Below are 86,534 nucleotides of genomic sequence, written 5' to 3' on the forward strand. Positions count from 1 at the left end.
ATAATTACGGCGGATTTCGTAGAACTGCTGACGGCTGTAGCCGATGAGCTTGCAGGCTTTGCTGACATTATTGAGCTCTTTGGCGAGCTCTAGCAGGCTGAGTTTGCGACGTGCTACTTTCTCGTTGGTGGTCATACGGTGACTCCAGATAACACGGTAGGGGTACCGTTTTGTTATCCGGTTTGAAGCCGTATGACCACTCCCTTTTGTGGGCAACTGTCAGGTGAATACCATCTCCATACACACTAACAAAATCGAGGTGATGCCTCCAATCGGTTGAAATGGCGCCTTTCGATAAAGGCGCCGATGACCTTCTCGTGGAGCTCAACAGCACGAGAGAGGCAGATGGTTTTACGAGCCAATAGTTTGAGACGTATTCTGAGTGTCAGGTTGTTACACTCGATACGTTGCCTGAAAATTTTCCTGGTTAGATATATCTTGCGGGGGACTTCTCTGGCGTAGCTACCCCAGTCATCACTGGTGGACTGACCCCACGACGGTAGACACATCCTGTCCTCACGACGAGGCCTGTTCGAAGGCCTCCGGACTGACGCCGCCAAGGTGGCTGTGGCGTCGGACTCTGTTATAGAACGCTTCAATGTAATCGAAGATATCGGCGCGGGCCAGATCGTAGTTTTTGTAGATCCGTTTTCTGATGCGCTCTTTTTTCAGCGAGCTGAAGCACGATTCGGCCACCGCATTGACGCTCCTATGTCAACAAGCTCGCGCCGAATCAGCTAAATCGGCCAAGATCAAAGGGTATAGTTCCCTGACGATGTAGCGTTTCAAACAGCGCTGGATCTCTTTCGAAGATAAACCTTGGGCTGTAGTGGTCAAGCAAAACTGGCCACGGTTTTATGAGCAAACCAGTAGAGGCGCTCAGATTCGTTGGGGGTTAAGCCCCCGTTGTATTGATGGGGTCTGATAGCGCTGTAATACCCCATCAGATACTCGGTTATCCGCAAACAGCTTTTATCCGATTCAGTTGCATGACACGTCCCACCCGATTTTTACTGCAGGTTTCTCCGATTTCACAGAGATCACCATGAACTCGTCGATAGCCATATACGCCGCCGCTTAGCGCATACGAATCGTAAATGAGTGCCAGCAAACGCTCATTGTCTTTATCGCGTGTACTGACAGGATTACGCAGCCATACATAAAACCCGGCCCGAGCGACATTTAATATCCGACACATCGTCATGACACCCCATACAGAGCGGTGATCATTGATAAAGCGGTACTTCAGTCGGGCTCCCTTGCAAAGTACCGCGCGGCCTTTTTCAAAATATCCCGCTCTTCTTCTATGCGCTTCAGATGCGCCCGTAGCTTCAGGATCTCGCTTTTGCTTCCAGTAAATCACGGGCATGCTGCTCGCTCTTATCCGGTTTGATAGCTCTCAGCCATTTGTAGAGACTGTGCGCAGAAACGCCCAGCAGATCGGAGACCTCTGCAACGGAATAATCGTGCTCAGTCATCTGACGCACGGCTTCTTCTTTAAATTCAGGTGTAAATCGTGGTGTACCCATACGCTTCTCCTATGCTCAAACTTTAAGGCAGGATCGTCTACTGGGGCGGGGTCAGTCCATTGAGGCTCTTGAGGTGTCTAGGAAAGTAGGGGTGATTCAGGCATCACCATTGATATATAAGAATTTATTCAATTGCTAAGGTTTTTTTTGTCATAACATCAGTTAAATCCTCATGCCTCTCCCTTACAGGGAAACGATATGATTGCCAGACGTAAATGAGACGTTAAATGTGTTGTTTTTTTGCATTTGTATGGATATGTCTGGAGAGGTTAGATGTGTCTGCAATTGAAGTTACTGCAAAAATGAATCACAGGTCTGGTCAGGGCCGTTGGTTTGTTGAGGGCAGAGAAGCACGGATTAATGATTCGGTACTCTATTTACTTGCCCACGCAGGAGGTAATGCAGAGGATTACCTTCGCTGGCAGTCCGGATTGTCGGACGAGCTGCTCATGAAGGCCGTAACGTTGCCCGGAACCGGACGCCGCTACGGCGAAGCGTACCCGACCGACATTAATCTGTTGACGGAAGATATTGCCGCCGCTATCGAACGGGAAGGCGATAAGACGTTTTACCTTTTCGGTCACAGCATGGGGGCAATACTTGCCTGGGAGGTTGCTAAAAAGCTGCGGATACCTCCCGCCGGATTATTGCTTTCCGCCAGCCTGAGCCCGACTGAAATACCTTCACCACGCATTATCCGTATGGCTGAAATGGATAATGAAGCGTTTATTCAGGAAATGGCTTATTTCAACGGCATTGATGAAAGTCTCATGCTCAATCCGTTTCTGAATGACATTGTTGCCGAAAAATTAAAACGTGATTTCCAGCTTATTGCCAGATACCGCTATCAATATTCTGCGCCGGTGAGCGCGCCCGTGATGGTTATCGTCGGTGAACAGGATGCGCATGTTCCGGTCGGCAGCCTGATGAAATGGCAGTCACACACGCAGTATTTTCTCGGGGCTAGGCAGGTGCCCGGGAATCATTTTTATTTTAACGATCATCCGGAAATTATGATTAACGCCATCGGTGAGATGGTGCGGGAAAGCCGGAAAAAAATCGACGATAACTCCATATTTATATAAGTGTACGTTTGCTGAGGTTATTTATGTTTACGGCGAATACGCAACCTGACAATTTGAACCAATACGAAAAGGCTGAACGATTCAAAAAATTACATACCGACGGGACGCCTTTTGTCATGCCGAATCCCTGGGATCGCGGAACTGCGATTTTGATGCAAAACGCCGGGTTTAAGGCTATCGGGACGACCAGCGCCGGGTTGGCGTTCTCACTGGGTAAGCTGGATCGCGCACAGTCCGTAACGCTTGAAGAAACGCTGGAAAATACCCGGGCACTGGTTGGCGTGACGCAGCTTCCCGTGTCTGTCGATCTGGAAGATGGCTTCGGTGACGACGCTGACGCCATTATGCAGACCATCCGAGCCGCCGCAGAAAGCGGCGCCGTCGGGGGATCGATCGAAGATTACAGCAGCGATCCGGCAAATCCGATCCGGGATTTTGACGCGTCGGTGGCCCGTGTAGCAGCGGCGGTCGCTGCGGCAAAGCGTCTGCCCTTTCCCTTCACCGTTACCGCACGGGCGGAAAACTATCTTTATGGCGTCTGCGACCTGAAGGACACGATCGCAAGACTAAAAGCATACCGTGATGCCGGTGCCGACGTGCTTTACGCGCCGGCATTGCCGGACGCCGACGCTATCAGAACGCTATGCGCGGCCGTTGACGCTCCGGTAAATGCGCTTCTGGGCGCGGGCAATCGTTTGTCCGTTTCGGAGCTGTTTGCGCTGGGCGTCACCCGTGTCAGCCTGGGCTCGGCGCTGTCCCGCGCTGCCCTGGGCGGGTTCGTTGCCGGGCTCCGGGAGTTACAGCAGCACGGGACCTGCCACTTCCTCGATCACGCCGTCGGCTATTTTGATGTGGCTAAGCTGCTTGAGAACGGAGATCTCCCGTGCTGAGTGCAGCTTCGCAAAGCAAGCTACTGGCTGCGCAGTATGTGTTGGGTGAGCAAAAGCTTGCTTGGCATGAACTTGAGGATCTTCAGGCGCGGGCAAAACAGTTTTCCATGCCGTTGCAGGCAGGCCTGTGGGGCTGGGGGGAAATCTACAAAACAACGGGCTCCGTCACGGATATGGCAATCAGGACGTCCCGGATGACGCTCGCCGAAGCCGGTTACGCGGGGCAGGATATCGACACGACGATCGTGTGCAGCTCTTCATTACCAAGCGGCACGGAGGCGCATCAGCATTTTTTACGCGAGTTCGCCGGTCAGCTGCAACTGGAGCAGTCGGCGATCACCGGCGTGTCGCTCGGGCGCTGCACGAATTTGCTCAAAGGGATCCATCTGGCCAGCGGCCTGATTCACAGCGGTCAGGCAAGGCGGGCGCTGGTCGTCACCAGCGACGCTATCAGCGATGAACGGCAGCGGATGGAGAACTTTGCGCTTTTCTCTGATGGCGCCGCTAGTTGCCTGATTTGCCATGCTGATGATGCGCCGCAGGGGGATACGCTGCTTGCCGGCGGCGGGCGGCAGGATCTCAGCCAACTGCATCAGGGGCTTTCAGCCGGGCTGGTACGGGCGGTCAATCAGGACCTGTTTTCGTCTGCGGGCATCACGCTCGGTGATATCATCCGTCTGTTTCACAGCAACGTTTATCTTCCCCTGTGTCAGCTGAATGAAATGCAGGCGGGTTATCAGCAGACGCAGCTTTATACCGACAATATCCCGCGTTTCGGACATTGCTTTGCCGCCGATCCGCTGATCAATTTTATCGATGCCCGGAATAACGGGGCCGTGAGCGACACCGCATTATACCAGTTGGCGGTCAGCATTCCCGGCGCCAGAGCCTCACTGTTACTGCGAAAAGGAAGCGTCTGATGTCTTTCTCATTCACCGATAACACCACATCGCTGCCCGATGAAAAATTTCATTTTTCGCCTGACGCCCACGCGGCGCTGATCGTGCTGCGCGACAACGCGGACGTACACGAAATTTACCGCTGCCTGGTCAGCGATATTGAAAGCGAAACACAGCAACTTTTGGCCTTACAGCTGATCCAGACATTCCTGAGCGCGCCGCAGCCGTCGTCGGCGTGGGATCGCGCCGCATTTGAGGCGTATATCGCCCGGGCGAAGACGACGCTGGCACAGTCTGCGGCCATGCTGCTCCAGTCTGATGGCGAAGAGCGCGCTATCCTGCTGAAGCAACGGGCATTGCTTTCAATGCTGGCCGGATGCTGGCTGGACCGGGTGTCCCAGCCCGCCACCGAGCCTGCTGGTGTCGTAAACCTGCTGAACGCCCATCGCTTTACGCTGAAAGGCTGTGGCGAAATCAGCTTCAGCCAGCAACAACAGCGCCAGCGCCGCTTTGCCGCAACAGGGATCACTCTTCCTTTTGTCGGCGCACCCGGTGCACCGGCGCAGTTGCACAGCAATGCGCTGACGCTCTGGCAGGCCGTATTTTGGCTGGCTTTTTCCCGCCTGCCCGCCAGCTACCTGCCGGAAGTCGCCGGTATCCATTTTGCTTATTACGCGCTTGGTTTTGACGATGCGCTGCTGGAAATGCCGCCGTCGCTGACGGCCGCACAGTGCACGACGCTGCTGGACGGTTGGCTGAGCGCCTGTAATTACTCCGCAGGGGGCAGGGAGGATCTGCAACGGTTTTATCGGGCGGCCGCCCTGGCGACGGAGCTGGAGCTGAGCCATGCCGGCATGCTGCTGACGCAGCAGGAACAGCTTGCGGCCCGAACGCCGGATGATCGCATGGCTGAAATCATAGTGCGCCATTTTCCTTTTGCGGGGAAACAGCACCAACTGGTGATGCTGGAGCAAAAAGCGCTGAGCCAATGGAGCGTCGATGACGCCGCCGCGATAACGGCGTTTTTAACCGCCTTTAAACGCTCACCGTATTTACGGCAAAAGGACGCAAAGCCGGAGGGCTGCCGTTTCATGCAGGCCATCCGCTTCGGCGGTGCCATGTTCGGTATTTTCAGCCAGCGTGAGGCTGAAATCATGGCGTCCTGGATTGCTGATGCCCAACGGCACGAACGCGAAATTACGCTGAGCTGCTTCCGGGAACCGGGAGACGCGCAGACAGCCATCTGGCGCGATCGCTATCGTTGTACCCGCATTGATTCACTGCTTATTCTTGAAACGCCATCGTTGCCGGAAGCCCGCACGCTGTTTTATCGCCTGGTGAACATTGAGCACTACGCCAGCCACCTGGCGGCGATCAAACAACGGGTGACGGACACGCTGCAACAGGCTCAGGTGTTGTTTACCTGTGGTCAGCAGGGGCGTTACACCGACGCCAGCGAGTTCGGTTACAGCCCTGAAGCCCTGCGGGCGCGGACGGACGCGATTTACTGGCAAAAACTGGTGAACCCGCTGGAGCGGCTGACGACCATTCCCGATCGTGAAAGCGTGATTTTCAATCAGAAACTGATGGCACTGGGAAGCATGATTGACGGTGCCTGGGCCCATCGTTTCGGCAGCGTATTGCGCAGCCATCGCCGCAGCGACGGCATGATGCTGGCCATTTATGCGGATGAAATGGGGCGCGGCGACGTGGAGAAAAACCATATTACGTTGATCCTGCGTGTCCTGCACAGCATGGGGATTATGCTTGCGCACATCCGCGACCCTGAATTCTGCCACCAGCAGGAATTACCGGATATCTATGACTTCTCCCTGCACCAACTGGGTATGTCTCTGTTCCCGGATTCATTTTATGAAGAACTGCTGGGCTATAACCTGGGGATTGAAATGCTGGGGCTGGGCGAAATGCGCATGCACGAGATTCAGAAGCTGCGCCGCTACGGCTTCGACACCATTTACGAGGAAGCCCACCTCACCATCGACAACTTTTCCGCCGGACACGCCCGGCAATCCGTTGATTTGATTATTGCCTACATGGAAGACCTGCCGCCGAATATGACGCCGGACGAACGTCAGCAACGCTGGCGCCGCATATGGCAGGGCTATGCCTCTTTTGCGTGGTTCCTGGAAACCGACCTGAAAAATAACGTATCCGCCGCTGCGAACACATACAGCGAAGTACTGATCTAATTGTCTTATGACTATTTATGTAAGGATGCCTTGTGAGTCAATGTATTAGCCACGACCTGACGCTGCTGTCGCTGCCTTTTTTCACGCCGGGGCACCAACAATACGTGCATGAACTGGACCGGTGGTGTCAGCAGCAGCGTGAAACATTGCTGTCATTACGCCACCAACCGGTGGCAGAGCAGAGCCGTCAGATGCTGCATCTGCTGGGGCAGGGAGGGTGGCTTGATCACCTGAATACGCCCGATCTGCCGGTGCCGAACGATGCGCGCAGAATGTGTTTATCCCGGCAGACGCTGGCCTATTTTGATGATCTGCTTGATTTTTCCTGGTCGATTCAATCCCTGAGCGCCAGCGTGATTCAGCGCTACGGCAACGACGCGCAACGCAGCGACTATTTACCTGCACTGGCGCGCGGAGAGCGTATCGCCGCATTCGCGTTGTCCGAATTACAGGCGGGGACTGACATTGCCGCGCTGACCCTGGAGGCGCAGCGCTGCGAGGGCGGCTGGCTGCTGAACGGAGAGAAAGCGTGGATTGCCCTGGGAGATATCGCCAGCGACATCATCGTGATCGCCCGCACCGGTGAAGGGCCGGGTCCGCTGGGGCTGAGTGCGTTTATCGTCGATGCCGTTGCCGGCGGCGTCAGCGCCCGTCCGCTGGACGCCGTTGCTCCCCGGTCATGGTCGCACCTGCGTTTCGACAATGTCCGGGTTTCGCCGGAGAGCCTGCTGGGGCAACCGGGGCAAGGATTCATCATCGCGCTGGATATCCTCGATCGTTTTCGCATGACGGTCGCCAGCGCCGCAATCGGGTTTGCCCGGCGTGCGGCGGATATCGCACTGCGGCATGCCGCGCAGCGCAAAATTTATCGCGGACGCCTGCTGGATCTGCAACTGACCCAGGCCACGCTGGCCAAAATGGAGGTTTCGCTTTCTGCCGCTTCCCTGCTGACGGCCAGAGCCGCCTGGCAGCATGACGATGGCCGGCCGTTTGCGCGGGAGTCCGCCGCCGCGAAATATTTCGCCTGTGAGCAAGCCTGCAAAATCGTTGATGACGCGCTGCAGCTGCTCGGGGCAGCGGGCATCGTGGCGGGCAGTCAACTGGAGCGGCTGTATCGGCAGATTCGCCCGCTGCGCATTTATGAAGGCGCGTCCGAAGCCTTGCTGATGAATATTGCTTCTGCCCTGGATACCCTGCGGGTTATGAACCGGGAGGATTTATCGTGAGTGATTTACTTAACCCGCTCAGCGCGATCCAGCATGACTCGCCCTGGGAATATTACGCCCGGCTGACCCGCGAGACCCCGGTCTATTTTGACAGCGACCTTAAGCTGTGGGTGGTGAGCGACGCCGCATCAACGGACGCGGTGCTCAGCAGCCCGGTGTTGCAGGTACGCCCGGTGTCGCAGCCTGTCCCTCCGGGTCTTGTCGGTCAGCCGGCCGGTGATGTCTTTGGCCAGCTGGTGCGTATGCGTGAAGGTGAGTATCAGCAGCAGCTTAAGGCCGTCATTATCCGTGCGTTTTCCACGGTAGATGCCGTGCACGTGAGCCAGCTGGCCCGGCAACTGGCGCAGCAGGCGCTGAGCGACGGCGAGGAGATTAACCGCTGGATGTTTTCCGTGCCGGCAGCCGTCGTTGCTACGCTGTGCGGATTTCTGCCGCGGGACGTGCCGGAGGTTGTGGCGCTCATTGCGGAATTTGTGTTGTGCATTCCTGCCGCCGCCGGTCCTGAGCATCAGCAACGCGCCAGCCTTGCGGCAACGTCGTTGCTGGAACGATTTTCCGCGCAGATCGCGCAGGCGCCTCAGAGTTCTCTGCTGACGGAGCTGCTGCGATGCGCCGACGAAGAAGGCTGGTCTCAACGAGCGCCGCTGATCGCGAATGCCGTCGGTTTCTTGTCGCAAACCTTTGATGCCACGGCCAGCCTGGCGGGCAACACGCTGCTGACCGCGCAGCGTTACCCGGATCTCTGGCAGCGCGGGCCGGCCGACGCTTTTATTGATGAAACCGCGCGTTACACCTCGCCGATACAAAATACCCGCCGTTTCGCCGCGCATGAGGTGACGCTGCTCGGTCAGTGGATCGCGCCGGATGACACGATATTGCTGCTGCTGGCGGCGGCAAACCGCGATCCTGCCCGGTTTGCACAGTCTGATGTTTTCCAGCCTCAGCGCAATACGCAGGCGTATTTCTCTTTCAGCGGCGGCCGGCATCGCTGCCCGGGCGCCGCGGTTGCCCGCGCTATTACGCACGGCATGGTTTCCGCGCTGGATGCGCATATGCCGGACTGGCATCAGCGTTTGCATAAGCGTCGTTACTTGCCTTCAGGTAATGCCCGCATTCCCGAATTCTCACTCTCCGAGATTAACTGAGGTCCCTGGATGAACACTAAAACGCCGCTGCCTGAAGCTTTTGTTTTAACCGGTGCTTTTTGGGTTATTTGCCGTAATTCGCTTTATCTGACGCAGCTTGCTGAACGCGGGCTGGCTATTTTGGTTTTAACGCCGGAAAGTTACCGCCGGCAGGTGGAAGAAGCCCGCAGCAATCCGGACAGCCCCGTCTCGCGGATTACCGACGTGGCGTATGCCGAGGGCTCGCTGGACAGAGAGGCATCGTTTAATCCCAGCGTTGTTGCCGCCATACAGCAGTGGCGTACGCACTATCAGATTGTGGGTGCTTTTGCGGTGGGAGAGACCCTGGTGGAACCGACCGGCATTATAGCTGATGCCCTAGGCATCCGCTCTCCGGGGTTGCGCGCCACGCGTACCTGCCGCAGCAAATATCTCCAGCGTTTTTATCTTAACGCGTTCAGTCCGGATTCAGTGATGGTGCCGCCAGAGCAGCGCCACCGCATCAGCACGGAAGGGCTCGCTTATCCGCTGATCATTAAACCGGCTACCCGTCACTCCTCTTCCGGTGTCATCAGCGTCGATTCGCCGCAGCAGGCCAGCCGCGCACTGGCGGATTACCCCGCCCATGAAACGCTGTTGCTGGAACAGAAAATCGTGGGGCAGGAGTATTCGGTAGAAACCCTGTCGCAAAACGGCGTGGTGATATTCGCTTCTGCAACCCATAAGGTGACGACGGACACTCACTCGAACACCTTTGTGGAGCTGGCGCATACGGTGCCTAACCCCGATCAAAACAGCGCGCTGCTGCTGGAGGCGACGCAACAGGTTCTGACGGCGCTGGACTTCGGTGACGGCATCGCGCATGCCGAATGGCGCGTAGACGCCAACGGCCGTCCCTGGTTGATGGAAATCGCTTCGCGGACGCCGGGTGACGGCATTTTACCGCTTTATAACCTGGCGTACGGTCAACCCCTCGAACCGGTCATTTTACGCATCATGCTCGGCGAACCAGCCGCTTTACCCGCGCCCGGGCGTATCGCCCGCCAGGTGTATCTGGAGCATACCCCCGGAATACTGAAGGACGTGCATATTGACTGGCCGGGCGCGGAGATCGCTTGGCTGAACGACAACGATCCCTGGCCTGCCGTCCTGGCGGGCGGGTGGGATGATGCGCCTGCATTGCGGGCGGTTTTCGTTCATAAACAGCACGGGGATCGTCTGGAGGCGCTGCGCTCCTCGGAAGATCGCGCGGTGGTTTTCTTCATCGATGCGCGCAGTGCGGAAGAGCTGGATCGGCTGGAAAAGCAGGTCAGGGAAAAAATTACGTTGCATATCGAGGGGCATCATGACTAATACATCGTCCGCGCCGGGCGTACTGGAAACATTTTCGCAAAGCCCGCTGTCATCAAAAGTCGTCTTACTCGGCGTGATGATCAACCGGTTGTCCGGGTTTCTGCAAATCTTTATCGTGCTGTATCTGGTGTCGCTCGGCTATTCGCATCAGCAAACCATCATTGCCCTGGCCGTGTACGGCACCGGCGCCGTTATCGGCGCGCTCCTCGGCGGCGCGATCAGCGAACGCTTCGGGCCGCGTCTTGCCAGCATGATCAGCATGGGGGCGACTGCGGTGCTGACGGCGGCGTTGCTCTACCTTGACCACTTTACCTCCATCCTGATCGTCGTGGCGCTGGCCAGCCTGTGCGCCCAGTTATTCCGCCCGGCCTCTGCGGCATTGCTGTCATGGCAAACGCCGCCGGAACGGCAAACGATGATTTTTGCCATTTACCGCCTGGGTCTGAACCTCGGGGCGACGGGGGCGCCGCTCATCGGCTATGCCCTTTATCACTGGGGCGGAGAGAGTTTTACGCTGCTGTTCTGGGGAGAGGCGATTATTGCGGCGCTGTATGCCGTACTGGCGATGCTGACCCTGCCAGGGAAAAACGAAGTCGGGGAAATCAGTAAGCAGGCCGGTGCGGATAAAACGGCCGCGGGTGGCTACCTTGACGTGCTGGCCGACCGGCGCTTCGTCCTGTTTTTACTGGCGACCTTCTGCCATTCCGCGGTTTACGTGCAATACATCACCACGCTGCCGCTCTACGTTGAAGACAAAGGGATCGCACTGTTCTGGTATACCCTGGCGGTATCACTCAACGGCATCATCGTTATCTGCTTTGAGCTGTTCATCACCAAGTTCACCCAGGGGTATAACAAACGTTATGTACTGGCGTTCGGTTTTGCGCTGATTGGCGCGGGCGTTGCTTTTTATGCCGTTCCCATCGGGCCTGCGGCGCTGATCATCGGCACGCTGATTTGGTCGTTGGGGGAAATCATCTCCGGTCCTTCCTTCTTTGCTTTCCCGGCGAACGCCGGCCCGGGGCATCTGAAGTCCCACTATCTGGGCAGTTTTCATTTCATGTTCAGTCTGGGGATCGCGCTGGGGCCGGTTATCGGCGGCTGGCTTTATCTGTCGCTGGATACGGCCTTTTGGCCCGTCATTGCGCTGGGTTCCGTCTTTGCGGCCCTGGTTTGCGGCGTGGGCGTCAAAGAACCGGCCCCGGCGCCGTTGAAAACGGAAGCGGGTACGTCAATGGCGTCCAGTGAGGCAATCGAGTAGTTAACGATCCCGGATTCATTATCCCGGATGAATTATCTCAAACATATAAGGGCGAATTTATGAAACAGGCATTAAACGGCGCACCTTCTCATTATACCCTGCTGGGTATCGGGGCAGGACCGGCAAATCTGAGTCTGGCCTCTTTGTTACACGATAAGCCAGAAATCAGTAGTCTTTTTCTTGACCAGAAAGCCGCCTTTTCCTGGCATGACGATCAAATGATCGACGGCGCCACGTTGCAGGTTTCACTGTTTAAGGACCTGAGTACGCTGACCGATCCGACCAATAAGTTTACCTTTATGTCTTATCTGCATGAGAAAGGGCGCATTTACCACTTTCTTAATGCGCAGTTTGATGAGATCCCGCGTCGTGAGTTTCGTAACTACATGGCCTGGGCGGCGGAGAAAAACCGTAACGTATCCTTTGGCGAACGTGTGCTACACATTGATTTTGATGGTGTATTCCACATTGAAACTGACAAGCGCCAACTTACCGCCGATCACCTTGCCGTCGGCGTAGGCACCAAACCCTGGGTGCCGGAGTTTGCGGCGCCGCTGCTGGGTAATTCGCAGTTCCACGTCAGCCAGTATATGAAGAAAAACCATAATACCGCGGGGAAACAGGTGGTTATTATCGGCGGTGGCCAGTCCGGGGCTGAGGTATTTCTCGATCTGTCGTCGAAACCGGCCAGCGAGCGACCGGAGCGTATTACCTGGCTGTCGCGGCGGCGTAATTTTTTCCCGATCGATGACTCGACGTTCACCAACGATTTTTATATGCCCTGCTATTCGGAGTATTTCAGCAAGCTGCCTTTGCATCTGCGTCAAAAAACCAACCGTGAGAATATATTAACGTCCGACGGTATTTCCGAGTCAACGTTACGGGCAATTTATCAGAAGCTTTATTGCCTCCGGTTTATTACGCCTGGTGAGCTTGAATTCGATTTAATGACCAGCCGTTCGGTGAGTAATGTGGTACAGACATCATCAGGACGTTGGCGGGTTGATTATAAACATCTGGACGTTGAACAGGCAGAACATATAGAGGCTGATATTATTATCTGGGCAACCGGTTATGCGCCGGCGGAGAAAAATTTCCTGAATGCTCTGAAAGAACGAATTCATTATGAAAATGACGAGTTCGTTATTGATGATGACTTTGCGATCGTATGGGATGGTCCCCGCCAAAATAATATCTTCGTGCAGAACGCAGTGCGCGGCCAGCGCGGGTTGCCAGACGTCAACCTGAGCCTGAATGCATGGCGGGCGCAGCGCATAATGGGGCGGCTGTGCGGAGAGTATCCGCGCCAGCAAATATCCTCATTTATTGACTGGTCGCCTGACGTTGATAATAACGGCGTGCATAAGATTAAGGATAACGTTATGCCGGAGAAGAAAATCATTACGGCGCGTTAAATATCATATTCTAATATAGTCTTAATATATCATGATGAATAAAAACGATATTGCTATTATCGGTGGCGGTATTATTGGCACCGTTATTGCCCGTGAAGTGGTGAAAAAATACCCGCGGGCAAATATTTCACTTATCGAGAGGCAACTGTGCGGTGCCGGAAGTTCATTTTATTCCGCAGGCGTTCATTTCCCCCGGGGGATCAGTGAGCGCGTGCGGGAAATGTCCCGTTTCAGCCATGACTATTATCAACCGTTCCTCGATGACGGGGCGCCTTTTTATTCTTTACCCATGGAGCTGGTAACCGGAAAAGCGCATTGGGAAGAGACGTGCCGTAATTACCTTCCCGCCGCCGGGTTTACGCCGGCGGAAAGCATGAATCCCCGGATTCATCTTTCTCCGGATGATGAGCAGGTCGTGCTGCGGGGAAAGGGGGCACATTATGCCGATGTGTTTGCCCTGATCCAAAAATGGCTGCCGGCGCTGCGCCCGTCCGTGGCTGTGCGTGAAGGGCTGAGGGTGACGGCGCTGCGTCCCCGGCATGATGGTTATGACGTGGCGCTCAGTGACGGCACGGTTCAGGCGGCCAGTCAGGTGATCCTGGCGCCGGGCCCCTGGCTGGCTGAGCCGGCGTGGCGCGAGCAGATTGCCGGGCTGGGTATCCGGGTGAAAAAAATCGTTGCCGTCCATATTGCCAGCAAACCGGAGCCCGGCGCGCCCCTGACGATTTTCCATGACGAAGATGCTTTTCTGGTGCCGTGCCACAGCCGCGGGCACTGGCTGTTCAGCTATACCTGCCAGGAGTGGGATGTCCTGCCGGGGGAGACCGGGCCTCTGCAGGCCCGTGATTTGGAGACGGCGCGTGAGCTGCTGCGCCGTTATGCGCCGGCGCTCGCCGGGGAAATCAGGGATGGCCGGGTTTTTTGTGATGCTTACAGTCCGTCGCGGGAGCCAGTCATCACCCGCCTGGATGAACACCTCATCTTTGCCGGCGGGGCCAATGGCTCCGGCTACCGGCTGGCGCCCGCTATTGCCGCCGATGTTATTCACCTTTTAACGCAAACCGCTTTCTGAGGATGCCCGGATATGATCATTCATCGCTACGATGCCACACGTATGTCAAAGCAGTTCGGTATTGATATCAGCAGTATTGACGGTATGGATTTCCCTGCCGGTTGGGGACGGGTCAGGCCCGGAGAGCGTTCGGACAGTCATCAGCATGATGAAACCGAAATGTTCGTGATCGTCGCGGGGGAAGGCGTATTGATCGTGGACGGCCACCGTCATCCGGTGAGCGCGGGCTGTGCGGCGCAGTTCGCGCCTTTTGAGTCGCACGTGCTGGAAAATACGGGAGATAAAGACATTCTCTTTTTCCTTCAGTACCGCCGCGACGCCGACAGCGCCCGGCATTTCGCCTCTTCCCGGGAACGGCAGGATCCCCGGCGTCCGCAGTTTGTTTTCTCCACGCCGCCGACGCCAAACGGCGATTTGCACCTCGGCCATTTGTCGGGCCCGTATCTGGGCGCCGACGTTTATGTCCGTTATCAGCGGATGATTGGCAATCCGGCGTGGCACATGACCGGCTCCGATGATTATCAAAGCTATGTCGTCGCACTGGCGGAACGTGAAAACACGACGCCCGCCGCTGCGGCGCAGCATTTCTCCCGCGAGATTTTACAAACGCTGAAGATGATGGATATCGAGCCGGATCATTACACGGTGACCAATGATGCGCCCGGCTATATTCAGGGCGCCCAGCGCTTTTTCAGCCGTACGCTGGGTGAAGACAAGGTGGTTTTTGCCGAGAGCGCCGCCCTGCGTGACGCGCAGAGCGGTAAATATCTTTATGAGGTTGACGTTTCCGGCCAGTGCCCCGGTTGTGGCGGCGGTACCAACGGCAACATCTGTGAAGAGTGCGGGGAACCCAACGTCGTCACGGACATGGCACAGCCGTTATCCAAACGCTCCCAGCTTCCGCCTGAACGCACTCAGGTCGCCCGTTATCTCCTGCCGTTGCACCGCTTTGAGCAGCAGATCGCCGAGCATCACAAAGTTGGCCGGGTGCCTGCCCGGATGCGTGAACTGGCTCACCGGGTCTTTTCCCGTCCTGAATTCACCGTGCCGGTGTCTCATCCTTCCGAATGGGGGATCGCACCGGCTGAAGCCGAAGGCGAGGGGCAGGTTATCTGGGTATGGCCGGAAATGAGCTATGGCTTCCTGTATGACATTGAGCAACTGGGTAAAAAAATCAATCGCCCCTGGTCGGCGGATGAACCCGGTAAAGACTGGAAGATCGTGCATTTCTTTGGCTACGACAACAGTTTTTACCACAGCATCCTTTATCCGGCGCTGTATCACCTGGCTTATCCGGAATGGCAGCCGGATATCGATTATCACTACAACGAATTTTATCTGCTCGATGGCAAAAAGTTTTCGACCAGCCGTCGCCATGCCGTGTGGGGGAAAGAGATCCTGACGCCGGAGAGCGTGGATGCTGTGCGCTTTTACCTGTGCCTGACGCGCCCTGAGCAGGAGAGAACCAACTTCCGTCTGTCGCAATGGGAAGAGGAAGTGCGCGGTACCCTGCTCGGCGAATGGCAGACCTGGCTGCACGACCTGGGTGAACGTGTTGGCACGATCTATCAGGGGAATGCGCCGGATGCCGGTATCTGGACCAAGGAGCAGGTCGCCTTCTGGGCGCGGCTAAACGGGTTGTTACAGGCGATCACCGATGCGCTGAACCCCGACGGGTTTTCGTTGCGCAGTGCCGCCAGTCACCTGAAAGCGCTGGTTACCGAGACGCGCGCGTTTTCCCGCAGCCAGCAGCAACTGGCGGGTATCGCACACTGGCGTGATGAATACCGGACCGCCGTGGCGCTGGAGCTGGCAGCTGCGAATCTGCTCTCCACCGTTGCCCGTCCGCTGATGCCGCGCTTCTCCACCCGCCTAGCGGCGGCGCTCGGCAATGAGACGGCGCAGTCATGGCCGCAGCAGGCACAGCTGGTGACGCCGGGTAACCGCATTACGTTGCAGGAAACGCCGTTCTTCTTTGATCCACAAGTGCGTGATCCACAAGAACGTGCTCCTCAGGAACCGGCCGATCAGGCACAACGCGGCGACGCCCATTGGCAGTGGCTGGAGGAGAAGCTGGGCGTTCTGTTACCTGAAACTCGCCTGCATCCGGCGCACGTTCTGTCGCAGCTGGGCGCGACCTCACTGATTACCGTGACGCTGCAATATCAGTTATTTCATGAATGTCAGGTCGATGTTCCGCTGGAAACACTGCTGAACCAGCCGCTGGGGGAGATCGCCGGTCATATTGCACGCCAGAGGCAGGGGGCTACAGCATGAGCGTCAGTGCGTTACTGGAACAAATCACCGATGCTGGGCTCAGAATCAGCAGGCAGGGTGAAAACCTGAAACTGGAAGGACTGACCAACGCGATTCCGCCGCAGCTGGTGGCGGATATCCGTACGAATAAGGCGCAGTTGCTCGCCTGGCTGGAAGAGAGCCTGGATAAGTTCCCGCTGACTCCGCTGCAGCAGGCATATTACCGCGGCCGTGATTTGGTCACGGAGGGCGGGGGCGTGGCCAATCAGGTTTACCATGAGATCGAAGGCGTCTGGGACATTGAACGGCTGGAGCAGGCATTGCAGCGCGTGGCACAGGAGCATTCAGCGCTTCGCCTGCGGATGACCGGCGATAACGCGCAGTATGAAAGCAGCGAACTGCCCCGCATCGCCCGCCGTGACTGGCAGGGGTTCAGCGACGGGGAACAGCGTCAGATGCGAGCCCGGCTGCGTGAAGAGAAGTCCCATCAGGTACTGCCGCCGCAGGCTTCACTGTTGCAGGCGGAAGTGGTGATCCTGTCGCCGGAAAGCATGGTGTTGTACGTCAATCATGACGGCATGATTGTGGACGGCATCAGCATGTTTTTGCTGTTCCGGCTCTGGCACCAGCATTATCAAACACCGCAGCCGCAGACCGAATATCTGTCGTTCCGCCGGCACATCGCTGCCCGCGAGCAGGATAAACAGCACGCCGTCAGCGAACGTTCGCGGGATTACTGGCTGCGGCGTCTGGAATCGTTGCCGAAAGCGCCTGCGCTGGCGCAGAATCCCCGCCCCGCCACAGGGGCGCCCCGCTTCCGGCAGCATCTCGTCACCCTGGATGCGGCCCGCTGGCAGCAGTTGCAGCAGCAGGTCAAAGCGCAGCAACTGACGCCCGCCGCCGTGCTGATGGCCGCATGGTCGGAAACGCTGTACGTCTGGGGCGCCGGGGAGGATTTCACGCTCAACGTGACGATCTCGGAACGCCGCCCGATTCATCCGCGGGCTTTCAGCACGATCGGGCCGTTTTCCATTCCGATGCTGACCGAGATCCATCTGGATCGCCGATTGCCGTTTATCCGGCGCGTGCAGCGCCTACAGGCGCAACTGCATCAGGATATTGATCACCGCTATTTTTCCGGTATCGATGTCATGCGGGAACTGGCGAAAACGCGCGGGCTGGCAGACGCGCTGATGCCGTACACGTTTAACTGCACGCTGGGCGCGCTGGAAGGGGTGAACGGTGATGCGCTGACGCTGCTCGGTCGCGAGGTTTACACGCTGAGCCAGACGCCGCAGGTGTTGCTGGACGCCTTCCTGTTTGAACAGCAGGGGCAACTGGTGATTCGGCTGGACGGCGTGGAGTCGGCGTTTCCGGCAGGCTTTCTGGCGGCGATGGCGGAAGGCTTTCAACATATGCTGCTTTCGCTTTGCCAGCCGGAAAGCTGGGCGCGGGCAACGTTCGATCTGCTCCCTGCCGAACAACGCCAGCGACGGGATCAGATCAACGCGACCGAAGCGGAAATCCCGTCCGGCTTGCTCGGCGACGCCTTCGTGGCCCAGGCCCGCCGGAACCCGGCCGCCGCGGCGATTTGTACGGCGGAGCGGCAAATCAGTTACGGCGAGCTATTGAACCGCGCCGCGGAGGCCGCACAGTGGCTGCACGGTCAGGGGGTAAAGCGTAACGAGCTGGTCGGCCTCATCGCGACCCGCGGGCCGGAGCAGATTGTCGGTATTCTGGCTATCGTTCTGGCCGGCGCCTGTTATCTGCCCATTGACGCCGGCCTGCCCGAAGCCCGTCGGCGCTATATGTTGCAGGACGGCGGCGTTCGGGTGGTGCTGACCAACGTTGACGCTGCCGCATTGCTGCCCTGTTTCGACTTGCGCACCCCTGCGCAGAAAACTTTCGGCTTGCCCGCACGTGATGCTGCCGCGACGCAGGACGATCTTGCCTACGTGCTGTATACCTCCGGAACGACCGGCGATCCCAAAGGCGTGATGGTGACGCACCGCAACGTGGTGAACCTGGTCGCCGACTGTCAGCGGCGTTTCAGCGCCCGTCCGGAAGATCGCTTTTTCGCCATCAGCGCGTTCAACTTCGATCTGTCCGTCTGGGATATTTTCGGCGCACTGGCTGCCGGTGCGGCGCTGGTGATACCGGACGCGGATCGCGCCGCCGATGCGGAACACTGGGCGGCACTTTGCCGGATGCACCGCGTCAGTATCTGGAACTCAGTACCGGCCATCGTACGGATGATGTTTGACTATCAGCCTGAGCTGGCGGAGAGCCTGCGCCTGATTATGATGAGTGGCGATCGTATTCCGCCGGATTTGCCGGCGGCCATGATGGCACGCCGCCCTGATATTGCGTACTGGTCACTGGGCGGGCCGACGGAAACGACCATCTGGAACATTTGCCATCCGATTTCGGCTGAGGATTGCAATGGGGAAAATATTCCCTACGGCCGCCCCAATGCCAACAACCAATGCTCGGTGCGCAACGCGCAGGGCGGTGAATGTCCTGACTGGGTAGCCGGTGAAATCTATGCCGCCGGGGCCGGGATTACCCGCGGCTACTGGAATGACGAGGCCAGAACCCGTGAGCGATACCCTGTCGATGCGACCGGCGGTCAGCGTTGTTTCCGCACCGGCGATTTGGGGCGCTATTTACCCAATGGGGACATCGACATTCTCGGCCGGGTGGACTTGCAGATAAAAATCAACGGATACCGTATTGAAGCCGGAGAAGTTGAGAACGTGCTTACTGCCTTGCCTGAGATTGCCCTGGCCGCAGTGGTCGCCGCCAAAGACGCGCGGGGCGACGTGCTGGTCGCGCATCTGGTCGCCGATGGCGCCCGGCCTGTGCTGGCCGAACTGCGTCAACGCGTCGCGCATTTACTGCCGGACTACATGATTCCGGCGCACCTGGTGTGGCACGAAGCCCTGCCCCTGAACCGTAATCAGAAAGTCGATCGCAAGGCCCTGGCCCAGCTTCCCTTGATCGCCGACGCGCCGGAAGGCGCCGGATCCCGGCAGGCCATCGGTGATATCGAACGTACGTTGCAGGCGCTGTGGCAGGACATTCTGGCCTGCGACAACGTCGGGGTGGAGCAGGACTTTTTCAGCCTGGGCGGCAACTCCCTCAAAGCCTTGCGGATTCTGACGTCCGTACGTAAGGCGTTCGGCGTGGCGATGCCGCTGGAATCCGTTTATCAATTTAACACCGTGCAGGCAATGGCGGACCAAATTGCGGATCGCGGAGGAAAGCTATGACGCTCTCCATCATTAACGAGATTGTGAACCGACTGCCGGTGGCCGGCGGCAATCTGTATATCGCAACCCTGAGCGAACAAAAAACGATCTCATTGCGTGAGCTGTACCGCATGGCGGGGCAGGTCGCGAATGGTTTGCTGGCGCAAGGCATTCGCGCCGGAGATACCATCGGCATCCTGGCGGATAACCGGCTTGAATGGGTATTGCTTGACCTGGCCGCACTGCGCCTGAAGGTGCGCACCGCCGGGTTTGACCCCGGCAAGTTCACCGCGACGCCGGCGCTGGTGCAGGACTACCGGCTTAAGTGTCTGTTTACCGATAAAAACGCCGATGCCGCTCACCCGGCAATCTGCGACATTAAATCGATCAACGCGTTTACCGGCGTTTATCCTGAAGAGCTGCCCGCCGTTGACTATGCGGCGGATGAGACGACCACCATCAAATTTACCTCCGGCTCCACGGGCGTGCCGAAAGGGCTGGCGGCCACGGTCGGCAGCATCGACGCCTCGCTGCACGGCGTTCAGCGGCTGTTCGCGCATGCTCCGGGCGACAGCCTCTTTGTCTTTTTGCCGTTGTCACTGCTACAGCAGCGCTATTGGATCTATTCGGCGCTCAAATACGGCCATGACGTGGTTCTGAGTAATTACCAGTCGGCATTTGTCTTCATGGCACAGCGGCAGCCGACCGTGGTGATGGGGGTGCCTGCGTTTTTTGAAACCGCGCGCCAGCACATTATCCGGCAGGGTGGCGATGACGCGGCGATGAAAACCCATGCCCGCGCGCTGTTCGGCGAACGTATCCGCTATTTATGGACGGGATCCGCGCCCGCCGATGCCGCAACGCTCGATTTCTACCCGCGTATGGATCTGCCGCTTTATGAAGGGTACGGGATGAATGAAACGTGTATCGTCACGAAAAATCACCCCGGCGCCTTCCGTCCGGGTAGCGTCGGGCAGGTGATCGACGGGAAGAAGGTGGTGATCGATAAAAACGGCAATGTCGTCGTCTACAGCGATTATCCGGTCAATACCCGCTATCTCTACGCTCAGGAAGGGGCGTCGGAGAAAATTTTTACGCCGGACGGCGGGGTGCGTACCGGCGATCTGGGATTTATCGACGCAGACGGCTTTTTGTATATCAAAGGCCGCTCGGACAACGTCATCGTCCTGGATAACGGCAAAAAAATCGACGTACAGCCGATCGAAGCCCGCCTGCGTAATGCAGGTGTTATTGCGGAGTGCGTCATCTTCAGCCCACAACAAACGGATCTGGTCGCCGTCGTTTCACCGGCGTCCGTTCCCGCCGATATTCCGGCGATTCATGCCGCGCTGGAAAGCGTTAACGCCGCGACGGAAAAGGATGAGTTTATCAGCCGCCTCGTGATTGCAGGGCAGCCGTTCAGCATTGATAACGGCCTGCTGACTTCTCAGTACAAACCCATTCGCAAAGCAATATTTGAACGTTATCAACATGAACTGAATACTACCGTTAAGGAGAGTCATTATGTCCGTTAATCTGGAAACCGTTGCCCGACAAAAGCTCGCCGCCGTGCTGACGTCTCCCGCAGAGAGCGGGCAACTGGACGCCGGCGCTAACATGCGCGATGCGTACGGCCTGACATCGCTGAATAAAATCTTATTCATCACGTCGCTGTGTCAGGAGGCGGGGATCAGCCTTGCCGGGCTGACGGAGGACGATCTGGCGCATATGAACACGCTGGACGATGTTATCCGTATTCTGGTGCCGCTGGTTGATGCACCGGCGGCAAGCCATCTGTAGGGAGCATAAATATGAACTGGCAAACGACGGCGTCGGCAACGCTGGAAAATGAGCACGTCATTCTGCGCCCCGTCCGTGAAGACGATCGGGAGAGTGTTCGCGCCCTGGCGCGCGACAGCCATATCTGGCGCTATTTCGTTTTTCGCGTCAGCAGCGATGACGAGTTTGAGACCTTCTTCAATGCAATGCTCGGCGATCAGGCCACGGGCGCACGCGCCGTATTTATCGTGGTAGACAAAGCCAGCGGACAGATTGCCGGCAGCATGAGCTTCGGCAACATGGTGGAAAAAGAAGCCCGGCTGGAAATCGGCTGGTCCTGGCTCGGCGAGGCTTTTCGCGGCAAAGGTATTAATCGCTGGGCCAAATACTTGCTGATGCGTCATGCGTTTGAGGAGCTTTGCGCAATACGGGTGGAGTTCAAAACGGATGTGCTTAATCTCCAGGCCAGGGCCGGATTGCGCAATATCGGGGCGAAAGAGGAGGGGGTGCTGCGCAGTTTCAACTTTATGCCGGACGGTCGGCGCCGTGACGCTATTTTCTACAGCGTCCTCGCTGACGAATGGCCCTGGGTGAGCGATGCCTTGCAGCACCGGGCGAAAACCGGTCCGCGCCCGGAGGCGCAATGAGCGCCGTGATTCCGGTTGTCAGGCTGTCGGGTGACGCACACAGCAGAGGGATTCAACATGGCGAACAGTGCCGTCAGGCACTGTGGCAATTTGCCGACGACCATCTGTGCCGGCTCAACCTGCTGAGTGACGTTCCGCTCTCCCTGGAGGCGCTGGAGGAAAAAATCGGCCGCTATCGCCGGATCGTCACCCACTGGCTACCGGACATTGCGCAGGAGATTGACGGGCTGGCCGTCGGTGCGCAGATGCCGGTGGCGCTGGCCTGGCTGTTACAACTGCGGCGGGAGATCCTCGGCTATAACCGGATTGCCACGGGGGGAGACTGCACCACGCTTTCTTCTCTGGCAAGTGAGCCGTGGCTGGCGCAGACCGTAGATCTGAACGGTAATCTGGATGATTTCATTCACGTCCTGGCCTGCCAGGGTACCCGTATTCCCGCGCGGGTGCTGAGCTTTGGCGGGCTGCTGGGGTATCTTGGCATTAATCAGGCAGGGCTGGCCGTCGGCCTGAATATGGTGCTGGGCGGAAAATGGGAACCGGGTATTCCGCCTTATCTGGCGATCCGACATATACTGGACACCTGCGCCAGCGCAGAGAAAGCGCTGGAGGTTCTGACCCGGTTGCCGCTTTCCAGTTCGCGCTCGTTTACGCTTTGTGACCGGCAACAGACTTTCTGCGCAGAAAGCCTGAACAACCAGTGGCGTATCGTTTCGCAGGGGAATATGCGGCAAGGTGGCGGCACGACGTCGCATACCAACCACTTTCTGCACCAGGACTTTTTAGCCGATGATGCGATCAATATTTTCGCGAAGAACTCGTCGCTTCAGCGGCTGGCCAAGGCCCGTGAGTTTCTGGCGTCCGGTCCGCATACCGGTGAAGCCTGCTTCACGCCGTTCAGCGCGGCTCCTCTGTGCGTGGCCGACAACGGCGACATTCGGCGTGAACGTACCGTGGCGGCAGCGGTGATGTTGCCGGAGCAGGGCGTTATGCTTGTACGGCCGGGGAATCCGGCCGTGAATCTGACCCAATGTTTCTCATTCTCTGATTAATCAATGCTATTGAGGGCAAGCCTATGTCAAAACATCTTCACTCTTACCAGATTGCGCTGACCTGGACCGGTAACTGGGGAAAAGGAACAACGAGCTATAAAGCCTACGGGCGTGAGTACAACATCACGGGGAACACCGGCAAAGAGATGAAGGGCTCGGCAGACCCGCAGTTTTTAGGTGATCCTTCCTGCTGGAATCCAGAGGAGATGCTTTTGGCATCCCTCAGTGCCTGCCACCAGCTCTGGTATCTGCATCTCTGTGCTGATGCTGGGGTAACGGTAGTACGTTATGAAGATATGCCTCGCGGTATAATGGATGAGCTAAAAAATAGTTTTACTGAAGTTATGTTAATGCCTAAAGTAGTTATTTCCACTGAGTCAGACATAGAGTTGGCGATAAGTTTGCATAATCTTGCTCATGAAAAATGTTATATCGCTAACTCGCTTAACTTTCAGGTGAAAATAATGCCTGATGATGTCATGCTTGAATCTAATAATGTTTAGCTAAATAATTTTTGGTTTATATCATGTGCTTATGTCCGGTAGATAATTTTTCTTTGTCTCCATTCATCAAGAAAGGTGAGTTTGGCCATCTGAAACATTGGCCTCAAATTTTATATGGCCTGATTGAGTTCGACGATGACTCATATACTGATGAACTTTTTTATCAATTAACGCAACCTTTCCCCGAAAAATTACGCCAGTCAGTAGTGAGACGTAAAGCTGAATTTCTTGCTGGTCGTTATTGCTGTTCAAGTCTGTTGAAAATAGCTGGGGCCAAGTCGACATATGTGGACTCAGAAAATGGAGTGCCCGTATGGCCCTTGGGCTGGCATGGTAGCATATCTCATACAGATAGTTATGTGATAGTCGTACTGGCAAACAAAAAACTAGGATTAACGTTAGGTATTGATATTGAGAGAAATAACCCAGATGTATTGTTAAACGTTGTTGATATGTTTTCTTCTGAAAATGAACGGACTCTATTAAGATCATTACCATTAGCTTATAAAAAAGCTCTACTATTACTTTTTTCTGCTAAAGAAAGTCTTTTTAAATCACTTTGGCCAGAAACTGCAGGAGGAATTGATTTTCATGTTTCCAATATAACATCCATTGATGTTGTGCGGCAGACGTTTACATTGGTATTATCATCTACATTATCCTCCAAATTTTATGTAGGTAAAGAAATTACGGGGAGATATAATTTTTTTAATGAGCATGTAATGACATTTATTGCTTGCTGTAGGTGATGATTTTAATTATATTAATATTTACTTGGTATAGCATTAATTGATTTGGACTTAGTGAAGGTACGAATAAGTCACTAAACACAAAGCATGCATCTGTAACATGTTGAACTGGAAGGACTAAAAATTTCAGTTTCTTTGTAGAGGGTACTTATTCGTACCCTCCCTACCAGACATCCTCGCGCAGGAGAACTGGCGCACACAGGTTCAAAAACGTTCGGAAGAGACAGCTAAGAAGCGCAAGGTTGGACCAGTCTCTGTTGTGGCTCAAGTACAATGAACTCCAATTTAACTCAGCTTGAGAGGCTCCACTAATAAGCCTAGTTTGCTCTGAGTTATCTGCAGAAGTGTTCGCTTGTTCGTTATTAGCAAATAAGAGAGAAGCTGCCATCTGGCTGGCCGCTTCCTTCTTATTCGGTTGGTAGATCTCCAGTCACGAACTCAGCCCAAGCATCCATCATAGGTCGACGTTGATCCAGCAAGTCAGTGCGATGGTACGCTGCTTCCACCTTGTTCTGTACTGCATGGGCTAATGCTCGTTCTGCGAGATCTCTGGCATAGCCTTGTTCGCTGCACCAGTCCCGGAAACTGGAGCGAAAGCCGTGTGCGGTTGCCAGACGACCAGGAGTAGAACTTTCCGCTTTGGTTCTTCTCAGAAACATCGTCAGCACAGTGTCTGAGAGCGGAACCTGATCTCTAGGAGAAGGAAATACCAGCTCGTCATGTAATCCCCTTAGCACAATAAGGATCTCAACGGCACGAAGAGATAACGGAACACGATGTTGTTGCTTGGCTTTCATACGCTCGGCAGGCAAGGTCCAGATCCGTGCATCCAGATCTACTTCAGACCATTTCATCGCTCGGACCTCACCAGATCGGCAAGCAGTCAGGATCAAGAACTCCAGCATGGAGCGCGTTACATCAAAACGTTGGGCCGTTCTCAGATGCTTTTGCACAAATACCGGAATATCACGCCAAGGCATCGCTGGCTGGTGCTCTACTCGTACAGATTTGCTTGGCTGCGCTGGCAGTAAGTGATTAACCACATCAACCGGGTTGGCAGAGGTGTAGCCATGAGCCCATGCCCAAGCCATCACGGCGTGCAGTCGCTGTTTAACACGACTTGCCGTTTCCGGGATCGTCAACCAGATCGGCTGTAGGACTGAAGCGATATGAGCGGGGGTGATGGTATCGATGGGGAGCGAGCCAATCGTAGGGAAGGTGTACTGCTCTAGCGTGCTGATCCATTGCTTACCATGTTTGGGGTTCTTCCAGCCCGGCAGCAAGCTTTCATAGACCCGTCTGGCAGATGCCTCCAGAGTCGGGATCTGCGGCTTATTATGCTCCTGCAGCCGGATCTCTAGTGGGTCAAAATTATTCGCGAGCTGTTCCCGCATCACTTGTGTGTCTCGAGCCGCGTCAGCTATGGAGATCTCGGGGTATGTGCCGAGGCCGGCGTTACGCCGTTTCTTCGTCAGCGGGCTGACATAACGGAATACCCACTTTCCTCTTCCCTTGACGGTGGAAGGGTGCAAGGTCAAACCAGTGATGCCCCCATGAGCAAGGGGTTTATCTTCCGGCTTGATGCTACGAGCTTTGGTATCGGTGAGGATTGCCATCAGGTAACCTCCTTGGGAATTGAATATGCCACCAAGCATGCGCAGTGGTAATATGTGATTGGGATGGATTGGACAGGTGTTGGATGCAAGATGCTGATAGATAGCGATTTATCTTGCTGCTTCAGAATGGATTGGACTGGATTGCGGCGGGCACCTCCTCCGCCATTTTCAGAAAAGCCCCAGACAACCTCGTTGTCTGGGGCTTTTTGCTGCCTGTGATTTGGTTTCTCATCCGCTGTCAGGTTTTGGTTATGGGGAGTGAACCTGTCCGCCAGAGTAGCACCAGCAGGGTGAGCAGGCAGAAGGCCGCGCCCGTGTAGAAGGTGAAGGCCGCGCCCAGGCTATCCCACATCAAGCCCGCCACCAGGCTGGCCAGCAGCATGGCGAGACCGCTGACCAGATTGAAGAGGCCATAGGCGGTGCCGCGCAGATCTGCAGGCGCCGTGGCGGCCACCATGGCGGCCAGCAGCCCCTGGGTCATCCCCATGTGAATACCCCATAGTGCCACCCCCGTCAGCATGACGGCCCAGTGGTGGCTCGCGGCCAGGGTCAGGTCGGCCGCGATCAACACCAGCAGTCCCCATATCAGCAGCGTGGTGTGAGACAGGCGATCCGAGAGGCGACCGAAAGGGTAGGCCGACAGGGCATAGACCAGGTTCATCGCCACCATGACCAGCGGCACCAGGGCCAGCGGTATGCCGGTTTGCTGGGCGCGCAGCACCAGAAAGGCTTCGCTGAAACGAGCCAGGGTAAAGAGGGCGCCGATGAGCACGACCCAGCGATAGGGGGCGCCAAGCCGGCGCACATTGTCGCGTCGCAAGGGGTTGCTGCGCACGGCGGGTCCGGGTTGTGCGGGTTCGCGCAGGCCGATGGCGAGCAGGGTGACCGAGGCCAGTCCGGGTATGACGGCAAGCCAGAAGATGGCGCGAAAATCGTCGTGCCAGAGCAGCATCAATCCTACCGCCAACAGGGGGCCGAGCAAGGCGCCGACCGTGTCGAGGGATTGGCGCAGGCCGAAGGCGGCGCCCCGCAGCGCAGCCGGGGTAAGGTCGGCCACCAGCGCATCGCGGGGGGCGCCCCGTATCCCCTTGCCAACCCTGTCCAGCAGTCGGGCAGTGAGCACGAGCCCGTTGCCGGATGCCATGGCAAACAGCGGTTTGGTGAGAGCGCCCAACCCGTAGCCCAGTAGAGCCAGCCCCTTGCGTCGTCCCAGATAGTCACTCAGGGTACCGGAGAAGACCTTGACCATCAGTGCCGTGGCTTCCGCCGCTCCTTCGATGAGACCGACGGTGAGGGCGCTGCTGCCGAGCACTGTCACCATGAAAAGTGGCAACAGGCTGTGGATCATCTCGGACGAGATATCCATCAGCATACTGACGAATCCCAATACCCAGACGCCGCGCGGGATCTGGCTCAGAGGGGTGTGACGAGGCGAGTGCGGAGTCATGGTGATCTGCCTTGCACAGGAGCTGTTTTCTCAGAGGATAGTCAGTTGTGTTGTTCGCCGAAAATTGAGGGCCGTGGCGTCACGTCTAGAAAGCAGATAGACGGAACAGGCTGGCAGCCTGTTCCGGTGATCGGGGTTATTCTATATCGAGCTCGGCATTGGCCAGGCGCCGGTACTTGAGGGTCGAGAGCAGCACCAGCACGGCGATGGCGGCCAGCAGAGTGAAGGAGGCGGAATAACGGCTCAGCTCCAGCCCTCCTTTGCTCAGCGGCTTGTCCAGGAAGTCGCCCACTACGGCGCCCAGCGGCCTGGTCAGGATGAAGGCGGCCCAAAACAGCAGGGTACGCGATACCCGGGTCAGGTAGTAGGTTGCCACTATGGCCGCCAGCATGCCGCCAAACAGCACGGCGCTGCCTGCATAGCCAAAACCGGCTTCATCAGCGGTCCAGTCACCCAGCGCTGTCCCCAGGGTTTGGGAGAACATGATGGTGATCCAGTAGAACATCTCGGTACCTGGCGTGGTGACGCTGCCGGTGGAGATGTTGCCCTGGAACTTGTACCAGGTGAAGAAGGAGCCCATCAGCAGCAGGAACAACAGGGTGGAGCCGCCGGCATAACCGAGCCCAAGCGAGCGATCGGCAAAGTCAGCAAGTGTGGTGCCGACCGTGGTGGTGGCGATGATAGTGGTCCAGTAAAGCACGGGTTTATAGGAGGTCGCCGCGATTTGGGCGCTGACCGACACAAAGAAAATGACGGCAAAGATTGCCGTTCCCACCAGATAACCGAGATTCATCGACATGGAGACGGCATCGCCACCGGTTTCTCCCAGCGTGGTTGCCAGAATTTTGATGACCCAGAATGCCAGGGTGATCTCTGGCACCTTGCTGATTGCTGCGTTGCTGTTGCTATGCATGTTAACCCTCTCTCGCTGATACCGTTCGACGAGGACTCGTCAGGGCACAGCGTCGCCGAGAAGTCTTAAGAAAGGATTAAGACGCAGAGACAGTCATGACATATTTCTTCAGAAGAGAGATCAGTCTGTGCAGTCGGCAGGTTGAACCGAGTGAATAAACAGGCGTGGGCGGGTATTTTTTGAGCGCTCGCGTAACATTTTTTTTCTTAATTTTTCCTTAAGCATGGTGGGGTAACATGCATTTTTTTGCGATTATTGATATAGATCACATTATGCAGAGTGTCTAAAAATATCCTATCCAGTGCATTTATGGCTCTGCTATGATCCGGCGCCAAATATTAAAACGCCAGCATGAGATCGCATGTTCAGGTGTAATAAAGAAGTGTAACAGGGAGATAAAAATGCCTTCTTTTCTTAAAATAAAAATTGTTCCATTTGTTTTTCTACTGGCGTTCATGTTTGCCTTCCTGCTCAATTGGCCAGTGTTGCTGCATTTTTATGAAATCTTGTCCCAGCTTGAGCATTTCAAGATTGGTTTTGCCATATCCATTCCTATCGTACTGGTCGCGGCCCTGAACTTCGTATTCATGCCTTTCTCCATACGTTATTTTGTCAAGCCTTTCTTTGCCTTCCTGTTTATCACCGGCGCCATCGCCAGCTACACCATGATGAAATACAAGGTGTTGTTTGATGGCGACATGATCCAGAACATCTTTGAAACCAACCAGAGCGAGGCCTATTCCTACCTGAGCGTACCCATCGTCGTCTGGGTGCTGCTGGCCGGGGTCTTGCCGGCTGTACTGCTGTTTTTCATCAAGATAGAGTACCCGGCGAAATGGTATCAGGGGCTGCTGCAGCGGGGGCTCTCCATGCTGTTGTCTCTGGTGATACTGGGCGTCATTGCGGCGGCGTATTACCAGGATTACGCTTCGGTCGGTCGCAACAACCAGACCCTGAACCGGGAGATAACCCCGGCCAACTACATGTACAGCACCACCAAGTACCTCTATGAACGCTATCTGGCCGAGCCCGTCTCCTTCAAGACCATGGGGGATGATGCCAAACGGGTAAGCAAGGCTGACAAGCCGACCATGATGTTTCTGGTGGTAGGGGAGACGGCCCGGGGCAAGAACTTCTCCATGAATGGCTATCACAAGGAGACCAATCCCTTCACCAGCAAGCAGGAGGGGATCATCTCTTTCAACGATGTCCGCTCCTGCGGTACGGCGACGGCGGTGTCAGTACCCTGCATGTTCTCCAACATGGGGAGAAATGAGTTTGACGGCAATGTGGCGCGCAATAGTGAAGGATTGCTGGACGTGCTGCAAAAGAGCGGCATCTCCATCTTCTGGAAAGAGAACGACGGTGGCTGCAAGGGAGTCTGCGATCGGGTGCCCAACATGGTGGTGAAACCGCAGGATTTCCCCAAGTTCTGCGACAAGAACACCTGTCATGACGAAGTGGTGCTGGAAGGGCTGGACGATGAGCTGGCCAGTATGAAAGGGGACAAGCTGGTAGGTTTCCACCTGATTGGCAGTCATGGACCGACCTATTACAAACGCTATCCGGGTTCCCATCGTCATTTTCTGCCCGATTGCCAGCGCAGCGATATCGAGAATTGCACCGATCAGGAGCTGGAAAATACCTACGACAACACGATCCGGTACACCGATTACGTGATCGCCAAGATGATAGACAAGCTGAAGAAATATGAGGACAAGTACAATACAGTGCTGATCTATCTTTCTGATCATGGCGAATCATTGGGGGCGTTGGGCCTTTATTTGCACGGCACACCCTACAAGTTTGCACCGGATGATCAGACTCGGGTGCCGATGCAGGTATGGATGTCACCCGGTTTCTCGCGGGACAAGGGGGTCAATCTCGATTGCCTGCAGAAAAATGCGGCCAATATTCGTTATTCCCACGACAATTTCTTCTCGTCCGTGTTGGGAATATGGGATGTGAGTACGGTTGTGTATGACAAGCAGCTGGATATTTTCAGTCAGTGTCGACCGACTCAGTAAGTATGCCGTGATAAAAAGGGGGAGCTTGGCTCCCCTTTTTATTTGTGTGTTGATGGGTCATCTTGCCGCCTAGCCTCCCTGTGCTTGTGCAGGTCGTTTTTTAGGCAGTGAATATGATAAGCTCGCTGGTTGTTTATTCGGCAAAATCAGAGCGGCGGATCGGGCAACACAGCCGGTGTTATTGCTGGCGAATTAATCTGCCAGCGGCTGAGTAATTTATTTCGTTGCAGAGACTCGTCTTTTCCAAAAAAGTCGATATAAAGTGGGGTGCCATGCCAAATCGGGTTTGTGTACTGGGGTAGGGGACATATTGAATGTGCCACTATACCGCTTACAGGCTCGCAGTATGGTCAATAAAAGGTCAAGGCGCGAGGATGTGGTTTGCACTCTCCGTTGCTGGTGGCCGTTTTCAGCAACATGATGCGGCCAGCCATGGCTCCGCGTCGGAAGGGATTGGCAATGCGGCGTCATCTGTTCACCTGGTTAGGCCCGTTATGTAGCTTGTTGTTGTTGGGGGCGGCGTTGACCGTTCTCTATCGTTTGACTCACCTCTGGCACTGGCACGATATCCGGCTGGCCATCTGGTCTTTACCGATGCCGTTGCTGGGTGGCGCTCTGCTGTTGACCTTGCTCAGCTATGCCTGTCTCTGCTGCTACGACATGCTGGCGGTGCATGCTCTCGGCAAGCGCCTGCCCTGGCAGCAGGTCGGAGTGACCTCCTTCATCGCCTACACCTTCTCCAATACACTGGGATTTGCTCTGCTGACCGGCTCGTCGGTGCGTTACCGGATCTACTCTTCACTCGGACTTGGTACGGGAGAGGTGGCTCGGGTCATCGTCTTCTGCTCCGTCACCTTCTTCCTGGGCCTGCTGGCCTGGGGGGGCAGTGCCCTGCTGATGGGAGAGGCTTCCACTTTGTTGCCTGGCTGGCCGCTGTGGGCCGATCAGCTGCTAAATCTGGCGGGTGGATTGGCGCTACTGGTCGTGTTGGCCTACCTGTTCTGGCCAAAACCGGCGCTTGCCTGGCGCGGGCACCTGCTGGTACTGCCGGTATTCAGAACCCGGCTGCTGCAACTGCTGGTGGCGCTGCTGGACTGGATGGCGGCCGCAGCCGTGCTCTACGTGCTGCTGCCGGCGGACAGCGTCTCCTATCCGGTGCTGCTCAGTGCCTTCGTGCTGGCCAGCTTCCTCGGGGTGCTGGCCCACGTGCCTGGCGGGATAGGGGTCTTTGAGGCGAGCATGAGTCTGCTGCTCGCCAAGTACTTGCCGGTGGACAAGCTGCTGGCCTCTTTGCTGCTCTATCGCTGCATCTATTATGTGCTGCCCTTCCTGTGCGCCCTGCTGTTGTTCACCAGCCAGGAGCTGCTGCAGCAGAAGGCGCGCTGGAACCGATTGCAAGGCATCATGACGGCGGTGCGCGAGTTCCTGCCAGCGTTGATAAGCCTGGGCGCCTTTGCGGCCGGCAGCCTGCTGCTTTGCTCGGGAATGATCCCCACCATGCGCGGGCGCATCGAGATGTTTCTGCAGGTATTGCCGCTGCATCTGCTGGAGCTCTCCCACGTGCTCGGCAGTGTCAGCGGCGTGTTGTTGATCCTGCTGGCGCGCAGTCTTTACCGGCGTCATGATGCGGCGTTTCGCATCACCCAGTTGCTGTTGGCGCTGGGGATGGTGTTCTCCCTGCTCAAGGGGTTTGACTGGGAGTCAGCCCTGTTGCTGGGGCTCTTTTTGCTCATCATCACCCCCTGTCGCGCCCTGTTTTACCGCAAGGGCTCCCTGCTCCATGCCCAATTCACCCCGGGCTGGCTCATCTCGGTGGGGGCCGTGCTGCTGGGAGCCATGTGGCTGCTGCTCTTCTCCTACCGGCAGGTGCAGTATGACCATGCCCTCTGGTTCCATTTCTCGCCCCATGGCGCGGCATCCCGTGGTCTGCGGGCCATGGGCAGCGTGGTGGCCGTGCTGGCCGTAGTCGGGGTGGCCCAGCTGTTGGCGCCGCTGCGGGTCTCCGGGCGCAAACCCGAGCAGGAGGAGCTGGCCCGCGCCCATGCGCTGGTGGTGCGCGAGGGGGGCGGCCATGGCTACCTGGCCCAGCTTGGCGACAAGTCGCTGCTGTTTCACCCCGGCGGCGCGGCGTTTCTCATGTATGGCATTGAAGGGAACGGCTGGATCGTGATGGGGGATCCCATTGGCCAGCCGGAGCTTATCGAGGAGCTGCTGTGGCAGTTCCGCGAGCTGTGCGATCAGCACGATGCCAGCCCTGTGTTCTATCAGGTGTCGGCTCGCTACCTGCCGCTCTATCTCGAGCTGGGACTGATCCCGTTCAAGCTGGGGGAGGAGGCCATCGTCGATCTGCCGGCCTTCGATCTGGCCGGCAGTCGGCTGCGCAACCTGCGTCAGAGTCATGCCAAGGGCAAGCGGGAGGGGTTGTCATTCGAGGTGGTGGCGGCAGATCAGGTACCGGCGCTGCTACCCAGGTTGAAGGAGGTCTCCGATACCTGGCTGCAGAGCAAGCAGGGCAAGGAGAAGGGCTTCTCGGTGGGCAGCTTCGAGCCGGCATACCTCAGCTTGAGCCCGGCGGCGCTGGTGCGGCACAGTGGGCAGATCGTCGGGTTTGCCAATCTTTGGGTCAGCGAGAACAAGGAGAGCCTTTCCATTGATCTGATGCGCTACAGCCTAGATACGGGCACGGCACCCATCATGGACTTCCTGTTCGTCGAGCTGCTGTTGTGGGGCAAGGCCGAGGGCTATGCCAGTTTCAACCTCGGCATGGCGCCCATGTCCGGCTTCAACGATCACCCCCTCAGTGGCTACTGGACTCGGCTTGGCAATACCATCTTTACCCGTGGCAGCCGTTTCTACAATTTTCAGGGGCTCAGACGCTACAAGGAGAAGTTCTCCCCGCGCTGGGAACCTCGCTATCTACTTTGCACCAGCAAGCTGGTATTGCCCAGAACCCTGACCAACTTGATTTCCCTGATAAGCCGAGGCCCGTTTGGGCTGATAAAAAAATAGGAGTCGGCCATGAGAGCCCTGTTATTGCTGCTGGCGTGCTGTGCATTTCCGCTCTTTGCCGCGTCGGTGAAAAACGATCTGAGTCTGGTGGAGTTGCCGGTGGCGCAAGCCTCGTCGGCACCCATGGTGGTGTTTCTCAGCGGGGATGGTGGCTGGGCGGCGCTCGACAAGGGGTTGAGTGCCCAGTTTCAACTGCACGGCATGCCGGTGGTCGGCTGGAGCTCGCTCACTTACTACTGGAAGAAGAAGAACCCACAGCAGGTGACCGCCGATCTGGTGCGCGTGCTGGAGGATTACCAGTCTCGCTGGGGACGCCAGCGCTGGCTGCTGGTGGGTTTCTCCTTTGGTGCAGAGATAGTGCCCTTCGTCATCAACCGGCTGCCTGAGCCCTATCGCAAGAGCCTGATAGGTGCCGTGATGCTCTCCCCCTCGACTGCTTCCGACTTTGAGATCCATGTCAGTGACATGGTGGTGCACGACAAGGCGGGGAGTTACCCGACCCAGCCCGAGGTCAATGCCATCCACTCCTTGCCCATGCTATGCGTGCAGGGGGCGGACGACGATTCGCCCGTGCGGCTCTGCCCCCGTCTGCAGCAGCCCAACGTGACCACTGTGACCCTGCCGGGATCGCATCATTTCGAGGATGACTATCCTGTGCTGTTCAAGACCATTTCCAGCCACCTCTCCTTGCAGTAGAGATCATGTGGGTGTTGCTCAAACAGAGGTAGCGGTGCGTGGCATGGTCGGGCATCGTTGTCGCGATGGCCGTTAATCACTGTGTTTATGCCGATCGCTGACCAAGCCCTGGCAGCTCAAGTCGCTGGGGCAGACCTTCGGCCTCGCCTGCTTCATTGATGCTGAGAATGACAAGGCCACCCCACGGGGTGGCCTTGTCGCTTTAAAGGGCGTCTGACGCGTCAGCGCAGCAGGGATGAACCCTTTACCGGCATTATTTGGCGGGGGCCAGCTCGATCCCCTTGTCGTTGTACATGGCCCGATCGGCGTGGATCAACCACTGCTCGGCGCGCCAACCTGACTGATACTGACTGATCCCGACACTGATGCCGACTACCAGCAGATGCTCGTCGACCTGAAATGGCTGGGCCATGGCCATCCTGATCACCTCGGCGATGATCTCGGCTTCGTCCAGATCCTGATCGGGCAGCAAGAGCACGAACTCGTCACCGGCCAGCCTGGCGAAGAAGTGCTGGTGGTGGAGGCTGCGGGTGATCCGTTCCGCCAGCTGGCAGAGGATGGCGTCTCCGTGGCTGTGGCCAAAGCCGTCGTTGACCTGTTTGAAGTTGTTGAGGTCGCAAAACAGCAGGCAACCGGGATTGGGGCTCATTATCTGCGCCTCCAGCCGCTCCATCAGGCTCAGGCGGTTGGGCAGGCCGGTGAGGGGATCTCGTCGTGCCAGCTGCAATATCTCCTCTTCCCGCTGTTGACGCAGAGCAATCTCGCGATTGAGGCGCTTGTTGCACACCAGCAGGTAGACAGCCAGCAGCAGGATCAGCGCGCAAGCCGCCAGACTCAGCAAAAACCAGGGGCGCCAGAAGACCCATTGCTCGGAGGGAGCCTGATAGAGAAAGTCAGTCAGCGGCACCGGCTTCGGTATGAGGCCGATCTCGGCCAGCTGCTGCATGATGTGGGTGAAGCGATCCGGGTTCATATACCCGATCTCCACATAAAGCGGCTGGATCATCTCCTTGCTCACTTGCAGCTCGTACTCCATGTGGGCCTGACTGCGGTTGACGCCGTACGCCTTGCGCAGCAGGGCAATGGCCTCCTGGGGGTGGTCGAGGGCATAGCGCCACCCTTCGAGACTGGCGGCGCGAAAACGCGCCACCCGGTCCGGGTGGGCCTGATCCTGCGCCTGGGTGGTGAACAGTATGTCGCTGTAGAAGTCGATGCCGTAATTGCGCGGGTTGATGACGGAGACGGGAATGCCGCGTTCTTCCAGATAGAAGGGCTCGTTGCTGAGGTAGGCGTTGAAGATATCGACCCGACCCTCGATGAGATCCTCGATATTGACCGAGGTCTGGACCGGGGTGAGCTGGCGCTCATTGAGGCCCTGATAGTAAAGGGTGGCCAGCAACTCGGCATCCTGATGGGCGGAAAACATCATGATCCGTTTGCCACGCATGCCATCAACGGTGAGAATGCCGCTGTCACGGCGGGCCAGGAAGATGGACGGGGAGTGCTGAAAGACGCAGGCGAGCGCCAGCAAGGGCGTGCCCTTGGCATAGGAGGTCAGCACCTCGGTGTTGCCCACGCCAAAGTCGGCGCGACCGCTTTGCACCTCTTCCACCGGGCTTATCCCCTTGCCACCGGGCCTTATCTCCACGTCCAGTCCGGCCCTGGCATAGAAGCCCTTGGCCTTGGCCATGTGGTAGCCAACAAACTGGGGCTGGTGCAGCCAGCGCAGCTGAAGCACCACATGTTCCGGCGCTTCAAGCGGGGATTCGCTGGCCCGTAGGGGAATAGCGTAACTGACACCAATCAGCAGCAACCAAAGCAAGCATCTCTTCATCCGTGCGAGTCTTGTTCTGAGTGTTCATGGGGCGTGACCCCTTGAGAGGGTCATATTCTTGTAATGAAACACATTCTAAAGGGTTATTGATGTACCGGATACTAGTGCAGCACAAAGATTTCATGGTGATCAACAAGGGGCCCGGCCTTGGCATGCACGACGAGACCGACGAGTCCGGTCTGCTCAATCCGGGCCTGGTCAGTCGGGTCAAGGCCGACACCGGGTTGGTCCTCTATCCCGTCCATCGGCTCGACAAAATGACCTCCGGGCTGGTGTTGCTGGCGCGTACTACGACGGCAAACCGGGCGCTCAGCATGGCGTTTGCGGATCGACAGGTGAGCAAGCAGTATCTGGCCCTCTCCGATCGCAAGCCCAAGAAGAAGCAGGGCTGGGTCAAGGGGGACATGCAAAAAGGGCGGGGCGGCAGCTGGATGCTGGCGCGCAGCCTGGACAACCCCGCCATCAGCTGGTTTGACTCGGTGCCGGTGCGCGAGGGCTTGCGGCTCTACCGCATCAAGCCCCAGACCGGCAAGACCCACCAGATCCGGGTTGCCCTCAAAAGCATAGGGGCACCCATTCTGGGGGATGAGCGCTACGGCGGCACGGCGGCCGATCGCGGCTACCTGCACGCCTGGCGTCTGAGTTTCACCCTGGCAGACGAAGCATTCGATTTTATCTGTCCTCCCGATGAGGGTGAGATGTTTCTTACCCCCGAGCTCGATGCCGCCATCGCGGGATTGAGCGAATGAGCGGCGCTCAGGCGCTGCCGGAGAACCCGGTGCCCGCCAGCGGCTGGATCCTGGCGGATTTTGACGACACCCTGGCCCCGGGCGACAGCCACGCCGGCCTGCTGCGTTACATACTCAGGCGCCGCCTCTGGCCACTCTTGCTGCTGCCGGTGATCGCGCTGGGTGGCCTGGTGTACCTTGTACCCAGCCAGCGCCGGCGGGGGATTTCGCTGATCTGGTGGGCCATCACCCTGGGGCTCTCGCCCCTTGGCTGGCGCAAGCTGGTGCGGGCCTATTGCCGCACCCGGCCCGGCCTGTTTCGCGAGGCGCGCGCCTTGCTGGCGGACGTGCACGAGCGCTGCTGGGTGATCTCCGCCAGCCCCCGCGCTCTGGTGCGGGGCCAGCTCTATCAGCAACTGCCCGGCACGCTGCCCCATCGCACCCTGGGCTCGCGGATGCACTACCGCTGTGGTGGCCTGATGCCGCGTTTTTACTGCCACGGCCAGCACAAGATCCTGCCCGAGATCCGCGCCCTCGCAGCGGTACTCAGCTTGAGCGACAGCCTGCACGATCTGCCGCTGCTGGCGCTGGGGGCACAGGCCTGGCTCATCAATCCCACCCCGAGTCGCCTGCAAAAAGCGCAGGCGCACTTGCCCCGCATAGTGCCCAAACAGTGGCGGCTGTAAGGGAAAGCTGACAGTCTGCCGGGTCGCCGTGGGGCGATCCGCAAGGCTGCGGCCTCAATGTCACAATCCATTTACATTTTTTGGGCGAGGGGACGGGGAAACTATCTGAAACCCCCCTCTTCTCTTCGGTCGCGCACCTGCTTCTAATGAAACAAGTTGTTAACAACGGACCAGTTGACGCAGTGACCGGCACTGACGGTGCGCCGCTGCGTCAACCCGCTTTAACCACTTTCAGTCATCAGCACATTGCAAGGAGCGCATCATGACGACCACTTCCTCTTCCCGTTCCCACACCATCAATCCCCTTGGCACCGATGGTTTCGAATTCGTCGAGTACACGGCGCCGGATGCCAGAGGCATAGCCGCCCTCAAGGCGTTGTTTGTCTCGCTCGGGTTCGCCGAGGTGGCACAACACAAGCACAAGCAGTGCTGGCTCTACCGTCAGGGTGACATCAACTTCGTGGTCAACGCCGAGCCCCACTCCCAGGCGGAGCAGTTCGCCAGCCTGCACGGGCCGAGCGTCTGCGGCATGGCGTTTCGGGTGGTGGATGCGGGCAAGGCTCAGCAATTTGCCATCACCAAGGGAGCCAAGCCCTTCATCGGCAAGATAGGGCCCATGGAGCTCAACATCCCCGCCATCTACGGCATAGGCGAGAGTACGCTGTCGTTTGTGGACCGCTACGGCGACAAGGGCTCCATCTATGACGTGGATTTCGTCTTCTACCCGGACTGGCAGGCGCGCATGGCCGAGGTGGATGCGGGGCTTTACGAGATAGATCACCTGACCCACAACGTTCAGCGCGGCAACATGGATGTCTGGTCCAACTTCTATGAGCGGATCGGCAACTTCCGGGAAATTCGCTACTTCGACATCGAAGGCAAGCTGACCGGCCTGCATTCCCGTGCCATGACGGCTCCCTGCGGCAAAATTCGCATCCCCATCAACGAATCCTCCGATGACAAGTCCCAGATCGAGGAGTACCTGCGTCAGTACAAGGGGGAGGGGATCCAGCACATAGCCCTGGCCTCCAGCGACATCTACCAGACCATACGCACTCTGCGTGGCCGTGGCACCGGCTTTATGCCGACGCCGGATACCTACTACGAGAAGGTCAACAGCCGGGTCGAGGGCCATCAGGAGGATCTGGAGGCGCTGAAAGCGTTGCGGATCCTGATCGACGGCTCGCCGACGAAAGATGGCATCCTGTTGCAGATCTTCACCGACACCGTCATAGGCCCGGTGTTCTTCGAGATCATCCAGCGCAAGGGCAACGAGGGGTTCGGCGAGGGCAACTTCCAGGCATTGTTCGAATCCATTGAACTGGACCAGATCCGCCGTGGCGTCTTGAGCGGAGAGCCCAGCGATGCGTAACGGGATCCGACTTCATCGAACCGTGCTTCATTCATGCGAGGTATTTGGCGATGCGTAACTGGATAGGCTTTCCCCATCGGGAGGGGACCCACTCCCGCCAGGCTCATGCCGATCTGCCGGAGCAGGCCATCTATGAGCGCGAACTGGGGCGGGCCGGTTTCTTCGGCCCCGCCACCCACATGCACCACAAGCACGCTCCCACCGACTGGACCAACTGGGAGGGGCCGCTGCGGCCGAGGGCATTTGACTTGAACGGTCTGCAGGAGGAGGTGAGTTCCCTCTCCCCCTGGGTGATGCCGGATATTCTGCACAATGCCCACTGCCGCTACCGGATGTGGCGCCTGCAGGAGGCGATGCCGTTTCTGGTGCGCAACGCCGATGGCGACGAGCTGCTGTTCATCCACGAGGGCAGTGGCGAGTTTTATTGCGACTACGGCCACCTGACCTTGCGGGATGGCGACTATGTGGTGATCCCCCGTGGCACCATGTGGCGCATCGAACCCACGGCGCCCCTGTTCATCCTGATGATAGAGGCGACCAACGACAGCTATCAGCTGCCGGACAAGGGGCTGGTGGGCAATCACGCCATCTTCGATCCGGCGGCGCTGGATGTACCCGCCATAGACCCGGCCTTTTTGGCCCAGCAGGATGAGAATCCCTGGTCGCTGCAGGTCAAGCGTCACAACCAGGTCTCCGTCATCACCTGGCCCTTCAATCCGCTGGATGCGCTGGGTTGGCACGGGGACTTGTGCGTGGTGCGCCTCAACTGGCGCGACATTCGCCCGCTGATGAGCCACCGCTACCACTTGCCGCCCTCGGCTCACTCTACCTTCGTGGCGAGCCGGTTCGTCGTCTGCACCTTTGTGCCGCGCCCCATAGAGAGCGACCCCGGCGCCCTCAAGGTGCCCTTCTATCACAGCAATGACGACTACGACGAGGTGCTCTTCTACCACGCCGGGGACTTCTTCAGCCGGGACAATATCGAGCGGGGCATGGTCACCTTCCACCCCGCCGGTTTCACCCACGGCCCCCATCCCAAGGCGTTTGCGGCGGGACAGGCCTATGCCAAGAAGTTCACCGACGAGGTGGCCGTGATGCTGGATACCCGCGATGCGCTGAACATTGGCAGCTTGTGCGAAGGGGTGGAGAACCCGCGCTACGTCACCAGCTGGCAGCGCCCGGATCTCATGACTACCACCGGCAAATAAGGATTTTTATGAAACTTGCAACCTTGAACAACGGCAAGCGCGATGGCGCTCTGGTAGTGGTCAGTCGGGATTTGAGCCGTGCGGTGCGGGTGGCGTCCATCGCCCCCACCCTGCAGGCGGCCCTCGATGAGTGGGCCGAGACCGAGCCCAAACTGGCCGCCATCTATCAGACCCTCAACGATGGCACCTGTGCCGATGCCTTCCCGTTTGATGAGAGTGAGTGTCTCTCGCCCTTGCCCCGTGCCTACCAGTGGGCCGACGGCAGCGCCTACGTCAACCATGTGGAGCTGGTGCGCAAGGCCCGTGGCGCCGAGATGCCGGAAAGCTTCTGGCACGATCCCCTGATCTACCAGGGCGGCTCGGATTGCTTCCTGGCCCCCCGCAGCCTCATAGTGATGGGGTCAGAGGAGTGGGGCATCGATTTCGAGTCGGAGGTGGCCATCATCACGGATGACGTGCCCATGGGAACGAGCCCGCAGGCTGCTGTCGCCCACGTCAAGTTGCTGATGCTGGTGAACGACGTGAGCCTGCGCAACCTGATCCCCGGCGAGCTTGCCAAGGGTTTTGGCTTCTTCCAGTCCAAACCGTCGAGCGCCTTCTCGCCGGTGGCCATCACCCCGGACGAGCTGGGGAGCGACTGGCAGGAGGGCAAGGTGCATCTGCCGCTGGAAACTTATCTCAACGGCGCCCTGTTCGGTGCCCCCAATGCCGGGGTGGACATGACCTTCAACTTCCATGAGCTGGTCGCCCATGCCGCCAAAACCCGGCCGCTCGGGGCGGGCTGCATCATAGGCTCGGGGACCGTCTCCAACTATGACCGCAGTGCCGGATCCTCCTGCCTCGCCGAGCTGCGCATGTTGGAAATTATCGAGTCAGGTCAAGCCACTACACCCTTTCTGCGCTTTGGTGATACAGTGTCCATCGCGATGCAGGATCGCAACGGGATGAGTCTGTTTGGCACCATTTTGCAAAAAGTCACGCAACAGGATGTCAGCCAGATGACGTGAAGGAGCCAGTGCGGGCACAGGGCCGACTGGTGAACGGCAGGTGCCCTTGCACCTGCCAACACAGGGACAGATTATGTTGCAGTTGTTTGGATATTGGCGTTCATCGGCAAGCTATCGGGTGCGGATCGTGATGCAGCTCAAGGGGCTCGATTACGAGCATCACCCGGTCAACCTGCGGCAGGGCGAGCAGCGCGAGAAGGCCTATCATCGCATCAATCCCCAGGGGCTGGTGCCCTTTCTCATCGACGGGGATGTGCAGTTTGGTCAGTCGGTTGCCATCATGGAGTACCTCGACGAGACCTATCCCGCCTATCCGCTGATGCCCTCGGCCGCCCAGGCGCGAGCCAGGGTGCGCCAGATAGTCAACATGATCGCCTGCGACACGCACCCGCTCGACAACCTGCGGGTGCTCAACTATCTGGAGCAGGAGCTGGGGCTGGGCAAGGCGCAGCGTGATGCCTGGTATCGCCACTGGATTGACGAAACCTTCAGGGTGCTCGAGCCTTTGCTGATGACCACGGCCGGCGTCTATTGCGTCGGCAACGAGGTGACCTTGGCCGACTGCATGCTGGTGCCCCAGGTCTACAACGCCCGCCGCTACGACATGACCCTGGATGAGTACCCCACCATCGCCCGCATCGTCGCCAACTGCGAGCAACTGCAGGCCTTTATCAAGGCCGCCCCGGAGCTGCAGCCGGATGCGCAGGTCTGATAGCGGGCTGACTCATTCTCACGACTGACATTGCGAGTCAATTGTCCCGCCTCGTTGCCAACGGTGCGTGACAATTGTGGCATGGGATGCGATGGGGCAACTCAGCTGGATTCTGATGGTGATTGGAAGAAGGCGATAAACTTGCCGAATTTCGCCTCGTCGTAGCTCTTTCCCTTCTCCAGCAGCCCGGTGTTGAAAGACTCCAGCAGCTTGCCTTTGGCATCCAGTACGTAGAAGTGGGGCACCCCAAGGTACTCGGGGTAGCGCTTCAGGAAGGGCTCGTTCTTGTTCGCCTTGCTGACGTTCACCTTGACCACCACAAAGGTCTGGTTGAACTGACTGGCAAGGGCTCGTTCCCGGTCCAGGAAGTGGTTCATCTCCTGGCACCAGCTGCACCATTCACCGCCCACCAGCAGCAGGACCTTCTTGCCCTCGCTCTGCGCCTTGGCGGTGGCGGCGGCCAGATCCTGCGCCGGATCCCGCCGCTCGTCATACCCCTGGCTGTAATCGGGCAGTGTGCTGGCCCAGAGATGGCCGGCGCTGTACGCCTCGCCATGGAACAGGGCCGTGCCAAGCAGCAGCGGCAATAGCAGTCGCTTCATCCTTTTCTCCTTGTGTTGTTGTTCGTTGCTTCCAAGCAGCAACAATGTGACACGAGCGAGCCCCTTCGCCAAGCGGCAAGAGTGGCAGGGCATATGCAAAAAATGGGAATGATGGGTCAGAAAGGTGCCTTTGTCGGTGTGGCCGTATTGGCCGCTGGCTGCTTCAGGGAATGAAATGAGGAGAGTGGAATACAGAGCCTGTCCCTTGGGATATTGATCGGGAAAACGGCGAATAATAAGCGGCCGTCATGTGCACGCTGGTATTCAGCACCATGGAAAATAATACCCGTCACGCTGGCGATAAAGGTGGATTTCATATCTCTGTATATTTTACCGAACCCATATATAAAATATTGTTTTGCTGAAGTTCCATCTGTGTTGGTGATACAGCTGTGGTTCAGCTCACTCCTTGGTGAGCGCTGGGAAGTGTCATGTTTGTGCTGTGTTGGCTGTTCATGCTGACACTTTAAATTGATATTTAATATATTTTTGGTGTTTTGAGCCTGTTATCACGTTTGTGATAGTCGATAAAACCTAACATCGTCGCACCCATAATAGATGCGAGCTGGTTGCGTATCGAGAATTAACCTTCCTTTGAAAATTGTCATGGGCATAAACAGTTAGCAGTATTGATAACCCGTCGACATGGCTCATGGTATTCAGGTTTATCAAGCGTGTCACCCTGTCAGCTATATCCATCGCTAGATGGGAAAGGGGTATTTCACGTTAATTTTGCAACAAGGAGATATCATGCATTCCTTCAAGAAGTGCGTCGTTGCACTCTCCATCAACCTTGCTCTCTTCTCGTCGGCGTTCGCCTGTACCACCCTGCTGGTTGGCAGCGAGGCCAGCTCCGATGGCTCCATGATGGTGGCCCGCAGCGCCGACAGCGATGCGCTGAAAGCCCAGCATTTCGTGATTCATCCGGCGAAACAGGGGCAGAGCGGTGTGCACAGCTCCAAGGCCCACAACGGCGCCAATGATTTTAGCTACCCCTTGCCGAAAAACTCCCTGCGTTACACCACGGTGCCGGACTGGAAGACCCAGCTGCACGGCGCCACAGGTTTCAACGAGAAGAGGGTGGGGGTGAGCGGCACCGAGTCCATTTTCGCCTCGCCCGAGGCGCTCGCCTTCGATCCCTATGTCGAGGATAAGGGGATCACCGAGGACGATATTCCCGATGTGCTGCTGTCGCGTACCACCTCGGCCCGCGAGGCGGTCGCCCTGCTGGGCAACATCATAGAGACCCTGGGGGCGGGGGAGGGGTTTGGCGTCGCCGTGGTGGATGACAACGAGCTCTGGTATCTGGAGACAGCCACCGGTCACCACTGGATGGCGCAGCGTCTGCCCAAGGACCAGTATTTTGCTTCTGGCAATCAGGGTCGCCTGCAGCAGTACGATCCCAAGAGTGCCGACATGATGGGCTCGAAAAATCTGGTCGAGTTTGCCACCGAGAAGGGGCTCTACCAGCCACAAAAGGATGGGACGTTCAATTTCTCGAAAGCCTATACCCGTGACGATGAACGGGATCGTACCTATAACGATCCCCGGGTCTGGACCATACAGCAGATGTTCAACCCCTCGCTCAAGCAGGCGGTGGAGGCCGGTCGCCAATTCCCGGTCACCCTGATCCCCGAGAAGAAGATGACCCTGGAGGAGGTCAAGGCGGTGCTGCGCAATCACTATGACGACACCGAGCACGACCCTTACGGCAAGGGGTTGAACGGCCAGGAGCCGTGGCGCCCCATCAGCGTGTTTCGCACCTACGAGGCCCATGTGATGCAAGTGCGCCCCTGGATGCCGCGTGAAGTGGGGGAGGTGACCTATGTGGGCCTCGGCATGGCGGACTTGACCGCCTTCGTTCCCTACTACAGCGGTCTGGAGGCCTATCCGGCCCACTATGCCCTGGGCAGCGACAAGGCGGACAGCGACTCCATCTACTGGAAATATCGCAAACTGCAGACCCTGGTGATGACGGATTACCCCAAGTTGGCGCCCATGGTGAAGCAGGCTTACCAGAGCTGGGAGGCGAAGATCGCCAACGAGCAGAAAGAGATGGAAGCCAGCTATCTGAAAACGGTCAAAACAGACAAGGCCGCCGCCAACCGTATGCTCAACGACTTCAATCTGCGGGTGATGAAGGATGCCGAAACGCTGACCGACGATCTGACCAATCAGGTCTTCACGGTGCGCACTCAGGATATTCAGGCCGATATCTTCTTTGCCAACAAGGCGAAAAAGGATTGATGCCGCTCAACGCGGCAACATCGGCCAGCTGAGCTGACGAGCGCCATCGCCATGGCCAAAAAATAAAAGCCCCTCGCGAGGGGCTTTGTTGTTGGCTGGTTGGCCAGGATATCCGTCAGCGGATCAGTAACTCTGCTGGTGAACGTCCATCACGGCGCGACCGGATGGATCGGCCATCTCCTTGAACTTGGCATCCCACTCCAATGCGGTCGGAGTGGAGCAGGCGACCGACTTGCCGTAAGGCACGGTACGGGCGGCGGACTCCAGCGGGAAGTGCTCGTCAAAGATGGCGCGGTAGTAGTAGGCCTCCTTGGTGAGCGGGGTGTTGACGGGGAAGCGGAACGCCGCCGCCTCGAACATCTGATCCGTCACTTCGGTCTCGACCATGGCCTTCAGGCTGTCAATCCAGGAGTAGCCCACACCGTCGGAGAACTGCTCCTTCTGACGCCATGCCACCTCGTGGGGCAGCAGCTCCTCGAAGGCTTCCCGCAGGATGTGCTTCTCGATCTTGCCGTTGCCGCACATCTTGTCGGCGGGCTGCAGGCGCATCGCCACGTCCATGAACTCCTTGTCGAGGAAAGGCACGCGACCCTCCACGCCCCAGGCGGCCATCGACTTGTTGGCACGCAGGCAGTCATAGAGGTGCAAAGAGGCGAGCTTGCGCACGTTCTCCTCGTGGAACTCGCGGGCGTTGGGGGCCTTGTGGAAGTAGAGGTAGCCGCCGAACAGCTCATCCGACCCCTCGCCGGAGAGCACCATCTTGATGCCCATCGCCTTGATGTAGCGGGCCATCAGATACATGGGGGTGGAGGCACGTATGGTGGTGACGTCATAGGTCTCGAGGTGATAGATGACGTCCCGCAGGGCATCCAGCCCTTCCTGCACGGTGAAGTGGATCTGGTGGTGTATGGTGCCGAGGTGATCGGCCACCTTGCGGGCGGCGGCGAGATCCGGCGAGCCTTCCAGGCCGACGGCGAAGGAGTGCAGCTGGGGCCACCAGGCTTCGCTCTTGCCATCGTCCTCTACCCGGCGGGCGGCATAGAGCTTGGTGATGGCGGAGATGACGGAGGAATCGAGCCCGCCGGAGAGCAGCACGCCGTAGGGCACGTCACACATCAGCTGGCGCTTGACCGCCGCTTCCAGGGCCGCCTTCAGCTCGGCCTTGTCGCTGACGTTGTGCTCGACCGCGCCGTACTCCATCCAGTCGCGTTTGTACCACTGCTTGAGCTCGCCATCCTTGCTCCAGAGGTAATGTCCGGGCGGGAAGGTCTCGACGCTCTTGCACACCGGCACCAGGGCCTTCATCTCGGAGGCGACATAGAAGTTACCGTGCTCGTCGCGGCCGGTATAGAGGGGGATGATCCCCATGTGGTCGCGGCCAATCAGGTAGGCATCCTGCTCGGCATCATAGAGGATGAAGGCGAAGATGCCGTTGAGATCGTCCAGGAAGGCGGGGCCCTTCTCCTTGTAGAGGGCGAGCAGCACCTCGCAGTCGGAGTGGGTCTGGAACTTGAAGTCGACCTTGAGGTGCTTCTCGAGTTCCTTGTGGTTGTAGATCTCGCCGTTGACGGCCAATACGTGAGTGCGCTCGGGGTTGTAGAGCGGCTGGGCGCCATTGCCCGGATCGACGATGGCCAGGCGCTCGTGCACCAGGATGGCCTTGTCGGAGCTGTAGACGCCGGACCAGTCAGGCCCGCGGTGACGCAGTCGCTTGGACATCTCCAGCGCCGATTTGCGCAAGGTGGCGGAGTCGGTCTTGATGTCCAGAATGCCGAAAATAGAACACATTGGCGGTAATCCTCTTGATTTTTATATGAGCCCCCCACGTTCGGGCTCGAAATTCCATTTACATTCCTCGCCAATCACAATGCCTAGCGCAAAAACCTTTTGCAAGCGGGAAAACCGCACAAAATCATGCCGCCAACGTCAAGTCGGCGGGTGAGAATGGTGTCGACAAAGAGGGGCTTGCTTGACGTGCGCGTCAGGTCGCGGCGGGTTCGAAGATCACATAGAGCTTGCGGCAGGCCACCAGGGTCTCCCACTCGCCGACGAAGCCCGCCGGGATGACGAACTGATCCCCCGGCTTGAGGTGCAGCTCGCCCCCCTGGCCGTCGTGGATCCGCGCCTCGCCCTCCAGCAACTGGCAGTATTCGTGCTCTGTGTAGCGCACGGCCCAGCGCCCCTGCTCGCAGGCCCAGAAGCCCACGTGAAACTGCTGGCTGGGGTCCGAATAGTGGTTCCAGAGGGTCTGGCTCGGGTTGCCCGCCCTGATGCGCTCGGCAGGGGGTATCAGCGGGGCAGGGGCGGCTTGGTGGCTATTCAGCAGGATCCAGTCGTTGAGGGTCTTCATGGGGCCTCCTTGGCTATGTCAGATATAAAAGCGGGGCCATCCTGGTCCCGCGTTTGTTCGTTTTATTAAACGCAGTTGCGCATAACTTAAACGATGCGTCTCAGCTTGCCAAGCGCCGTCAGCGTGGCTGCAACCGCTTGATGACATGGCGGGCGAAGCCGCTGCCCGCCTCGTCGTAGACGTTGAACACCGCATCCACCCCCTGTTCGCGCAGGGAGGCGATGTCATCCTCGAAGCGGACGATGGCCGCTATCTTGCCGGCAAAGCCATGGCTGCGCAGCTTCTCGATGGCGTAGAGGTTGCCCGAGTGGTGGGGCATGGCCAGCAGCACCAGGTTGACCTGGTTGGAGAGCAGCACCTTGTCCCAGAAGTCGGTATCGGTGGCGTCTCCCTCGATGACGTTCATCCCCTGGGCGCGCAGGGTGGGCAGCTTCTCGCTGTCGTTCTCCACCCCGAGGATCACTGTGCCGTACTTGTTCTCCAGCTCGAAGTAGGCCCCCTGGCCGATGCGGCCCATGCCGAGGATGATCACCTCGGCATCGCCGAGTTCGATGGGCCTGTCCTCCGGATGCAGGGTGTTGGCCTGCATGCCGCGCAGCCAGCTGCCGAGTCTGTGGTAGATCCGCTCGCTCTGGCTGTTGAGCGGCGCCGAGATCATGAAGCTTGCCGCCAGCGCCAGTGACAGGGCGACCAGCCACTCGTGGGAGATCCACCCCGCCTTGGCGGCGATGGCGGCCACAATGAGGCCAAACTCCGAGAAGTTGGTGAGCGCCAGGGTGGAGAGCAGGGCGGTACGCACCCGCAGGTGGGCGCCGCTGTAGACCAGGTAGTAGAGTGCGCTCTTGAGCGGCAGCGCCAGTACCAGTGCCAGCGCCAGCAGCATGGTATCGTGGGTCGGCAGGCCGTTGAGGCCTATGGTCAGGAAGAAGCAGACGAGGAAGAGATCCTTGAGGTTGAACAGCGCCTTGGCCAGCCCGGCGGCGGCCGGGTGGGAGGCCAGCATCATGCCGATGATGAGCGCCCCCAGATCGGGCTTGAGCCCCACCACCTCAAAACCGGCGGCGCCCACCACCAGCGCCAGAAAGATCCCGAACAGCACCTGCAGCTCGCCGTGGCCGGCCCGCTCCAGCAGCTTGAACAGCAAGGGGCGCAGCAGCGGCAAGCCGAGTACCCAGAGCGCCCAGATGCTGGGCCACTGGCCGCTGGAAAATGCCAGAAAGGCCACCGCAAACACATCCTGCATGACCAGTACCCCGATGGCGAGCCGGGCGTAGAGGGCATTCATGTCGCTGCGGTCCTCCAGCACCTTGACCGCAAAGACGGTGCTGGAGAAGGAGAGGGCAAAGCCGAGCAGCAGCGCCAGCTTCCAGTCCAGCGAGAGGGCCAGTGCGAGCCCCAGCCCCTTGCAGACCAGCAGGACCACGGTAAACAGCAGGGTGGAGAAGAGCAGGTGTACGCTGGTGGTGCCCCACACATCGCGCCGCATCAGGGTCTTGACGTTGAGCTTGAGGCCGATGGTGAACAGCAGCAGGGTGACCCCGAGATCGGCGACCTCGTTCAGTGCCAGGGTGTTGTGATAGCCCATGGCGTTGAGGAGGAAGCCGGCGGCCAGAAAGCCCAGCAGGGGTGGCAACCCTATGAGGTTGACCAGCATGCCGCAGCCGAAGGCCACGGCGATCATCATTGGTTCCATTGCGCGTCCTTCAGGGGCTGCGGGTCAGCCCCGGCTAGATGCTGGTGATGGCCTGACGACGGGCGTGGCGGTGCCATGCCCGGGCTGGCGATCAGACGATGTCTATGTCTACCACCGAGTCGAAGATGTGGTTCGGACGAAACGGCATGCGGTCGATGTCGGCTACCTTGCTCACCCCGGAGAGCACCAGCACGGTTTCGAGACCGGCCTGGAAGCCCGCCAGAATATCGGTGCGCAGGTTGTCGCCTATGATGACGGTGTCGTCGGAGTGGGCTTCCATCCGGTTGAGCGCCGCCCGTATGATCCAGGCACTCGGCTTGCCCACATAGAAGGGCTTCTTGCCGGTCATCCGCTCTATGGGGGCGCACAGGGCGCCGCAGGCGGGGTGCATCATGGGGCCATGGGTATCCGGGTTGGTGGCGATGAAGCGAGCCCCCTGATCCACGAACTTGGCACCCAGCTGCATCATGGTCCAGTTATAGTTGCGGGTCTCGCCCACCACCACGAAGTCGGGGTCTATGTCGGTGATGGTGAAACCGGCCTTGTAGAGCTCGTGGGTCAGCGCCCCTTCCCCAATCACATAGGCCTTCTTGCCATCCTGGCGTTTGAGAAAATCGGCGGTGCCCATGGCGGAGGTGTAAAAGCACTCTTCCGGTACCTCGATCCCGGCGGAGCGGAAGCGGTTTTGCAGATCTTTCTGGGTCTGGGCCGGGTAGTTGGTGAGGAACAAGAGCTTGCTGCCCTGCTCCAGCAGGCGATGGACGAAGCGGTCGGCACCGGGTACCAGATCGTTGTTGTGCAGGATGACGCCGTCGATGTCACAGATGACGTTTTTCTTCATGAGAACTCCTTGTGTAGGGCGCAAGAGGCGGCGGGAATCTGCGCCAACTCTCAAGATCTTCAAATAGTTATGTTGTTTTTGTGACGCCATTATAAGTCTGTTTGATGACAAGTCTCCCCCATAAACAGAGATAGGTGCACAATGAGCTGCAGAGGGGAGGGATCCGCTCTGCGAGTGGCAGATCCCGCGGTCTGTGTGTTGATGGAGCCGTCATCATGGATAACTTTATTGCCGGTTTGCCCAAGCTGGAGCTGCACCTGCATATCGAAGGTACGCTCGAGCCTGAGCTGATGTTTGCCCTGGCCAAACGCAACGGGGTGGCCTTGCCCTGGCCCGACGTGGCGAGCGTGCGCGCCGCCTATGACTTTGACTGCCTGCAAACTTTTCTCGATCTCTATTACCTTGGCGCCAGCGTGCTGGTGACCGAGCAGGATTTCTTCGACCTTACCTGGGCTTACCTTGAGCGCTGCGCCGCTGACAAGGTGGTGCACGTGGAGATCTTCTTCGATCCCCAGACCCACACCGCCCGCGGCATTCCCTTCGCCACCGTGCTGGGCGGCATCGAGCGGGCGCTGCAGACCGGGGAGCGGGAGCTGGGCATCAGCTGGCGGCTCATCATGAGCTTCTTGCGCCATCTGAGCGAGAAGGAAGCGTTTGCTACGTTGGCGGAAGCCGAGCCGTTCCTGTCGCGCATTCACGGCATCGGTCTCGACTCGGGGGAGAGGGGCAACCCGCCCACCAAATTTGCCCGGATTTTTGCCAAATGCCGCGAGCTGGGATTGCCGGTGGTGGCCCACGCCGGCGAAGAGGGGCCTGCCGAGTATATCTGGCAGGCGATCAACGAGCTGCAGGTATGCCGCATCGATCACGGAGTGCGCTCGGCAGAGGATCCCGAACTGCTGCGCTATCTGGCCGATACCCGGCTGCCGCTTACCGTCTGCCCCCTCTCCAACACCCGGCTCAAGGTGTTTGACTGCATGGCCCATCACAATGTGCTCACCCTGCTGGAACAGGGGCTCTGCGTCACCATCAACTCCGACGACCCCGCCTACTTCGGCGGTTACATGGCGGCCAACTTCCACGCCCTGGCCCATGACCTTGGCGCCAGCATGAATCAGCTCTGCCGCTTGTCGCTCAATGCCGTCGAGGCGAGCTGGCTCAGCCTGGCGGACAAGGCCCGGCTCACCCGGGAGATCAGGAGCTACGCCGGCTGTTGCGGGGTCGCCCTCTACTAGCCTCGTGCGGCCGGCTGTGTCGGCGACACAAAATAGCAGGCCCGCCAGTGATGGCGGGCCTGCTGTGTTTCAATGAGCTGATGTGCCGACAGGGGCCGCTGGCCGGAATCAGGCCGATTGCGGCTCGGTGGCCTCTTGATAGGTCGGATAGTCGGTCAGCCCCTGTTCGCCACCACCAAACAGGGTGGCCGGATCGTGGGGGGCGAACGGGTAGCCGTGGCGCAGCCGGTTCGGCAGATCCGGGTTGGCCACGAAGGGGCGACCAAAGCCAATCATGTCGGCCCAACCGGCCTGGAGGGCGGCCCGTGCTCGCTCGCCATCGTACTTGCCCGCATAGATGAGGGTGTTGGGGAAGGCGTCCCGCAGCCCCTGCTTGAAGTTTTCCGGCATCAGGGGGGCATCGTCCCAGTCCGCCTCGGCGATGTGCAAGTAGATAACGTTAAGTTCCCCCAGCAAGCGGGCCGCGGCCAGGTAGGTCTGCTGCGGGTTGGCATCGACGGTGCCGTTGAGGGTGGTGAGCGGCGCGAGGCGCACGCCGACGCGGTCGGCTCCGATTTCGGTACTGACCGCCTCTGTCACCTCTTTCAAGAAGCGCAGGCGATTTTCCAGCGAGCCGCCGTAGCCGTCGGTACGGGTGTTGGACTCGGAGTCGAGGAATTGGTTGATGAGGTAGCCGTTGGCGGCGTGCAGCTCTATGCCATCGAAACCGGCCAGCATGGCGTTGCGGGCCGCCTGACGGAACTGGCCCACCACAGTATCTATGTCTTGCTGGGTCATGGCGCGCGGGGTGACCGTCTCCACAAAGCCGGGTGCATCGCTGCCGTTATCGACGAACACCTTGACGCCCGCGGCCTTGATGGCCGACGAGGAGATGGGCTGGGCACCGCCGATGTTGTCGGGATGAGTGACTCGGCCCACGTGCCAGAGCTGGGCGAACATGGTGCCCCCCTTGGCATGGACGGCATCGGTCACTCCCTTCCAGCCGGCTACTTGTTCGGCGCTGTGGATCCCAGGGGTCCAGGCATAGCCCTTGCCCATGGGGTCTACCTGGGTGCCTTCGCTGATGATGAGGCCCGCCTCGGCGCGCTGGGCGTAATAGGTGGCCATCATGGCATTGGCCACATCACCGGGCTGGCTGGCGCGGGAGCGGGTCATGGGAGGCATGACGATACGGTTGGCAAGGTGCAACTGGCCCAGACGCAGCGGGCAGAACAGGTGATCGTGGCTCATCTTGAGTTCCTCATGGTGGGAGTGAGGCCACTCTATCCCTGCTGCTTGTTGTGAAAAAGAGGGGTAATTGCAGAAAAGAATTGCAGTGATGGCATCAATCCCTCGGCACCGGGCCTGGATGGCGCTCGCAGGCTCGCCAGCAGGCAGTTGAGGGGCTTGCAAAGAGAGAGCTGGCTGCGGTGTCGTTCAACAAACAGCGCAACAAAAAGCGCAATAAAAAGAGGGCCTGATCGGCCCTCCTTGTTCACGCGACCTGGGCTCAGGTCCCCAGCGGCATGACCCGTACCCGTTCGATGCGGCGCTCGCTCACCTCGACCACCTCGAAGCAGAGCTGCTGCAGTTGCAGCTGCTGGCCCGGGGTGGGCAAAGAGCCGAAGTGGGAGAGCAGCATGCCCGCCAGGGTCACGTATTCGTCGCTCTCGCTCACCAGCCCCTCGTGTTCCAGCACCTGCTCCACATGGTGGATGTTGGTACTGCCGTTGATGAGCCAGCCTTCCCCGTCGCGCACCATGTCCGGGGTTTCGTCTTCGTCCGGCAATTCGCCGACGATGGCCTCCAGCAGATCGTGAGTGGTGACCAGCCCCTGGATGACGCCAAACTCGTCGGAGACCAGGATCAGGCTGCCTTTCGCCTTGCGCAGCTCTGCCAGCAGCCGGATCACGTTGATGGTCTGCGGCACTATGATGGGGTCGTTCTGCTTGGCCAGCTCGGTCAGGGACTGTCCCTCGTTGAGGGCAAACAGCAGATCCCGCGCCTTGAGTACACCTATGACCTCGTCCAGGTCGCCGTCACAGACCGGGAACAGGCTGTGAGGCTCCCGCTGCAACACAGCACGGATCTCCTCGACCGAGTCGTTGACGTCGATCCACGCCATGTCGGAGCGGGGGGTCATGATGGTGCGGATGGAGCGCTCGGCCAGCGACAAGACCCCGGTCACCATGTAACGCTCCTCCTCGCCAAAGCTCAGCGGCGCAGGCGCTGGCGCATCCAGATCATCGTCCGGTCTGTCCTGATATGCCTTGCTGCCCATCAGCTTGAAGATGGCAGCCGTGGTGCGCTCGCGCAGGGGCTGCTTGGCCTCATGGCGCTCGGCGCTGCGCTGGGAGAGCTGGTTGAAGAACTCGATCAGCACCGAGAAGCCGATGGCCGCATAGAGGTAGCCCTTCGGAATATGGAAGCCAAACCCTTCCGCCACCAGGCTGAAGCCGATCATCAACAGGAAGCTCAGGCAGAGCACCACCACGGTCGGATGGGCGTTGACGAACTGGGTCAGCGGCTTGGAGGCGAGCACCATCACCAGCATGGCGATGGTCACGGCGGCCATCATGACGCCGAGGTGTTCCACCATGCCCACCGCCGTGATGATGGAGTCCAGCGAGAAGACGGCATCCAGCACCAGGATCTGCGCCACCACAACGCCGAAACTGGCGTAGACGCCGCTGTGGCCGCCGGACTCGGGGTTGGCCTCCAGCCGCTCGTGCAGCTCCGTGGTGGCCTTGAACAGCAGAAACAGGCCGCCGCCCATCAGGATGAGATCCCGACCGGAGAAGACGAGCTCGCCGAGCTGAAGAATGGGGGCGGTCAGGGTCACCAGCCACGACATCACCGCCAGCAGGCCAAGACGCATCAGCAGGGCCAGCGACAGGCCTATGATGCGGGCTTTGTCCCGCTGGGCGGGGGGGAGTTTTTTCACCAGGATGGCGATGAAGACCAGGTTGTCGATCCCCAGCACGATTTCCAGAATGATCAGGGTAAACAGACCCACCCAGATGTGGGGATCCAGCAGCAATTCCATGTAATGACCTCAATAAAAAACAGACAGAGCGGGTGTCAGTGACGGCGAAAAATGGCCGTGGGAGCACGAAACTTGGGTGTTTTCAGAGGCGCTGGTGGAGCAATAACAGATACATTTTGACAGGGAGAAACGAAGGGCAACTTCGGGGATTGTCCATGATGGGCAATAAAACCTCGGGTTAAAAATGAGCCATGATGATAGCGGGAATCAGCGCGTTGGCAAGCGCAGGGCAATCAATTTGACAAGCACAGGGCGATCAAGATGTGAGGACGCAGGGGGAGGCGACCGGGTCGCACTCCCCCGACCGGTCTTTACAACCAGCGTTTCTCGCGGGTGAAGCAGACCGAGAGCCAGGCATCCCCCAGGGTATCGCCGAGGCGGGACCAGAGCTCCTGGCGCAGGGCATCCTGGCGCTCGATGGGCCACTCCTGGTCCGGGGCCACCAGTATGTTCAATTCCAGATCGAAGCGGCGGCCGCTCTTCGCCAGATGGCTGTAGCACTCGATGCCATGGCGCAGGCGCAGGGCCTCGATTTCGCTGGCCACCAGTTGGGAGACATCCCCCTTGGGGGCGATTTTCAATACTTCCCGCAGGTTGCGGCCGAGCACCTTGATGGGGATCAGGGTGGCGCACAGGGCGAGCAGGGTGACCAGCACCGGGTCTATGTAGCGGTTGTACTGGCCGTAGCCGAGGGCATCGAGCCCGATGGCCACCACGAAACCGATCAGCAGGGTGGCGCTGAGCAGGGTATCGACCAGCCACTCTTTGGAGTCGACCCGCACCAGCTCGGAGTCGATCTGCTCGGCGACCCGGGCTTCGATGCGATAGATGATGGCGCAGAAGAAGGTGCAGACAGCGGCGTAGATGAGGGCGTGGCCAAGATCGATCTCCCGGCCTCCCGCCAGCAGGGAGGTGATGCCGCTGTAGAAGGCGCCGAGGCAGAGCAGCAGAATGATGGCGCCGTTGATGACGTTGGTGATGGGCTCGAAGTGGGCGTAGCCGTACTGGAAGCGATCATCTGAGGGGCGGGTAACGAGATAGGCGGTGATGAGCCCGAGTCCCGTCATGCCCATGCTGAACAGGGTGAAGATGCCATCGAGCATGATGGCGTTGGAGCCGACGAACAGGCCATAGCCGATGCCGAAGATGGCAAAGGTGATACAGCCGAACAGCGACAGGGTCAGTGCCTGTTTTTCTGTGGTGACCAGCGTACTGATAACATGGCTGTGGTGAGCCATAACAATCCTCCTTTCAAATGGTGAATATTGCCAAGCGCAAGCGGTTTTCTAGCTGATATACTGCCCGCTCACATGTGAGCGGACTGGCCTTGGCGCCCGCAAAGAGGCGAACCAGGGCGGTCGTTGTCGCCGGCGTACCGGCATCAAGCAAAGGATGGGAACAAGGATTCATGATCCCGAGACTCGATTACCAGGACAGTTTGTCACCCGCAACCCTGCAGTTTCTTGAGTTGCTAGAGCGCAGCGCATTTCGTGGTGATATCGAAAAGTCTTATGCAAGCCGATTGGCGATGGCGACGGATAACAGCGTCTATCAGGTAGTACCTCAGGCGGTTCTCTATCCGCGCAGTGCGGACGATATTGCGGTGATGCTCAAGCTGGCCCAGGGGCCCGAGTACGCAACCTTGAGTTTCTTCCCTCGCGGCGGCGGTACCGGCACCAATGGTCAATCCTTGGGCGGCGGCATTATCGTCGATCTCTCGCGTCATATGAACCAGATCATGGAAATTAATCTGGAAGAGGGCTGGGTGCGGGCCCAGGCCGGGGTGGTGAAAGACCAGCTCAACGCCTATCTCAAGCCCCACGGCTACTTCTTCTCGCCGGATCTCTCCACCTCCAACCGCGCCACCCTGGGGGGCATGGTCAACACCGATGCCTCGGGGCAGGGGTCGCTGGTCTACGGCAAGACCTCGGATCACGTGCTGGGCCTCAAAGCCGTGCTGGAGAATGGCGACATCATGGTCACAGAGCCGGTCACGGGGGCGCGTCTCGCCGACAAGCTGGCGCTCGAGAGCCGCGAGGGGGAGATCTATCGCACCCTCTATCGCATCGGCAAGGATCGCCGCGCCGACATAGAGGCCACCTTCCCCAAGCTCAACCGCTTTCTGACCGGCTACGATCTCAAGCACCTTTATCAGCTCGAGAGCGACACTCTGGATGTGAGTCGGGTGCTGTGCGGCTCGGAAGGATCGCTTGGCTTTATCACCGAAGCCAGACTCAACATCACGGCCATTCCGCGCTACCGTACGCTCGTCAACGTCAAGTACGACAGCTTCCCCTCCGCGCTCAGGAATGCCCCCTTTATGGTGCAGGCCCATGCCCTGTCGGTAGAAACCGTGGACTCACGGGTGCTGGGGCTGGCTCGCGCCGACATCATCTGGCATTCGGTCAAGGCCTTCATTGAGGACGTGCCCGGCAAGGATCTGCAGGGGCTCAACATCGTCGAGTTTGCCGACACCGACGAGGATGAGCACCAAGCCAAGGTGGCCGAGCTGTGCCGCCGTATCGACGATCTGTTGGCGCGTGGCGAGGCGGGCATCATCGGCTATCAGGTGTGCAACCACCTGGCCAGCATCGAGACCATCTACGCCATGCGCAAGAAGTCGGTGGGGCTGCTTGGCAACGCCGAGGGGCGCAAGAAGCCGGTGGCCTTCACCGAAGACACGGCCGTGCCGCCGGAATCCCTGGCGGATTTCATCATGGAATTTCGCGCCCTGCTCGATGGCCACGGCCTCGATTACGGCATGTTTGGTCACGTCGATGCGGGCGTGCTGCATGTGCGCCCGGCGCTGGATTTGTGCGACCCCGAGCAGGAGGTGCTGCTGCGCCGCATCTCGGATCAGGTGGTAGCGCTCACCGCCAAATATGGCGGCCTGATGTGGGGGGAGCACGGCAAGGGCTTTCGCTCCGAGTACAGCCCCGCCTTCTTCGGCGAGCTGTGGGAGGAGCTGCAGCAGGTGAAGGGGGCGTTCGACCCCGACAACCGCATCAACCCGGGCAAGATCTGCATGCCCTATGGCAGCGGGGCCGAGCTGGTGTCAGTTGACGGGCCCAAGCGCGGCAAGTTCGACCGCCAGATCCCGATTGCGGTGCGGGAAAGCTATACCCGCGCCATGGATTGCAACGGCAATGGCCTCTGTTTCACTTTCGAGACCGACTCCCCCATGTGCCCCTCGGTCAAGATCAGCCGCGACCGCCGCCACTCGCCGAAAGGGCGGGCCGGGCTGATGCGCGAATGGCTGCGCCAGCTGGCACAGCAGGGCTTCGATCCGCTGGCCGAGGAGGTGGCGCTGCAAAGCGGCGGTCTGCGCTTCAAGAGCATTGTCGACAAGTTTCGAAACACCCTGGCCCGTGCCCGCGGCCAGTATGACTTCTCCCACGAGGTGATGGAGGCGATGGAAGGGTGTCTGGCGTGCAAGGCCTGCACCAGCCAGTGTCCCATCAAGGTGGACGTGCCCACCTTCCGAGCCCGCTTCATGCAGCTCTACCACAGTCGCTATCTGCGTGGTCCCAAGGATTACTTCGTCGGCACCGTCGAAGCTTATGCGCCGCTGCTGGCCCGTGCGCCTAAACTGGTCAACTTCTTCCTGGAAAAAGAGTGGGCCCAGAAGGCGACCGAGAAGAGCATCGGCATGGTGGATGTACCCCTGCTCTCGGTGCCGACCCTGGCCGAATCCCTGCACGACAACAAGGCGCGCTATTTCGACCTGCCGGGCCTCGAGGCCATGAGCCCCGAGCAGCGTGCCAAAGTGGTGCTCATCGTGCAGGATCCCTTCACCAGTTATTACGACGCCCCCGTGGTACGGGATTTGGTGAAACTTGCCAGCAAACTTGGGTTGCAACCCTATCTGCTGCCATTCAAGCCCAACGGCAAGCCCCAGCACGTGAAGGGATTCCTGCGCGCCTTTGCCCGCACCGCAGCCAACAGTGCTCAGTTCCTCAACAAGATAGCGGCGCTCGGCATCCCCATGGTGGGCGTGGATCCCTCTCTGGTGCTCTGTTATCGCGACGAGTATGCCAAGGCCCTTGGCTCGGCCCGTGGCGATTTCCAGGTGCTGTTGCCCCAGGAGTGGCTGCTCTCCCTGCCGGCGCCTGAGCCCAAGGCGGCGAGCAAGGATCAAGGGGAAGGGGAGCATCAGGCAGACGAGCCCTGGTATCTGTTTGCCCACTGCACCGAGAAGACCGCCAAGCCGTCGACTCACGGCGACTGGGGCACCTTGTTCCAGCGTTTTGGGGCCAGCTTGCAGCCTGTGTCTGTGGGCTGCTGCGGCATGGCCGGCACCTATGGTCACGACGCCAAACAGGTGGAAAACTCCAAGGGGATCTACGGGCTTAGCTGGGCAGAGCCGCTTTCCCGCCTGCCCAAAGAGCGCTGTCTGGCTACCGGTTACTCGTGCCGCAGCCAGGTCAAGCGGATGGAGGGGGAAAAACTCAAGCATCCGCTGCAGGCCCTGCTGGAACTGCTCTGATGCTGACGCTGCCCAAGCGATTTCGGGTGCCGCAAGCCTTTCGGCACCCGCGTTTCTTGTTGTTGCCAGCCACCCCCGCTCAGGCGGTGGTGGAGTATGTAGCCATGCAGCGCGAGCGGGAACAGTTGCACCAGCTGTTTCGCCCGGATGACGTCTGGCCCTCTACCCAGTTCAGTTTGAGCCAGCACGAGGCCGATCTGGAGTGGCAGCACTCCGAGTTTCTGGCCAAGCGATCGTTTGCCTATGGCCTCTGGAGCCCGGAGCGGGAGCCGCAATTTTGGGGCGGGGTCTATCTCTACCCCTCGGTGCTGCCGGAGGTGGCGGTAGAGCTCTTCTTCTGGAAGCTGGCCGAGGCCCCCCTCACCGATGCCGAGCTGGAAGCCGAACTGCGGCTCTGGCTGGGCAAGGTGTGGCACTGGCCCGACCCCTGCCTGCCGGGACGGGATCTGCCCTGGGCCGAGTGGCCCGGCGTGACCTATCCCTGGTGAGAGTCCGGCATCAGGAGCTGGCTTGGCAAGATGCCCCCTGATAGGGGCATCTTCTTTTTCAGACTTTTTTCGCCGACACTGCTCATGTATAACCCGTTGATCACACAAGGAGTCTGCTCGCCATGAGTCAAGAAAACAGCGCCATCTGGCGCAAGCCCATGAGCCTGGAGGGGCTCAATGCCAGTTCCCGCAACACCCTGATAGCCCACCTGGACATCGTCTACACAGCCTTTGGCCCCGACTGGCTCGAGGCCAGCATGCCGGTGGATCACCGCACCCATCAGCCCCTTGGCATGCTGCACGGTGGCGCGTCCGTGGTGTTGGCGGAGACGCTGGGATCGCTCGCGGCCAATATGGCGGTGGGGCCAGATAGCTACTGCGTGGGACTGGAAGTGAATGCCAACCACCTGCGGGCCAAGCGGGAAGGAGTGGTGACAGGGCGTTGCTCGCCACTGCATCTGGGAGCAACGACCCAGGTGTGGCAGATTGAAATTCGGGACGAACGTGCGCGTTTATTGTGCACCAGTCGATTGACCATGGCAGTGCTCAAACACAAGCGGGACAAGGACTCCAGCGAGGAGTGATCTGCAATAACGCACCATGAGTGCAAAATAAGCAAGCCATAGTCGCAAGATCCCTCTATAATTGCCAACGTCTTGAGAGGCTTATCACATTTTTCAAGACAGCAGAACAAAGTGGCGCTATAATCGCCGCCTTTTTGCTATTCCGCGGTGCTTAGCCGCCTGCCTTAATCTGGAAGAATCTATGTCTGATACCGAACAACTGCCCCTTTTTAGTGAGCTTGGACTGGCCGCGCCTGTATTGAAAGCGCTGCAGGACGTGGGCTATGAGCGCCCGTCACCGATCCAGGCCGCAGCAATTCCCCACCTGATGGCGGGACACGATCTGCTGGGGCAGGCGCAAACCGGTACAGGGAAGACCGCTGCTTTTGCCTTGCCTCTGTTGTCTCGTCTGGAAGCTGGTAACCGCAATACCCAGGTTTTGGTGCTGGCACCGACCCGTGAACTGGCGCTGCAGGTTGCCGAGGCGTGCCAACGTTACGCCAAGCACATGCCGGACTTCCATGTCCTGCCGATCTACGGTGGTTCCTCCTACGAAACCCAGACCCGCGCCCTGCGTCGTGGTGCTCAGGTTGTCGTGGGTACCCCTGGCCGTGTGATGGACCTGATCCGTCGCAAGAACCTGGACCTCTCCGGCCTGAAAGCCCTGGTACTGGATGAAGCCGATGAAATGCTGCGTATGGGCTTCATCGACGACGTGGACTGGATCATGGAACAGTGCCCGAGCACCCGTCAGGTCGCGCTCTTCTCTGCCACCATGCCGGACCAGATCCGTCGTGTTGCCCAGAAGCACCTGAAGCAGCCGAAAGAGATCAAGATCATCACCAAGACGTCCACTGCACCGACCATCCGCCAGCGCTACTGGCAGGTAACCGGTCTGCACAAGCTGGACGCCATGACCCGTCTGCTGGAAGTCGAGCCGTACGAAGCCGTACTGGTCTTCGTGCGCACCAAGAACGCGGCCGAAGAGCTGGCTGGCAAACTGGCCGCCCGTGGTCACGCCTGTGAAGCGCTGCACGGTGATATCCCGCAGAAGCTGCGTGAGCGTACCGTCGACAAGCTGCGTCAAGGCCAGCTGGACATCCTGATCGCGACCGACGTGGTCGCCCGTGGTCTGGACGTTGAGCGCATCACTCACGTGGTGAACTACGACATTCCGTACGATACCGAATCCTACGTACACCGTATCGGCCGTACCGGCCGTGCTGGTCGCAAGGGTGAGGCCATCCTGTTTGTTGCTCCCCGTGAGCGCCGCATGCTGCGTGCCATCGAGCACGCCACTCGTCAGGCCATCGAGCCGATGAAGATGCCGAGCACCGAGGACATCAACCAGCACCGCATGACCAAGTTCAAAGAGCGCATCCGGGAAACCATGATGGGCGAAGAGCTTGAGATCTACCACAACCTGGTGAACGAGCTGATCGAAGAAGATTCTGCCGATCCGCTGGAGCTGGCTGCCGCACTGGCCAAGCTGGTGCAGGGTGACCAACCGCTGCTGCTTGATGAGTCCATCCCAGAGCCGCAGTTCAACCCGAGCAACGATCGTGGTGGCCGTGATTTCGAGCGCCGTGACGGTGGTCGTGACTTTGCCGACCGTGGTGATCGTCCTGCCCGTCGCATGCCGTCCCTCGAGCCGCGTCCGCTGAAAGACAATCCTGACGTAGAGATGGAACGCTACCGTGTAGACGTGGGTGCCCATCATGGCGTCAAGCCGGGCCAGATCGTGGGCGCCATCGCCAACGAAGCGAACATCGAGAGCCGTTTCATCGGCAACATCGACATCGCCGATGACTTCTCCACCGTCGATCTGCCCAAGGGCATGACTGCCGATGTACTGGAAGTGATCAAGAAAGCCCGTGTTTGTCAGCGTCCGCTGATGATCACCCGCTACACCGAAGTGCCGGCCGGCAGCAACACTGCCCCCCGCCCGCCGCGCAGCGATCGTCCTTTCAACAAGGATCGCCGCCCCAGCGGTGACCGTCCGTTCAACAAGAGCGGGGAGCGCCGTGAAGGTGGCTTCAACAAGGATCGCAAGTTCGGTGGCAACAAGCGCCGCGACACCTAAGTCCTGATCGTCTTGATAAAAAGGCCGCTCATCGAGCGGCCTTTTTGTTGCCTGTCATTTGGCCGGCTCATGGGTCTGGACTGGCCCGACTCAGAGGTTTGGATTGTGTTGGCCAGAGAGAGCCAGCATACTGCCTCTGCCTCTGCCTCTGCCTCTGCCTCTGCCTCTGCCTCTGTTTCTGCCTTTGTCTCTGTCTCTGTCTTGTCTCCAGCCTCTGTCCTCCAGTCTGTAACGACAGTGTTGGGACAAGCCAGCAGGCGGTAGTGATATCCTGGCGGGAGCCTGGGGTTTGTTCCACGAGCTACGCGTGCGGCGTCGTGATGTCCGCCAGCGGCGCCTGTGTCCAGTTCAGGCTGGAGGAGGGGACAACAAAAAGGCGACCCTGAGGTCGCCTTTTGCGTGTCTGCATCTAACTTGTCCGGGGGCTCAGAGCACCATGGCGGCAATCCAGCCGAAGATAATGAGCGGGATGTTGTAGTGGATGAAGGTGGGTACCACGCTGTCCCAGATGTGGTCGTGTTGGCCGTCGGCGTTGAGGCCGGAGGTGGGACCGAGCGTCGAGTCGGAGGCGGGGGAGCCCGCATCCCCCAGCGCACCTGCTGTACCCACCAGTGCTATGGTGGCCATGGGCGAAAAGCCGAGATGGATGCACAGCGGCACATAGATGGTGGCGATGATGGGCACGGTGGAGAAAGAAGAACCTATCCCCATGGTGATCAAGAGGCCAACCAGCAGCATCAGGAAGGCGGCGAGGCCCTTCTGATCCCCGATCACCGCAGAGACGGACTGCACCAGGCTCTCCACCCCGTGGGTGGCCTTCATCACGGCGGCGAAGCCGGCGGCGGAGATCATGATGAAGCCGATGAGGGACATCATGCGCACGCCCTGGGTGAAGGCGTCCTGGCTCTCGCGAAACTTGATGACACCGCCGCAGGTGAAGATGACGAAACCGGCCAGCGCTCCCAACACTATGCTGTTGGTCATCAACTGCAGCCCCAGGGCCACGCCGATGGCCAGCAGGGCCACCCAGATGTGGTTGAGGTTGAGCTCTACGGATTCGGGCTCGGCGGCCAGGATCTTGTCCATATCATACTGGCGTGGCTTGCGGTAGCTGATGAAGAGAGCGATCAGCAGGCCGATGAACATGCCCAGCACCGGAATGGCCATCGCCAGCGGCAGCTGGCCGTGCTCGACCGGCACACCGTTGTCGATCAGGTTCTTGGCCAGGATGTTGTTGAGGAAGATGCCGCCAAAACCGACCGGCAACAGCATATAGGTTGCGGTCAGGCCGAAGGTGATGACGCAGGCCACCTGACGGCGGTCGATCTGCATCTGGGCCATGACGTGCAGCAGCGGCGGGATCAGGATGGGAATGAAGGCGATGTGGACCGGGATCAGGTTCTGGGAGGAGATGGAGACCGCCAGTACCGAGGTGAGCAGCAGGCTCTTGACCCAGAGGATGCGAGAGCTGCTGGCATCTTTGCCCAATTGGCTGATCACCTTGCGAGCCAGCAGGTCGGTGATCCCGGAGCGGGAGATGGCGACCGCAAAGGCCCCCAGCATGGCATAGGAGAGGGCGATTTCGGCGCCGCCACCCAGACCACCGGTAAAGGTGCTGAGGGTCTCCTGCAGTGAGAGTCCGCCGATCAGGCCGCCGACGATGGCGCCGATGGAGAGGGAGACCACCACATTGATCCGCAGCAGACTGAGCACCAGCATCAGCGCAACTGCGATAACAACAGGATTCATTTGATTTCCTTATAGATTATGTTGCTGTCTGTCATGTGAAAGGCCGTTAGTTTGCGAAAAATGTGACAAATGTCGAGTAAAAAATCAGGCAAGACGCCTATTGGCAGCATTCCCGGCTGGCCTGGGCAGACACGGTGCGCATCAGGGTGAAAAACGGCCTTGTATGGACCTTTTTTCGCCATTCTGGTCAAACCAGCTTGATCTCGCCAACTCAATAGAAGAAGGCTGCCAGGGCAGCCTTCTTGCTCATTGCTTGTGCCGGTTATTCGCTCGCGTCGTCGGCGGCATCATCCGGATGGGCCGGAGGCCAGCCACCCAGGCTCTTCCAGCGGTTGACGATATGGCAGAACAGTTCGGTGGTGCGTTCTGTGTCATACAGGGCGGAGTGCGCCTCTTTATTGTCAAACGGGATGCGGGCGCTTTGACACGCCTTGGCCAGCACGGTTTGTCCGAGAGCCAAGCCGGAGAGAGCGGCGGTATCGAAGGTGGCAAACGGATGGAACGGATTGCGCTTGAGGCCGGCTCGCTCGGCGGCGGCCATCACGAAGCCGTGATCGAACGTCGCGTTGTGGGCCACTATGATGGCGCGGCCGCAGTCGTGCTCCTTCATCCCCTTGCGGATGCCCTTGAAGATCTCGGTCAGCGCTTCTCTTTCGCTGACGGCACCGCGCAGCGGATTGAAGGGATCTATGCCGGTGAACTCCAGCGCTGCCTTCTCCAGGTTGGCGCCTTCGAATGGCGCGACGTGAAAATGAAAGATCTGGTCGGGCAGCAGCCAGCCATCCTCATCCATCTTGAGGGTATAGGCGGCGATTTCCAGCAAGGCGTCGGTTCTGGCATTGAACCCGGCGGTTTCAACATCGATGACGACGGGGTAAAAGCCACGAAAACGGCCCTTGAGGGTGTGAACAGCGTCGGTCATGGTATCTCGGTCGGCGTGAAATGAGGCGGCATTATGGCAAAAAAGCCGGCCTTTGTCCCTCATCCGCAGCCATGAGACAGGTGTCTGATTCTATTGTCGACACTCGGGCTTATAATTGACCACTTCAACAATGGAATGGGGAGCGACGATGAAGAAGCTGGGATTGGCGCACAAGATGTTGCTGGTGGTCTGCCTGCCGTTGCTGGCCTTGCTGTTTTTCTCCGGCCGATACGTATACGAGCGTTATCGGGTCGAGCAGGAAATGAGTCAGGCGCAGGTCGCGCTCAAGGTGGTGCGAGAAGCGGCGCAACTGGCCCACGAGCTGCAAAAGGAGCGTGGCATGTCGGCGGGCTTTTTGGGCTCTGGCGGCAACAAGTTCCGCGACGCCCTGCCGGCCCAGCGCAAGGTGGTGGATGGCTTGCTGGCACGTTTTCATGAGGATCCTGCCCTGCTGGCGCTGGGGGAGGTGCAGCAGGCGCTGACCGGGCTCACCGCCATGCGTGAGCGGGTCGGCGCCCTGGGGGTAGAGGTGGCGGAGCAGGTCAGCTTCTACAGCCGTCTCATCAGCCAGCTGCTGGCCGTGGTGGATCAGGTCAGCCTCAACAGCCTGGATGCCACCATAGCGCTGCAGACCAATGCCTATGCCGCCTTCTTGCAGAGCAAGGAGCGCATGGGGCTGGAACGGGCGACCCTGAGCAATGTGTTTGGCCGTGACAGCTTCACTCCCGCGCTGTTGCAGCAGTTCATCTCTCTGATGGCGGCCCAGAATACCTATTTCGAACGTTTTCAGGCGGTGGCGAGCCCGTCACAGCGTCAGCTGCTGGCCGACAGCCTGGCCTCTCCCGTGGTCGCCAAGGTGGCCGCCATGGAAAAACTGGCGTTGGACAAGGCAGCCACCGGGGGCTTCGGGGTGGATGCCGAGGCCTGGTTTGCCCTGAGCACCGACAAGATTGGCCTGCTCAAGGAGAGTGAGGATCGCCTCTATCAACAGCTGTCAGAGCGGGTGGATCAGATGCGGGCCAGGAGCGCCAGCGACTTCTGGTGGGCGGCCATCGGGGTATTGCTGTGCGTGGCGCTGACCACCTTCGTTTGCTGGCGGGTGGTGCGGGATCTGCATCTGGGCTTCATGGCCCTGCACCAGACCTTCAAACGTCTGGTACAGGAAAATGACCTGACGGTGCGGGTAAACTGGCAATCCGGTGATGAACTGGGCGCGTTGGCGCGGGATCTGAACCATTTCCTCGCGCATCTTGAGGGGCTGCTGCTGGCGGTGCGCCGCTCCTGCGAGGTGCTGGCCCGCAGCGCCTCCGCGTCGGCAGACGTGATCGCCGAGGTCAACGCCGGTGTGGTCAGGGGCTTTGGTCAGGTGGATCTGGTGGCGACCGCCGCCACCGAAATGGCTTCCACCGTGGCCGAGATTGCGCGCAACGCGACCCAGACCTCGTTGGCGACCCAGCAGGCCATAGGCCGGGCCCGGCAGGGCGATAAAGAGGTGGATCAGACCATAGATGCCATCCAGCAGGTCGCGGGCACTCTGGTCGATACCCAGCAACTGGTGGATAGCCTGCATCAGGATACCGAGTCGGTCGGCGAGGCGCTCAATCTGATCAAGCAGATTTCGGATCGTACCAACCTGCTGGCACTCAACGCCGCCATCGAAGCGGCCCGTGCCGGTGAGTCCGGTCGCGGTTTTGCGGTGGTGGCCGAAGAGGTGAGGGCACTCGCCTCCCGTACCCAGCAGGCTGCCGATGACATAGCGCGCATGCTGGTCCGTTTGCGGCAGGGGGCCAATCAGGCGGTCACTGCCATGCACCTGGGCACAGAGCAGGCGGGGCAGAGCGTGACCGAGGCCAAGCGGGCGGGCAGCGAGCTGACCGACATAGTCAACGAGGTGCGCAAGGTGAGCGACATGACGGCCCAGGTGGCGACGGCGACGGAGGAGCAGCGCTACGTCACCGACGACATACAGCACAACGTGATGACCATACGTGAGGTGTACGAGGCCCATCGCCTGCACTCGGAAACCTTGCAGCAGAACAGCGCCGAGCTGGATCTGCTGGCACGCGAGCTGGCGTGCCGCATTGCCAGTTTCAAGTTGATGGAGCGTCCTGCTCCCCATTGAGTGGTTTGCCCTAAAGCTTGTCCTGCCCTTGCCGATACCTAACGTGAGATCGTGTGGAGGGCAGGCAGTTGAACGCTTGGATGTTAGGGTTGGTCAGCATATCCGTGAGTATGCAGTTACAGGCTGGCGTCACCGAGTTTGGTGCCGGCCTGGATCAATCCGTCTGGCGTCTGACCTCGGACACGCAAGTGGAGTGCCGCCTTGAACACCCTATTCCCAACTGGGGTATGGGTGCCTTCGTCAGCCGGGCCGGCCGCAAGATCAATCTGGATTTTGAACTCAAGGGGCTGCGCCAGCAGGCCCAGACCCAGACGGTCAGCCTGGGGATCATGCCGCCCATCTGGCGCCCCGGCATCGCCGGACGGGAAGTGAGCCAACTGCATTTTTACCAGCAGTTCGATGGGCTGGTGGAGGGGCAGACCGCCTGGACCATGCTGGACGAGCTGGAGGGGGGGCGCATGCCGACCTTCCAGTATCGCGACTGGTATCGCCAGAACCGGCCGGTACGGGTGTCGCTCTCCTCGGTCAACTTCCGGGTCAAGTATCAGGCTTTCGTGGATTGCCTGAACGGCCTGCTGCCATACAGTTTCAATGACATCGCCTTCAGCGTGCTCACCTATGACAAGAACAGCGAAGAGCTGTCGCTGGCCTCCAAACGGCGGCTGGCGATGATCGGCGAGTTTGTGAAGGTCGACAAGAGTATCGACGTGGTGGTGATCGACGCCTACAGCGACAGCTATGGCGGTCGCTGGCCGAACCAGAAGCTTTCCGAGAAGCGAGCCGATGCCATCAAGAAAGTGTTCGTCGATCTCGGCATCGATCCCGGCAAGATCTCGGTGGAAGGACACGGCGAGAAACAGCATGTCGCTTCCAATGAAACCGAGGATGGCCGCGCCAGGAACCGGCGGGTGGTGATCAACATGGGCCGCAATGGCGCCATCTGATGGGCGGATATCATTCAATGAAAAAGAGCGCCTTGGCGCTCTTTTTTATGGGGATCTTGTCCTGACCATGCCTTAGAAGCTGTCACCCAGGCCTGTGCCTGCATCTTTCTTGGCGATCAGTTCAATCTTGTAACCATCCGGATCTTCCACGAAGGCGATGACCGTCTTGCCACCCTTGACCGGGCCCGGCTCGCGGGTGATCTTGGCGCCGGCGGCACGCAGCGCATCGCAGGTGCCATAGATGTCGTCCGCTTCCAGCGCGATGTGGCCGTAGGCCGATCCCAGCTCATACTCGCTCACGCCCCAGTTGTAGGTGAGCTCGATGACGGCCTCATCCTTCTCGTCGCCGTAACCGACGAAGGCCAGGGTGTACTTGTATTCGCTGTTCTCGCTCTTGCGCAACAGCTTCATCCCCAGCACCCGAGTGTAGAAGTCGATGGAGCGTTGCAGATCGCCGACGCGCAGCATGGTGTGCAGAATTCTCATTGCTCAATTCTCCGGGTTGGTGATTCGTACTGTTTTCAATCTATGACGTGAGGTCAACGGCCGGACATCATGGTCGCCGGCTAGCTTTCCGGGTAGACTTTTTCTTTGTATTCACACAAGTCTTCAATGATACAGGAGCCACAGCGGGGTTTGCGAGCCAGACAGGTATAACGGCCGTGCAGGATCAGCCAATGGTGCACGTCCAGCTTGAACTCGGCGGGCACCACTTTCAGCAGTTTCTCCTCCACCTGATCCACGTTCTTGCCTACCGCGAAACCGGTGCGATTCGACACCCGAAAGATGTGGGTGTCGACGGCGATGGTAGGCCAGCCAAAGGCGGTGTTGAGCACCACGTTGGCGGTCTTGCGGCCGACGCCAGGCAGGGCTTCGAGCGCCTCGCGGCTCTCCGGCACCTCGCCGCCGTGGCGCTCCAGCAGGATGGCGCAGGTTTTGATGACGTTCTCGGCCTTGGTGTTGAACAGGCCTATGGTCTTGATGTACTCCTTGAGCCCGTCCACCCCGAGATCCAGCATGGCCTGGGGGGTGTTGGCCACCGGATAGAGCTTGTCGGTAGCCTTGTTGACGCTCACGTCTGTGGCCTGAGCCGACAGCAGTACGGCGATCAGCAGCTCGAACGGTGAGTGGAAGTTCAGCTCTGTGGTGGGGTGGGGATTGTTGTCCCGCAGCCGCTCCAGGATCTGCCTGCGTTTCTGGTTGTTCATGGCTCCCTCTTGTCTCAGAGCTGGGTCGCGCGGGCGCCCGCCGCCGGCACGCTGCAGTGGGCCTTCTCGGCGCTCTGCTTGCGGCCCAGCCAGTCGTTGATGGCGTTTTTGCCTGCGATCATCAGGCCCAGACCGATGAAGCCGCCGGGCGGCAGGATCGCCAGCAGCAGGCTGGCGTCGGCGTGGAACAGCTCGATGCGCAAGGACTTGGCCCAGTCCCCTAGCAGCAGATCAGCGCCGTCGAACAGGGTGCCCATGCCGATGATCTCCCGCAGCCCCCCCAGCACCAGCAGCACCAGGGTAAAGCCAAGCCCCATCATGAAGCCGTCGAGGGCAGCCAGCAGGGGCGGGTTCTTGGAGGCATACGCCTCGGCCCGGCCTATGATGACGCAGTTGGTGACGATAAGGGCGATGAAGATGCCGAGCGCCTGATAGAGGCCATAGGTATAGGCGTTCATCAACAGCTGCACGCTGGTCACCAGGGCGGCGATGATCATCACGTAGACGGGAATACGGATATCCTTGGGCACCAGATTGCGCACCAGAGAGATGGCGAGGTTGGAGCTGACCAGCACCGCCATGGTGGCCAATCCCAGCCCTAGCGCATTGGTAAAGGTGGAGGAGACCGCCAGAGTGGGGCAGAGCCCCAGTACCTGCACCAGTGAGGGGTTGTTCTTCCACAACCCCTGCAGCATCAGCTCCTTGAGCTCTTCACGACGACCATTGCTCTCGCTGATCGGGCTCTGCCCGTCAATCACATCAACTTGTTCCATTGCTTGTGCTCCGGCGTTATGGGGTGGCGTCACAGGAGGGGGCGTCCCGCAGGAATTCAGGGTGCTCCTGTTGCAACAGCAGCAGATTCTTCACCGCTTTGACTACGGCGCGGGGGGTGATGGTGGCGCCGGTGAAAGCATCGAATTCACCGCCATCCTTCTTCACTGCCCAGCTGGTCTCGTTGTCGCGGTTGAGAAACTTGCCGACAAAGCTGTTGATCCAGCTCGATTTCTTCAACTCTATCTTGTCACCGAGGCCCGGCGTCTCATTGTGGGCCAGCACCCGCACGGCACTGACGTTGCCCTTGGCATCTGTGCCGACGATGAGACGAATGGCCCCACTGTAGCCGTCGGGGGCTATGGTTTCCAGCGCATAGCCGGTGGTTTCGCCTTGCAGGGTCGCGGTATAGAGCGGCATGGCTTGATCGCTGCCCAGATACCTCTTGCTCTGTACCCGCTTGCAGCTCGCCACCAGGTCATTATCATAGCTCCCCTCCGGCAACAGGGCCGAGAGGGTGCGCAGCTTCTCCAGCTGCTGCTGATGGGCGATCCTATCGCGGGTCAGCTCATTGGTCAGCACCACCACAGCGGTGCAGGCCAAGGCAAACAGCGCCAGAGTGACGCCGTTTTTGCGCATGCTCTTTAACATTGAATCTTTCCTGAGAGTGAGGTGTGCGCGACGATCATTTGCGGCGGGCTCCATAGACTTTGGGGCGCGTCAGGCTGTCAATCAGCGGTACACAGAGGTTGGCCAGCAGCACGGCGAAGGCGAAGGCGTCCGGGTAGCCGCCAAAGCGGCGGATGAGGTAGACCAGCACGCCGATCAGCACGCCATAGACCAGACGGCCGCGCGGGGTGGTGCTGGCGCTCACCGGATCGGTGGCGATGAAGAAGGCCCCCAGCATGGTGGCGCCGCTGAACAGATGGAACATGGGGGTGGCGGTGGCATCCGGCGTCATCAGATAACCCAAGGATGCCGCCAGCAGCAAGGAGCCCAGGATGGCACACGGAATGCGCCAGTTGATGACTTTTTGCTGCAGCAGGAACAGGCCGCCCAGCAGGTAGCCGAGATTGACCCAGCTCCAGCCGATGCCGCCCCAGCCCTCGAACACGGCGTGGGTCATCACCTCACCGGCGGTGAGGCCCTGGGTCAGCCCGGTCTTCAGGGTATCGAGCGGGGTGGCCATGGTGAGGCCATCCACCCCCTGCTTGAGCTGCGCCATGCTGTAGCCGTCCAGGCTGAAGCCGGTGAAGATGACGGACGCCGCATCGCCGAAGCCGATGTCGTAGGCGGCAATGCTGGAGGGAGGCAGCCAGCTGGTCATCTGTACCGGGAAGGAGACCAGCAGCAGCACATAGGCCACCATGGCGGGGTTGAACAGGTTCTGACCGAGCCCGCCGTAGAGGTGCTTGGCGATGATGATGGCAAACGCCGTGCCCAGTACCAGCATCCACCAGGGCAGCAGCGGGGGCAGAGCCAGTCCGATCAGCACGGCGGTCAGGGCCGCGCTGCCATCCAGCAGGGCAGGCTTGATGGGACGGTGGCGCAACTTGAGTACCAAGGCCTCTGCACCCAGCGCCGTGACCAGTGCCAGCAGGATCTGGATCAGGGTGCCCCAGCCAAAGAACCAGGTCTGCGCCAGAAAACCGGGCAGGCAAGCCAGGATCACCAGCAACATCAGGGTTTGGGTCTGTTTGCGGTTATGGGCAAACGGCGCACTCGCGATATTGAACATGGATCAGTGGCTCTTGTCGGTCGATGGAGAAGGGGATGCCTGGGCTGCCGCCTCGGCCGCCAGTTTTCTGGCCTTGGCGCGGGCCACGGCGGCGGCGATGGCTGCCTTCTTGGGATCTGCGTCGGCGGCGTCAGGCTGCGGTGTTGCGGCAGGGGTTGCAGCGACGATGTCTTCACCCTCGGTCACGGCCGCATCACCTTGCGCCTGAGCGGCCCTCTTGGCCTTGGCACGGGCAATGGCGGCAGCGATGGCCGCCTTCTTGGGATCGGCGTCAGGCTGCGGTGCTGTGGCAGGGGTTGCAGCGACGGCGTCTTCACCCTCGGTCACGGCCGCGTCACTTTGCGCCTGAGCGGCTTTCTTGGCCTTGGCACGGGCAATGGCGGCAGCAATGGCCGCCTTCTTGGGATCTGCGTCGGCGGCGTCAGGGGGCGGTGCTGCGGCAGGGGTTGCAGCGACGATGTCTTCACCCTCGGTCACGGCCGCGTCACCTTGCGCCTGAGCGGCTTTCTTGGCCTTGGCACGGGCCAAGGCTGCAGCGATGGCTGCTTTTTTAGGATCCTGCGCCTCCGGCGTTGGTGCAATGACGGCGGCAACATCGGCAGGCTCATCGCTGCTGGCCACTTTGGCGGCGCGGCGAGCCAGAGCCTCCTGCTTGCGCGCCTCGCGGGCGGCAATCATGGCGCTGTTGTCGGGCTGATTAGCCGCCCCGCTAGCGCTCGTCTCCTGCTTGGCCTTGATACGGGCCAAGGCTGCGGCCACCGGATCTTCTCCGCCAGCCGTCGTCATGGCCTGGCGACGCTGGGCGGCCGCCTCGGCATGGCGTGCCTCGCGGGCCGCTTTTTCCCGCTCGAAGCGGGCCTGCTTGGCCTCGAAGCGCTGCTTGGCACGCTCGGCTTTCTCGGCCTCGGCGCGCGCTTCGCGAATATCATCCTTGGCAATCTTGTAGTACTGCACCAGGGGGATCTCGCTCGGGCAGACCCAGGCGCAGGCACCGCACTCAATGCAGTCGAACAGGTTGAGCCCGTCGGCCTTGTCGTACTCCTTGGCCCGGCTGTACCAGTAGAGTTCCTGGGGCAGCAGGTTGGCCGGGCAGGCATCGGCGCAGGCGCTGCAGCGAATGCAGGCCTGCTCGGGGCCGGGGGGCGGCAGCTCAGCCCGGGTGGGGGAGAGCAGGCAGTTGGTGGCCTTGACCACGGGCACCATGGCGTGGGGCAGGGTGAAGCCCATCATGGGGCCCCCCATGATCACTCGCTGATCCGCCTCGGGTTGCAGTTCGAAACGCTGCAACAGCCAGCGCACCGGGGTGCCCAGCAGCACCCAGGCGTTGCCCGGCTTCTTGAAGGCATTGCCCGTGAGGGTGACGATACGAGAGATGAGCGGCTCGCCGTCGATGATGGCGCGCTTGATGGCAAACACGGTCGCCACGTTGAGCACCATGATGCCCATGTCCACCGCCCGGCCTCCCTTGGGCACCTGACGGCCGGTGAGCAACTCTATGGTCTGCTTGGCGCCGCCCGAGGGGTACTTGGTCGGCACCGTCTTGACCAGCACATCCTCATCGGTGGCATGACGGGTCAGTTCGCCGATGGCGGCAGGCTTGTTGTCTTCCACCCCGATCAGGGTCAGTTTGGGCTTGAGCAGATGCTTGAGCACCCGGATGCCGTCCATGATTTCGTCGGCATATTCCTGCATCAGTCGATCGTCGGTGGTGATGTAGGGTTCGCACTCCAGCCCGTTGACGATGAGGATCTCGGTCAGCTGGCCACGACCATCGAGCTTGCTGTGGGTCGGGAACACGGCACCGCCCAGGCCCGCAATGCCGGCCTGCTGGATGTGTTCGAGCAGCTCGCTCCGCTCCAGATTCCAGTAGTCGGCCTTGCCCTGGCGCTCACCCCAGGCATCTTCCCCATCCGGGGTGAGGGTGATGCAGAGATCATCGAGCCCGGAGGGGTGCGCTACCGTGTGGTGGCCGATGGCGGTGATGGTGCCCGAGGTGGAGGCGTGCACCGGCACTATGCGGCCCTTGTCGTAACGGGTCAGCGGCTGACCCTTCTTGACCAGGTCACCGACCTGCACCAGCAGATCGCCGGCCGGGCCCGCGTGCTGGCGTACCGGTATGATGAGCTGGGGCGGCAGGCCAGCGTCCATCACCGGGGTGAGGCTGGATTGATCTTTGTTCTCGGGAGGATGAATGCCGCCGTGAAAATCCCACAGGGTGCCGGCTTTGATGCGTTCGAGTAAGGACTGCATGGTTACTCCACTATCTTGACCGGAATGGCGACGCTGGCCAGATCCCACTTCCAGTTGTCGACCGTGGTCGGCACCGGGATCATTTCGATACAGTCGGTTGGGCAGGGATCGACACAGAGATCGCAGCCGGTGCACTCGTCGGCGATCACGGTGTGCATCGCCTTGGTGGCACCGACGATGGCATCGACCGGACAGGCCTGGATGCACTTGGTGCAGCCGATGCATTGATCTTCATGAATGAAGGCGACTTTCTTGATGGGGACGGCGGCCTCACTACCGCCTAGCGGCTTGGGTTCTACCCCCATGAGATCGGCAATCTTGCGCATGGTGGCATCGCCACCGGGCACGCACTTGTTGATCTGGTCGCCGTTGGCCAGGGCCTCGGCGTAAGGCTTGCAACCTGGGTAGCCGCACTGGCCGCACTGGGTCTGCGGCAACAGGGCGTCGAGCTGATCGACAATGGGATCGGCTTCCACATGAAATTTGACGGCGGCGAAGCCCAGAATGATGCCGAAGGCCAGGGCCAGCAGAGCCAACACCAGAACGGCAAAGAGTATGTGAGTCATAGCGTTATATCTTGATAAGGCCGGTAAAGCCCATAAAGGCCAGCGACATCAGGCCGGCGGTGATCATGGCGATGGAGACGCCGCGAAACGGGGTGGGCACATCGGCCGCCACCAGACGCTCACGCATGGCGGCAAACAGGATCAGCACCAGCGAGAAGCCACAGGCGGCCCCAAAACCGTAGATGATGCTCTGAATGAAGTTGTGACGCTCGTTGATGCTCAGCAGCGCCACGCCCAGCACGGCACAGTTGGTGGTGATGAGCGGCAGGAAGATACCCAGCAGGCGATAGAGGGTCGGGCTGCTCTTGCGGATAACCATCTCGGTGAACTGAACCACGACGGCGATCACAAGAATGAAGGCGAGCGTGCGCAGGTAGGCGATGTTCAACGGGATCAGAATATAGTGTTCCATCAGATAGGAACAAGCGCTGGCCAGCGTCATCACGAAGGTGGTGGCCAACCCCATGCCGATGGCGGTCTCCAGCTTGCCGGAGACGCCCATGAAGGGACACAGGCCGAGAAACTTCACCAGCACGAAGTTGTTGATCAGCACGGTGCCGACCAGTAAAAGCAGGTACTCAGTCATTGAAGATTGGTTATCCGGTTTGAAGGCGGCGGTATTATCTGATTTTAGGTGCCTTTTAACAACCGCAAGGCCGCATGGTTATTATTCAGATAGCCAATTTCATGGAGGAAATGTGCGCCCTTTACCTATCTTTACCCTGACCCTGGCGATGCTGCTCTGGTCCAGCTCCTTCATCGCGCTCAAGCATGTGCTGGGGATCTGGGGCTTCGGTCAGGTGCTCTTCATGCGCATGAGCGTGGCCGCACTTTGCTGGCTGCTTTGCTACCGTTATCTGGGCAATTTCACCTACAAGAAGGGAGACTGGCGCTGGCTGGCCCTGATGGGGGGGCTGGAGCCCTGTCTCTACTTCCTGCTTGAGGTCAATGCCCTGCGTTACACCAGTGCCGGGCAGGCGGGCATGGTCTGTGCCTTGCTGCCGCTGATCGTGGCGCTGGTGGCCTTTGTGCTGCTCAGGGAGCGGGTGACTCGCCGTCAGTGGCTCGGGTTTGCCATCGCCATCTTCGGCATCGCCCTGCTGGGGTTGGGCAGCGGGGTGGACGAGTTTGCCCCCAACGCCTTGCTCGGCAACAGCCTGGAGATGGCGGCCATGTTCTGCGCCGCCACCTACTCGGTGGTGTTCAAGAAACTCTGCAGCCGCTACAGCGTGCTGACCCTGACCGCGCTGCAGGCCTTTGTCGGTACCCTCTTCTTCGCCCCCTTTGCCTTTAGCGAGCCTTGGCCGACAGCCTGGGCGTGGCAGGACATGGCGGTCATCGTCTTCCTCGGTGCTTTTGTGACGCTCGGGGCATACCTGCTCTACAACTGGTCGGTGACTCAGGTCAAGGTGACGCTGGCGGCGGCCTATGTGAACCTCATTCCTGTTTTTACCCTGTTGCTGGCGTATCTGCTGCTGGGCGAAACCTTGACGTCGCAGCAGTGGCTCGCCTGTGGCGCCGTCCTGCTGGGCATTGTTGTGGGGCAGTTGCCTGCTCGGCGCAAGGTGTGCGAATCCATCATTGCCGATGGTTGAGCCGCTGCAAGCAGGTGGACCGTGCGTCCGTTTTCCCTTGATTGTGCTGTCGTCAGAAGGTCTTGTACTGCCATTGCCACTTGAAACAGAGCTTAACCAGGATGATGCCGATGAGCGGCATGCTGTTATTGGGCTGGGCGAAGGGCCTTCTTTCCTCTGGCCGAGGACGATACCCGTGACGATGCAAGTGGGGAAGGCTGAATAAACAGACTGGCGATGTCAGCACGCGGCTGACTTTATTCAGCCGGTGAGTGGTAGCCAGTGGCAGGAGGTTTTTGGTCCGCTTGCGCTCTCGAGAGGTAATCCCTGACGCAACAAGGATTTTTATCTGCTCATTTTTCGAGCAACTCAACACATCAGAGCACCCTATCACGGCAAGATGAGGTATCTTATGCCCCGATTTCATCCATTTAACGGATCCGAGACCCCCTTATGATTATCAAACCCAAGGTTCGCGGCTTTATCTGCACCACCACTCACCCGGTTGGCTGTGAGGCCAATGTTCGTCGCCAGATTGCTTACACCCAGGAGCAGGGCATGATTGCCAATGGCCCCAAGCGGGTACTGGTGATTGGCGCTTCCACCGGTTATGGTCTGGCTTCCCGGATTGCCACTGCCTTCGGTAGCGGCGCCGCCACCATTGGCGTCTTCTTCGAAAAGCCGAGCTCCGAGACCAAGACGGGCTCTGCTGGTTGGTACAATTCAGCGGCTTTCGACAAGGCTGCCAAAGAGGCGGGCCTGTATGCCAAGAGCGTCAATGGTGATGCCTTCTCCAACGAGTGTCGCGCCAAGGTGATCGAGCTTATCAAGGCCGATCTGGGCCAGATCGATCTGGTTGTCTACTCTCTGGCTTCACCGGTGCGCAAGTTGCCGGATACCGGTGAGGTGGTGCGCTCTGCCTTGAAACCCATCGGCGAGACCTATACCACCACCGCCATCGATACCAACAAGGATCAGATCATCACGGCCACCGTTGAGCCGGCGAATGAAGAAGAGATCCAGAACACCATTACCGTCATGGGTGGTCAGGATTGGGAGTTGTGGATGGCTGCCCTGCGCGATGCAGGCGTACTGGCCGACGGCGCCAAGTCGGTGGCCTACTCCTACATAGGTACCGACCTGACCTGGCCCATCTACTGGCATGGTACCTTGGGCCGCGCCAAGGAAGATCTGGACCGCGCAGCTACCGCCATTCGTGGCGACTTGGCCGCCAAGGGTGGCACCGCCCACGTGACCGTGCTGAAATCCGTGGTGACCCAGGCTTCTTCTGCCATTCCGGTGATGCCGCTCTACATCTCCATGGCCTTCAAGATCATGAAGGAGAAGGGCATCCACGAAGGCTGCATGGAGCAGGTCTATCGCATGATGCGCACCCGCCTCTATGGGGAAGAGCTGGTGCTGGACGAGCAGGCCCGCATCCGCATGGACGACTGGGAACTGCGTGAGGACGTGCAGCAGACCTGCCGCGATCTCTGGCCTTCCATCACCACGGAGAACCTCTCCACGCTGACCGACTACACCGGCTACAAGCAGGAGTTCCTGCGCCTGTTCGGTTTCGGTCTGGCCGAGGTAGATTACGAGGCGGATGTGAACCCGGACGTGAAATTCGACGTGGTCGAGCTCTGATCCTGACTCAAGTGAAAACAGGGCCCCGCGGGGCCCTGTTTTTTTATCAAAAATTCCGCTAAGTTGCGGAATTTTATTATCCGCGATCACCTTTTTCCCATATCAAACCCGCTAGTCTTGCGCTGATCGGATCACAGACGGCATTGCCGAGGAACGGAAGCTATGACCACTCCAAACGAGGCGCCCAAGAAGCGCCAACTCCCCACTGTCTATACCCTGCTTTTCATCATCATCGCCCTGATGGCGGCCCTCACCTGGGTACTGCCGGCGGGCAAGTACAACTATGTGACGGCCAAGACCCAGCAGCCGGTCGCGGCGGCGGCCGTGGCCGATTACAGCGGCGACGAACGGCTGTTGCCGGTACCCGGCAGCTATACCGAGCTCCCCTCCCAGCCGCAGGGGGTGTTCGAGGTGCTCAAGGCCCCCATTCAGGGCTTCCACAAGGCGGCGGACGTGGCGCTGTTCGTGCTCATCATCGGCGGCTTTCTGGCGGTGACCATGCAAAGTGGCGCGCTGGATGCCGGGGTGGGGGCCATAGTGCGCGCTTTCGCCGGGCGCGAGCGGCTGCTTATCCCCGTGCTGATCGCCCTGTTTGCCCTCGGCGGCTCCACCTTCGGCATGGCGGAGGAGACGGTGGCCTTCTGGGCGCTGATCGTGCCGGTGATGATGGCGGCGGGCTTCGATCGCATGGTGGCGGCTGGGATCATCCTGCTCGGCTCCGGGGTCGGGGTGCTCGCCTCTACCGTCAACCCGTTTGCCACCGGCATCGCCTCCGGCTTTGCCGGCATTCCCATCGGTGAGGGGATTGGTCTGCGGGTCATCCAGTGGCTGCTGCTGGTGATCTTCGCTTCCTGGTACGTGATGCGCTACGCCAAGCAGGTGCAGCAGGACAAATCCCGCTCCGTGCTGGCCGACATCGCCTATGACGACGAGTTCTCCCAGATGAAGAGCGGCAACCTCGCCTTCAGCGGCAAGCAGAAGCTCACCATGCTGGTCTTCTTCGGAACCTTCCTGCTGATGATCTATGCGGTGGTACCCTGGTCGGATTTGGGGATTGAGGCACTGCCAACCTTTGGCTGGTGGTTTGACGAGCTCTCCACCCTGTTCTTCAGCGCCTCCATCCTGATTGCGATGATCAACCGGATGCCGGAATCCAACTATGTGGCGACCTTCCTCAACGGAGCGCGGGATCTCATCGGGGTGGCGCTGGTGGTGGCGGTGGCGCGCGGCATCTATGTGGTGATGGAGCAGGGCGTCATCATCGACACCATTTTGCACTGGGCCGAGGGGCTGGTGAGCGGGCTGTCCTCGTCGGTGTTCATCCTGATGGCCTACCTGGTGCACATCATTCTTAGCTTTTTTATTCCCTCCACCTCGGGACTGGCGACCGTTTCCATGCCGCTGATGGGACCGCTTGCCGATTTCTCCGGCATCTCGCGGGATCTGGTGATCACCGCCTATCAGTCCGCCTCCGGCTGGATCAACCTGTTCGCCCCCACCGCCGCCCATCTGGTGGCGGGGCTGGCGCTGGCCAAGATCCCCTACGATCGCTTCGTGCGCTGGGTGCTGCCCTTCATCATCGGCGTAGCTCTCATCACCATGGCGGTGCTGGTGGCGGGCACTCTGCTGCACGGTTGAGCACAGCGGTTGACTACACCGAACAGGTGCGGCGCTCTTCGTCGGTGATGTCACTGCAATAAAACGGCCTGATATATTTGCATCTATCAGGCCGTTATGAGGTGTGCCGGGTTGATTTGTAGCCTGTCAGGTATTGAAGCGATCCAGCTCGCTGGACATCCTGACCATATTGTTGTCCAGCACTTCTGCCAGCTGTTCCAGCGTGTGTGCATTCTGGGCAGTCAGCGTACAGTCGTTGTCCAGGTCCTCTATTATCCGGATGAGGCTGGTGGCAATGTCAGAGAGCTGTTTGACCGACAGTTGCTGTGCTGTGGCCTCTGTGGCTGCGACCAACAGCGAGCTGGCGTTCTCTTCGGCTACCGATTTGTACCTCTGGGTTGAGTGGACCACTTCCTCCAACCCTTTGGATACATTGTCCATTTCGCTGCTGACCCCATCTGCTTCGTGCACAATCTTGCTGATGATACCTTCGATATCGGCCACATTTCTGGTGGTGTGTTCAGCCAGCTTTCTCACTTCATCGGCGACTACAGCAAATCCTCTGCCCGCATCCCCTGCTCTGGCCGCTTCAATTGCAGCGTTCAATGCTAATAGGTCGATGGAGCTGGCGATGCCTTTGATAATATCGAGTACTGAACGCGTCTTGATTATATTTTCGTGCAAGGAAACAATGTTTTCGGTGAGAACGCCCTGTTGCTGGGATTTTTCGGATAAATCTTTAATGATTTTTGTGAAACTATCGGTAAATGCACAAAATCCGGACTCTGCATTCTTGAGCCGGTCCTGCAAATGGTTCATCCCCGTTACCAGAGATAAAATATGTGCATTCATTGCTTGGATATTGGTCGAGACTTGTTGCGCACACTCTTTCTCATGATGGCTGCTTTGTTTGAGACTTAATGCATTGCTCCTGACTTGAGATGACTCACTACTGACTTGCGTAGATATCCCGGAGATGGATATAACAATGTTCTGTACCTGCTCTATAAATTGATTGATAAGATCTGTGATTCGTTTTATTTCACCCTTTTGTTTAATCTGAAGGCGGCGGGTTAGATTGCCATCACCCTCGACAACTTCCTTGAGCATGCTTGATAATTGTTTGAGTTCCCGTAGGTTGGACCATCTGCGATACATCGCAAAAGTTTCTATCAATAGAATGACTAGAGTCGAGCCTAATATGAAGCTAAGTTTCAGGTTGAATAACTTTATGGCATCACTATTAATGTTTTCCCAGATTGATTCAGGTAATTGTATGAGCAGTTTCCAGTCTGAATCAGATTTGACATTCAACTTGGTTGCGAATACATCGTTATTATTCCCGTCCGGTTCTGACTTAGCTATCTCTATAATGTTTGCATTGCGTCTGTCGGCGATGTAAATGCCATATTTTTCATTAACCAGCACAAAGTTACCGGGATCTTTTGGCATGCTGAAGCCCTGCTGCTGGGCAGATGCCTTGTCTTCTTCCGTGATGATCAGATGTGGAATGTTGAGCAATTTTGCTTCAAGTACGTTGCTTCTGAAAATAACAGAGATAACACCGCTTATTTTTTGGGTAAGAGCATCATAAACTGGAACAGAATATAGCATGCCATGGGTATCCATTTCATTACCATGTTGAATGGATTTATATTGAGTATTATCGCAAGTTCTCATGCTGGGAGAGAATACAGCTGGGATATCATCGATGGATGTAAAGTTGAAAATAGGGTAAGTGTTTTTTAATTGTTCTAATTGGGTGGGAAAATAGCGATACTCTTGCTCCTCACTTTCCTCTGGGATGTCTGGGTTATTTTCTTTAGTATCATTGGAGATGTTTTTGTTTGAGTTGAAAATAACTGAATCATACATGAAAAAAGGAACTTCACCAGAGTGAAAATTAAGGCCGTTACGCACGTAGTAAACTTCTGAAATAGAGGTGTCCTGTGCCATGTCATTGTAGATCTGTTGTACAGTCTGCCCAGCATCTTGCGAGAGCCGCCCCTGTGTAATTACATTTTCATCTTCATTGTGACGATTGGCACCTTGCACCGCTCTAATACTGGGTAGTAATGATATTAGTCTGGCATTCTGATATAACTTTGAGAATAGCTGCTCCAGTTCATTTGCTTTGTCTTTTAGGATGACCTCTTTTACATGTAGTCGATATTCATCCTGAGCATATTTAATTTCATTTGTGAGTGACTGATGCAACTTATAAACGATAGCACCAGATATAAATATGGTGACCGAATAAACGAGTACTATCGTCTTGATGAAGCCAAATTTTCCATCTGACATTAACTTATCCTCTGGTGGTAGCACACCCTCATATTTAAAAAGACGTCATGAGGTTACCTTAATGCACAAACTTGTTAATCAAAGCTCAAAGTTAATACTCTTTTGAGTATGCCTCATGAAGGATAGTGGTGTTTTTATAGTTATCAAGTTATGGACAGGCACAGGGTCCAGCACCCTGCTTAATATAATAATTCCTGCCTCTAAAGGGGCAGTGAGGCATTTCAACAAATCATGGGAGAACGCGGGTTGTGGTAGAGGAGGGATGACTGGGGCTGTAATAAAAACCCGGCCGTAGCCGGGTTGATCTTGGCAGGGCTACTGTTTATAGCCCTTGAGGAAGCGGGCGAGACGGCCGATGGCCTCTTCCAGCTCCTCTTCACGGGGCAGGAACACCAGCCGGAAGTGATCCGGCGCCGGCCAGTTGAAGCCGGTGCCCTGCACCAGCAGCAGTTTCTCTTGCTGCAACAGGTCGAACACCATCTTCTGGTCGTCGCGAATGTCGTACACCTTGGGATCCAGGCGCGGGAACATGTAGAGCGCCCCCTTGGGTTTGACACAGGAGACGCCGGGGATCTCGTTGAGCAGCTCCCACGCCTTGTCCCGCTGCTTGCGCAGGCGGCCGCCCGGCAGGATCAGCTCGTTGATGCTCTGATAGCCACCGAGTGCGGTCTGGATGGCGTGCTGCATCGGCACGTTGGCACATAGTCGCATGGAGGCCAGCATCTCCAGACCCTCGATGTACCCCTTGGCACGGCACTTGGGCCCGGTAATGACCATCCAGCCCTGGCGGAAACCACAGGCACGGTAAGCCTTGGAGAGGCCGTTGAAGGTTACCACCATGACATCGTCACACAGGGTGCAGACGCTGGTGTGGGAGATGTCGTCGTAGAGGATCTTGTCGTAGATCTCGTCGGCGAAGATGATGAGGTTGTGCTGGCGGGCTATCTCGATCACCTCCAGCAGGAACTCGCTGCCGTAGACGGCGCCGGTCGGGTTGTTGGGGTTGATCAGCACCAGGCCGCGGGTACGAGGGGTGATACGGGCGCGGATGTCGTCGAGATCCGGATACCAGTCAGCCCCTTCATCGCAGCGGTAGTGCACCGCATGGCCACCGGAGAGGGTGACGGCGGCGGTCCAGAGCGGATAGTCGGGGGAGGGCACCAGCATCTCGTCGCCGTTGTTGAGCAGCGCCTGCATGGCCATCACGATCAGTTCACTCGCGCCATTGCCGATGTAGATGTCGTCGATGTCGACCTTGCGCATCCCTTTTTGCTGGTAGTACTGCATCACCGCCTTGCGGGCCGAGAAGAGCCCCTTGGAGTCGCAGTAGCCTTGGCTCAGCGGCATGTTGAGGATCACATCCTTGATGATCTCTTCCGGCGCATCGAAACCGAACGGGGCCGGGTTGCCGATATTGAGCTTGATGATGCGGTGGCCTTCGTCTTCGAGACGTCGAGCTTCTTTATGCACCGGGCCGCGGATGTCATAGCAGACATCGTCGAGCTTGTGCGACTTGTCGATAGTGAACATGGTGAGTGTGCTTCCTTCCCCGTGGGGACGCGTTGGCGAAAAAGGCGATTTTTAGTATCAAATTTCTTTTCCCCTATTCTTCACAGAATTGAATGCTAGAACAATCTTCTTTTTAGTAGAATTCCCTGATTTTTAGCCCTAAAACAGGGTTGCTGAAACGTTAAATTCAGCATGATCGTTTGTGTGAACCAAGGTTCACCAGTGAAAGATGAGGAGCTGATTAACAAAGCTACCCGACTGTGTTGAAATATTCGTATCCGATGGCACGATTGGCTTGCGTAAAAAATCGTGGCCTGTCCCCCTTGTGGGGCCTTGGCACATCGTCGCTGGGTCCATTTTCATCATCTATTGAGGTCTCTCCATGCACGCACCCGCGCCCGGCCGTTATCGCCACTTCAAGGGAGGTTATTATCAGGTGCTCACCCTGGCCCTGCACACCGAAACCCAGGAGCAGCTGGTGATCTATCAATCCGAGCAGGATGGAGCCGTCTATGCCCGCCCTGTGGCCATGTTCATGGAGTGGATCGAGCATCAGGGTCAGGTGGTGAGCCGCTTCACCCCGACAGCGGGCTGAGTAGTGGTTTGCACCATAAAAAAAGGCGCCATCAGGCGCCTTTTTCCATACGGAGAGTTTACTGGTAGAGACCCAGGTTCTCTTTGGCATAGGCTTCGAAATCGGTGCAGCCACCGATGTGCTGCTCGTCCAGGAAGATTTGCGGCACTGTATTGACCGGCTTGCCGGCGCTCTTGGCCAGATCTTCCTTGGTGATGCCTTCGGCGTGGATGTCCACGTAGCGGAATTTGAAATCGTCACGCTGCTCAACCAGCTGCTCGGCGATCTGCTTGGCACGGACACAATAGGGGCAACCGGGACGACCAAAAATCACTGCAAACATGTTCTCTCTCCGTTGATATGAAGCAGGGCACAGCATAGCTCCGCCTCGTGGCTAGTCAAAGTGGAAATTGTCGATACGGCCGTTCGCCATATACGATGAGCCGACTCATGACTGGTCGGCAATCTGGATCGGTTGTTGCTGATAGATGCTCTCCAGTACGCCCTTCTCGAACACTGTCCATGGCCAGACGGCTTTGCTGGCACGGTAGCGCTCATGGGTGGCGGGATCCTGCGACAGGCCGCGCTGGAACATTACGAAGGCCTTGCGCTGGCCGCCGGCGGTGTCGATAAAGCCTACCAGGTTGGAGGTGCCGGTGATGGTGCCTGTTTTGGCATGCACCTTGTTCTTCATCATGGGGGCGGTGACGCTGCGTCGCCAGGCCAGGGTGCCGTCCACCTGGGCACTGGGCAACAGCTTGATGAGGCCGAGCTCGGCATCGTTTTTCTGGATGAAGGTGAGCACCGAGAGCATCTGGCGGGCGCTGATGAGGTTGTGGGCCGAGAGGCCGGAGCCGTCGGCCAGAGTGGCGTTGCCAAGATCGATGCCATTCTTGGTCAGAATGGCGCGCACCGCCATGGTGCCGCTGCGATAGCTGCCCGGCTTGTTGTAGTAGTGACGGCCCACGGTTTTGAGGAAGGTGTCGGCGTAGAGGTTGTCGGATTTTTTGAGCATCTTGGAGAGCATGATGGGCAATGAGACCGAATAGTGGGTGCCCAGGGTCTCGGCCCCTTCCGGTGCCTTGTGGGTCACTTGCAGCAGCCCCTCATGCTTGATGCCGGCTCTGTCCATGGCCCAGCGAATGTTGTCCCAGCCCCAGGCTTCCACGTCGTGGATGGCAAAACGCAGACCCTGCGGCTCCTTGTTCGGGGTGATGCAGCCCTTGAGCTCGTAGAAGTTGCCCTTGGCCATGTCCACTTCCAGCGCGCAGAACTGGCGCGCCATGTCGCCGTAGCTCATCACTTCCACGTTGTCGGCGCCGATGCCGATGGGAACACCAGTGGCCACGTTGCCGGTGGCGGGTTTGCCAATCTGGGTGGCGGTGATGGTGCCGTAGGCGCAGTTTTTGTCGATGATGACGGAGGAGACGGGGGCGGCGAAGCAGAGGGTCTGATCCCCCCAGGACCAGCCGTTGCCGCGCTCGTAGCCGTTGTAGGCGCCGGTGTTGACATAGACGTTGCCCTGGATGCGGTTGACCCCGAGTTGCTTGAACAGGGCCAGCAGATCCATCCGTGACAAGGTGGGGTCGCCGACGAAGTTGATCCAGATGTCGCCCTTGATGGCGTCACCCTGCCTGGCGCCCGGCTGGGCCTGGATGTCGGTGGCAAAGCGGAAGTCTGCGCCGAGCTCTAGGCGGGCGGCGAGCGCGGTCAGCACCTTCATGGTGGAGGCGGGCGCTATCATATCATCGGCGTGGCGGGCAAACTCCACCCCGCCATTGCCCTGCACTATGATGGCGTACTGGCCCCCCTTGGGTGGGGTCAGCGGGGCGGCCTGAGCCACCATGGAAAACAGAGCACAAAAACCAATCAACAGCCGCTGCATAAGATCCTCTAACTTGACGAAGGGTGTCGGCAGTGCGATACCGACCCTGATAACCAACCATTCTCTCTTTCACCTGCCGACCGCAGTGCCTGCCTCTAGCCAGAGGCGTTGGCGGTGCGATAGCGGCCGTCATAATCAAATATTTTCTCTTTCACCTGCCAAAAATGCCCCGACTTGCGGGCGATGACAAAATCCGGATGACGAAACTGGCCTGATACGGCCAACACGCTCGCCAGAGTGGCGAATTCGGGCTCCAGGCCTGGGGCGGGCCAATGATGACGCACAAAGACCTGTTGAAACAAGCGCCGTGCGCCCGGGGAGTGAAAGCCGAAGTACTCCATCAGGGTGAGCCCGTCCTCGTCGTGATAGGTTACCTCCAGCCGTTCCCCTTGTTTGCCACGACCCGCGGCCAAGGTAAGGCCGGCGCAGCGAATGACCATGCAATCTTTGAGATTGAGCGCCTCCTTGAGTTTGTCATCCGGATCCACCAGCAGCTGATCGCAGCTCTGGCAGCGGCGGGCGGCGATGTCGTTTTCGGCGCCGCAGGCGGGGCAGATTTTTGACCGAAAGCGGTAATCGCACTCCTCGCGGTTGCCATCGCCATCTTCAAACAAGCCCTGACAGCGGCGACCGTAGTGCTCGACAACCTTGCCATCCTCGTCGGTCTTGCCCCAGAAGGTGTTGGCAAAGCCGCAGGCGGGGCAGGGCACCTGCACCGGCTCGGTGCCGGCGTGAGGTCTGGGCTCCCCCACCTCGGGGGCAAACAGATTGAAGTTGTTGCCCGCATAGTCGAGCACCAGACAATCGGCCTTGTCCGGCGAGAGGCGCAGGCCGCGTCCGACGATCTGTTGATAGAGCGAGACTGACTCGGTGGGGCGCAGCATCACGATGAGATCGACGTGGGGGGCATCGAAACCGGTGGTGAGTACGGCCACGTTGACCAGAAACTTGAGTTCTCGCGCCTTGAAGGCATGGATGAGGGCATCGCGCTCCGGACCCGGTGTCTCGCCCGTGATCAGGGCCGCCTTCTCTCCTTTGGCGCCGAGCAGGCCGTGGATCTCGCGGGCATGCTCGACGGTGGCGGCGAAGATCATCACTCCTTGCCGATCGGCGGCATATTCCAGAACCTGGCTCAGGATATGGGGGGTGACCCGCTGCTGGCGTTTGAGTTCGCCGTTGAGATCCGCCTCGCTGAACAGGCCGTTTTCGCGCGGTACCAGCTTGCTGAAGTCGTAGTGGACTATGGGGGCATCGACGAGACGGGGCGGTGTCAGGTAGCCGTTTTTCACCATGAAGCGCAAGGGTAGCTCGAATACGCAGTCACCAAACAACCGCTCGCCGTGGCTTTTCACCATGCCGTGGTAGTGGCGCCGGTAGATCCAGCCCAGGCCCAACCGATAGGGGGTGGCGGTGAGACCGAGGATCTTGAGGGCTGGATTGGCGGCTTTGAGATGATCGATCACCTGATGGTACTGGCTGTCGTCATCGAGCGAGACCCGGTGGCACTCGTCGATGATCAGCAGCGAGAAGGCGCCATCGAAGGCCTCCAGATTGCGCGCCACCGACTGCACCGAGCCGAACACCACCTGGGCATTGGCCTCCTTGCGGGCAAGGCCGGCGGCGAAGATGTCCGCCTTGAGATCCCAGGCCTCGTACTTGGCGTGGTTCTGCTCCACCAGTTCCTTGACGTGAGCCAGCACCAGCACGCGGCCACGGGCCTTGCGGGCCAGCTCGGCGATCACCAGGCTCTTGCCGGCGCCGGTTGGCAGTACCACCACGGCGGGATCCGGGTGCTGGCGAAAGTGGCTGATCACGGCATTGACGGCGTCGGTTTGATAGGGTCTGAGAACGAACATGGGGAACGGCTGTGGTGCAGGATGGCGCCATTATAGGGATCTTGGTGCCACAAAAACAGCGGGGCCGCCTTATTGCGGCCCCCCGGGGATTTTTGGGTGTTTTATTGTATGGGGATACGGAGTTTATACACC

Annotated in this window: 66 protein-coding genes and 5 pseudogenes; 39 read left to right on the plus strand and 32 right to left on the minus strand. The window is 58.8% G+C overall.

The features are described 5' to 3' along the window. The 5 pseudogenes from ACW5XD_RS18775 to ACW5XD_RS18795 all read right to left on the minus strand — a co-directional run. Nucleotides 1-135, minus strand: a pseudogene (locus ACW5XD_RS18775) (IS481 family transposase); the annotation flags it as partial. A 110-nt stretch (nucleotides 136-245) separates the two neighbouring features. Next, a pseudogene (locus ACW5XD_RS18780) lies at nucleotides 246-491 on the minus strand (IS1 family transposase); the annotation flags it as partial. A gap of 25 nt (nucleotides 492-516) precedes the next feature. Next, nucleotides 517-702, minus strand: a pseudogene (locus ACW5XD_RS18785) (IS3 family transposase); the annotation flags it as partial. Between the two features lie 131 nt (nucleotides 703-833). Further along, nucleotides 834-959, minus strand: a pseudogene (locus ACW5XD_RS18790) (IS3 family transposase); the annotation flags it as partial. Next, nucleotides 960-1,529 (minus strand): annotated as a pseudogene (locus ACW5XD_RS18795) (transposase); the annotation flags it as partial. It abuts the pseudogene before it with no gap. Nucleotides 1,530-1,804: 275 nt separating this feature from the next. Here ACW5XD_RS18795 and ACW5XD_RS18800 point away from each other — a divergent pair. From ACW5XD_RS18800 to ACW5XD_RS18885, 18 genes are read left to right on the plus strand one after another with little or no spacing between them, the layout of a single operon-like run. Continuing rightward, entirely contained in the window at nucleotides 1,805-2,614 is an 810-nt protein-coding gene (locus tag ACW5XD_RS18800; RefSeq protein WP_456496190.1) for a thioesterase II family protein, read from the plus strand. 23 nt (nucleotides 2,615-2,637) lie between these two features. Beyond that, entirely contained in the window at nucleotides 2,638-3,504 is an 867-nt protein-coding gene (locus ACW5XD_RS18805; protein WP_456496191.1) for an isocitrate lyase/PEP mutase family protein, read from the plus strand. Further along, a complete protein-coding gene (locus ACW5XD_RS18810; protein WP_456496192.1) occupies nucleotides 3,498-4,424 on the plus strand; it encodes a hypothetical protein in 927 nt (308 codons plus the stop codon). The genes ACW5XD_RS18805 and ACW5XD_RS18810 overlap by 7 nt, the downstream gene beginning before the upstream one ends. Beyond that, on the plus strand, nucleotides 4,424-6,613 hold the full coding sequence (locus ACW5XD_RS18815) for an iron-containing redox enzyme family protein (protein WP_456496193.1): 2,190 nt from the start codon (nucleotides 4,424-4,426) through the stop codon (nucleotides 6,611-6,613). Before ACW5XD_RS18810 ends, ACW5XD_RS18815 begins: the two co-directional genes overlap by 1 nt. Nucleotides 6,614-6,645: 32 nt before the next feature. Continuing rightward, nucleotides 6,646-7,839: an acyl-CoA dehydrogenase family protein gene (locus tag ACW5XD_RS18820; protein WP_456496194.1), complete on the plus strand. Its 1,194-nt coding sequence runs from the start codon at nucleotides 6,646-6,648 to the stop codon at nucleotides 7,837-7,839. Continuing rightward, nucleotides 7,836-8,984 (plus strand): cytochrome P450, encoded by a 1,149-nt coding sequence (locus tag ACW5XD_RS18825; RefSeq protein WP_456496195.1) that lies wholly within the window; start codon nucleotides 7,836-7,838, stop codon nucleotides 8,982-8,984. The genes ACW5XD_RS18820 and ACW5XD_RS18825 overlap by 4 nt, the downstream gene beginning before the upstream one ends. Before the next feature lie 9 nt (nucleotides 8,985-8,993). Continuing rightward, nucleotides 8,994-10,316, plus strand: coding sequence for an ATP-grasp domain-containing protein (locus ACW5XD_RS18830; protein ID WP_456496196.1), 1,323 nt, complete (start codon nucleotides 8,994-8,996; stop codon nucleotides 10,314-10,316). Then, on the plus strand, nucleotides 10,309-11,577 hold the full coding sequence (locus ACW5XD_RS18835) for an MFS transporter (RefSeq protein ID WP_456496197.1): 1,269 nt from the start codon (nucleotides 10,309-10,311) through the stop codon (nucleotides 11,575-11,577). The genes ACW5XD_RS18830 and ACW5XD_RS18835 overlap by 8 nt, the downstream gene beginning before the upstream one ends. Before the next feature lie 59 nt (nucleotides 11,578-11,636). Further along, the gene (locus ACW5XD_RS18840; RefSeq protein ID WP_456496198.1) at nucleotides 11,637-12,992 is read left to right on the plus strand and encodes a lysine N(6)-hydroxylase/L-ornithine N(5)-oxygenase family protein; all 1,356 of its coding nucleotides are present in this window, start codon (nucleotides 11,637-11,639) and stop codon (nucleotides 12,990-12,992) included. 31 nt (nucleotides 12,993-13,023) lie between these two features. Further along, a complete protein-coding gene (locus tag ACW5XD_RS18845; RefSeq protein WP_456496199.1) occupies nucleotides 13,024-14,064 on the plus strand; it encodes an NAD(P)/FAD-dependent oxidoreductase in 1,041 nt (346 codons plus the stop codon). Between the two features lie 12 nt (nucleotides 14,065-14,076). Beyond that, nucleotides 14,077-16,341 (plus strand): class I tRNA ligase family protein, encoded by a 2,265-nt coding sequence (locus ACW5XD_RS18850; protein WP_456496200.1) that lies wholly within the window; start codon nucleotides 14,077-14,079, stop codon nucleotides 16,339-16,341. After that, nucleotides 16,338-19,592: a non-ribosomal peptide synthetase gene (locus tag ACW5XD_RS18855; protein WP_456496201.1), complete on the plus strand. Its 3,255-nt coding sequence runs from the start codon at nucleotides 16,338-16,340 to the stop codon at nucleotides 19,590-19,592. The genes ACW5XD_RS18850 and ACW5XD_RS18855 overlap by 4 nt, the downstream gene beginning before the upstream one ends. Then, nucleotides 19,589-21,106 carry an AMP-binding protein gene (locus ACW5XD_RS18860; protein ID WP_456496202.1) on the plus strand — a complete coding sequence of 506 codons (1,518 nt, stop codon included), beginning with the start codon at nucleotides 19,589-19,591 and terminating at the stop codon, nucleotides 21,104-21,106. The genes ACW5XD_RS18855 and ACW5XD_RS18860 overlap by 4 nt, the downstream gene beginning before the upstream one ends. After that, the gene (locus ACW5XD_RS18865) at nucleotides 21,096-21,371 is read left to right on the plus strand and encodes a hypothetical protein (RefSeq protein WP_456496203.1); all 276 of its coding nucleotides are present in this window, start codon (nucleotides 21,096-21,098) and stop codon (nucleotides 21,369-21,371) included. The genes ACW5XD_RS18860 and ACW5XD_RS18865 overlap by 11 nt, the downstream gene beginning before the upstream one ends. 11 nt (nucleotides 21,372-21,382) lie before the next feature. Continuing rightward, nucleotides 21,383-21,997, plus strand: coding sequence for a GNAT family N-acetyltransferase (locus tag ACW5XD_RS18870; protein WP_456496204.1), 615 nt, complete (start codon nucleotides 21,383-21,385; stop codon nucleotides 21,995-21,997). Further along, nucleotides 21,994-23,046 (plus strand): C45 family autoproteolytic acyltransferase/hydolase, encoded by a 1,053-nt coding sequence (locus ACW5XD_RS18875; RefSeq protein WP_456496205.1) that lies wholly within the window; start codon nucleotides 21,994-21,996, stop codon nucleotides 23,044-23,046. The genes ACW5XD_RS18870 and ACW5XD_RS18875 overlap by 4 nt, the downstream gene beginning before the upstream one ends. A 23-nt stretch (nucleotides 23,047-23,069) precedes the next feature. Further along, nucleotides 23,070-23,549, plus strand: a complete 480-nt coding sequence (locus ACW5XD_RS18880) for an OsmC family protein (RefSeq protein ID WP_456496206.1) — start codon at nucleotides 23,070-23,072, stop codon at nucleotides 23,547-23,549. Between the two features lie 53 nt (nucleotides 23,550-23,602). Beyond that, complete coding sequence (locus tag ACW5XD_RS18885; RefSeq protein ID WP_456496207.1) at nucleotides 23,603-24,298, plus strand: 4'-phosphopantetheinyl transferase family protein; 696 nt, start codon at nucleotides 23,603-23,605, stop codon at nucleotides 24,296-24,298. 407 nt (nucleotides 24,299-24,705) lie between these two features. On the opposite strand, the gene ACW5XD_RS18890 is transcribed toward ACW5XD_RS18885, so the two are convergent. The 3 genes from ACW5XD_RS18890 to ACW5XD_RS18900 form a co-directional block, all read right to left on the minus strand. Continuing rightward, nucleotides 24,706-25,914: a tyrosine-type recombinase/integrase gene (locus ACW5XD_RS18890; protein ID WP_456496208.1), complete on the minus strand. Its 1,209-nt coding sequence runs from the start codon at nucleotides 25,912-25,914 to the stop codon at nucleotides 24,706-24,708. Nucleotides 25,915-26,152: 238 nt separating this feature from the next. After that, nucleotides 26,153-27,361, minus strand: a complete 1,209-nt coding sequence (locus ACW5XD_RS18895; RefSeq protein ID WP_456496209.1) for an MFS transporter — start codon at nucleotides 27,359-27,361, stop codon at nucleotides 26,153-26,155. A 136-nt stretch (nucleotides 27,362-27,497) separates the two neighbouring features. Continuing rightward, nucleotides 27,498-28,274, minus strand: coding sequence for a COG4705 family protein (locus ACW5XD_RS18900; protein WP_456496210.1), 777 nt, complete (start codon nucleotides 28,272-28,274; stop codon nucleotides 27,498-27,500). A 401-nt stretch (nucleotides 28,275-28,675) separates the two neighbouring features. Between ACW5XD_RS18900 and ACW5XD_RS18905 the strand changes: the two genes are divergently transcribed. The 3 genes from ACW5XD_RS18905 (at nucleotide 28,676) to ACW5XD_RS18915 (ending at nucleotide 34,006) form a co-directional block, all read left to right on the plus strand. Further along, nucleotides 28,676-30,301: an MCR-3-related phosphoethanolamine--lipid A transferase gene (locus ACW5XD_RS18905; protein WP_456496211.1), complete on the plus strand. Its 1,626-nt coding sequence runs from the start codon at nucleotides 28,676-28,678 to the stop codon at nucleotides 30,299-30,301. A gap of 459 nt (nucleotides 30,302-30,760) precedes the next feature. Continuing rightward, complete coding sequence (mprF, locus tag ACW5XD_RS18910) at nucleotides 30,761-33,310, plus strand: bifunctional lysylphosphatidylglycerol flippase/synthetase MprF (protein WP_456496212.1); 2,550 nt, start codon at nucleotides 30,761-30,763, stop codon at nucleotides 33,308-33,310. A 9-nt stretch (nucleotides 33,311-33,319) separates the two neighbouring features. Continuing rightward, entirely contained in the window at nucleotides 33,320-34,006 is a 687-nt protein-coding gene (locus tag ACW5XD_RS18915) for an AcvB/VirJ family lysyl-phosphatidylglycerol hydrolase (RefSeq protein WP_456496213.1), read from the plus strand. Between the two features lie 253 nt (nucleotides 34,007-34,259). On the opposite strand, the gene ACW5XD_RS18920 is transcribed toward ACW5XD_RS18915, so the two are convergent. Further along, nucleotides 34,260-35,840 carry an ABC transporter substrate-binding protein gene (locus ACW5XD_RS18920; protein ID WP_456496214.1) on the minus strand — a complete coding sequence of 527 codons (1,581 nt, stop codon included), beginning with the start codon at nucleotides 35,838-35,840 and terminating at the stop codon, nucleotides 34,260-34,262. 89 nt (nucleotides 35,841-35,929) lie between these two features. Here ACW5XD_RS18920 and ACW5XD_RS18925 point away from each other — a divergent pair, with 89 nt between their 5' ends. The 6 genes from ACW5XD_RS18925 (at nucleotide 35,930) to maiA (ending at nucleotide 41,553) form a co-directional block, all read left to right on the plus strand. Beyond that, nucleotides 35,930-36,589: a TIGR01621 family pseudouridine synthase gene (locus ACW5XD_RS18925; RefSeq protein ID WP_456496215.1), complete on the plus strand. Its 660-nt coding sequence runs from the start codon at nucleotides 35,930-35,932 to the stop codon at nucleotides 36,587-36,589. Then, entirely contained in the window at nucleotides 36,586-37,254 is a 669-nt protein-coding gene (locus ACW5XD_RS18930) for an HAD family hydrolase (protein ID WP_456496216.1), read from the plus strand. Before ACW5XD_RS18925 ends, ACW5XD_RS18930 begins: the two co-directional genes overlap by 4 nt. Before the next feature lie 262 nt (nucleotides 37,255-37,516). Continuing rightward, nucleotides 37,517-38,626 carry a 4-hydroxyphenylpyruvate dioxygenase gene (gene hppD, locus ACW5XD_RS18935; RefSeq protein ID WP_456496217.1) on the plus strand — a complete coding sequence of 370 codons (1,110 nt, stop codon included), beginning with the start codon at nucleotides 37,517-37,519 and terminating at the stop codon, nucleotides 38,624-38,626. A gap of 50 nt (nucleotides 38,627-38,676) precedes the next feature. Further along, on the plus strand, nucleotides 38,677-39,834 hold the full coding sequence (locus tag ACW5XD_RS18940) for a homogentisate 1,2-dioxygenase (protein WP_456496218.1): 1,158 nt from the start codon (nucleotides 38,677-38,679) through the stop codon (nucleotides 39,832-39,834). Between the two features lie 8 nt (nucleotides 39,835-39,842). Then, nucleotides 39,843-40,841 carry a fumarylacetoacetate hydrolase family protein gene (locus ACW5XD_RS18945; protein ID WP_456496219.1) on the plus strand — a complete coding sequence of 333 codons (999 nt, stop codon included), beginning with the start codon at nucleotides 39,843-39,845 and terminating at the stop codon, nucleotides 40,839-40,841. 73 nt (nucleotides 40,842-40,914) lie between these two features. Continuing rightward, nucleotides 40,915-41,553, plus strand: coding sequence for a maleylacetoacetate isomerase (gene maiA, locus ACW5XD_RS18950; protein WP_043556465.1), 639 nt, complete (start codon nucleotides 40,915-40,917; stop codon nucleotides 41,551-41,553). Between the two features lie 101 nt (nucleotides 41,554-41,654). Here maiA and ACW5XD_RS18955 read toward each other — a convergent pair whose 3' ends face one another. Next, nucleotides 41,655-42,155: a thioredoxin family protein gene (locus ACW5XD_RS18955; RefSeq protein ID WP_456496220.1), complete on the minus strand. Its 501-nt coding sequence runs from the start codon at nucleotides 42,153-42,155 to the stop codon at nucleotides 41,655-41,657. A 750-nt stretch (nucleotides 42,156-42,905) separates the two neighbouring features. Between ACW5XD_RS18955 and ACW5XD_RS18960 the strand changes: the two genes are divergently transcribed. Further along, nucleotides 42,906-44,402, plus strand: coding sequence for a C69 family dipeptidase (locus ACW5XD_RS18960; protein WP_456496221.1), 1,497 nt, complete (start codon nucleotides 42,906-42,908; stop codon nucleotides 44,400-44,402). A 123-nt stretch (nucleotides 44,403-44,525) separates the two neighbouring features. On the opposite strand, the gene asnB is transcribed toward ACW5XD_RS18960, so the two are convergent. From asnB to ACW5XD_RS18980, 4 genes are all read right to left on the minus strand, one after another. Further along, complete coding sequence (gene asnB / locus ACW5XD_RS18965) at nucleotides 44,526-46,190, minus strand: asparagine synthase B (protein WP_456496222.1); 1,665 nt, start codon at nucleotides 46,188-46,190, stop codon at nucleotides 44,526-44,528. Nucleotides 46,191-46,383: 193 nt separating this feature from the next. After that, nucleotides 46,384-46,752: a cupin domain-containing protein gene (locus ACW5XD_RS18970; protein ID WP_456496223.1), complete on the minus strand. Its 369-nt coding sequence runs from the start codon at nucleotides 46,750-46,752 to the stop codon at nucleotides 46,384-46,386. A gap of 118 nt (nucleotides 46,753-46,870) precedes the next feature. Beyond that, nucleotides 46,871-48,445, minus strand: coding sequence for a cation:proton antiporter domain-containing protein (locus tag ACW5XD_RS18975; RefSeq protein ID WP_456496224.1), 1,575 nt, complete (start codon nucleotides 48,443-48,445; stop codon nucleotides 46,871-46,873). A gap of 91 nt (nucleotides 48,446-48,536) precedes the next feature. Beyond that, nucleotides 48,537-49,286 carry an HAD-IIA family hydrolase gene (locus ACW5XD_RS18980; RefSeq protein ID WP_042869600.1) on the minus strand — a complete coding sequence of 250 codons (750 nt, stop codon included), beginning with the start codon at nucleotides 49,284-49,286 and terminating at the stop codon, nucleotides 48,537-48,539. Between the two features lie 215 nt (nucleotides 49,287-49,501). Between ACW5XD_RS18980 and ACW5XD_RS18985 the strand changes: the two genes are divergently transcribed. Continuing rightward, a complete protein-coding gene (locus ACW5XD_RS18985; protein WP_456496225.1) occupies nucleotides 49,502-50,521 on the plus strand; it encodes an adenosine deaminase in 1,020 nt (339 codons plus the stop codon). Between the two features lie 108 nt (nucleotides 50,522-50,629). On the opposite strand, the gene ACW5XD_RS18990 is transcribed toward ACW5XD_RS18985, so the two are convergent. From ACW5XD_RS18990 to ACW5XD_RS19000, 3 genes are all read right to left on the minus strand, one after another. After that, nucleotides 50,630-51,751: an alkene reductase gene (locus ACW5XD_RS18990; protein WP_456496226.1), complete on the minus strand. Its 1,122-nt coding sequence runs from the start codon at nucleotides 51,749-51,751 to the stop codon at nucleotides 50,630-50,632. A gap of 259 nt (nucleotides 51,752-52,010) precedes the next feature. Further along, nucleotides 52,011-53,546, minus strand: coding sequence for a TerC family protein (locus tag ACW5XD_RS18995; protein ID WP_456496227.1), 1,536 nt, complete (start codon nucleotides 53,544-53,546; stop codon nucleotides 52,011-52,013). 311 nt (nucleotides 53,547-53,857) lie between these two features. Continuing rightward, nucleotides 53,858-54,784 (minus strand): cation diffusion facilitator family transporter, encoded by a 927-nt coding sequence (locus tag ACW5XD_RS19000; protein WP_456496228.1) that lies wholly within the window; start codon nucleotides 54,782-54,784, stop codon nucleotides 53,858-53,860. 170 nt (nucleotides 54,785-54,954) lie between these two features. On the opposite strand from ACW5XD_RS19000, the gene ydiJ reads away from it, so the two are divergent. The 4 genes from ydiJ (at nucleotide 54,955) to ACW5XD_RS19020 (ending at nucleotide 61,166) form a co-directional block, all read left to right on the plus strand. Beyond that, nucleotides 54,955-58,032, plus strand: a complete 3,078-nt coding sequence (gene ydiJ, locus ACW5XD_RS19005; RefSeq protein WP_456496229.1) for a D-2-hydroxyglutarate dehydrogenase YdiJ — start codon at nucleotides 54,955-54,957, stop codon at nucleotides 58,030-58,032. Further along, nucleotides 58,032-58,520 (plus strand): hypothetical protein, encoded by a 489-nt coding sequence (locus ACW5XD_RS19010; protein ID WP_456496230.1) that lies wholly within the window; start codon nucleotides 58,032-58,034, stop codon nucleotides 58,518-58,520. The genes ydiJ and ACW5XD_RS19010 overlap by 1 nt, the downstream gene beginning before the upstream one ends. Before the next feature lie 122 nt (nucleotides 58,521-58,642). Further along, the gene (locus ACW5XD_RS19015; RefSeq protein WP_043139453.1) at nucleotides 58,643-59,104 is read left to right on the plus strand and encodes a hotdog fold thioesterase; all 462 of its coding nucleotides are present in this window, start codon (nucleotides 58,643-58,645) and stop codon (nucleotides 59,102-59,104) included. A gap of 181 nt (nucleotides 59,105-59,285) precedes the next feature. Next, complete coding sequence (locus ACW5XD_RS19020; protein ID WP_456496231.1) at nucleotides 59,286-61,166, plus strand: DEAD/DEAH box helicase; 1,881 nt, start codon at nucleotides 59,286-59,288, stop codon at nucleotides 61,164-61,166. 426 nt (nucleotides 61,167-61,592) lie between these two features. Here ACW5XD_RS19020 and ACW5XD_RS19025 read toward each other — a convergent pair whose 3' ends face one another. Together ACW5XD_RS19025 and rnt are read right to left on the minus strand one after the other, a co-directional pair. Then, nucleotides 61,593-62,915, minus strand: a complete 1,323-nt coding sequence (locus ACW5XD_RS19025; RefSeq protein WP_456496232.1) for a Na+/H+ antiporter family protein — start codon at nucleotides 62,913-62,915, stop codon at nucleotides 61,593-61,595. 262 nt (nucleotides 62,916-63,177) lie between these two features. Then, nucleotides 63,178-63,837: a ribonuclease T gene (rnt, locus tag ACW5XD_RS19030; RefSeq protein ID WP_456496233.1), complete on the minus strand. Its 660-nt coding sequence runs from the start codon at nucleotides 63,835-63,837 to the stop codon at nucleotides 63,178-63,180. A 148-nt stretch (nucleotides 63,838-63,985) separates the two neighbouring features. On the opposite strand from rnt, the gene ACW5XD_RS19035 reads away from it, so the two are divergent. Further along, nucleotides 63,986-65,959, plus strand: a complete 1,974-nt coding sequence (locus tag ACW5XD_RS19035) for a methyl-accepting chemotaxis protein (protein WP_456496234.1) — start codon at nucleotides 63,986-63,988, stop codon at nucleotides 65,957-65,959. Nucleotides 65,960-66,027: 68 nt separating this feature from the next. Beyond that, entirely contained in the window at nucleotides 66,028-66,903 is an 876-nt protein-coding gene (locus ACW5XD_RS19040; protein WP_456496235.1) for a flagellar protein MotY, read from the plus strand. A gap of 72 nt (nucleotides 66,904-66,975) precedes the next feature. Here the strand turns inward: ACW5XD_RS19040 and gloA are convergent, their stop codons facing one another. The 8 genes from gloA to rsxA form a co-directional block, all read right to left on the minus strand. Continuing rightward, nucleotides 66,976-67,389, minus strand: coding sequence for a lactoylglutathione lyase (gene gloA, locus ACW5XD_RS19045; RefSeq protein ID WP_042869625.1), 414 nt, complete (start codon nucleotides 67,387-67,389; stop codon nucleotides 66,976-66,978). Nucleotides 67,390-67,469: 80 nt separating this feature from the next. Next, nucleotides 67,470-68,111, minus strand: coding sequence for an endonuclease III (gene nth, locus ACW5XD_RS19050; RefSeq protein ID WP_456496236.1), 642 nt, complete (start codon nucleotides 68,109-68,111; stop codon nucleotides 67,470-67,472). Between the two features lie 14 nt (nucleotides 68,112-68,125). Next, nucleotides 68,126-68,884, minus strand: coding sequence for an electron transport complex subunit E (locus ACW5XD_RS19055; RefSeq protein WP_456496237.1), 759 nt, complete (start codon nucleotides 68,882-68,884; stop codon nucleotides 68,126-68,128). A 16-nt stretch (nucleotides 68,885-68,900) separates the two neighbouring features. Next, nucleotides 68,901-69,533 (minus strand): electron transport complex subunit RsxG, encoded by a 633-nt coding sequence (rsxG, locus tag ACW5XD_RS19060; protein ID WP_456496238.1) that lies wholly within the window; start codon nucleotides 69,531-69,533, stop codon nucleotides 68,901-68,903. A gap of 34 nt (nucleotides 69,534-69,567) precedes the next feature. Further along, a complete protein-coding gene (rsxD, locus tag ACW5XD_RS19065) occupies nucleotides 69,568-70,620 on the minus strand; it encodes an electron transport complex subunit RsxD (protein WP_456496239.1) in 1,053 nt (350 codons plus the stop codon). A 3-nt stretch (nucleotides 70,621-70,623) separates the two neighbouring features. Continuing rightward, nucleotides 70,624-72,870: an electron transport complex subunit RsxC gene (gene rsxC / locus ACW5XD_RS19070; protein WP_456496240.1), complete on the minus strand. Its 2,247-nt coding sequence runs from the start codon at nucleotides 72,868-72,870 to the stop codon at nucleotides 70,624-70,626. Between the two features lie 2 nt (nucleotides 72,871-72,872). Next, the gene (gene rsxB / locus ACW5XD_RS19075) at nucleotides 72,873-73,436 is read right to left on the minus strand and encodes an electron transport complex subunit RsxB (RefSeq protein ID WP_456496241.1); all 564 of its coding nucleotides are present in this window, start codon (nucleotides 73,434-73,436) and stop codon (nucleotides 72,873-72,875) included. A gap of 4 nt (nucleotides 73,437-73,440) precedes the next feature. After that, on the minus strand, nucleotides 73,441-74,022 hold the full coding sequence (rsxA, locus tag ACW5XD_RS19080) for an electron transport complex subunit RsxA (protein ID WP_042869638.1): 582 nt from the start codon (nucleotides 74,020-74,022) through the stop codon (nucleotides 73,441-73,443). Nucleotides 74,023-74,134: 112 nt separating this feature from the next. On the opposite strand from rsxA, the gene ACW5XD_RS19085 reads away from it, so the two are divergent. The 3 genes from ACW5XD_RS19085 (at nucleotide 74,135) to ACW5XD_RS19095 (ending at nucleotide 78,295) form a co-directional block, all read left to right on the plus strand. After that, a complete protein-coding gene (locus ACW5XD_RS19085; protein ID WP_456496242.1) occupies nucleotides 74,135-75,031 on the plus strand; it encodes a DMT family transporter in 897 nt (298 codons plus the stop codon). 432 nt (nucleotides 75,032-75,463) lie between these two features. Further along, a complete protein-coding gene (gene fabV / locus ACW5XD_RS19090; protein WP_456496243.1) occupies nucleotides 75,464-76,657 on the plus strand; it encodes an enoyl-ACP reductase FabV in 1,194 nt (397 codons plus the stop codon). A gap of 162 nt (nucleotides 76,658-76,819) precedes the next feature. After that, entirely contained in the window at nucleotides 76,820-78,295 is a 1,476-nt protein-coding gene (locus tag ACW5XD_RS19095) for a YfcC family protein (protein WP_456496244.1), read from the plus strand. A 126-nt stretch (nucleotides 78,296-78,421) separates the two neighbouring features. On the opposite strand, the gene ACW5XD_RS19100 is transcribed toward ACW5XD_RS19095, so the two are convergent. Beyond that, nucleotides 78,422-80,578, minus strand: a complete 2,157-nt coding sequence (locus tag ACW5XD_RS19100) for a methyl-accepting chemotaxis protein (protein WP_456496245.1) — start codon at nucleotides 80,576-80,578, stop codon at nucleotides 78,422-78,424. 315 nt (nucleotides 80,579-80,893) lie between these two features. Then, on the minus strand, nucleotides 80,894-82,108 hold the full coding sequence (locus tag ACW5XD_RS19105) for a pyridoxal phosphate-dependent aminotransferase (protein ID WP_456496246.1): 1,215 nt from the start codon (nucleotides 82,106-82,108) through the stop codon (nucleotides 80,894-80,896). A gap of 361 nt (nucleotides 82,109-82,469) precedes the next feature. On the opposite strand from ACW5XD_RS19105, the gene ACW5XD_RS19110 reads away from it, so the two are divergent. After that, entirely contained in the window at nucleotides 82,470-82,682 is a 213-nt protein-coding gene (locus ACW5XD_RS19110) for a DUF1653 domain-containing protein (protein WP_043556427.1), read from the plus strand. A 58-nt stretch (nucleotides 82,683-82,740) separates the two neighbouring features. Here the strand turns inward: ACW5XD_RS19110 and ACW5XD_RS19115 are convergent, their stop codons facing one another. From ACW5XD_RS19115 to ACW5XD_RS19125, 3 genes are all read right to left on the minus strand, one after another. Beyond that, nucleotides 82,741-83,004, minus strand: coding sequence for a GrxA family glutaredoxin (locus ACW5XD_RS19115; RefSeq protein ID WP_010633640.1), 264 nt, complete (start codon nucleotides 83,002-83,004; stop codon nucleotides 82,741-82,743). Nucleotides 83,005-83,109: 105 nt separating this feature from the next. Next, complete coding sequence (gene dacB, locus ACW5XD_RS19120; protein WP_456496247.1) at nucleotides 83,110-84,546, minus strand: D-alanyl-D-alanine carboxypeptidase/D-alanyl-D-alanine endopeptidase; 1,437 nt, start codon at nucleotides 84,544-84,546, stop codon at nucleotides 83,110-83,112. 95 nt (nucleotides 84,547-84,641) lie between these two features. Next, on the minus strand, nucleotides 84,642-86,402 hold the full coding sequence (locus tag ACW5XD_RS19125) for a DEAD/DEAH box helicase (protein ID WP_456496248.1): 1,761 nt from the start codon (nucleotides 86,400-86,402) through the stop codon (nucleotides 84,642-84,644). Nucleotides 86,403-86,534 lie beyond the last annotated feature (132 nt).

Source organism: Aeromonas enterica (assembly GCF_054052465.1).

Coding starts and splice junctions, on each gene's coding strand:
- ACW5XD_RS18805 (WP_456496191.1), top strand. CDS start 2,638: ATGTTTACGGCGAATACGCAACCTGACAATTTGAACCAATACGAAAAG.
- ACW5XD_RS18815 (WP_456496193.1), top strand. CDS start 4,424: ATGTCTTTCTCATTCACCGATAACACCACATCGCTGCCCGATGAAAAA.
- ACW5XD_RS18830 (WP_456496196.1), top strand. CDS start 8,994: ATGAACACTAAAACGCCGCTGCCTGAAGCTTTTGTTTTAACCGGTGCT.
- ACW5XD_RS18835 (WP_456496197.1), top strand. CDS start 10,309: ATGACTAATACATCGTCCGCGCCGGGCGTACTGGAAACATTTTCGCAA.
- ACW5XD_RS18840 (WP_456496198.1), top strand. CDS start 11,637: ATGAAACAGGCATTAAACGGCGCACCTTCTCATTATACCCTGCTGGGT.
- ACW5XD_RS18845 (WP_456496199.1), top strand. CDS start 13,024: ATGATGAATAAAAACGATATTGCTATTATCGGTGGCGGTATTATTGGC.
- ACW5XD_RS18850 (WP_456496200.1), top strand. CDS start 14,077: ATGATCATTCATCGCTACGATGCCACACGTATGTCAAAGCAGTTCGGT.
- ACW5XD_RS18855 (WP_456496201.1), top strand. CDS start 16,338: ATGAGCGTCAGTGCGTTACTGGAACAAATCACCGATGCTGGGCTCAGA.
- ACW5XD_RS18860 (WP_456496202.1), top strand. CDS start 19,589: ATGACGCTCTCCATCATTAACGAGATTGTGAACCGACTGCCGGTGGCC.
- ACW5XD_RS18865 (WP_456496203.1), top strand. CDS start 21,096: ATGTCCGTTAATCTGGAAACCGTTGCCCGACAAAAGCTCGCCGCCGTG.
- ACW5XD_RS18870 (WP_456496204.1), top strand. CDS start 21,383: ATGAACTGGCAAACGACGGCGTCGGCAACGCTGGAAAATGAGCACGTC.
- ACW5XD_RS18875 (WP_456496205.1), top strand. CDS start 21,994: ATGAGCGCCGTGATTCCGGTTGTCAGGCTGTCGGGTGACGCACACAGC.
- ACW5XD_RS18880 (WP_456496206.1), top strand. CDS start 23,070: ATGTCAAAACATCTTCACTCTTACCAGATTGCGCTGACCTGGACCGGT.
- ACW5XD_RS18890 (WP_456496208.1), bottom strand. CDS start 25,914: ATGGCAATCCTCACCGATACCAAAGCTCGTAGCATCAAGCCGGAAGAT.
- ACW5XD_RS18895 (WP_456496209.1), bottom strand. CDS start 27,361: ATGACTCCGCACTCGCCTCGTCACACCCCTCTGAGCCAGATCCCGCGC.
- ACW5XD_RS18900 (WP_456496210.1), bottom strand. CDS start 28,274: ATGCATAGCAACAGCAACGCAGCAATCAGCAAGGTGCCAGAGATCACC.
- ACW5XD_RS18905 (WP_456496211.1), top strand. CDS start 28,676: ATGCCTTCTTTTCTTAAAATAAAAATTGTTCCATTTGTTTTTCTACTG.
- mprF (WP_456496212.1), top strand. CDS start 30,761: ATGCGGCGTCATCTGTTCACCTGGTTAGGCCCGTTATGTAGCTTGTTG.
- ACW5XD_RS18915 (WP_456496213.1), top strand. CDS start 33,320: ATGAGAGCCCTGTTATTGCTGCTGGCGTGCTGTGCATTTCCGCTCTTT.
- ACW5XD_RS18920 (WP_456496214.1), bottom strand. CDS start 35,840: ATGAAGAGATGCTTGCTTTGGTTGCTGCTGATTGGTGTCAGTTACGCT.
- ACW5XD_RS18925 (WP_456496215.1), top strand. CDS start 35,930: ATGTACCGGATACTAGTGCAGCACAAAGATTTCATGGTGATCAACAAG.
- ACW5XD_RS18930 (WP_456496216.1), top strand. CDS start 36,586: ATGAGCGGCGCTCAGGCGCTGCCGGAGAACCCGGTGCCCGCCAGCGGC.
- hppD (WP_456496217.1), top strand. CDS start 37,517: ATGACGACCACTTCCTCTTCCCGTTCCCACACCATCAATCCCCTTGGC.
- ACW5XD_RS18940 (WP_456496218.1), top strand. CDS start 38,677: ATGCGTAACTGGATAGGCTTTCCCCATCGGGAGGGGACCCACTCCCGC.
- ACW5XD_RS18945 (WP_456496219.1), top strand. CDS start 39,843: ATGAAACTTGCAACCTTGAACAACGGCAAGCGCGATGGCGCTCTGGTA.
- maiA (WP_043556465.1), top strand. CDS start 40,915: ATGTTGCAGTTGTTTGGATATTGGCGTTCATCGGCAAGCTATCGGGTG.
- ACW5XD_RS18955 (WP_456496220.1), bottom strand. CDS start 42,155: ATGAAGCGACTGCTATTGCCGCTGCTGCTTGGCACGGCCCTGTTCCAT.
- ACW5XD_RS18960 (WP_456496221.1), top strand. CDS start 42,906: ATGCATTCCTTCAAGAAGTGCGTCGTTGCACTCTCCATCAACCTTGCT.
- asnB (WP_456496222.1), bottom strand. CDS start 46,190: ATGTGTTCTATTTTCGGCATTCTGGACATCAAGACCGACTCCGCCACC.
- ACW5XD_RS18970 (WP_456496223.1), bottom strand. CDS start 46,752: ATGAAGACCCTCAACGACTGGATCCTGCTGAATAGCCACCAAGCCGCC.
- ACW5XD_RS18975 (WP_456496224.1), bottom strand. CDS start 48,445: ATGGAACCAATGATGATCGCCGTGGCCTTCGGCTGCGGCATGCTGGTC.
- ACW5XD_RS18980 (WP_042869600.1), bottom strand. CDS start 49,286: ATGAAGAAAAACGTCATCTGTGACATCGACGGCGTCATCCTGCACAAC.
- ACW5XD_RS18985 (WP_456496225.1), top strand. CDS start 49,502: ATGGATAACTTTATTGCCGGTTTGCCCAAGCTGGAGCTGCACCTGCAT.
- ACW5XD_RS18990 (WP_456496226.1), bottom strand. CDS start 51,751: ATGAGCCACGATCACCTGTTCTGCCCGCTGCGTCTGGGCCAGTTGCAC.
- ACW5XD_RS18995 (WP_456496227.1), bottom strand. CDS start 53,546: ATGGAATTGCTGCTGGATCCCCACATCTGGGTGGGTCTGTTTACCCTG.
- ACW5XD_RS19000 (WP_456496228.1), bottom strand. CDS start 54,784: ATGGCTCACCACAGCCATGTTATCAGTACGCTGGTCACCACAGAAAAA.
- ydiJ (WP_456496229.1), top strand. CDS start 54,955: ATGATCCCGAGACTCGATTACCAGGACAGTTTGTCACCCGCAACCCTG.
- ACW5XD_RS19010 (WP_456496230.1), top strand. CDS start 58,032: ATGCTGACGCTGCCCAAGCGATTTCGGGTGCCGCAAGCCTTTCGGCAC.
- ACW5XD_RS19015 (WP_043139453.1), top strand. CDS start 58,643: ATGAGTCAAGAAAACAGCGCCATCTGGCGCAAGCCCATGAGCCTGGAG.
- ACW5XD_RS19020 (WP_456496231.1), top strand. CDS start 59,286: ATGTCTGATACCGAACAACTGCCCCTTTTTAGTGAGCTTGGACTGGCC.
- ACW5XD_RS19025 (WP_456496232.1), bottom strand. CDS start 62,915: ATGAATCCTGTTGTTATCGCAGTTGCGCTGATGCTGGTGCTCAGTCTG.
- rnt (WP_456496233.1), bottom strand. CDS start 63,837: ATGACCGACGCTGTTCACACCCTCAAGGGCCGTTTTCGTGGCTTTTAC.
- ACW5XD_RS19035 (WP_456496234.1), top strand. CDS start 63,986: ATGAAGAAGCTGGGATTGGCGCACAAGATGTTGCTGGTGGTCTGCCTG.
- gloA (WP_042869625.1), bottom strand. CDS start 67,389: ATGAGAATTCTGCACACCATGCTGCGCGTCGGCGATCTGCAACGCTCC.
- nth (WP_456496236.1), bottom strand. CDS start 68,111: ATGAACAACCAGAAACGCAGGCAGATCCTGGAGCGGCTGCGGGACAAC.
- ACW5XD_RS19055 (WP_456496237.1), bottom strand. CDS start 68,884: ATGGAACAAGTTGATGTGATTGACGGGCAGAGCCCGATCAGCGAGAGC.
- rsxG (WP_456496238.1), bottom strand. CDS start 69,533: ATGTTAAAGAGCATGCGCAAAAACGGCGTCACTCTGGCGCTGTTTGCC.
- rsxD (WP_456496239.1), bottom strand. CDS start 70,620: ATGTTCAATATCGCGAGTGCGCCGTTTGCCCATAACCGCAAACAGACC.
- rsxC (WP_456496240.1), bottom strand. CDS start 72,870: ATGCAGTCCTTACTCGAACGCATCAAAGCCGGCACCCTGTGGGATTTT.
- rsxB (WP_456496241.1), bottom strand. CDS start 73,436: ATGACTCACATACTCTTTGCCGTTCTGGTGTTGGCTCTGCTGGCCCTG.
- rsxA (WP_042869638.1), bottom strand. CDS start 74,022: ATGACTGAGTACCTGCTTTTACTGGTCGGCACCGTGCTGATCAACAAC.
- fabV (WP_456496243.1), top strand. CDS start 75,464: ATGATTATCAAACCCAAGGTTCGCGGCTTTATCTGCACCACCACTCAC.
- ACW5XD_RS19095 (WP_456496244.1), top strand. CDS start 76,820: ATGACCACTCCAAACGAGGCGCCCAAGAAGCGCCAACTCCCCACTGTC.
- ACW5XD_RS19100 (WP_456496245.1), bottom strand. CDS start 80,578: ATGTCAGATGGAAAATTTGGCTTCATCAAGACGATAGTACTCGTTTAT.
- ACW5XD_RS19105 (WP_456496246.1), bottom strand. CDS start 82,108: ATGTTCACTATCGACAAGTCGCACAAGCTCGACGATGTCTGCTATGAC.
- ACW5XD_RS19110 (WP_043556427.1), top strand. CDS start 82,470: ATGCACGCACCCGCGCCCGGCCGTTATCGCCACTTCAAGGGAGGTTAT.
- ACW5XD_RS19115 (WP_010633640.1), bottom strand. CDS start 83,004: ATGTTTGCAGTGATTTTTGGTCGTCCCGGTTGCCCCTATTGTGTCCGT.
- dacB (WP_456496247.1), bottom strand. CDS start 84,546: ATGCAGCGGCTGTTGATTGGTTTTTGTGCTCTGTTTTCCATGGTGGCT.
- ACW5XD_RS19125 (WP_456496248.1), bottom strand. CDS start 86,402: ATGTTCGTTCTCAGACCCTATCAAACCGACGCCGTCAATGCCGTGATC.